Raw genomic sequence first — 112460 nt, 5'->3', positions numbered from 1 at the left:
GCGCCCCAGAAAGAGCCGATGTCGCGCAGCCAGTCCAGCATTCCGCATCCCTTTTCGCCAGAATGGGCCGCGCAGCCCCCGCGTGCAAGACCGCCGTCAGGTCGCGGCGTAGCGCGCCCAGACCGAATCCTCGCCCAGCTTGGCGACAAAGGCGGCATGCGCCTCGGCCTCGGCCGGGGTCAGGCGGGGGGGCAGGGCGCGGGGGCGGGCGGCGCGGGGGCGCATCTGGCCGTCGGGCATTCGCGTCGCGTCGTCGCTCGAGGGACGGTCCAGCACCAGGTCGGGCTGGCGCCCGCCGATCAGCTCCAGATAGACCTCGGCCAGCAATTCGCTGTCCAGCAGCGCGCCGTGCAGCTCCCGGCCCGAATTGTCCACGCCAAAGCGGCGGCACAGCGCGTCCAGCGTCGCGGGCGATCCCGGGAATTTCTCGCGCGCCAGCATCAGCGTGTCCAGCGCCCGCGACCAGGGCAGCGGCTTGTGGCCCGCGCGTTTCAGTTCGGCGTTCAGGAATTTCATGTCAAAGCTGGCATTGTGGATCACCAGCTTGGCGTCGTCGGCGATGAAGTCCATGAAATCGCTGACGATTGCCGCGAATTTCGGCTTGTCGCGCAGAAAGTCGTCGCCCAGGCCGTGGACGTCGAACGCCTCCTTGGGCATCGACCGTTCGGGGTTGATATAGACGTGAAAGGTGCGCCCGGTCGGCAGGTGGTTGATCAGCTCCAGCGCCCCTATCTCGACGATGCGATCCGCGCCTTCGGCGTCAAAGCCGGTGGTTTCGGTGTCCAGGACGATCTCACGCATGGGGGGCAACCTCGTTCACGATATGGGCGACGGCGGCGCGGGCGGCGTCCAGGCTGTCGGTCGGAATGATCCAGTCCGCGCGCGCGCGCTTGTCTGCATCAGACATCTGGCGCGCCAGGATCATGGCCAGCGTATCGCGCGTCATGCCCGGGCGTGCAAGCACGCGGGCGGCCTGGGTGTCGGGGTCGGTGGACACCACCGCCACCCCGTCCAGGTCCGGGGGCTGCGCGCTTTCGAACAGCAGCGGGATGTCCAGAACGACCAGGGGTGCGCCGTCATGTCGCGCCAGAAAGGCCTGCCGATCCTGCGCCACGAGGGGGTGGACGATGCCCTCCAGCCGCGCCAGCGCGCCGGAATCGGCCGCCAGCGCGGCCTTGAGCGCCGCGCGGTCGATGCTGCCGTCGCGAAGCGCTGTCGTAAAGGCCGCAGCGACCGGGTCCACCGCCGCGCCGCCCGGGGCATAGAGGCGATGGACCGCCTCATCCGCATCCCAGACCGGATGCCCCAGGTCGCGGAACATCTGCGCCGTCGTGGATTTGCCCATGCCGATGCTGCCGGTAAGGCCAAGACGGAAGGTCATTCCAGCGCGACCCGGCGCGCCTGATTGTCGACATCGGGGCGCTGACCGAACCAGCGTTCGAAACCGGGCGCGGCCTGATGCAGCAGCATGCCCAGCCCGTCGACGATGCGACAGCCGCGGGCCTGCGCCTCGGTCAGGAAGGGGGTCATCAGCGGGGTATAGACCAGGTCGGTGACCAGAGCGTCGGGCGACAGCGCGTCCATCGGCACGCGCAGCGGCTGTTTGCCCTGCATGCCGAGCGAGGTCGCGTTAACCACGGTCGAGGCGCCCTCCAGCATGTTGCCGACCTGCGCCCAGTCATAGACGACCAGCCGGGCGCCGAATTCGGCCTTGATCTGTTCGGCGCGCAGGCGGGTGCGGTTGGTGATGCGCAGTTCCTTGACCCCGCTGTCCAGCAGCGAGGCCACGACCGCCCGCGCAGCCCCCCCGGCCCCGATCACCGCCGCCGGGCCCCGGTCGGGCTGCCAGTCGGGGACGTTCTGGCGCAGGTTCGCGATGAAGCCGTAGCCGTCGGTGTTGTCGGCGTGAATCTTGCCGTCGGGACGAAAGATCAGCGTGTTCGCCGCCCCGATCAGTGCGGCGCGGTCGGTGACCGTGTCGGCCAGGGTCAGCACGGCCTCCTTGTGGGGGATGGTGACATTGGCGCCGACGAAACCGGCGCGGGGCAGGATGCGCAGCACCTCGGCCAGATGTTCGGGCATCACCGGGATCGGGACGTAATGTCCAGGCAATCCGTATCGGGCCAGCCAATGCGCATGCAGCCGCGGAGAGCGGGAATGCGCAATCGGCATGCCGATCACCCCGGCCAGGGGGGCATGGCTGATCTGGCTGGCGGGCAGGTCGTCTTGCATGGGCTTGATCATCACATCGCGGGTTCAGGGACAAGACTAGGGGCAGCACGGGCAGCGCGAAAGCCCCCCCGGGCACGGGACCGGACCCTGTGGCGGGGACGGCGCAGCCCCCGTGTGGACAAGTGGCGGGGGGAATCGGTTCGGGGCCTGCGGGCAAGCCGAGTCAATCCCTGACATGAGACGATTTTCGCCAGGAACGGAGCGGGAACGACGCAGGCTTCTCCACAGGTGGACGAATCATCCACCGAAACGGGCGCTTCTGTGGACAAGTGTCAGACAGGATCATTATCCGCAAAGTTATCCACAAATGACAGCTTTGTTTACAAACGATTTTCAGGCTGTGACACCGGTTTCTCACATCCTTGTCCACAGACGGTGATTCTGAGGAAATCACGGTGAGCAGAGTCCAAGTCCTGCTATCCACAGGCCCTACTTCTACAACATTCCTTTCTTTATCTTTTTTATTTAAGAGAAGAGGGAAGAGAGGTTTCCCGATGTTTGACTGGCTGGCGCTGATCTATCCTTACGTGAAGGCATTCCACGTGATGGCCGTCATTTCGTGGATGGCGGGGCTGTTCTATCTGCCCCGATTGTTCGTCTATCACGCCGAACGCCGCGCCGGCTCGGCCGAGCCGGTCGCCAGTTTCGTCATCATGGAGGACAAGCTGCTGCGGCTGATCATGAATCCAGCGATGATCGCGACCTGGATCAGCGGCCTGTCGCTGGTGCTGACGCCCGGGATCGTCAGCTGGGACATGATCTGGCCATGGATCAAGGCCGTCTGCGTGATCGCGATGAGCGCGTTTCACATGTGGTGCGCCCGAGAGCGCAGGATTCTGGCGGGCGGAACCGCGCAGGCGGGGCGCACCTATCGTCTGATGAACGAGGTTCCGACGCTGCTGATGGTGGCGATCGTGTCTTCGGTGATCATCAAGTTCTGATCGAAAAGATTGACTCGTGCGGACCGGGGCCTTATCTGCGCCCCAACCCCGGCCGTCCGGCACGGGATTCCCTGGAACACCCGTCTTCTCCGCTCCGATATGTCGCGCGGCCGAAAGTTTGCATCAGAATGACCGAAGAACGCCTGAATCTGTCCGACCTCAAGGCAAAGAGCCCTGCCGACCTGCTGTCGATGGCCGAGGAATGGGAGATCGAGAACGCCTCGACCATGCGCAAGGGCGAGATGATGTTCTCGATCCTCAAGGAGCATGCCGAGGAGGGGTGGGAAATCGGCGGTGGCGGCGTGCTGGAGGTCGTGCAGGACGGATTCGGGTTCCTGCGCTCGACCGAAGCGAACTATCTGCCCGGTCCCGATGACATCTATGTCAGCCCCGACATGATCCGGCAGCACTCGCTGCGCACGGGCGACACGGTTGACGGCGTGATCCGCGCGCCGGGCGACAACGAACGCTATTTCGCGATGACCAAGGTCGAGACGATCAACTTTGAGGATCCCGAAAAGGCGCGTCACAAGGTGGCCTTCGACAACCTGACGCCGCTTTATCCCGATGAGCGGCTGAAGATGGAGATCGAGGACCCGACCTTGAAGGATCGCAGTGCCCGGATCATCGACCTTGTTGCACCGATCGGCAAGGGCCAGCGGTCGCTGATCGTGGCGCCCCCGCGGACCGGCAAGACGGTCTTGCTGCAGAATATCGCGCATTCGATCGAGAAGAATCACCCCGAATGCTATCTGATCGTGCTGCTGATCGACGAACGCCCCGAGGAAGTCACCGACATGCAGCGCAGCGTGCGCGGCGAGGTGGTGTCGTCGACCTTTGACGAACCGGCCAGCCGGCACGTCGCCGTGTCGGAGATGGTGATCGAGAAGGCCAAGCGCCTGGTCGAGCATAAACGAGATGTTGTGATCCTTTTGGACTCGATCACAAGACTTGGCCGGGCCTTCAACACTGTTGTGCCCAGCTCGGGCAAGGTGCTGACCGGTGGTGTCGATGCGAATGCCCTGCAGCGCCCGAAGCGCTTCTTTGGCGCGGCGCGCAACATCGAGGAGGGCGGCAGCCTGACCATCATCGCCACCGCGCTGATCGATACGGGATCGCGCATGGATGAGGTGATCTTCGAGGAGTTCAAGGGAACGGGCAACAGCGAGATCGTGCTGGACCGCAAGGTCGCCGACAAGCGCGTCTTCCCGGCGATGGACATCCTCAAGTCCGGAACGCGCAAGGAAGAGCTGCTGGTCGACAGCAAGGACCTGCAGAAGACCTATCTGCTGCGGCGCATCTTGAACCCGATGGGGACGACGGATGCCGTCGAGTTCCTGATCTCCAAGATGAAGCAGACCAAGAGCAATGCCGAGTTCTTCGACTCGATGAACGCCTAAACGGGGCAGCGATGGACCTGATCTTTGCAGAGGCCACCCCGCCCGGGCGGGGGGGCGTTTCCGTGATCCGGCTGAGCGGTGATCGTGCCCGGGCCGTGGCGGAAACGCTGGTCGGGTCGATGCCGCTGTCGCGCCACGCCTATTTCCGCGCGGTCACGCATGACGGTGAACCGATCGATCAGGCGCTGGCAATGTGGTTCGCGGCGGGTGCAAGCTTTACGGGTGAGGAGGTCGCGGAACTGCACCTTCACGGGGCGCCCGTGGTCGTCCGCAGGGTGGGTGCCGCGCTTCTGGACCTGGGGGCACGTCCGGCCGATGCTGGAGAGTTCACCCGGCGGGCGTTCCTGCACGGTCGGATGGATTTGGCCGAGGTCGAGGGCCTGGGCGATCTTCTGGTTGCGGAAACGGAGTCGCAACGAAAGTTGGCCCTGAGGGCGGCTGGCGGTGAATTGGCCCGAAAGCTGACGGGCTGGCGCGACATGCTGATCGAGGCCGGGGCACTGGTTGAGGTCAGCGTCGATTTTGCGGATGAAGATGTTCCCGACGAGGTGCCTGCTCGGGTTTTCGACCTGGTGGCGACATTGCGTCAGGCATTGCAGCAGGAATTGGACGGGTTTCGCGCCGCAGAGCGTGTGCGTGCCGGCTTTGACATCGCGATCATCGGGCCGCCGAATGCAGGAAAATCTAGTTTTTTAAACAGGTTAGCCAAAAGAGATGTGGCCATCGTGTCCGACCGTGCCGGCACGACGCGAGATGTCATTGAACTAAGATACGACCTGGAAGGTTTGGCAGTGACCTTTCTGGATACGGCAGGTCTGAGGGAATCGGGCGATGATATCGAGCAGATCGGTATCGAAAGGGCGTTTTCCCGCGCGCGGGCAGCCGACATGAGGATTCATCTGTCACGGGACGGTTCGCGGGTCGATGAGCTGTGGGTGCCTGGCGATCTTGTCGTGCAGAGCCACGCCGACCTTAGTGCCTCTGCGCCGCTGGCGATTTCTGCCGTTACAGGGCAGGGGATCGGCGCAGTCTTGACGCAAATCTTTGAGACGCTTGGCTCGAAGGTCTCTGATGCCGGATTGATCAGTCACGAGCGGCAACGTTTGGAGGTCATATCGGCCTTGGCCGCGTTGGAGGGCGCTGATTCTCTGCCTGCTGAACTGTTGGCGGAATCGCTGCGCCGTGCCAACATCGCTTTGGATCGCTTACTTGGACGAATCGATCCTGATGACTATCTGGATAAAATATTTTCGTCCTTCTGCATCGGGAAATAGGGAGTGTTTCACGTGAAACATTACGACGTCGCAGTGATTGGCGGGGGGCATGCCGGATTGGAGGCTGCCACATCAGCCGCCAGGATGGGCGCTGCTGTTATCCTGCTGACGATGCGCAAGGAAGACATAGGAACGCTTTCATGCAATCCGGCGATCGGAGGGCTGGGAAAAGGGCACCTGGTTCGTGAAGTTGACGCCATGGACGGCGTCATGGCACGTATCGCCGACCGAGCCGGGATACAATTCCGGCTGTTGAACCGACGCAAGGGCCCGGCTGTTCAAGGGCCGCGTGCGCAGATGGACCGGGATCTCTACCGCAAAGCGGCTTGGGAGCTTATCAGCACTTATCCTGGCTTGGATCTCGCCTTCGGCGAGGTTGAAGATTTGCTTGGCACCGATCAGAGGGTGACAGGTGTCCGTCTTGCGGATGGACGTGAAGTCCAAGCGAAGACCGTTGTACTGACGACGGGCACGTTCCTGCGGGGAACAATTCATATCGGTGATGAGTGCCGACAAGCCGGTCGGTGGGGCGACGGCGCCGCACACAAGCTGAGCGACAGCATGGAGCGGTTTGGCCTGACGATGGGTCGGTTGAAGACCGGCACGCCGCCGCGGATCGATACCAACTCGATAGATTGGGCCTGCCTCGAGGTTCAGCCTGGCGACGCTGAGCCCGTGATGTTCTCATATTTGAATGACGCACCCGAGGCACCTCAGATCAGCTGTGCCATAACCCATACGAATGCGACGACACATCGGATTATTCGGGAGAATCTTGGTAAATCCGCACTTTACCAGGGCAATATCACCGGGGCCGGGCCGCGATATTGCCCGTCGATCGAGGATAAGGTCGTCCGATTTGCCGATAAGGAGTCCCACCAGATTTTCCTGGAGCCGGAAGGCTTAGAAAGCAGCACGGTCTATCCGAACGGTATCTCGACGTCACTGCCCGAGGATGTCCAGCTGGACTATGTGCGCTCAATCCGCGGTCTAGAGAATGCGCGGATCACTCAGCCCGGCTACGCGGTCGAATATGACTATGTCGACCCGCGGTCTCTGGACGCCTCGCTGGAGGCTCGGTCAGTCGAAGGTTTGTTTCTGGCCGGTCAGATCAATGGCACGACGGGATATGAAGAGGCGGCTGCGCAAGGGCTGGTTGCAGGCGTGAATGCTGCATTGATCGCCCGTGGCGCCGAGCCCATGCATTTCAGCAGGTCGGACAGCTATATTGGTGTCATGATCGATGATCTAATCTCCAAAGGTGTTTCCGAACCCTATCGGATGTTCACCTCCAGGGCAGAGTTTCGTCTGTCCCTCAGGGCGGATAACGCAGATCAACGACTGACGCGTATGGCTATCCGGATTGGCTGCGCAGGTCCCGAGCGGATAGAGGCATTCACTCGCCGCCAGGATGCGTATGAGGCGGCGCGGGAAACCTGCGAGTCAATCCGGCTGTCACCGACGCAGCTCGAGCGGATGGGTATTCATGTTCGTCAGGACGGGCAATCTCGGTCCGTGTTCTCTCTTCTGGGTCAATCTGACATCGACGCAGACATGCTGGTCGCCGCGTTGCCCAAGTTGTCGGAGATTTCCAAGACGTCTCTGGAGCAGATCAAGAACGACGCACTTTATAGCCAGTATACTGACCGACAGCATCGCGACGCCGAGTCGCTAAAGGCCAACGCGCAGATGCGTTTGGATCCCAACCTCAACTACGAATCCCTTGGAGGACTTTCGTCGGAACTGTCGCGAAAGCTGCAGGAGCGACGTCCGGCGAACCTTGCAGAAGCATCTCGGATTGAAGGAATGACTCCCGCTGCCTTGACGCTTCTGATCGCCGCGTCCCGCTCCGTCATTCGAAGTTGCGCCGGATGAATGTTTCACGTGAAACAGAGCAGCGGCTGGCGACGTATGCCGCGATGGTCGAAAAGTGGAATCCCCGTATCAATCTTGTATCCGCATCAACCGTTTCCTCACTGAGGTTGAGGCATATCGACGATTGCGTACAGATTATCGATCACTCTGGCCCGGTGAGTGGGCTATGGGTCGACCTCGGCAGCGGTGGGGGCTTTCCCGGCATCGTCGTCGCAATCCTGGCGGCTGACTGGGACCTGCATGTCACACTTGTTGAAAGCGATCAGAGAAAATCAGCCTTCCTACGCGCTGTTCTGAGAGAGACGGGCCTGAGCAGAGCATCGGTGATTTCGGACCGCATCGAGTCCGTGCCGCCTCTGAATGCCGATCATCTCTCTGCTCGCGCTTTGGCTCCGCTGGCGACGCTTCTGCCGCATGTGGCGCGCCATATGCGGCCAGATGGGCAGGCTTGGTTGATGAAAGGTCAGGCATGGCGCCAGGAATGTGAGGCAGCCAAAGACGATTGGCGATTTGATCTTCGTGCCATTTCCAGTAGAACGGACCCCGAAGCGGCAATCCTGAACATCACCGGAGTCTCGCATGCCTGAACAACATATTGTGGCCATCGCGAACCAAAAAGGGGGGGTGGGGAAGACGACTACGGCTGTCAATCTCGGCGCGGCTCTGGCCGAGGCGGGACATTCCGTCATCCTGATCGACCTCGACCCGCAAGGGAATGCATCGACCGGTCTGGGCATCACTGCCGACCAAAGACGCCATACGGTTTATGAGCTGTTGACTGGCGAGATCGAGCTGTCCTCCGCCGCTGTCGAGACCGATGTCACCAATCTCCGGGTTGTTCCATCGACCTCCGACCTTGCCTCGGCGGATGTGGATCTCTCCCAGACTGCGGATCGCACGCGCCTTCTGGAACGTCAGCTGGCGTCTGCGTCCCCCGGAACCATCGTTCTGATCGATTGCCCTCCGGCTTTGGGACTGTTGACCGTGAATGCCATGGTCGCCGCATCCAGTGTTCTGGTACCGCTGCAGGCGGAATTTTATGCGCTCGAAGGGTTGTCCCAACTGCTGGGGACGGTCAAACAGGTCCGTCAGGGTGCCAATCCCCGCCTCAGGATCAACGGGATCCTTCTGACCATGTCCGATTATCGCAACAACCTCTCTCAGCAGGTTGAAGCGGACGCGCGCGAAACTTTGGGTGATCTGGTCTATCCGACCGTCATTCCGCGGAACGTTCGCGTGTCCGAGGCGCCTTCCCATGCGCAGCCCGTCCTTGCATACGACCCACAGTCCAAAGGCAGTGTCGCCTATCGTCAGTTCGCGACCGAGTTCATGGCTCGCCTCAACCTCATCCCGGAGATTGCATGATGTCAGACGCCAAGACCGCCAAGAGGGGCCTCGGTCGTGGACTCTCCGCCTTGATGGCGGACATGGATCTTGGAGATGCGCCCTCCAGTGCTGCGCGTGACAAGACGGTGCTGCCGATCGAGCAGATCACCGCCAACCCTGATCAGCCCCGGCGCAGCTTTGATCCAGAGGCATTGCAAGAGTTGGCCGCGTCGCTGAAGCAGCGCGGGGTTCTGCAACCGCTGATCGTCCGCCCGCATCCGCGCGATCACGGCCTGTACCAGATCGTCGCTGGTGAGCGCCGGTGGCGCGCCGCGCAGATGGCGCAGTTGCACGAGATGCCCGTGATCATTCGCGACATGTCCGATACCGAAGTCCTGGAAGTCGCGATCATCGAGAACATTCAGCGCGCTGATCTGAACGCCATCGAAGAGGCGGCGTCCTTTCGTCAGCTGATGGACCGTTTCGGCCACACGCAGGAGCGTCTGGCCGAGGCCTTGAACAAAAGCCGTAGTCATATTGCAAACCTGCTGCGCCTGCTAAGCCTTCCCGATTCCGTCCAGGAGATGGTCAAGGACGGCAAGATCAGCGCAGGCCATGCCCGCGCCCTGATCACCGCGCCCGATGCGGCACAATTGGCGCGGAAGGTGGCGGAGAAGGGACTTTCGGTCCGCGATACCGAGGATATGGTCCGCAAGCTGGCCCAATCACCCGATGCCAAACCGCGCAAATCGCCCCGCAGTTCCGAAAAGGATGCCGACACGCGGGCGTTGGAGGGTGATTTGTCGGCTCATCTCAAGATGAAGGTCGAGATCGCGCATGCCGGCATGGATGGTGGACAGCTGGTCATCACCTACAAGAATCTGGACCAGCTTGATCACCTCTGCCAGCTTCTAGGTGGGAATGAGTAACAACATGTGGTGTCCTTCCTGAAGAAAGTCACCACATTTGCTTAAACTTCTGGTCGCCGGATCAGGAAAATCGCGACAAGGCCGCAGATTCCGGCCTGGCTTGCGACGACCCAGATCGGCATCCCCACCCACCATGACAGGACTACGCCAGACGTCATCGCGCTGATCGCCCATACCTTGGCCAAGCGCCCGACCACGCCCCTATCCCGCCAGGCCCGGACCGGGGGGCCATAGGTCGGGTGGTTCATGATCCGCTGTTCCAGCACTGGTGACGACCGCGCAAAAGCCCATGCGGCGACCAGCAGGAAGGGCACCGTCGGCATGACGGGCAGGGCCACCCCGATGATGCCCAGCACGGTGAACAACCACCCAACCGCCAGCCAGACCCTGCGCCGCATCTCAGCGTGCCAATTCGCGCAGAATGGCGTTCAGAACCGGCCGGCCCGCAGCCGTCGCACGCAGACGATCGCCCTCATGGCGCACCATGCCAAGCGATTCCAGCGATGCGATGGCAGCCGCATCCAGCGGCTCTCCGGCCAGCGCGGCATAGCGGGTGGTGTCCAGGCCCTCGGCCAGCCGCATGCCCATCAGCAGATATTCCGTCGCCTGTTCACCTGAGGGGATGAACTCGCGCGGCAGTTCGCCCGTTCCCCGACCCTCGACGGCATCCAGCCAGGCGCCTGGCGCACGATGCGCCTCGGTGGCGGTACGCCCGGCGGGCAGGGTCAGGCGGCCATGCGCACCCGGGCCCACGGCAGCCCAGTCACCCTGACGCCAGTAGACCAGGTTGTGACGGCTTTCCGCCCCACTCCGGGCGTGGTTCGAGATCTCATAGCAGCCCATTCCGGCCGCCTCGCAGATCTCCTGCGTGTCGAAATACATGTCGGCCGACAGATCGTCATCGGGCAGATCGCGCAGCAGTCCCGCATCGGCCCGGGCGCCAAAGGCGGTCCCCGGTTCGATGGTCAGCTGGTACAGCGACAGGTGATCGGCGGCCATGGCCAGCGCCTCGCGCAGCTCTTGCCGCCAGGCGTCCCGCCGCTGGCCTTGGCGGGCATAGATCAGGTCGAAACTGATGCGTCCAAAGACGTCGCGGGCCACGTCGAACGCGGCCCGCGCCTCGGCCACGGAATGCATTCGGCCAAGACGGCGCAGATCGGCATCGTTCAACGCCTGGATGCCCATCGACAGGCGGTTCACGCCCGCATCGGCGAAGCCCTGGAACCGGCCCTTTTCGACGCTGGTCGGGTTCGCCTCCAGCGAAATCTCGATATCGTTGGTGAAACCCCAGCCCGCGCGCGCTGCGGTGATGACGGCATCAACCGTGTCCGGCTCCATCAGCGATGGCGTGCCGCCGCCGAAAAAGATGCTGCCCAGGTGCCGCCCCGGCGTCTCAGCGGCCAGCCGCGTGATCTCGGCCGACAGGGCGGTCGCCCACCGCGTCTGGTCGACCCGTGCCACGACATGGCTGTTGAAATCGCAATAGGGACATTTGGCTGCACAAAACGGCCAATGGACATAGAGGCCAAACCCGCCCGCGCGCCAGTCTTCACCCGCCTCGGTCATCCCCGGAACGCCGTGACTTCGATCTCGACCTGCATTTCAGGGCGGATCAGGCCCGCGACGATCATGGTCGCCGCCGGGCGGATCTGCCCAAGCGCCTCGGAGAGGGCAGGGGCGATCCGCTCGACCAAGGCCGCATCGGTGATGGTGTATTGCACGCGGACGATGTCACCCGGCGCAAATCCCGCTTCTGCCAGCACCGAAAAGATGGTGGCAAAGCAGTTGCGGGCCTGCTGGCACGGATCGTCGGGCATGGTCATGTCCGCATAATCATAGCCGGTCACGCCCGACACAAAGCACCAGTCGCCCTTGATCACGGCTCGGCTATAGGCCAGCCGCGCCTCGAAGGGCGATCCGGTGGAGAGCCTATACAAAGCAGGCCTCGATCATCTGCGCCACGGCGCGGGCGCGATGGCTGAGGCTGTTCTTCATCTCGGCCGACATCTCGCCAAGCGTGACCTGATGCCCGTCCGGCTGAAAGATCGGGTCATAGCCGTGACCTTCGGCCCCGCGTGGGGGCCAGACGACCTGACCGGGCAGCACACCCTCGAACAGCGCCTCGTGGCCGTCGGGCCACATCAGGATCAGCGTGCAGCGGAACTGCGCCGCATGCGGGGCAGGGGTGCCCGTCGCCTGCACCTCGGTCCAGGTCCGCTGCATCGCCATCGCGAAATCGCGGCCCTGGCCGGTCTCGGCCCAATCGGCGGTATAGACGCCCGGCGCGCCGCCCAGGGCATCGACCGAGATGCCGCTGTCATCGGCCAGCACGGGCAGGCCGGTCGCCTGCATCGCGGCGCGCGCCTTGATGCGGGCGTTGCCGGCAAAGCTGTCCTCGGTCTCGGCGGGCTCGGTCAGGCCCATCTGGGCCGCGCCCACCACCTCGACCCCGTAGGAGGCCAGCAGGGCGCGCATCTCGTCCAGCTTGCCCGCGTTATGGGTCGCGACCAGCAGACGCTTTTCGGTAAAGGCCCTCACGCGATCGCAGCCTTCTGGGCTGCGACCAGATCGGCCATCCCGGCCTCGGCCAGGTCCAGCAGGCGGCCCATCTCGTCGCGCGAGAATGTCGCGCCCTCGGCGGACATCTGCACCTCGATCAGGCGGCCCGCGCCGGTCAGCACGAAGTTGCCGTCGGTCCCGGCCTCGCTGTCCTCGGCATAGTCCAGGTCCAGCAGCGGCTGGCCCGCATAGATGCCGCAGCTGACCGCCGCGACGTGGTCCAAGATCGGGTCGCTGGTGATCGCGCCCGCCTTCAGCAGCTTGTTCACCGCCAGCCGCAGCGCGACCCAGCCCCCGGTGATCGACGCGCAGCGCGTGCCGCCATCGGCTTGGATCACGTCGCAATCGATGCTGATCTGACGCTCTCCCAACGCGCTGCGGTCGATGCCCGCGCGCAGGCTGCGGCCGATAAGCCGCTGGATTTCCTGCGTGCGGCCCGATTGCTTGCCCTGCGCGGCCTCGCGGCGGTTGCGCGTGTTGGTCGCGCGTGGCAGCATGCCGTATTCGGCCGTGACCCATCCCAGACCGGTGCCCTTCAGGAAACGCGGCGGGCTGTCCTCGATGGTGGCGGTGCACAGGACATGCGTGTCGCCGCACTTGATCAGGCAGGAGCCCTCGGCATGGCGCATCACCCCGGTTTCAATTGAAATCGGACGCATTTGGGCTAGATTCCGGCCGGACGGGCGCATGACTGTTCCTTTTCGTGAATATCCCCTGCCCATAGCGCCCGGGGCCCCCCTCACGCAACCCCAACAGGGGTCACAAGACAGAGCTGATGACCCAGGAATCGCTGCTGAACGAGATGAACGACCGCTCCCGCGAGGTGTTTCGCCGGGTGGTCGAATCCTATCTGGAAACCGGAGAGCCGGTGGGCTCGCGCACGCTGACCCGCGCGCTGTCGGAAAAGGTCAGCGCCGCGACGATCCGCAACGTGATGCAGGACCTTGAGTTCATGGGGCTTCTGGACAGCCCGCATGCCTCGGCCGGGCGGATGCCCTCGCAGATGGGCCTGCGCCTGTTCGTGGACGGCATGATGGAGATCGACGCCGTCAACTCGACCGACCGCGCGGCCATCGACCAGACGCTTGGCAATGACGACCCCGAAACCGGGGTGCTGCTGGACCGGGTCAGCACCGCGCTGTCGTCGATCACCCGGGGCGCCTCGCTGGTCCTGATGCCCAAGCACGAGGCGCCGATCCGCCATATCGAATTCGTCAGCCTGGGGCCGGACCGGGCGCTGGTGGTGCTGGTCTTTGCCGACGGGCATGTGGAGAACCGCATCTTTACCCCGCCGCCGGGCCAGACCCCGTCCTCGATGCGCGAGGCCGGGAATTTCCTCAACGCCATGGCCGAGGGCAAGACCTTGGCCGAGCTGCGCGGCCATCTGTCCCAGCAGATCAATGCGCGGCGGCGCGAGCTGGACGTGCTGGCGGCCGAGCTGGTGGAATCGGGCATCGCGCTGTGGGGGGCCGAGGCCGCCGATCCGCGCCTGATCGTGCGGGGCCGCGCGAACCTGTTGGACAGCGAGGCCGCCGATCTGAACCGCATCCGCATCCTGTTCGACGATCTGGAGCGCAAGCGCGACATCGTCGAATTCCTGGAGCTGACCGAGCGCGGGGAGGGGGTGCGCATCTTCATCGGGTCGGAAAACACGCTTTTTTCACTTTCGGGTTCCGCTCTGGTCGTTTCACCCTATATGAATGCCGACCGGAAAATTGTAGGCGCGGTGGGTGTCATCGGGCCGACCCGGCTGAATTACGGCCGGATCGTGCCGATCGTCGATTATACCGCGCAACTGGTCGGGCGGGTGCTGTCCGGCCGGAAAGGATGAAGTGAAATGACCGAGCAGAACGAACAGCCCATGGACGAGTTTCTGGACGACCCGCTGGCCGATCCCGATGACGCCCTGGCGCGCCTGACCGCCGAGCGCGACGAGATGCGCGACAAGTGGATGCGCGCCCTGGCCGATGCCGAGAACTCGCGCAAGCGGGCCGACAAGGACCGCCGCGACGCCGAGAATTACGGCGGATCGCGTCTGGCGCGCGACCTGCTGCCGGTGCATGACGCCCTGACCCGCGCGCTGGACGCCGCGGGCGAGGAGCAGCGTACCGCCGCCGCCGCCCTGATCGAGGGGGTCGAGCTGACCCTGCGCGAGCTGTCCAACGTCTTCACCAAGCACGGCATCACCATCATCCGCCCCGAGCCGGGCGACAAGTTCGACCCCACCCATCACGAGGCCATGTTCGAGGCCCCGGTCCCCGGCACCGTCGCGGGCCACATCATCCAGGTGATGGATAACGGCTTCATGCTGCATGACCGCCTGCTGCGCCCGGCCAAGGTCGGCGTGTCGTCCACGCCCGCCAGCTAAAGGGCCCCGCGGCCCGGCCACGCGGCCGGGCTGCTACCACCTTCCGCTGACTTGCCGATCATTCCCGATGGCGCGACGCTTGGTCACATCCGGTCAGCCAGAGGAGGGGATGATGACCAGCACTGAAGGTGTCCATATCCACCCTGCCGTCGATCACGGCATCGCGAAAGGCAGTCCGGGATTCTCGGGCGGCGTGCTGTCCTGTCATTGTGCCACGAATCCGGTCCGCGTCCGGGTCGGCGCACAGACCGCCCATAACCACGTCTGCGGCTGCACGAAATGCTGGAAGCCCGATGACGCGGTGTTCAGCCAGATCGCGGTCGTGTCCCGCGATGCGGTCGAGGTGCTGGAGGGCGCCGACAAGCTGGAGGTGGTCGATGCCTCTGCCGCCATCCAGCGACATCGCTGCCGCGACTGCGGCGTTCACATGTATGGCCGGATCGAAAACAAGGACCATCCGTTCTATGGCCTCGATTTCGTGCATACCGAACTGTCCGGCGATGCGGGCTGGTCGGCGCCCGAATTCGCGGCCTTTGTCAGCTCGGTCATCGAATCGGGGGTCGATCCGTCGCGGATGGACGGCATCCGGTCGCGCCTGCGCGAGCTTGGGCTGGACCCCTATGATGCGCTGTCCCCACCGCTGATGGACGCGATCGCGACCCATGTCGCCAAACGTGCGGGCGCGCTGCCTGCTTGACGGCATGCGCGTGCCGCTGGAAGAACCGCCAAGGGGCCGCACCGTCGGCCCCTTCGCCCTGACCGATACGCCCAAGAGGGAACAGGAGAATATTCATGAGAACCCGTGCCGCCGTGGCCCTCGAGGCCGGCAAACCGCTGGAAGTGATGGAGGTCAATCTGGAAGGCCCCAAGGCCGGCGAGGTCATGATCGAGATCAAGGCCACCGGCATCTGCCACACCGACGAATTCACCCGCTCGGGCGACGACCCGGAGGGCATCTTTCCCGCCATCCTGGGCCATGAGGGCGCGGGCGTCGTGGTCGAGGTCGGCGAGGGCGTCACCTCCCTGAAGGTCGGCGACCACGTGATCCCGCTCTATACCCCCGAATGCCGCGAATGCGCGTCCTGCCTGTCGGGCAAGACGAACCTGTGCACCAGGATCCGCGCAACCCAAGGCAAGGGCCTGATGCCCGACGGCACGACCCGATTTTCCATGCTGGATGGCACCCCGATCTATCACTACATGGGCTGCTCGACCTTCGCGAACCACACGGTGCTGCCGGAAATCGCGGTCGCCAAGGTCCGCGACGACGCGCCCTTCGACAAGATCTGCTATATCGGCTGCGGCGTCACCACCGGCATCGGTGCGGTCATCAACACCGCCAAGGTCGAGATCGGTGCCAAGGCCGTCGTCTTCGGTCTGGGCGGCATCGGGCTGAACGTGATCCAGGGCCTGAGGCTGGCCGGCGCGGACATGATCATCGGCGTCGATCTGAACAACGACAAGAAAGAGATGGCCGAACGTTTCGGCATGACGCATTTCGTCAACCCCAAGGAAATCGACGGCGGCATCGTCCAGCACATCGTCGAGATGACCAAGACCCCGTTCGATCAGATCGGCGGCGCCGATTACAGCTTTGACGCCACCGGCAGCACCAAGGTGATGCGCGACGCGTTGGAATGCACGCACCGGGGCTGGGGCGTGTCGGTCATCATCGGCGTGGCGGCCGCGGGTGCGGAAATCAGCACCCGTCCGTTCCAGCTGGTCACCGGCCGCGTCTGGAAGGGCACGGCCTTTGGCGGCGCGCGGGGCCGGACCGATGTCCCCAAGATCGTCGACTGGTACATGGACGGCAAGATCGAGATCGACCCGATGATCACCCACACGATGCCGCTGGACGACATCAACAAGGGGTTCGACCTGATGCATAACGGCGAATCCATTCGCTCGGTCGTCCTTTACTGATCCTTCATGGCTGCTTAGGTAAAAGAACGGCGGGGCCCGCGCGCCCCGCCGTCGCCATAAGAATGAACGAAGGAGCAGGCCCATGCGCCACCAGTGGCTGGACGACGACGACGATCACGAGGAAGACGACGACCGCCAGCCCAAGGGCGACAAGGATGGCGGCCTGGGCCTGCCCGAGGGCGACAAGATCGGCAAGCTGTACTTCAAGTCGCGCACGGTCATCGTGGCGGGCGCCATCAACGACAAGCTGGCGCAGCGCACCGTGGCCCACCTGCTGGCCCTGGCCGAGGAAAGCGACAAGCCGATCAACATGCTGATCTCGTCCCCCGGCGGGCATGTGGAATCGGGCGACATGATCCATGACGTGATCAAGTTCATCCGCCCCACCGTGCGCACCATCGGCTCGGGCTGGGTGGCCTCTGCCGGCGCGCTGATCTTTGTCGCGGCGAAAAAGGAAAACCGCTACTGCCTGCCCAACACGCGGTTCCTGATCCACCAGCCCTCGGGCGGGATCGGCGGCACGTCGTCGGACATGATGATCCAGGCGGAACAGGTGCGCCTGATGCGCGACCGCCTGAACCAGATCTTTGCCGAGGCGACCGGCCAGTCCATCGAGCGCATCGAAAAGGACACGCAGCGCGACTTCTGGCTGAACACCAAGGAGGCGCTGGATTACGGCCTGCTGGGCCAGATCATCCGCACCGTGGACGACCTGAAATGAGCGGGTCTGGCGGGGTGGCGATCCGCCCCGCCAGACCGGACGACCACGACGCCATCTGGGACATCCTGCGCCCCGTCTATCGCGCGGGAGAGACCTATTGCATGCCCCGCGACGTCGACCGGGACGAGGCGATCCGCGACTGGTTCGCAGCCCCCTTTTCCGCCTTCGTGGCGGTCGCGGACGGGCGCATTCTGGGCACCAGCCATGTCGGCGCGAACCGTCCGGCGGGCGGGTCGCATGTCGCCAACGCCTCGTTCGCCACCCATCCCGATGCCCGCGGCCGGGGCGTGGCGCGTGCGTTGGTCGATCACGCGAAATCCTGGGCTGCGGGACAGGGCTTCCGCGCGATGCAGTTCAATTTCGTCGTGTCCACCAATGCCGATGCCGTCCATTTGTGGCAGAAGGCCGGGTTTGAGGTTGTGGGCCGCCTGCCGGGCGCGTTTCTTCATCCCCAGTACGGGCCGGTCGATGCGCTGGTCATGTTCCACACCCTGAAGGGAGACACCGATGAGCCTTGAGACACTGTCCGAAACCCGCAGCTTTGGCGGCACCCAGGGCGTCTATCGCCACGCATCGCAGGCGACCGGCACCGACATGACCTTTGCGGTCTACCTGCCCGAACTGGCGCTGCACGGGCGCGTGCCGGTGCTGTGGTACCTGTCGGGCCTGACCTGCAACCACGAGAACGCGATGACCAAGGCCGCCGCCCAGCAATGGTGCGACGAGGCCGGCCTCGCCATCATCTTTCCCGACACCTCGCCCCGCGGCGAGGGCGTGGCCAATGACGAGGCCTATGACCTGGGCCAGGGGGCGGGCTTTTACGTCAATGCCACCCAGGACCCGTGGAAGCCGCATTTCCGCATGTGGGATTACATCACCGCCGAACTGCCCGAGCTGGTCGCGGATAACTTTGCCATCGACGCCGACGCCATGGGCATCACCGGCCATTCGATGGGCGGGCATGGCGCGCTGACAATCGCGATGACCCATCCCGACCGCTACAAATCGGTCTCGGCCTTCTCGCCCATCGCCAATCCGACGGAATCGGACTGGGGCCGCAAGCAGTTCACCGCCTATCTGGGCGAGGATCGGGACAGCTGGCGCGCCCATGACGCGACGCTGCTGATGACCGAACGCGGCTATCCCGGAGAGGTGCTGATCGACCAAGGCGCCAACGATCAGTTCCTGGACCTGCTGCGTCCCGAATCGTTGGCGCATGCGATGATGGCACGCCGCCAGCCCGGTCAGTTCCGCATGCATCCGGGCTACGACCACAGCTACTTCTTCGTGCAGAGCTTCATGGCCGACCATGTGTTCTGGCACGCCGAACAGCTGGTCTGAACCGATTGCCGAACATTCCCGTCACCCCTGCCGTTTTCCCATAAGACTTTAGGGGCAAAGGGCAGGGGCCGCGATTGACGCAAGGGGGTGCCCGACCAACTACTTGGACATGGACTGCCGCGGGAGGAGGAAACCTGCGGCGCTGCATCCAGGGAGCGGAGGAGCACTCTATGAAAAATCTCTTGAACAGCGCGGCGATCGCGCTGCTGATGACGGGCGTATCGGCCTATGCCAACGAAAGCGTCCTGACCGAGACGGGCAATTCGGCGCAATGGGCGATCCAGACCGGCGACTATGCCAACCAACGTTATTCCGAACTGGACCAGATCAACCGCGACAACGTCGGCGACCTGCGCGTCGCCTGGACCTTTTCGACCGGCGTGCTGCGCGGCCATGAGGGTGGTCCGCTGGTGGTCGACAACGTCATGTATGTCCACACGCCGTTCCCCAACAATATCTTTGCGCTGGACCTGAACGACAACGGCAAGATCCTGTGGCGCCACACCCCCCAGCAGGACCCCGAGGTCATCGCGGTCATGTGCTGTGACACCGTCTATCGCGGCCCAGCCTATGCGGACGGCATGATCATCAGCCACCAGGCCGACACCACGCTGCTGGCGCTGGACGCCAAGACCGGCGAAGTGAAATGGTCGGTCCAGACCGGCGATCCGGCCATTGGAGAGACCAACACCGCGACCGTGATGCCCGTGGGCGACAAGGTCCTGGTAGGCGTGTCGGGCGGCGAATACGGCGTGCGCGGCCGCATCACCGCCTATAACCTGGCGGACGGCACCGAGGCGTGGAAGGCCTATTCCACCGGCCCCGACGACGAGATGCTGGTCAACCCCGAGACCACCATGCATCTGGGCCAGCCGGTCGGCGCGGACAGCTCTCTGAACAGCTGGGAAGGCGATCAGTGGAAGATCGGCGGCGGTTCGACCTGGGGCTGGTTCAGCTATGACCCGGACCTGAACCTGGTCTATTACGGCACCGGCAACCCCTCGACCTGGAACCCCAGCCAGCGTCCGGGCGACAACCGCTGGTCCATGACGATCATGGCCCGCGATGCCGATACTGGAGAGGCCAAGTGGTTCTATCAGAAGACGCCCCATGACGAATGGGACTATGACGGCGTCAACGAGAACATCCTGGTCGACAAGGAAATCGACGGCCAGATGCGCAAGCTGCTGGTGAACTTCGACCGCAACGGTTTCGCCTATACGCTGGACCGCGAGACCGGAGAGCTGCTGGTCGCCGAAAAGTTCGACCCGGCGGTGAACTGGGCCACCGAAGTCGACATGAACCCCGATTCGGACACCTATGGCCGTCCGATGGTCGTGGCCGAATACTCGACCGCCCAGAACGGCGAGGATGTGAACACCACCGGCGTCTGCCCGGCGGCCCTGGGAACCAAGGACCAGCAGCCGGCGTCCTATTCGCCCAAGACCGGCCTGTTCTACGTCCCGACCAACCACGTCTGCATGGACTATGAGCCGTTCCGCGTGGCCTATACTGCGGGCCAGCCGTATGTCGGCGCGACCCTGTCGATGTATCCGGCCCCCGACAGCCATGGCGGCATGGGCAACTTCATCGCCTGGGACGCCGTCGCGGGTGAGATCAAGTGGTCCCTGCCCGAGCAGTTCTCGGTCTGGTCTGGCGCTCTGGCGACCGCGGGCGACGTGGTCTTCTACGGCACGCTGGAGGGCTTTCTGAAGGCCGTCGATGCCGAGACCGGAGAGGAGCTGTACAGCTTCAAGACGCCGTCGGGCATCATCGGCAACACGATGACCTACGAGCATGACGGCAAGCAGTACATCGCCGTTCTGTCGGGTGTCGGCGGATGGGCCGGAATCGGTCTGGCGGCCGGTCTGACCAACCCCAATGACGGTCTGGGCGCCGTGGGCGGCTATGCCGCGCTGAGCGACTATACCGAACTGGGCGGTCAGCTGACCGTGTTCGAACTGCCGAACTGAGACCGGCAGCCGGGCCGCCTCATACTTTGGGCCCGGATACGCAAGCGTGACCTTTGATGGCGCCGCCCCAGCATTAGACTGGGGCGGAACCGTCTGAGGAGACAGACGACTTTGGGAGGACTTCCGACATGAAAGCCATCACCAGCCTCACGGCGCTGGTCCTGGGTGCGTCCCTGGCCGGCATGGCCCTGGCGCAGACTGAAACGGCCCCCGAGGCTGCCGAGGGTGACATGGTCCTGGCGAACGGCCAGGACATGACCCCCGTCGAGGAGATGGACGGCCGCTGGCGCAATGCCGAGGGCATCCCGACCTTCAACGTCGAGGACGGCGTGGTCGATTTCGCGACCTTCAACGGGTTCCGTCGCTATCACGCGGAATGCCATGTCTGCCACGGCCCCGATGGCGAAGGGTCGACCTATGCGCCGGCGCTGAAGAATTCCGTGCTGCGGATGGACTATTATGACTTCATGCAGGTTGTGGCCTCGGGCAAACAGGGCACGAACTCGGTCATGCCGGCCTTTGGCACCAACAAGAACGTCTGGTGCTATATCGACGACATCTATGTCTATCTGCTGGCGCATGGCACCGACACGATCGGGCGCGGACGCCCCGCCGAACGGGCCGACAAATCCGAGGATTACACGGCGCAGGAAGATTCCTGCATGTCCAGCTGATGCGGCGCTGCATCGGCGTCCTGGGGCTGATCGCGGGGATGCTGGCCAGCCCCGTGACGGCGCAGGTCGCCGACCTACGCTCGACCACGCAGTTCCGGGTCTGCGCGGACCCGGCCAACGCGCCCATGTCGGACCGCGACGGCACCGGCTTTGAGAACCGTCTGGCGGAGTTCGTGGGCCAGACGCTGGGCCTGCCCGTCACCTACAGCTGGTTTCCCTCGGGCATGGGCTTTATCCAGCGGACCCTGCGGATGGGGACCTGCGACGTGGTGATCGGCTATGCCCAGGGCGATGAGCTGGTCCAGAACACCAATCATTACTACACCTCGGTCTATGGCATCGTGACGCGCCGCGACGGTCCCCTGGCGCAGGTGGACCGGCTGACCGACCCGGCGCTCAAGGATCACGGCATCGGCGTGGTCGCGGGCACGCCGCCCGCCACGCATCTGGCCCGGGCGGGGCTGGCCCCCAACATGCGCGGCGTCGATCTGTTCGTCGACCGCCGGGTCGAGGACCCGATGGGCGATCTGCTGGAGGGTGTCCGCAGCGGAGAGATGGGCGCCGCGGTCATGTGGGGCCCGCTGGCCGGGCCGCGCGTCAAGGACGACCCCGACCTGCAGTTCACGCCGCTGCTGCACGAAGAGGCCAATCCGCGCCTGTTCTATCGCATCACCATGGGCGTGCGCATGGAGGAGCAGGAATGGAAGCGCGAGCTGAACAGCCTGATCCGCCGCAACCAGGATGCCATCAACGACATCCTGCACGAGGCCGGGGTGCCGCTGGTCGACGATTACGGCAAGGCGCTGTTGCCATGATCCGTGCGGCGGTCCTGGCGCTGTTGCTGGCACCCGCCGCCTGGGCACAGACGGTGCCCGAGCCCGACACCTATCGCGGAGAGCCCTATCGCGCGCCGGTCCCCGCGACCCTGACCGGCGCGCAGGTCATCGGCATCGACGAGGCCGTGGCCCTGCACGAGGCGGGCGCGGCCTTCGTGGACGCGATGCCGCGCAAGGCCCGCCCCGAGGGTCTGCCCGAAGGCACCCTGTGGAACGAGCCCCCGCACCAGACCATCCCCGGCGCGCTGTGGCTGTGGAACACCGGCTATCAGGCGCTGGCCCCGGCCGAGGAGGCGCGGCTGCGCGACGGCCTGACCCGTGCCCAACAGGACGATCCCGACCGCCCGCTGGTGATCTTTTGCCGCGCCGATTGCTGGATGAGCTGGAACGCCGCGCGCCGCGCCGTCGAATGGGGGTTCGACCCGGTGCTGTGGTTCCCCGGCGGCACCGATGCCTGGGAACAGGCCGGCCGGCCGCTGGTCATCGCGGACCCTGTCGCCCCGTAAAGCTGCCAAAGGCGCGGGGGCCGGGGGGCATCGCGATGCGATGCGTAACCTCCAGCGTCAGGGCGTCCAGAACGACCAGGCTGTCCGAATCCCAATTGGCGACCGCCACGCCGCTGCCGTCGGGCAGGGGGGCGATGCCTTCTGGATAGTCGCCGATGGGCACGGTGGCCAGAACCGCCAGCGTTGCGGCATCAAAGACCGTGACCGTGCCGTCATACTGATCGGTGACAAAGCCCCGACCGGCGGCAAAACCCACCGCATAGGGGTGGCTGCCCGTCGGCACCTGCCCGACCAGACGTCCGGCCACGGGGTCGATGACCGATACCAGGTCGCCCTGCACATCCGCCGTGAACAGGCGCCCGCCATGAAAGGTGATGCCAAAGGGATGCGCGCCCGCCGTCGCCACCCGGTGCAGGCGCGCCCCGCTGGCGGCGTCAAAGATGCTGACCGCATCCGCATCGCGATCGGCGGTCGCGACCAGCAGGCCATCGGCGCTGACCGCGACGCCCGCCGGGGCCGCGCCCGTCGGCACGGCCCAGACCGGTTGCAGCGACGCGTCCAGCCGGGTCAGCCGCGCGTCGTACCAATGCGTCACGAACACCGCCCCATCGCCCACCGCCAGCCCAAAGGCCCCGGCGCCCAGATCGACATGGTTCAGGGGGCGGGCGGCCTCGTCCAGGACATGCAGGCGCCCGGTATCGGCGGCGATGACATAGGCGCGGCCGGTGGCCGGGTCATAGGCGACCGGTGCGGGCGCGCCGGGAATGTCGGCCTGCGCCAGGATCTCCCCCCGACCCAGATCCACCACCGTCACCGCATTGCCGTTCTGGGATGTCACGAAAGCCAGATCCCCGGCCATGACCGGGGACCCCATCAGCACCAGCAGCAGGGCGCGCAGCACTATTCGGCGCGGCCGAACCGCTCGGCCAGCGCGTCCAGCCCGGCCTGATAGACGCCCTCGACCGCGGCGATGGCGGCATCGTCGTTCAGCTCGGCCGGGGGATCATTGTTGGGAAAGCCGCGATAGAACCCGCCGCGCCACAGCACTTCGGCCTTGCCGTCCTTGTCGCTGACCTGCAGCGTCGAGGAATAGTTGGTGACCGGCAGCACCGCCGTGTCGACCTGGGTGATCATGTAGCGGTACTGCATCTTGTCATTGTCGATGCCCATCAGCTGTTCGGTGATGGTGGCGTCGCCGTCGCCCGCCAGGGTCAGCACACGGGTCGATTCGTCGGCGACATCCGCGGGCGCGCCCTCGGGGACCATCGCGGTCTGGGCCACCACCGGGTGCCAGCTCATGTCGTCGAACCGGCCGATCACCTCCCAGACCTCGGCGGGGGTGGCGTCCAGCATCACCGTCTGTTCGGTCTTCAGCCGCGACGGGCCATGCGCCCCCGCCACCGTCGTCATGGCCAGAACCGCACCAAGCGCACCGGCCAAAAGCGTCGTCGTCCTCATTCCTTCCGTTCCTCCCGAAAGATCACATTTCTCAGCAGATAGCTGTAGCCGCGCCGGAACGCGTCATCGGTATTGCCCCGGATCTCGACCGATCCGGCACGCAGGGTGCGGCCCGTCTCCGCGTCGCGGATGTGCAGGTTCACCGACTGGATCAGGTTCGACACCTTCTGGACCTCGCCCGCGATGACATAGTCGGTGCCCATCTCGCGGGCGATGCGGGCATCGGCCCCGTTCGAATGCACGGGGTTCAGGATCGCAGCCACCGCCTCGGGGGGCGGGGCGGTCAGATCAAAGCCCCGCGCGGCCAGATCCTCGGCGATATAGGCCTCGGTCATGGTGATGCGGTCGGTCTCATCCGCGCGGATGCCGTTGATCGCGCCCTCGGTCGAGGTGTCGATGTAATGGATGCCGAACCAGGTCGCGGTGCCGGGCGGCGGTGCGCCCTGTGCCAGGGCGGTCGCGGGGGCCAGCAGGGCCAGCAGCAGGGTCGATATCGGTCCGGTTCGGGTCATGATCCGACCATGCGCCCGACCATGCCGGGCGTCTATCAGACAAAAGCCGTAGCCGCCTCAGACCTTGGGTTGAGGGAAAACTTCCCGCTTTCGGCGGGAACAATAACCGGGTTGCCGCAGGCCGAATCCCCGCCCACCATGACCCCAGGGAGAGAGAAAATGCTCAAGGGAATCATAGGACTTTTGGCGGGTGCCGCGGCACTGGCCCAGCCCGCTGCGGCCCAGTCCCCCGATCCGGTGCTGATCCGCGCCGCCGTTCTGCGGGTTGACGATCCGGGCCTGCCGCCGATCTCGCGGCTGGATCTGCCGCCCGCCGATCTGGGGTTCGCGGGCGCCCGCCTGGCGATCGAGGACAACGACACGACCGGCCGCTTCATGGGCCAGGATTTCGAGGCCGAGGAGGTCACGGCCACCCCCGACACCGCCGAGGCCGAGCTGGCCCGGCTGCTGGATGACGGGATCGAGTTCGTGGTGCTGCTGGCCGATGACGCCACGACGCTGGCCCTGGCCGATCAGGCGGGGGATCGGGCGATGGTCTTCAACGCGATGGCGCGGGGCGACAACCTGCGCGGGGCCGATTGCCGGTTCAACACGATCCATGTCGCGCCAAGCCGGGCGATGCTGGCCGACGGTCTGGCCCAGTTCCTGATGTGGAAGAACTGGCCGCGCTGGTTCCTGATCCACGGCAGCCACCCGCAGGACCAGGCCATGGCCGATGCCTATCGCACGGCCGCCGCCAAGTTCGGCGCCCGCATCGTCGAGGAACGCGAATTCGAGGATACCGGCGGCGCCCGGCGCACCGACAGCGGCCATGTGCAGGTCCAAGCGCAGATGCCGGTATTCACCCAACGCGCGGCCGAGCATGACATCGTCATCACCGCCGACGAGGCCGACGTCTTTGCCGCCCATCTGCCCTATCTGACCTGGGACCCGCGCCCGGTGGCCGGGTCGGCGGGCCTGGTGCCGCGCAGCTGGCATCCGGCGATGGAGGCCTGGGGCGGCACCCAGTTCCAGAACCGCTTCGAGCGCCTGGCCGCGCGTCCCATCCGCGAGGCCGACTATCAGACCTGGCTGTCGCTGCGCATCGTCGGAGAGGCCGCGACCCGCACGAATTCCGGCGATCCGGAGACGCTCAAGGCCTTCATCCTGTCCGACGATTTCGACGTCGCGGGCTTCAAGGGGCAGGCGCTGACGGTCCGCGACTGGGACCACCAGGTGCGCCAGCCGATCCTGCTGACCACGGGGGTTCTGACAACTTCCGTCAGCCCGCAGGACCAGTATCTGCACCAGACCAGCCAGTTGGACACGCTGGGCATCGACCGCCCCGAAACCCAATGCCAATTTCCGGAGACGCCATGAGACATCTGCTTTCCGCCACCGCCGGTCTGGCCCTGATGCTGGCATCGGGCCCCGCCATGGCCAACCGCGTCTTTGTCAGCAACGAGCGCAGCAACGACATCACCGTCCTGGACGGCGAGACCTTCGAGGTGATCGGCACCTATCCCGCCGGGAACCGCCCGCGCGGCATCACCATCAGCCCGGACGGGACCGAGCTGTATGTCTGTGCCTCCGACGACGATCTGGTGCGCGTCTTCGATCCGAACACCATGGAGGAGCTGCACACCCTGCCCTCGGGGCCGGACCCCGAGCTGTTCGTGCTGCACCCGTCGGGCAACCCCCTCTATATCGCGAACGAGGATGACAACATCGTCACCGTGGTCGACGTCAAGACCCGCCAGGTCCTGGCCGAGATTCCGGTCGGGGTGGAGCCCGAGGGCATGGGAGTCAGCCCGGACGGGCGCGTGGTGATCAACACCTCGGAAACCACCAACATGGCGCATTTCATCGACACCGAGACGTATCAGATCACCGCCAACGTGCTGGTCGACAGCCGCCCCCGCTTTGCCCAGTTTACCGCCGACGGGTCCAAGCTGTACGTGACCTCCGAGATCGGCGGCACGGTCAGCGTCATCGACCCCGAGACGCAGCAGATCACCAAAAAGATCAGTTTCGAGATTCCGGGCGTCCTGCCCGAGGCGATCCAGCCGGTCGGCGCGCGCGTCACCTCGGATGGCAAGAAACTGTATGTCGCACTGGGTCCGGCCAATCGCATCGCGGTGGTGGATGCGGAAACCGACGAGGTGATCGATTATCTGCTGGTCGGGCAGCGGGTCTGGCAGCTGGCCTTCAACCCCGATGAGACGCGGCTCTACACCACCAACGGCAATTCGAACGACGTCTCGATCATCGATGTCGAGACAGACGAGGTGCTGCGCTCGGTCCAGGTCGGCCAGCAGCCTTGGGGCGTCGTCGTGGCGCCGAACTGATATCAATACCGGAGGAGACAACCCATGAGCACCATTTCCAGACTGATGGCCGGGGCAGCCCTTGCCCTTGTCATGGCCGCGCCCGTCCACGCCCAGGATGCCGAGGCTCCGGCAGGCGATGCGGTCGTCGGCGAAGAGGCGGCACCGGGCACGCAATCGGGCGAGGCGACCGATCAGACCAACGACCCGGCGGCGGCCGATACCGATGATGATGACGACGAGGAGGCCGAAGCAGAGGAGGCTGGCGGTGTCTATGAGGCCGGCGGCATGCACGAATACGGGTTCTCGGGGCTTTTGGACCGGCAGAACCGCACCGAACTGGCGCCCCTGACGCTTGCCTCGGGACAACCTGTCGCCGGGGGCGAATACACGATCAAGTCCGGCGGATACTATCGGATCGAGATCAATGCCGATGGCAGCCAGGAGCTGGCCCTGTCGGGGGGCGATTTCTTCCGCGCGATCTGGATCAACGAGATCGTCATCGAGGATATCGAGATCCGCCCGATGGGCGTCCACAGCATCGAGTTCGACAGTGCGGGGACCGCGCGGCTGAGCTTTATCGCGGTGCTGCCGGGGCGCTATACGCTGTCTGTGCCCGGCTCATCGGGGGACACGTTGCAGGCCGTGTTCAACATCCAGTAATGACCGCGCCCGCCCTGCAGATCGACAATGTCAGCCACAGCTTCGGCGCCGTGCAGGCGCTGAAGGACGTCTCGCTGACTGTTCCGCAGGGCGGGTTCACAGCGCTGTTGGGCGTGAACGGCGCGGGCAAGACGACGCTGTTCTCGCTAATCACGCGGCTTTATAGCAACCGATCCGGCACGATCCGGGTCGGCGGCCACGACCTGCGGTGCGAACCGTCGCGGGCGCTGGCGCGTCTGGGTGTGGTGTTCCAAAGCCGCGCGATGGATGCCGACCTGACCATCCGCCAGAACCTGATCTATCACGCCAGCCTGCACGGCATTCCCGGCCGCCTGGCCCGGCCCCGCATCGACACGGTGCTGGCCCAGGTCGATCTGGCCGACCGCGCCGATGCCCGCGTCACCGCCCTGTCGGGCGGCCAGTCGCGCCGGGCCGAGATCGCGCGCGCCCTGATCCATCGCCCCGACCTCTTGCTGCTTGACGAGGCGACCGTGGGCCTGGACGTGAAATCGCGGGCCGAGGTGCTGGCCCTGACCCGCCGCCTGATCACGCGCGACGGGGTATCCGCGCTGTGGGCCACGCATATCATGGACGAGATCGACCCCGCCGACGACCTGGTGATCCTGCATCGCGGCGAAGTGCTGCGCCACGGCCCGGCGCGCGATATCGCGGGCGCGCAGGGGCTGACCCGCGCCTTTCTGGACCTGACCGGAGTGGCGCCGTGACCCCGCCCACCGCCCATGCGCGCGGCTGGCTGACCGCGTTCCTGGGCATCGCCCGGCGCGAGACGCTGCGTTTCGTCAACCAGCGGGGCCGTTTCCTGGCGGCGCTGGTGCGGCCGCTGGTCTGGCTGTTCATCTTTGCCGCCGGGTTCCGTGCCGTGCTGGGCCTGTCGATCACGCCGCCCTATCAGACCTATGTCCTCTACGAGGTCTATGTGACCCCCGGACTGGTCGCGATGATCCAGCTGTTCAACGGCATGCAATCGTCGCTGTCGATGGTCTATGACCGCGAGACCGGGGCCATGCGCACCCTGCTGGTCAGCCCCTTCCCGCGCTGGTTCCTGCTGGGGTCCAAGCTGATCGCGGGGGTGATCGTGTCGATCATCCAGGTCTTCACCTTTCTGGCGATCGCCTATTGGTGGGGCATCCGCCCGCCCGTCTGGGGCTATGTCGCGGTGATCCCGGCGCTGATCCTGTCGGGACTGATGCTGGGGGCGATGGGGCTGTTCCTGTCCAGCGCCATCCGCCAGCTGGAGAATTTCGCGGGCGTCATGAACTTCGTGATCTTTCCGATGTTCTTCGCTTCATCCGCGCTCTATCCGCTGTGGCGCATGCGCGAGAGCAGCCCGCTATTATACGACATCTGCCGCTTCAACCCGTTCACCCATGCGGTCGAACTGATCCGCTTTGCGCTGTATCTGCGGGTCGAATGGACCTCGCTGGCGGTGGTCCTAGGATGTTTGGCGGGGTTCTTCGGCGCGGCGGTGTTCATGTATGATCCGCAAAAGGGCCTCTGGGCCCGCCGGAAAGGAGGCCCCGCATGATCCGCATCACCCTGGCGCTGGCGCTGCTGTCAGGCCCCGCCCTTGGCGCGGCGGGCACCGACCCCGACTGGCCCTGCATCCAGCGCAAGCAGCCCAACCTGTCGATGGGGCAGGTCTGGACCGGCCCCCTGCCGGACGAGGAGGCGCAGGCCCTGGTGCGCGACCCGCAGATCGCCCGCCTGGCCGAACGGCTGGAACAGCGCCGCCTGCCGCTGGAGGAGGCCGAGGCCGAGATCGCCGATTTCGCCGCAGAGGCGTCGCAGGCCCAGCTGGTGGCGCTGATGCAGGCGATCTTTGACCGCATCGACAATGACCGCGGCGCCCTGATCGGGGGCATCGCGCGCTATGGCCAGTCCCAGCTGGACCTGTCCCTGCGCATCGAAGAGCGCCGTGCCCGCATGGCCGCCCTGGAGGCCGCCGACCCGCCCGATTTCGACGCCATCGACGCCGAGGAGCAGGCCTTGGACTGGGACCAGCGGATCTTTACCGAACGCCAGCAGTCGCTGACCTATGTCTGCGAGACGCCGGTGATCCTGGAACAGCGGGTCTTTGCCCTGGGCCGCGCCATCGCGGGCCACCTGGACTGACGCGCGCCTAGTCGGGGCGGGCCAGGCGCAACACCTCATCATGGGTGCGGTCCAGCCGCGCGGCCAGACCGTCCTGCACAGCCTGATCCAGAATGGTGCGGAACAGCGTGGCGTCGGGGCCGTAATCGGCGGCCTTGCGGCGCCATTTGCGCAACAGCAGCGGCACCAGCGGCCAGAACCACGGCCCCGCCGCCACGCGATAGGCCATCAGCGCGTTGCGATACATGTAGAACACCTTCCACATCGGCCGCAGCACGACGCCGCCCTGACCCTGCACGGCGGTGGTGTCATGGTCGAACCGCACCTGCGGGGCAAAGCCGATACGCAGGCCCTGTCGGCGCATCAGCAGCGTATAAAGCTGGTCGTCGCCATAGATGAACAGGCGCGGATCGGGCAGGCCCGCCCGCTGCAGCGCCGCGCGCGACAGGAACAGGCCGACGAAGCTGCTCATATCCACGGGCAGGATCAAGGCGTCCGCCCGGTAATCGGCGTCCGTCAGGTGAAAGCCGCGGCGCCCGCGCCCCAGGGGCATCCGTGCCAGCGTGCGCAGAAAGGCGCCGGGATGCCAGAACGGGTTGCGATAGGGGCGGTTCATCTCGCAGACGCGGCCGTCGGGGTGGAACACTGCCGCGCCGATGGCGTCCCATCCCGTCAGGTCCAGCGCGCGGAAGGCGTCGATCGCGCCAGGGGCAGGGCGGCCGTCATCGTCCATGACGACGGTCCAGTCCGAAGGTTCCTCGTCCCGGGCCAGCTGCATGCCCACGGAAAACCCGCCCGCGCCGCCCAGGTTGCTGTCGCAGCGATGCACGCGCAGGCGCGGGTCGGCCTGCGCGGCCAGCCAGGCGGCGGTCCCGTCGGTCGAGGCGTTGTCCACCACGATCACCCGCTGCAACGGCTGGTCCAGCAGCCGCGTCACGGTCACGGACAGCTTGTCCAGCCGGTCATGCGTGACGACCACGGCGGTGATCGAGGGTCGGAAGGGGGCCATGCGTGCCGCTCTTGTCTGGGGCCGGCGGGGGCCGGCGGGTCGGGGCGGGCGATACCACGAAGCGCCTTGGCGCGGCAACCGCGGCCCCGGCCCGCGCATCGCCGGGCTTTCCGGCCCGGATGGGGCTGACATTCGCGCCGCGTGGCCCTAAACAGCACCCACATTCAAGACCCGAGGCGATGATGCAGATTGAGTCCACCCCGCTATCCGGCGTGCTGATCCTGACACCGGCGCGGCATGGCGACGCGCGGGGGTTCTTCTCCGAAAGCTGGAACCGGCGCACGCTGATGCAGGCGGGCGTCGAGCTGCCCGAATTCGTGCAGGACAACCACTCGATGTCGATGCAGGTGGGCACGCTGCGCGGCCTGCACTATCAGGCGCCGCCCCATGCGCAGGGCAAGCTGGTGCGCTGCGGCCGAGGCCGCCTGTTCGACGTGGCCGTTGACGCGCGCCGCGGCAGCCCGACCTTTGGCCAGTGGTTCGGGACCGAGCTGTCCTTCGAGAACGGGCGCCAGCTGTGGATCCCCGCAGGCTTCCTGCACGGCTTCGTCACACGAGAGCCTGACACCGAGATCGTCTACAAATGCACCGACCATTACGACCGCGCGTCGGATGGGGCGGTGGCTTGGGACAGCCTGGGCATCGACTGGGGCGTGCAAGGCCCGCTGTTGTCGGACAAGGACCGCGCCGCCCCGGCCTTTGCCGACTGGACCAGCCCGTTCGAGGTGACGCCATGAAGATCCTGATCACCGGCGGCGCCGGCTTCATCGGCTCTGCCGTCGTCCGCCTGGCCATCGCGCGCGGCCATCACGTCGTGAACCTGGACGCGCTGACCTATGCCGCGAACCTGGAGAACGTGGCCCAGGCCGCGCAGTCCGACCGCTATGCGTTCGAGCAGGCAGACATCCGCGACCGGGCCGCGCTGGACCGCATCCTGGCGGATCACCGCCCCGACGCGATCATGCACCTGGCCGCGGAAAGCCATGTGGACCGGTCCATCGACGGCCCTGCGGCCTTCGTGGAGACGAACGTGATCGGCACGTTTAACATGCTGGAGGCGGCCCGCGCCTATTGGACGGCGCAGGGCAAGCCCGACGGGTTCCGGTTTCACCACATCTCGACCGACGAGGTCTTCGGGTCGCTTGGCGAGACGGGGCAGTTCACGGAAACCACCCCCTATGACCCGCGCAGCCCCTATTCGGCCAGCAAGGCGGGGTCCGACCATCTGGTCCGCGCCTGGGCCGAGACCTATGGCCTGCCGGTCGTGCTGACGAACTGTTCCAACAATTACGGCCCGTATCACTTCCCCGAAAAGCTGGTGCCGGTGGTGATCCTCAAGGCGCTGTCGGGCCAGCCCATCCCGGTCTATGGCGATGGAGGTAATATCCGCGACTGGCTGTATGTCGAGGATCACGCCGACGCGCTGCTGCTGGTCCTGGAAAAGGGCCAGCTGAACCGCAGCTACAACATCGGCGGAGAGAACGAGGCCACGAACATCGACCTGGTCCGCACGATCTGCGCGCATATGGACGACCTGCACCCTGCAGGCGCGCCGCATGCCGACCTGATCACCTTCGTGACCGACCGCCCCGGCCATGACCGCCGCTATGCGATCGACCCGACCCGCATCCGCACCGAGCTGGGCTGGCGCCCATCCGTGACGGTCGAGGAGGGGCTGCGCCGCACCGTCGAATGGTATCTGGCCAATCGCGACTGGTGGCAGCCACTGCTGGACCGCGACGGCGTGGGCAAGCGCCTGGGGACCGCGTGATGCAGGGATTGCTGGTCTTTGGCCGCACCGGCCAGGTCGCGCGGGAACTGGCCGCGCTGGCGCCGGAGGCGACCTTTCTGGGCCGTGACGGGGCCGATCTGACCGACCCCGCCGCCTGCGCCGGGGCACTCCGCGAGGCGCGTCCCCGCGCAGTCATCAACGCCGCCGCCTATACCGCCGTGGACCGGGCCGAGACGGACCCGGACACCGCCCGTCTGGTCAACGCCGACGCCCCCACCGCGATGGCGCAGGCCTGCGCCGAACTGGGCATCCCGGTCCTGCATATCTCGACCGATTACGTCTTTGACGGGTCCGGCGATCAGGCGCGGGCCGAGGATGCGCCGACCGCGCCCCTAGGCGTCTATGGTGCGACCAAGCTGGCCGGAGAGCAGGGGGTGGCTGCTGCGGGCGGCCGGTGGGCGGTCATGCGGACCTCCTGGGTGTTCTCGGCCCATGGCGCGAATTTCGTGAAAACGATGCTGCGCCTTGGGGCCGATCGCGACCGGCTGACGGTGGTGGCCGACCAGATTGGCGGGCCGACCCCCGCCGCCGACATCGCAGCTGCCTGCCTGCGGATGATCCGCCTGATGCGCGACCGGCCCGACACCACGGGCGGCATCTATCATTTTGCCGGCGCCCCCGACGCCTCTTGGGCCGATTTCGCGCGCGAGATCATGGCGCAGGCGTCCTTAGGCGCCCAGGTGGCCGACATCCCCTCATCCGACTATCCGACGCCTGCCGCGCGGCCGCTGAATTCGCGGCTGGATTGCGGGCGCATCGCGCGCGATTTCGGGATCGCGCGTCCCGATTGGCGGGCCGGTCTGGCCCGCGTTCTGGACCAACTGAAGGACAAGACATGACACAGCGCAAGGGCATCATCCTGGCAGGCGGGTCGGGCACGCGGCTTTATCCCATCACTATGGGCGTGTCGAAACAGCTGCTGCCGCTGTATGACAAGCCGATGATCTATTATCCGATCAGCGTGCTGATGCTGGCCGGCATCCGCGACATTGCGATCATCACCACCCCCGAGGATCAGGACCAGTTCCGCCGCCTGCTGGGCGATGGCAGCCAGTGGGGGATCAGCTTCACCTATATCATCCAGCCCTCCCCGGACGGTCTGGCGCAGGCCTATATCCTGGCCGAGGATTTCCTGGCGGGCAGCCCTTCGGCGATGGTGCTGGGTGACAACATCTTCTTCGGGCACGGCCTGCCCGAGCTGCTGGCATCGGCGGATGGGCGCGACAGCGGCGGGACGGTGTTCGGGTATCGCGTGTCGGACCCGGAACGCTATGGCGTGGTGGATTTCGACGACCAGATGCGCGCCCGTGCGATCATCGAGAAACCGACGGTGCCGCCCTCGGACTATGCGGTCACGGGGCTGTATTTCCTGGACGGCACCGCACCGGAACGCGCCCGCGCCGTCCAGCCATCGCCCCGCGGAGAGCTGGAGATCACGACCCTGCTGGAAAGCTATCTGCATGACGGCAGCCTGACGGTCGAGCGCATGGGCCGCGGTTTCGCCTGGCTGGACACGGGCACCCATGCCAGCCTGCTGGACGCCGGAAACTTCGTGCGCACGCTGGAGAACCGCCAGGGCCTGCAGACCGGCTGCCCCGAGGAGATCGCCTTCGAGGCCGGCTGGATCACCGCCGACCAGCTGCGCGAACGCGCCGCCCGGTTCGCCAAGAACGATTACGGCGCCTATCTACTGCGCCTGATCGACTGACCACACACCCGGCCCGCCCGATGGCCGGCCCCATGGATTGACGACGCCCATGTCCGATCTTGCATCCCAGAAACCCGCCGACCCGGCCTTGGCCGCCCATGTCGCCGCATCCATCGCCGAGGCGCGCGGGATCTATCGGACCCTGTTCCCGACCCGGCGGCTGCATTACGTGCTGTCCATGGGGCATGATCCGGTCTGGTCCCGCCCTGAGGTGACCGAGGGGCCGCATCTGCCGCGCCCGCAGGATCTGGGCGCCGACTATCTGGGGACCATCACCTGTCCCAGCCCCCATCCCGACGCGCCCGAGGTGACCATCCGCCTGGCCATCCCGCGCCCGCCGACCCCCGGAGAGCTGCGCCAGACCGACGCGCCCTGGCGGCCGATCCGCCGCCTGGACTGGCTGTTCCGCGCCAGCCCCCTGGCCTATGAGCAGATGCGCTATGGCGCCGAGATGCTGCGCAAGCGGCGGGCCGACCGCCAGGCCGACCGTGTGGCCATGCCCCTGGGGCGCGGGTCGGCGCTGATCGGGACGCCCCGGCCCCCGGCCTCGGACAAGCGGCCCGCCATCCTGATCGGCATGCACTGGCTGGAGATGGGCGGCGCCGAAAAGCTGGGCTTTGACACGGTGCGGTGGGCGCTGGCGGCGGGGCTGCGGGTGTTCGTGGTGGCCTCGATCCCGTCGATCCAGCGGCTGGCCGACCGGCTGCCGGACCACCCAGACGTGACCTTCATCCGGCTGGACCGCTATCTGCCCCATGCGCTGTGGCCGCGCTATGTCGAAAGGCTGGCCCTGGCCGAGAACATCCGCGCGGTGCATATCCATCATTGTACGCCGCTGTATGACAGCCTGCCGATGCTGCGCATGCACCTGCCCTGGGTGCAGACGATCGACAGCACCCATATCATCGAATACGCGAACGGGGGCTATCCGCGCATCTCGGGGGTCTGGTCCAACTATCTGGACATGCAGCATGTCATCAGCCGCGAACTGGTCGATTACATGCAGGGGACCTTTCACGCGCCGGCGGGGCAGGTGGTTCTGGGCCGCATGCTGGATCGCGACGACACGGCCGCCAGCCTGCCACCGCTGCGCCTGACGGCCGGTCAAAAGACGCTGCATGTCAGCTTTATCGGGCGGCTTTATTACCAGAAGCGGCCGGTGGTCGTGGTCGAATGCCTGCGCGCGCTGGATGCCTGGGCCACCCGCAACGGCGTGACGCTGAGCGCGACCATCGTGGGCGAGGGCCCGTTCGAGGCCACGCTGGTCGCCCTGTTGCGCCTCCACGGGCTGTCGGGCAAGGTGGCGATGCTGCCCGGCAAGACCGACATCCCCGCGCTGCTGGGCCGGTCCGACATCCTGCTGCTGCCCTCCAACAACGAAGGGCTGGCGTTGGTCTGCTATGAGGCCGTGGCCCATGGCTGCATCCCGATCTCGACCCGCGTGGGCTCTCAGGACGAGGTGCTGCCCGAGGGGTTGCTGGTGCCGCTGGCGCCGCGCGCCACCGTCCGCCAGACGGTCGCGGCGGTGGATGCGATGTGGCGCGACGCCGACCTGCTGGCGCGTCACAAGGACGGGTTGCAGCAGGCCTGGACGCGCCTGTCCGCCGATCCGACCGCCGAGGAGGTTCTGACCCCCGTCTATCGCCGCATCGCCGAAGGAACGCGGGCATGAGCGTGCTGACCATGACGGCGGCGGTCATCGTGACCTTCAACCGCTCGGCCAAGCTGATGAAGGTGCTGGACGCGCTGGCCCAGCAGACCATGCGGCCCGACATCGTGCTGGTGGTCGACAACGCCTCGACCGACGACACGGCGGCGCTGGTCCAGGCCCGCGCCCAGGCCGACCCGACCATCCGCCATCTGCGCCTGCCCGAAAACATCGGCGGCGCGGGCGGGTTCCATGCCGGGATCAAGGCCGCCTATCAGCTGGGCGCGCAGTATTTCTGGGTCTCGGATGACGACGCCTATCCGCAGCCCGACGCGATCGGCGCGCTGCATGACGCGCTGATGGGCTTTCAGACACAGACCGGCTGGCGGCCCAGCTTTGCCTGTTCGCGGGTCGAATGGATCGACGGGACGCTGTGCGAGATGAACTGCCCGCGGCCGGTCTGGGACTGGGCGCGGTTCGTTCAGCCAGAGCGGGCCTGGGCGCTGGTGGACAGCGCGTCCTTTGTCTCGGTGATGATCCCGCGATGGGCGGTCACCGATCATGGCCTGCCCATCGCCGATTATTTCATCTGGTTCGACGATGCCGAATACACCCGCCGCATCGCGCGCAGCTATCCCGGCATCTTCGTGCCCGAAAGCGTGGTGACCCATGACACCCCGGACAACAAGGGCGTGAACTTTGCCCTGGTGGACGACAAGACCCTGTGGAAGTTCAGGTATGGCGCCCGCAACGAGACCTCGTTCCGCCTCCGCGATGCGGGGCTGGTCAGCGTGCTGGCCTATGCCTATGGCGTGCGCCGGCAGATGCGCAGCGGCGGCGTGCCCGCACCGCTGCGCCGGGCCATTTACCGCGCCATCCTGAAAGGTTATTCCTTTCGACCTGCTATTGAGCGAGTGACTTGATGACCCAAGATTTCTCTCTGCGGCGGATGGCTTCCAGACTGGCCGCACGCGGGCGTGCCTTGAAGATGCCTCAGCCGATGCAGCCTGACTCCGCAATGATTGATCGTCTAGCATTAGAATTTGGTGCATCTGCTCCGGTGATGTCCGCTTTCGTCAAGCGTTTTTCGCCTGCGATGGTTTCTACGAACCAGTTTCAGGCCAGTTCTGATACTATGCTTTTCGTGCATATTCCAAAGACAGCTGGAATGTCTGTAGGTAAAGCTCTGCAACAAACTTTTGACCAGTTTTATGGTGTCGAGTGGAATAATGCTGGTGCCTCTTTCCGCAAGCTGGCGCGAAGGGCTGCCTATATGCAGTCAAGGACTAATGTACGCCAGGTTATCATAGGCCATTATGGTTGGGCTGAAATACAGTTCTGGCGCAATCAGGAGCTGCCAGTAAAGTCAGGGACTATTCTGCGTGACCCTGTTCAACGGATGATTTCTAACTTTAATTATAATAGCTCCGAAGCACATCCAGCACATAAAGATTTTATTAGGCGAAATCCTACCATCGAAGGCTATATTGAAAATACCGATCTGGATGTTCAATTAACACAAGCTATTGGGATCGTCTCATCCTTTGATGACGTGTTGAGAAAGCTCACAGCATATTATAGCTTTATTGGCGTCACAGAGAGGTTAGGCCAGTCGTTGGCCTATCTGTCACGATCCCATGGGCTGCCACCGATCCATGAGTATCATACGAATGTTGGTTCAAAGCCTGCAGAGGAACTGCCCGATTCCGTTCGCCAGCTAATCCTGGATCGTAACTATAACGACAGCAAGATCCATGCCTTGATGATGCGTCTCTATGCGGCGGAGGATCCCGCCTAATCCACTCACCTGCTCAATGCCCTCGCAACGACTGTTTTCAGCCCGGCCCCACCCCTGCGGCGCCGGGGCGTCCGGTCACAGCGGATCGCGCAGGAAGGCCGGGGTCGGTCCCTGGGAGAAGGCCTGGGCCGTGTCCATTGCCTCGCGGATGGTCACGTCCATGTCCAGATAGCGATAGGTGCCAAGGCGGCCCACGAAGGTCACCCCCGGCGTCGCGCGGGCCAGGTCGATATACTGCTCCAGCAGCGCCTTTTCCTCGACCAGGCGGATCGGGTAATAGGGCGTGTCGCCCGGTTCGGCCGCGCGGGCGTATTCGCGATAGCAGACCGAGCCCTCGTGGCTTTCCCAAGGGCTGAAGTGCTTATGCTCGGTGATGCGGGTATAGGGCACTTCGCGGTCGCCGTAATTCATCACCGCGCAGCCCTGATAGTCGCCCTGATGGGTGAACCGCTCGAAATCCAGCGTGCGATAGCCAAGCCGCCCCAGGCGATAGTCGAAATACCCGTCCAACGGCCCCGACCAGAACACATGATCGGCCTGCGCCGCCATGTCGGGATGATAGAGCGTGTCCAGATCGACGGTGATGCGCGGGTGGTCCAGGATCGCCGCGACCATCGCGCTGTAGCCGTCCTGCGGCATGCCCTGGAAGCGGTGGAAGAAATAGTTGTCGTCATAGTTGAACCGCACCGGCAGCCGCTTGAGGATCGAGGCGGGCAGCTCGGTCGGCGAACAGCCCCACTGCTTTTCGGTATAGCCCTTGAAGAACGCCTCATACAGTTCGGGGCCGACGAAACGCAGTGCCTGCTCCTCGAAGGTCTGGGGGTCGGTGATGGTGGTGTCGGCCTTGCTCTCGATTAGGGCGCGGGCCTCTTCGGGGCGCAGGGTGGTGCCGAAGAACTGGTTGATCGTCAGCAGGTTCACGGGCAGCGAATAGACCCGGCCCTGTGCGGTCGTCTTGACCCGGTTCTGGAACGGCAGGAAACGGGCAAAGCGGTTGACGTAATTCCACACGCCCTCGTCATCGGTGTGAAAGATGTGCGGGCCATAGACATGCATCATCACGCCGGTCTCGGCATCGCGTTCGGTGTGGCAGTTGCCCGCGATATGGGGCCGCGCATCGATGATGCGGCAATCGTGCCCCGCCTCGGCCAGGGCCCGCCCGATCACGGCCCCCGACAGCCCCGCGCCCACCAGAAGTATCCTCATCATCCCGTCCTGTCCGCTGCCCGGCAGCCACCCTGCCGTGCCCTGCTATAGCCGTGCTTGGCCTGCGATCCAACCGGGCAGTCCGGTCGCGCCCCTGGTGGGATTACGCGCAGGGGCGTTCATCTGCCCCGATCGGTTCGGCAACCTCTGGTAGTGTCGGGGGCGCCTGTGCTAGGGGGCAGCACGCATGCCGTTTTTGCGCGACCCCATGCGGGACCGCGCGCCGGCCTGCGAAACCGACGACACGCGGCCGCCCTCCGCCGACCGCCGCCCAGAGGAGTCCTGACCGGTGCCCGAAGATACCCCGGACCTGACCCTGCCCGCGCCCACCGACCGCAACCCCGACGCCTTTGCCCTGATTGTCCATGTCTGGCTCCTGGACACGCTGGACGACCTGTCGGCGGCCTGCGGGAACTTTCCCGCCGATGCCGACCGGTTCGTGACCTTCGCGGACACGCTGTCGCCGGAGGACCGCCAGCGCATCGCCGACCGCTTTCAGGGCGCTCAGCTGGTGCCCGTGCAGAACCTGGGCCAGGATGTCGGCGCGCTGATGCAACTGATGGACCAAGTGGATCTGGGCCGCTACGGCTTTGTCTGCAAGATCCACTCCAAAAAGGGCCTCAAGATGCCCGAGGCCTGGCGCCGGATGCTGCTGGGCGGGGTGCTGGGGTCGCGCCGCCAGGTCGATCAGATCATCGCGGGCTTTCGCGGCGATCCGCAGGTGATGCTGGCGGGCGCGCGGCAGCTGTTCCTCTATGGCCCGGCCTATTTGTGGAAGAACGCGGACGGCATCGACGGCGGCACCGTGCTGCTCAGCGATCAGCGCGACGGGGACGCTCTGCCGCAGCGGGTCACCGGCTTTCCGGCGACCATGTCACGCGAACGCATCCCCACCACCGACACCCTGACCGAACTGGAGGCCGCGCGCCGCCGCCAGCGCAGCCGCACGGTGCCCAAACGGCGCCGGGTGGCGGTCTTTGCCAGCTACAGCGGCGACGGCGTGCTGCCCCCGCAGGTGCAGCCCTATCTGGAGGGGTTGCGCCCGCTGGTCGAACGCATCGTCGTGGTCTGCGACAACGACCTGGCCCCCGATCAGGTCGCGCGCCTGTCCGGGCTGGCCGACCATGTGATCACCGGGCGGCATGGCAAATACGATTTCGGCTCCTACAAGCGCGGCGTGGCCTGGGCGCGTCAGACAGGCTGGCTGGACGAGGCCGACGACCTGATCCTGTGCAACGACAGCTGTTTCGGTCCGGTGGGCAGCTTTGCCCCAATGTTCGAACGCATGGAGGCGCGGCATCTGGATTTCTGGGGCGCCACCGACGGCCGCGAATTCCACCCGAATCTGCAAAGCTTTTTCGTGGTGCTGGGCTGGCATGTGTTCCAGTCGCCGGTCTTCCGCAATTTCATCGAAGGCATCAGCAAGCAGCCGAACGTCCAGCAGGTCATCATGAAATATGAGATCGGCCTGACCAAGACGCTGGCCGGGGCCGGCTACAGCTGGGGCGCGATGGTCGAGAACCGACTGGAGGGGGTCCATCCCCTCGACCCGACCTATCGCAACATCGTCGAACACCCGATCACCGCGATGGAGATGGGCCTGCCCCTGGTCAAGGCCAAGGCGTTGCGCCAGACCGAAAGCAATGCCGAAGGCACCGATCGCACACTGGACTGGCTGCGTCAGCACGCCCCCGTGGTCCATCGGGCGGCCCTGGACGATTTCACTATCGCCCGGTTCCAGGATGTCGGACGTATCGGCTTTTCGATGATCATGCCGACGCACAATCGGGCGTGGTGCATCTCGGAGGCTATAGGCTCTGCCCTGCGTCAGACCCACCAGAACTTTGAGTTGATCATCGTCGATGACGGGTCGGACGACGACACCTTTGAAGTCATCCAACGCGCGTTCGGCCCCCAACTGGACAGCGGCACGATCCGTTATGTCGGGCTGGCGGAATCGTGCGGGGTTTGCGCCGCGCGGAACATCGGCATCGCCCATGCCCGGCATGACTGGATCACCTATCTGGACAGCGACAACCAGCTGCGGCCGAACTTTCTGACGGTGATGGCGAACGCCATTATCGAACAGCCCCAAAAGGACTGTTTTTACGGTCAGATCATCAATCGTGGAACCGGACTTGTCGTTGGGTGCGGCTTCGTACGAAACGACATCCTCAGAGGCAATTACATCGACCTTGGCGTTTTTGCGCATCGCAAGTCGCTTATTCATCGCCTTGGCGGGTTTGACCCGGATCTGCGCCGGCTTGTTGACTGGGATCTGATCATCCGTCTGACGGCGCATCAAGACCCTGTGTTCCTTCCGCAGGTCTTGCTGGACTATAGCGACGACGAGCAGGGGCAGAGCGCCGACCGCATCTCGGTCCGGGAATCCTTCCTGCGGGCCAAGGTCGCGGTGCACAGCAAGCATTCGCCGCGTCCGACAGTCTCGACCGCGATCCTCAGCTACAACCACCAGGAATTCATCGTCGAGGCCATCGAGAGCGGGCTGGAACAGCGCGGCAATTACACGCACGAAATCCTTCTGGCCGATGACGGCTCGTCCGACGGGACGGCGCGGATCATGGCGCGCTATGCCGCGCGCTATCCCAACCGCATCCGCAACATCAGCACCGGCGGCAATTTCGGCGTCTCGGCCAATTACCAGCATTGCGTCCGCGAGGCGGCGGGCAACCATATCGCCATCCTGGAGGGCGACGATTACTGGACCGACCCCGACAAGAACGCCCGCCAGGCCGACTTCCTGGCCTCGCGAGGCCCGCCAGGCCCGCCAGCTGCAGGAGCTGGACATGCTGACCGACCGCCTGATCGACCGCGATGCCGCGCTGGCGGCGATCCGGCGCGACACGCTGGCCATGACGAACCGCGCCACGCAGCTGGAACAGCAGAACGCCCGCCTGAAGGCCGAGCAGCAGCAGCGCAGCGCCGGGGCCGAGGCCGCGCGCCAGCAGCTGGACCAGACCCGCAAGGAGGTCGAGGCGCTGCGCCGTCAGCTGGACGACCAACGCCAGGAGTTCCTGTCCAGCACCTCGTGGCGGGTCAGCGCACCGGTCCGCGTTCTGGGCCGTCTGGTCCGGCGCCGCTGATCGCCCCGTCGCATCCGGCCGCGGCCCGTCCGGGGGAGGGCGCATGATCATCATCCACGCGCAGGCGGACCGGCCACCGTCGGATCTGGCCGATCTGCTGGCGTCAAGCCCGGACGGGGTGATCCTTGCGGGCACGGCGGCGGCGATGGGCGAAGGGGCCCCCGACGCGGTCCTGCGGCTGGTCATGTTGCAGGCGCAGGACGATGCCTTCGTGGTGCTGTCCCAGGGCCTGCATCACTTTCGCCATGTGCTGGCGACCCGCCCGGGGGGGCTGCGCTATCACCGCGGTGCGGGCGTCGGGCCAGAGCCGCGCGACGATGCACCCCTGACCTGGCAGGCCGATTCGGATGGCAGGGTCACGGCCTGCCACCTGTCGCCGCTGGCGGTCGGCAGCCCGCTGCTGCGCCCCGCGGCGCAGCGTTTGGCCGCCATGCCCATGCCTGACACCCGCCGTTTCGCCTTTCTGCGGGCGGTTCTGCAAGGGGGGCCGCATGTCCCCGGATGACCTGTGGACCGCGCTGGCGGGGCCCTTGGGGGTGCTGGACGCGAGGCCCGATTTCCGTCTGGACCCGGCGTTCGATGGCGCCGCCGGGGCGCATCGCACCGCCTATGCCGCGCTGCGCGCGCAGGCCCCGCATATCGACCTGCCGCTGGCCGCGCTGGTCACGCATCCGGCCTTGGGGGCGTTGATCGCAGAGGGCCATCCCGACGCGCTGGAGCTGGCGCATGAGCTGATCGCCCTGGGCGCGCCGGTCGACCGGCAGGTGTCCTGGTTCTCTCATCGAACCTATCTGGAGTGGTATCCCGACATCGCCGCGGCGGGCATGAACCCGCTGATGCATTATCTGCGCTTTGGCTGGGTCGAGGGCGGGCGCCGCACCCTGGCCGACCTGCATCAGGGCTTGCATCGTGGCGGCCAGCCCCTGCGCCCGGACCTGCCCACGTTGCTGGTCTGCACCCCCAGCCTGGCGTCCGGCGCCGATCCGGCGCTGGTCGATCTGCTGCGGCATCCGGGCCGGGCCGGGCACAACTTGATCCTGGCCGCGCTGTCGGGCGGGCCCATGCTGGAGGTGCTGCTGCCCGAATGCTGCGCCGTCCTGATCACGCCGCACCCGCTGCGCGAGATGCCCCATATCGACGACGCGGGCTTTGACCGGATCGATGCCGCGATCCTCTCCTCGGCCGAGGCTGCGCTGTTCGTGCACCCCTTGGTCGCGCAGGAGATCCCGTTCGCGGTCTGTCTGGCCGATTATCCCGACCCGCCCCTGGCGCGCTGGAAATCACGCTGCGTGACCGCCTTTGCCGACCTGCTGGTCTTTTCGTCCGATCACCTGCGCGACCGATGGGCCGGGCGTCTGGCCGATGTCGGCGCCGATGCAGGGACGGACGGCGTTGTCTTCCCGCCCCGCCCGCTGATGGGGGGCACGGTCGCCCCGGCCGACCGCCAGGCGGCCCGCGCGGCGCTGTCGCAGGCCCTGGGCCAGGATCTGGGCGGCAGGCGGGTCATCTGCGGCACGGGGCCGCTGGATTGGCGTCATGGCCCGGACCTGTTCGCGCAGGCCGCCCGCATCGCCGCGCGGTCCCATCCCGACATGCTGTTCGTCTGGGCCTGCACCGGCCTTGACCGGCACGAACCCTGCCGGGATGCGGCCTTTGGCCGTCATCTGCATGACCTGTGCGCGGATGAACCGGCGATCCTGCTGCGCGACGGACCGCCCGTCGACCAGGTGATGCAGGCCGCCGATGCGATGTTCCTGTCGGCCCGTCAGGCGGCGCTGCCCGAGGCGGTGTTCGACGCGGTGTCCCACGGCCTGCCGGTGGTCTGCCTTGACCGTGCGACGGGCTTTGCCGATGCGCGATATCGCCGGGCGGGTCTCATCACCGTCGTCGCCCCCGGCGATCCGATGGATGCCCTGACCGCCCTGTCGGCGACGCCCGCGACCGTGGCGCAGCCGCAGGCCCCCGCCCCATGGCGCGACGCCATCCTGTCGGCGCTGCGCCTGCGCTTGGCCCGTCAGCGCCTGGCCGTGGTGGGAGAGAGCCAATTCGACATTCCGCAGCTGTTCAGCGCGTCCGAGGCCGATCGCCCGCGGCGGCGCCGCGAGCGGGAAAAGCTGTTCCGCCTGGACCGCCGCGTGCTGTGGCGCGATGCGGATCACGCCCGCGCGGTGGTTGCGGCATCGGACAACTGGCTGCACCGCCACCTGCGGATCGAGGATGACCGACCCCTGCCCACAAATGCGGATCTGCCGCCATTCGCGATCCATGTGCATGCCTTTCACCTGGACGACCTGGCGGCCGATCTGGGCGGACATCTGGCCTTTGCGCGCGCCTCGCGCATCGTGATCACCACCGATACCCCCGCCAAGGCCGCGCGGATCGGGGCGATGGCCGATGGGTTGGGGCTGACGGTCCAGGTGCTGGTGGTGCCCAACCAGGGCCGCGACATCCTGCCCTTCCTGCGGCTGTTCGGGCGGGGCGGGGCCGCGGGCGACGATCTGATCTGGGGCCACCTGCACCAGAAGAAATCGTTGCGCGCGGCGGCGCATGGGGATCGCTGGCGGCGGTTTCTGCATCGCGTCCTGCTGGGCGATGGCGGGGGGCTGTCCTCGGCCCTGGGGCAGATCGCGGCGCCGGGCGTCGGGTTGGTGGCGCCGTTTGATCCGCATGTCGTGTCTTGGGACGATCAGCGCCCCCTGCTGCCGGGCGTGGCCGACCGGTTTCCGGGGCCGCTGCCGGACCATCCGCTGCTGTTTCCCCTGGGCAACATGTTCTGGACCCGCGCCGACGTCGCCCGCGAGATGCTGGCGCTGTTCACCGAGGACTACCCCTGGCCCGCCGAGCCGATCCCCGATGACGGCACCGTCTATCACCTGATCGAGCGGCTGTGGCCCGCCGTCGCGGCCCGGATGGGGCTGGCATCGGTGTTCATCCACAACCCGGACGAGGCCCGCATATGACCCCCCAGACCGGAAGGCCCCGCAGATGAGCCAGCCCCCCGCCCCGCACGACGATGACCGCGACGATCTGGCCCGCGCCGAGGCGCAGCTGGCCGATCTGCGTCAGCAGGTGATGATCCTGGAGGGCCGGTGCCAGGTGGCCGAGGCGCAGCTGCGCCCCCTGGCCGACCGCCAGGTCCGCGACATGCAGGAACGGCTGTCGCTGGCCCTGGCCCTGGACGATCCCGACGCGCTGAGCCAGACGCTGGCGCAGCTGACCGCCCGGGTCGAGCGCGCCGCCGAGGACGACCGGCAGGTCCGCGGCGCGTTGGAGGCAAGGCTGCGTCAGGGCGCCGATGACCTTCGGGTCAGCGCCGAACGGGACCAGGCCCTGGCCCAGCTGGCCGCCTGCCGCGATCAGGCCGCGCAGCGCGAGGCGGCGTTTCTGTCCAGCACCTCGTGGCGGGTGACGGCGCCGCTGCGGGCGGTGATGCGCGCGCTGCGGCGCTAGGCCGGCTGCCAGGGGCGCAGCTCGGCCTGCATCCAGGTGCCGTGGGCGGCGTTGGGAAAGACGATCCAGTCTTGGCCAAAGCGGTCAGCATGGTCCAGCGACAGGCGGTGCTGATCCTCCAGCGCGGCGCCGGCATAGGCACCGTCGAAATCGTGCAGCGTGTCGCCCAGCTGCAGGATCAGGCGGTGGTCGCGTTCCACGGCCGCCCGGCGTTCGGCCTTGGGCGGGCCGAACAGCAGCACCTGTTCCGCCCGGACCTGCGGCAGGCCAAGGCGCGACAGGGTGGCGATGGTGGCCAGCTTGTTCTCCTCGAACCGGTCCGACACGTAGAAGATCGTGACGCGCAGCCTGTCGGCCAGGGCAAAGAACTCGGCCGCGCCGGGGATCAGATGCGGGTCGCCCTCGCGCTCCCACAGCTTCCAGGTGTCCAGGTTCTGGAACATGCCGTCGTGATGCATGGCCAGCGCCATGACCGCGCTGTTGTCCAGGATGGTCTCGTCGATGTCGCTGACGATGGCCAGGCCCGCGCCGCCGCCCGCCTGATCGACCGCCGCCTGCAGGCGCAGCGTGGCCAGCGCATAGCATTGCCGCTGCAGCGCCCGCACCTCGGCCGAGGCCTGCTGATAGCGGACGGCGATGGCATGGTCATGGGGCGGGCGGGTGAGGGTCATGGTCTGTCCTTGGATCGCGCGCGACATGACTAGGCCGCGCGCGGGGCAAGGTCAAATGCCGCTCACTCCCACGGCTCGATCAGCTGGGGGGCGGACCAGGCGGTCAGCGGCGCCTCGGACCAGGTGCCATAGCTGGCATTGGGAAAGACGATCCATTCCGCGCCCCATTTCGCGGCCTCCTCGGCCACGGTGGCGCGCTGTTCGTCCAAGGGCGTCCTGCGGAAGCGGCCGTAGAAATCATGCAGCGTGTCGCCCAGCAGCAGGACGATCTGATGATCCTCGGCGACGATGGCGCGGCGATCGACCTTGGGCGGGCCCAACAGCAGGACCGAATCCTCGCTGATCTGCGGCAGGCCCAGGGCGGTCAGCGTGGCCATGGTGTCGACCTTCTGCTCGTCCGAGCGGTCCGAGATATAGCGGATGGTCACGCCCAGTTCGTCGGCATGGGTCAGAAACTCCATCGCGCCGGGGATCATCGCGGGGATGCCGTCGCGTTCCCAGGGCAGCCAGGTGTCCCATGCGTCATACATGTGGCAATCGGCCAGATCGCGGGCCAGCAGGGCGGTGTTGTCGATCACCGTCTCGTCCAGGTCGGTGACCACGGCCAGCGAGGCGCGGTCCTCGACCCCCTCGACGGCCTGATCCAGGCGCAGCGTCGCCAGGTTCCAGGCCTGCAGCTGCAGGGCGCGCACCTCGGCCGATTGCTGCTGGAACCGCAGGCCCATGGTGAACTGGGAGACGTCGCAATCCTGGGCCAGGGCCGCGGGCGCGGCCAGCAGGGCCGCCCCGGTCAGAAGGGCGCGGGTGGTGGTCAGCATCGGATATCCCCTTTGGTTCATGCAATCTGCGGTTGACCGTAGGGACGCCAGCCGCCCGGGTCAAACGGCGGGGGTCTCAGGCAGCAGGCGCGGGCATGCGCAGCGGCGCCTCGCGCACCGGCAGGTGGATCAGCGCGCTGAAGGCGCCGACGCCCACGCCAATCCACCAGACCAGCAGGTAATCGCCCGATGCGTCATAAAGCCACCCGCCCAGCCAGACCCCCATGAACGATCCGATCTGATGCGACAGGAACACGAACCCATACAGCGTGCCCATATAGCGCAGCCCATAGATATAGGCGACCAGCCCCGAGGTCAGCGGCACCGTGGCCAGCCACAGCGCCCCCATGACCAGCGAAAAGACGATGACCGTGCCCGGCGTGATCGGCGTCAGGATGAAGGCCGCCGCCGCGATGGTGCGCAGGGTATAGATGCCCGCCAGCAGGTATTTCTTGGTGTATCGTTTGCCCAGATAGCCGGCCAGGATCGCGCCCGCGATATTGGCCAGCCCGATCAGGCTGATCGCCGCCGCGCCAAGGGCTGATGTCGTGGTGATGCCCAGGCCCGCCAGCATGCCCGCCGGGTCGATGGGGCCGCACATCTCGGTGATCATAGCGGGGAAATGCGCGGTGATGAAGCCCAGCTGATACCCGCAGGAGAAGAACCCCACAAAGATCATCATGAAGGTCGGGTCGCGGAAGGCGCGTTTCAGCACCGTGCCCATGCTGTCCTCCAGCTGGGACGGCGTGGCGGGCTTGCCCGAACCCAGCATCGGCAGGAAGAACAGTGTGCCCAGCACGATGATGCCAAAGATGATGAACACCGACTGCCACGGGTAGAAGGCCAGCAGCACCTCGGCCAGGGGGGCACCGAAGACCTGGCCCGCCGATCCGGCGGCGGTGGCGATGCCCAGGGCAAGGCTGCGGTTCTCGTCGCTGGCGGCGCGTCCGACTACGGCCAGGATGACGCCGAACCCGGTGCCCGCGATGCCGAAACCGACCATGATCTCCAGCAGCTGGACCCCGGCGGGGGTGGTGGCAAAAGCCGTCAGGATCAGCCCGGTGCTGTAGAGGATGGCCCCCAGGATGATCGCCCACCGGTCGCCCCACCGTTCCGCCAATGCGCCGAAGATGGGCTGGCCCACGCCCCAAGCCAGGTTCTGGATGGCGATGGCCAGGCTGAATTCGGCCCTGGGCCAGCCGAAATCCGCGGCGATGGGGATCTGGAACACGCCAAAGCTGGCGCGCAGGGCAAAATTGATCAGCAGGATCAGCGATCCCCCGATCAGCACGGGGGTCAGGATGCGGGACTGGGACATGGGCGAAACCTTGTGGCGGTTCCGCAGCGTTGCCCCCGGTCGGGGACAACGTCAATCACGCAATTGTGGGGATGCAATCCGCGCTCAGCGGCGCCCCAGCTCTGCCTGGATCGAGAAGCGCGACGACGGGATCGAGCCGCCCTTGGCCATCTCTCCCAGGATCACGGTGGTCTTCTGACCGCTGTCATCGGTGATGATCCACTGACGCAGTTCGGTGGGCGCGGTGAACACCATCTGGATGGTGCCGTTCTGCGGGCGCTGCGGGTCCTGGGCGGTCACGACGGTGGCGTTATTCTGTTCGGAATGGCCGGTGACCATGCCCTGGCGGCCCAGGTTCACGTTGGCGTCCAGGATGATCGACAGCGGCGTCTGCGACAGCGGGTATTGCTGCGGTCCGCTGTTCGATTTCGCGTCGAACACCGCGACGTTCCCGCCCGAGGCCAACACCAGCGTGCGGTCGTTGTCATATTCGAACCGCACGCGGCCCGGACGCTGGATATAGACCGTGCCGGTGGACACGGTGCCGTCCGGATTGATCTGCGTAAAGGCGGATGTCACCGTGGTCAGGCTGTTGAGATAACGCGATATCTCGTTCAGCGGGATGCGTTCGGCCAGGGCCGGAAAGGCCATGGCGATGAGAAGGGCGGGCGCGAGGGCGAGGGTGCGTATGTTCATGGTCCCGATATTATCCTTTCGCGGCTTCGATGCACATCACGTCTGGCGGACGAATGCCGGGCCAACCATCGCGCGTCCGTGACGGTTCCGCGTCATTTGTTTCATCCATGATGCCTTGCGAAGAACGCATCGGGAACATATCTTTCCGGGCATGGCACAGCGCACCTTGCAGGACAAGCTGGCGATCCTGTCGGACGCCGCGAAATACGACGCCTCCTGCGCGTCCAGCGGAACGACGCGACGCGATTCGCGATCGGGGGGCATCGGTTCGGCCGGGGGGACGGGGATCTGTCACGCCTATACGCCGGACGGGCGCTGCATCAGCCTGCTCAAGATCCTGATGACGAATTTCTGCATCTATGATTGCGCCTATTGCATCAACCGCGTCAGCAGCAATGTCGAACGTGCCCGGTTTTCACCTGAGGAGGTCGTCCGGCTGACGCTGGAATTCTATCGCCGTAACATGATCGAGGGGCTGTTCCTGTCGTCGGGCATCATCCGCAGCCCGGACCAGACGATGGGCGACATGGTCCGCATCGCGCGGATGCTGCGGATCGAACACGGGTTCAAGGGTTACATCCACCTGAAAACCATCCCCGATGCCTCGCCCGACCTGGTGGCGCAGGCGGGCCTGTTCGCGGACCGCCTGTCGGTGAATGTCGAGCTGCCCCAGGATGCCAGCCTGCGCCACTTGGCCCCCGAAAAACGTCCCGAGACGATCCGCGCCACCATGGCGGATGTGCGTTTGGGGCGAGAGGCCGCCAAGGACCGCAGCCATACCGGCAAACGCCCGCCGCGCTTTGCCCCCGCAGGGCAGTCCACGCAGATGATCGTCGGCGCGGATCAGGCGACGGACGTGGACATCCTGAACACCTCGGCCAACCTTTATTCTGGGTATCAGTTGAAGCGGGTGTATTACTCGGCCTTCAGCCCGATTCCTGATGCGTCCGCCATGCTGCCGCTGATCAAGCCGCCCTTGATGCGCGAACACCGCCTGTATCAGGCCGATTGGCTGATGCGTTTCTATGGCTTTGATGCGACAGAGATCGGGTCGGCGCATCCGTCGGGCAATCTGGACCTGGACATCGACCCCAAGCTGGCTTGGGCGCTGGCCAACCGTGCGCAGTTCCCGGTCGATGTCGCCCGCGCCCCGCGCGAGATGCTGCTGCGGGTGCCGGGTTTCGGGACAAAGACCGTGGGCCGCATCCTGACGGCACGCAGGAATGGCGTGCTGCGATACGCCGACCTGTTGCGCATGGGCGCGATCATGTCCAAGGCCCAGCCCTTCGTCACGCTGCCCGACTGGACGCCCGGCGCGCTGACCGACAGCGCGGGCCTGCGCGCCCGGTTCGCGCCGCCGCCCGAGCAGCTGTCCCTGTTCTGATGATCCGGATCACGCTGCCGCGGTTCGGACGGTTTGACGCCTGGCGCCATGCGGCCCGCGATCTGGCCAGCGGCCGCGTCCCGATGGAGGACGTGACCTGGGCCGACCCCGACACGCCCCCCGATCTGTTCGGCGCCGACCCGGCCCCGCCGCCGGGCGATCATCCGGTGGTCGCCACGCAGGAGTTCCTGCAACTGGCCCGCCAGGTCGCCGGCCATTCCGATCCGGAACGCTGGTCGCTGCTGTATGGCGCGCTGATGCGCGCGCAGGGCGACCGGCGCTTTCTGTCGAACCCGGCCGACCCGATGCTGGACCGCCTGTCGCGCATGGCGAAATCCGTTCGTCGCGACATCCACAAGATGCACGCCTTTGTCCGGTTCCACGAACTGCCCCCCGACGGGCCACGCCGGGCCTTTGGCGCCTGGTTCGAACCCGAACACCCGATCCTGGAGATCGGCACGCCGTTCTTTGCCAAGCGCTTCGCCGACATGGACTGGCTGATCGCCACGCCCGAAGGCACCGCCCGGTTCGACGGCGATGCCATCGCCTATGACGACCCGGCCCCGCGTCCTGACCTGCCCGACGATGCCAGCCACGGGCTGTGGCAGACCTATTTCGCCAATATCTTCAACCCGGCGCGCATCAAGACCAATGCGATGCGGTCCGAGATGCCCAAGAAATACTGGAAGAACCTGCCCGAAACCCGCCTGATTCCCGACATGCTGGCCGATGCCCCCCGCCGGGTTCAGGCCATGCGCGACGCGGGTGCCTCGGATGCGCCGGCCTTTGCGCCCAAGATCACCGCGCGCCTCCGCCAGCAGCCCGACGACAGCATTCCCGACACGCTGGAGCAGGCCGCGTCCCAAGCCGCCCGCTGCACCCGGTGCGAGCTGTGTCACGCGGCCACCCAGACCGTCTGGGGCCAGGGCGATCCCACGGCACCCCTGATGCTGGTGGGCGAAGCGCCGGGCGATCAGGAGGATCTGGCCGGCCTGCCCTTTGTCGGCCCCGCGGGCCAGTTGCTGCACCGCACCATGGCCGAGGCCGGGCTGGCCCCCGACCGGGCCTGGCTGACCAATGCGGTCAAGCATTTCCGCTTTACCCCGCGCGGCAAGCGCCGCCTGCACCAGACGCCCGACCGCGACCATGTGGACCAGTGCCGCTGGTGGCTGGACCTGGAGCGCCGGATGGTCGCGCCGCGTCTGACCGTAGCCTTGGGGGCGACGGCGGCCTTCGCGCTGACTGGCAACCGCAAGCCGCTGACGCCGCGGCGCGGGCTGGTCGAACCGGCGCGCGATGGTGGGCCCGTCCTGATCACCTGGCATCCCAGCCTGATCCTGCGCCTGCCGCCCGACCGCGCGCCCGCGGCGCTGTCAGAGCTGCGCGCCGATCTGGCGCAGGCCGTTCGGATGGTGGCCTGAGGCCTCAGCCGAAGACCGACCAGCCCGTGAACTCTGCCAGCTTTTCGGCGGCCAGCGTGCCCATCTGGGAATTGCCCCAGCCGTCCAGCCCCGGGGACCAGATCGCGATCGACGCCTTGCCCGGCGCGATGATCAGCAGCCCGCCCCCCACGCCCGATTTCGCGGGCATGCCCACGCGGAACGCAAAATTGCCCGACCCGTCATACTGCCCACAGGTCATCATCAGCGCGTTGATGCGCCGCTGTTTCACCGGGGCCAGCAGCGCCGGCGCGCAGTCCAGCCCTGCGATCACCCGGCCCGCGCGGGCCAGCTGGATGCAGGACATCTCGATCGCGCATTGGTGGACATAGGTGCCGATGACATGGTCCGGCGGATTGCGCAGGTTACCGAAACTGCGCAGGTAGTGCGCCAGGGCAGCGTTGCGGTATCCGGTGCGGGCCTCGGACCGGGCGACGGCCTTGTCGATATGGATGTCGTCATCCTCGGCAGCGGCGCGCACAAAGCCCAGGATCTCGGCCAGGGTCAGCTGCGGGCTGCGGCCGCGCAGCAGCTCGTCTGTGACGACGATGGCGCCGGCGTTGATGAACGGGTTGCGGGGCCGGCCCTTCTCCTGCTCCAGCAGCAGGATCGAATCGAAGCGGTCGCCCGACGGCTCGCGGCCCACGCGCAGCCACAGCTGTTCGCCGATGCGGCCGAGCACGCAGGCCAGCGCGAACACCTTGCTGACCGACTGGATCGAAAACTCCTGATCGGCCTGGCCTGCGGTCAGCACCTGCCCATCGGCCAGCGCCACCGCGATGCCGAACTGATCGGGGGCGATGCCGCCCAGCTCGGGGATGTAATCCGCGACTTTGCCCCAATCGGCGGCGGCGCGGATGTCGCGATCCAGATCCTGCAGAAACCGATCCAACGTCATGGCATCCCCCGTTTGCGCGCAGCCTATGCCGGGAATGCGGCGCAGGGAAAAGCGCTAAAGCGCCTGTCCGGCCAGGAGGCGCGGCATCGGCGACACCGCTAGCCCCGCCGCCTGCCGCATGAAGCCGCGCCGCAGCGCGGGCACCGCCTGGACCACGCCCATGCCCAGGGCGCGCAGCCCGGAGACCGCCGCGTCATCGGTCGCGAACAGCCGGTTCACCCCGTCCATGCCCAGGGCCAGCGTCGTGGCATCGGGTCTGCGCCAGGCCTGATACCGCTCCAGCACCAGCGGGCTGCCGATATCCTCGCCCCGACGGGCGGCATCGACCAGCACCTGGGCCAGGGCGGCCACGTCGCGCAGGCCCAGGTTCAGGCCCTGACCCGCGATCGGATGCACCCCATGCGCCGCGTCCCCCACCAGCGCCACGCGGTCGGCGGCATAGCGTTCGGCCAGCGACAGCGACAGCGGATAGCTGAACCGCGGCCCGGCCAGCGACAGATCGCCCAGGAAATCGCCAAAGCGGGGGCGCAGGACCTCCAGGAAAGCCCCGTCGTCCAGCGCGGCGATGGCTGCGGCATTCGCGGCGGTTTCCGACCAGACGACATTGCTGCGGTTGCCGGGCAGGGGCAGGATCGCCAGCGGCCCGGTCGCCATGAAATACTGATGCGCGATGCCGTCATGCGGCAGCGCGTGGTCGATGGCCGCGACCAGCGCGGTCTGGCCATAGTCCCAGCCCTGCCGCTTGATCCCCGCCCGCGTGGCCACGCCGGACCCGCGCCCATCCGCCCCGACCAGCAGGCGCGCGGTCAGCCGACGACCGTTGGACAGGATCGCGGTGACACCAGCCGGGCCGACCTCCTGTCCGGTGACGGACAGGCCGGGCAGGGTGGTGACCCTGCCCTCCATCGCGTCGACCAGGGCGGCGTGCAGAAAGCGGTCCTCCAGCATGTGGCCCACGGGGCCTTCGCCCAGCTCGGCGCTGTCGAAATGCAGGAAGACATGGCCCGCGCCCTCTCCGGGCTGGCCTTGGGACGCCTTGATCTGATGGATGGGCTGGGCATCGGGGGCCAGCCGGTCCCACAGGCCAAGCGCCCGCAGCACCCGGACCGAGGCGATGGCCAGCGAATAGGCCCGCCCGTCGAACCCCGCGCCCGCCCGTGCCCGCGCGGGCTGCGGGTCGACCACGGCCACGCGCAGCCCCACCTGCGCCAGGGCCAGCGCCAAGGTCGGGCCGTTCAGCCCGCCCCCGGCAATCACGATGTCGAAATCCTGTGTCATGCCCGGCAGAATGCACGGGCCGGGGGCAAAGGCAATGCGGCGCGCAGCCTCACGCCCCCTGCGCCAGCAGCGCGGCCAGCCCGCTGCGATAGTCGGGATAGCGCAGCGTGACGCCCAGATCGCGCTTGATCCGGTCGTTCCGGACCCGCTTGCTGTCGCCGTAAAACGACCGGGCCATAGGCGACATCTGCGCCTGATCAAAGGGCACGGCGGGTGGCAGCGGCAGGCGCAGCAGGGTGGCCGCATGGGCGATCACGTCCTGGGGCGGGGCCGGGTCGTCGTCGCAGACATTGTAGATGCCGATGGGCGCGGGCGCGTCGATGGAGGCCAGCAGCACCTGGGCGATATCCTCGACATGGATGCGCGAAAAGACCTGGCCCGGCTTGATGATGCGGCGCGCGGTGCCGTCGCGGACCTTCTGGAACGGGCCGCGACCGGGCCCATAAATCCCCGCCAGCCGAAAGATATGCAGCGGCAGGTCATGGGCGCGGGCCAGATCCTGCCACGCACCCTCGGCGCGGATGCGGGCCTGGCCGCGCGGGCCGGACCCGTCCAGCACCGAATCCTCGTCCACCCACCCGCCCTGGCGGTCGCCATAGATGCCGGTCGTGGACAGATAGCCCAGCCAGCGGGGTCGCGCGCGGGCCAGATCGTCTCGGAATGCCGCCAGCACGGGGTCGCCCGCATCCGTGGGCGCGGTGCTGATCAGGATGGCGTCGACCCGGGGGATGGCGTCGCGCAGCGCATCCTCGGCCCCCGGCCAGATCAGCGGGGTTGCCCCCGCCGCAGCCACGCGACCGGGATCGTCCCGCGTGGTGCCGATCACATCCCATCCCCGTGCCGTCAGCAGGGGGGTCAAGGCGCCGGCGCTGTAGCCGTGTCCGAAAACGAGCATCTTCATGACCGCACCGTAACGGCGCGCGCGGCGCTGCGCCAGACGCTTGCCTGCCGCCCGCCGCGCTGGCAGGGTCGGTGCAACCAGAAGGACAGACCGATGACCGACGCCCGTTTCCTCCCCACCGAAACCCCCGCCCCGCAGGCCCGGCGCGATTTCACCGACGCGGCCTCTGCCGTGGCGCATCTGCGGGCGCTGTATGACCAGGCGACCGGGTTTCTGCTGGGCCATTTCACCCGCATCCTGGAGGGCGCGTCCCCCGCCGCGCGCTATCGCGCCTTCTACCCCGAGGTGCGGCTTGTCGTGCCCACGCATGGCAAGATCGACAGCCGCCTGTCCTTTGGCCATGTCGTGGCGCCGGGCACCTATGCCGCGACCATCACCCGGCCCGACCTGTTCCAGCACTATCTGACCGAACAGCTGGCCCTGCTGATCAAGAATCACGGCGTCCCGGTCAGCATCGGCCTGTCGGACACGCCCATGCCCGTGCATTTCGCCGTCGCCGCCCAGAGCGATCTGGCCGTCCCGCAGGAGGGGGTGCTGGATTTCAGCCTGCGCGACGTGTTCGACGTCCCTGACCTGAACACCATGAACGACGACATCGTGAACGGCGTCGCGGGCACCATGCCCGACGGCAGCCAGCATCTGGCGGCGTTCACCGCGCAGCGGGTCGACTATTCGCTGGCGCGTCTGGCGCATTACACCGCCACCGCGCCCGAGCATTTCCAGAACTTTGTCCTGTTCACCAACTATCAGTTCTATGTCGATGAATTCGAGGCCTATGCCCGGCGCGCCCTGTCCGACCCGGCCCTGGGCTATACCGCCTTTGTCGCGCCCGGCAACCAGCAGATCACCGACCCCCAGCAGCCCGTCGCGGTCCTGTCCAAGATGCCGCAGATGCCGACCTATCATCTCAAGCGCGCGAACGGGCAGGGGATCACGCTGGTCAATATCGGCGTGGGCCCGTCCAACGCCAAGACCGCGACCGACCATATCGCCGTGCTGCGCCCGCATGCCTGGCTGATGGTCGGCCATTGCGCGGGTCTGAGGAACAGCCAGTCCCTGGGCGATTTCGTCCTGGCCCATGCATACTTGCGCGAGGATCACGTCCTGGACGACGACCTGCCCGTCTGGGTGCCCATCCCGGCCCTGGCCGAGGTGCAGGTCGCCCTGCAGGAGGCCGTGGCCGAGGTCACCCAGCTGGACGGATACGAGCTGAAGCGGATCATGCGCACCGGCACCGTCGCCACCATCGACAACCGCAACTGGGAGTTGCGTGACCAGTCCGGCCCCGTCCACCGCCTGTCGCAATCGCGCGCGGTCGCGCTGGACATGGAAAGCGCCACGATTGCGGCCAACGGATTCAGGTTCCGGGTGCCTTACGGCACGCTGCTGTGTGTCAGCGACAAGCCCCTGCACGGAGAGCTGAAGCTGCCCGGCATGGCCACCGATTTCTATCGCACGCAGGTCGCCAACCACCTGCTGATCGGCATCCGCGCGATGGAAAAGCTGCGCGACATGCCGCTGGAACGCATCCATTCGCGCAAGCTGCGATCCTTCAGCGAGACGGCCTTTTTGTAGCGCGGCGGCAAAACACCAGCAAACGCGGGTTTTCGCGCGTGTGGCGAAAAAGGCTTGATCTGCCCGTGAAAACCGTGTGTAGCAGGCGTTATGCCGCAAAAGGCGCAATTTGTGGGCCCGGTGCAACAGGGCAAGAGGAGACGGATAATGGCTACGGCTGCAGCAAAACCGATGACCAAGACCCAGCTGGTGGCGACCCTCGCCGAGGAAATGGGCTCCGACAAGAAATCGGCCGCGACGGCGCTGGACGCGATCGTGGCGATCGTGACGCGCGAAGTCGCCGGCGGCGGCGCGGTGACCCTGCCCGGCATCGGCAAGATCGCCTGCCGCGCACGCCCCGAGCGTCAGGTCCGCAACCCGCAGACCCAGGAAATGATGACCAAGCCCGCTGACAAGCAGGTCAAGGTCACCATCGCCAAGGCCCTGAAGGACAGCGTCAACAGCTGATCCGCAGAACCTGCGATGACGGAACGGGGTCGTGCCATCAGGCACGGCCCCTTTCCTTTGCGTCTTGCGCGTCGGCGGGACGCTCTGCTAGCCATTTGCAGCACATGCAAGAAAGGCCCGACATGGATATCCGCGCGCTGCTGATGGGGCTGGCCTTTGCGGTGATGTGGGCCTCGGCCTTCACCTCGACCCGGATGATCGTGACCGAGGCGCCGCCGCTGATGTCGCTGGCGCTGCGCTTTGCGCTGTCGGGGGCGGTGGGGGTCATGATCGCATGGGCGATGGGACAGTCCTGGCGCGGGCTGACGCGGGCGCAATGGCGCGCCGTGGTGGTGCTGGGCCTGTGCCAGAACGCGCTGTATCTGGGCCTGAACTGGACCGCGATGCAGTGGATCGAGGCGGGGCTGGCCTCGATCATCGCGGCGACGATGCCTTTGCTGGTGGCCTTTCTGGGCTGGTCCCTGATGGGAGAGCGTCTGCGCCGCATGGGCGTGGCGGGCCTGTTCCTGGGCGTGGCGGGCGTGGCGATCATCATGGGCGCGCGCCTGCAGGGCGGCAGCGACCCGACCGGGATCGTGATGTGCTTTGTCGCGGCGCTGGCGCTGGCGGTGGCCACGCTGACCGTGCGCGGCGCCAGTTCGGGCGGCAACGTGATGATGATCGTGGGCCTGCAGATGCTGGTCGGTGCCGTCACCCTGGGCGTGATTGCCCCCTGGTTCGAGACATGGGACGTCACCTATACCCCGCGCCTGGTCGGGGCGTTCCTTTACACGGTGATCGTGCCGGGGCTGCTGGCGACCTGGGTCTGGTTCCTGCTGGTGGGGCGCATCGGCGCGGTGCGCGCGGCGACGTTCCATTTCCTGACGCCGTTCTTTGGCGTGGCCACCGCCGCCCTGTTTCTGGGCGAGGCCCTGGGCGCGGGCGACGTCATCGGGGTCGCGATCATCATGGCGGGCATCCTGGCGGTGCAGCTGTCCAAGGCGCCGCCGGTCAAACGCCCGCCCCCCAGCTGAATGGACCCCTGCGGCGATGGGCGGCGTTGAGCCAGGGTGAACCCTTGCCATGATGGTGCCATGCGTCCCGACCAGATCCTGCACCCGACCGAGGCCGGGCTTTACTGTCCGCCCGGCGATTTCTACATCGACCCGGTGCGTCCGGTGCCCCGCGCGCTGATCACCCACGGCCATGCCGACCACGCCCGGTCGGGCCATGGGGCCGTGATGGCCACGCAACAGACGCTGGACATCATGGCGATCCGCTATGGCGCCGATTTCACGGCCAGCCGCCAGCCGGCCCAAGGCGTGACGCGCATCGGCGACGTGCAGGTCAGCTTTCACCCCGCAGGCCACATCCTGGGGTCTGCCCAGATCGCGGTGATGCCCGACCGCGGCCCCAAGATCGTCGTGTCCGGCGATTATTGCCGCGCCCCGAACCCGGTCTGCGCGCCCTATGAGCCCGTCCCCTGCGACATCTTCGTGACCGAGGCGACCTTTGGCCTGCCGGTCTTTCGCCACCCCGACCCGCTGACCGAGATGACCAAGCTGATCGCCAGCATGGCCGAATTCCCCGAACGCCCCCACCTGATCGGTGCCTATGCCCTGGGCAAGGCACAGCGGGTCATCGCGCTGGCGCGCCAGGCGGGCATCGACGGCCCCATCGCCATCCACGGCGCGCTGCAGCGCCTGTGCGATTTTCACGTGGAACAAGGCATCGACCTGGGCCCGCTGATCCCCGCCACTGCGAAATCGGTGGAGGCGCAGCTGGTCATCGGTCCGCCCTCGGCCTTTGCCAGCCCCTGGGTGCAGCGGTTCGACGACCCGGTGATCGCGTTTGCGTCAGGTTGGATGACGGTGCGCGCCCGCGCCCGCCAGCGCGGGGTCGAGCTGCCCCTGGTCATCAGCGACCATGTCGACTGGCCGCAGGTCACGCAGACCATCCTTGAGCTGTCCCCCCAGGAGGTCTGGATCACCCACGGGACCGAGGACGGGTTGATGCGCTGGTGCGAGCTGCAGGGCATCGCGTCGCGCCCGCTGCGCCTGATCGGATACGAGGACGAGCCGGAATGAAGGCATTCGCCCATCTGCTGGAACGGCTGGCCTTCACCGCGGCGCGCAACGCCAAGCTGCGCCTGCTGCGCCATTACCTGCAGGCCACGCCCGACCCCGACCGGGGCTATGCGCTGGCCGCGCTGACCGGCGATCTGAAGCTGCGGGCGGTGACGCCGGGGCTGTTGCGCGGGCTGATGGCGGGGCGTGTGGACGAACAGCTGTTCGCGATGTCCTATGATTTCGTGGGCGATCTGGCCGAGACGATCGCCCTGCTGTGGGAGACGGATGGCGACGAGGATGTCCCCCTGCGCGAGGCAGTGGACCTGCTGTCGGGCACCGGGCGCGCGGGCCTGCCTGCGGCGATCACCGCGATGCTGGACCGGCTTGGGCCCTCGCAGCGGCTTGCCTTCCTCAAGCTGGCGACCGGCAATATGCGTGTGGGCCTGTCCGCCCGCATGGCCCGCATCGCCCTGGCCGAGATGGGTGAGCCGCAGGTCAAGGACATCGAGGAGATCTGGCACGGCCTGACGCCCCCCTATCAGCCGCTGTTCGACTGGATCGCGGGCGGCACGCGGCCCGAACATGCGGCCCTGGCGCCGTTCCGTCCGGTGATGCTGTCGACGCCCGTCGATCTGGATCAGCTGCGGGCGTTCGACCCGGCGCTGTATGTGGCGGAATGGAAATGGGACGGCATCCGCGTGCAGGCGATCAACGATCAGGGCACGCGGCGCCTGTATTCGCGCACCGGGGAGGATCTGGGCGCGGCCTTTCCCGACCTGCTGGAGGCGCTGAATTTCGACGGCGCGGTCGATGGCGAACTGCTGGTCCGGCGCGGCCCGGACGTGGCGGCCTTTGGCGATCTGCAAAAGCGCCTTGGCCGCAAGGTGGTCGGGCGCGCCATGCTGAACAGCCACCCGGCGGCGCTGCGGGTCTATGACCTGATGATCTGGCAGGGCCAGGACCTGCGCGACCTGCCGCATCAGGACCGCCGCGCCATGCTGGAGACCGCCGATTTCGGCAGCGACCGCATCGACATCTCGCCCCTGCTGCCGTTCACGACATGGGACGATCTGGCGGCTTTGCGTGCCGACCCGCCCAGCATCGTGATCGAGGGCGTGATGATCAAGCGCCGCGACAGCCCTTATGTCGGCGGCCGCCCGCGCGGGCCCTGGTTCAAATGGAAGCGGGACCCGATGGTCGTCGACGCGGTGATGCTCTATGCGCAGCGCGGGCATGGCAAGCGGTCGGGGTTCTATAGCGATTTCACCTTTGGCCTATGGGACGGGGAGGCGCTGGTGCCGGTGGGCAAGGCCTATTTCGGCTTTACCGATGAGGAGTTGCGCGAGCTGGACCGGTTCGTGCGCACCAACACCACCGAACGGTTCGGGCCGGTCCGGTCCGTCGCGCCCAAGCTGGTGCTGGAGGTCGCGTTCGAGGGGCTGAACGCCTCTCCGCGCCACAAATCCGGCGTCGCCATGCGCTTTCCGCGCATCAGCCGCATCCGGTGGGACAAACCCGCGGCCGAGGCTGACCGGCTGGAGACGCTGAAGGACATGATCCCGTGACGCTGCCCCCCGCGTTCCAGGACTGGTTCGCCCGACAGGGCTGGCAGCCGCATCCGCATCAGCTGGACCTGCTGGCGGCCACGGGGGACAGCCTGCTGATCGCGCCGACCGGGGGGGGCAAGACGCTGGCCGGGTTCCTGCCCTCGCTGGTCGCGCTGACCGCGCCGCACAAGGGGATGCACACGCTGTATGTGTCGCCGCTCAAGGCGCTGACGGCGGATATCGCGCGCAACCTGTCGCGCCCGGTGGCCGACCTGGACCTGGACATACGCATCGAGGATCGCACCGGCGACACCCGCGCCAGCCAGCGCGCCCGCCAGCGGGTCGACCCGCCCGACATCCTGCTGACCACACCGGAATCGCTGGCCTTGATGCTGTCCTATGAACAGGCGCCTGCAATCTTTGGCGGCCTGCGCCGGGTGGTGCTGGACGAGCTGCACGCCCTTGCCGAGAACAAGCGCGGCGATCAGCTGATGCTGGCCTTGTCGCGACTGCGCGCGCTGGCCCCCGACCTGCAGGTCACCGGGCTGTCGGCCACGGTGGAGGACCCGTCGCGGCTGGCCCGCTTCATGGGCGGCGCCACGGTCATCCATGCCGATCCCGGCCCCGATCCCGACATCGCCATGCTGCCCACCGCCAAGGCGCCGCCCTGGGCGGGCGCGGGTGGGCATTACGCGGTGCCCGACGTGCTGGAGGCGGTGGCGCAGGCCACGACCACGATCATCTTCATCAACACCCGCGCCCAGGCCGAGCTGTTCTTTCAGGCGCTGTGGGCCGCGAATGACGCGAACCTGCCCATCGGCCTGCATCACGGCAGCCTGTCGCGCGAGGCCCGCGCCCGGACCGAGGCCGCGATGGCCGCAGGCGACTTGCGCGCCGTGGTGGCGACCGGGTCCTTGGATCTGGGCATCGACTGGGGCGCGGTGGATCTGGTGATCCAGGTCGGCGCGCCGCGCAACGTCAAGCGGCTGGTCCAGCGGATCGGGCGGGCCAACCACCGCTATAACGCGCCGTCGCGGGCGCGGATCGTGCCCGCCAACCGCTTTGAGGTCATCGAATGCGTCGCCGCCCTGCAAGCGGTGCGCGAACGCGATCTGGACGGCGACGACCGGGGGCCGGGGCCGCTGGACGTGCTGTGCCAGCATATCCTGCTGACCGCCTGCGCGGGGCCCTTCGACGCCGATGCGCTGTTCGCGGAGGTCCGCACGGCGGGGCCCTATCGCGACCTGACCCGCGCCGATTTCGACGCCTGCCTGGAATTTGCGGCCACCGGCGGCTATGCGCTGCGGGCCTATGACCGCTGGCAGCGGCTGATGGAACGCGATGGGCTGTGGCGCCTGCGCGACCCGCGCGCGGCGCGCAACCTGCGCATGAACATCGGCACCATCGTCGAGGCCGAGATGCTCAAGGTCCGCTATCGCGGGCGCGGCGGCGCCCCTCTGGGCGAGGTCGAGGAAAGCTTTGCCGCGACCCTTGCACCGGGCGACACCTTCCTGATCGGCGGGCAGACGGTGCGATACGATGCGCTGCGCGAGATGGTGGTCGAGGTCACGAAGCAGCCCTCCAAGGAACCGCGCATCGCCACGTTCTCCGGCATGAAGCTGGCCACATCGACGCAGCTGTCGCACCGGGTTCTGGCGCTGGTCGGCGACCCGGCGGCGCATGCGGGCCTGCCCGCCGACACGCGCGACTGGCTGGCGCTGCAGGCACGGGTCAGCGCGCTGCCGCGTCCCGGCACGCTCTTGACCGAGGCCTTTCCCCATCAGGGCCGCTGGCATCTGGCGGTCTATGGCTTTGCCGGGCGCAATGCGCTGCAGACCCTGGGCCTGCTGATGACGCGGCTGATGGAGGAGGCGGGGCTGGCCCCCCTGGGGTTCCTGGCCACCGATTACGCGTTGCTGATCTGGTCGCTGGACCCCGTGACTGACCCCGCGCCGCTGCTGGACCGCGATGGCCTGCGCGAGGGTCTGGGCGACTGGCTGGCCAGCAATGCGGTGATGAAGCGCAGCTTTCGCACCGTGGCCACCATCGCGGGCCTGATCCAGCGCAACCTGCCCGGCGCGCGCAAATCGGGGCGGCAGGCGACCTTTTCCAGCGACATCCTGTATGACACGCTGCGCAAATACGACCCCGACCACCTGATGCTGCGCATCACTGCCGCCGAGGCCAGCCGGGGGCTTGTGGATTTCGGCCGGATCGAGGAGATGCTGGGGCGTACCGACCGCTTGGACCACCGCATGTTGCAGCGGGTCTCGCCGCTCGCCGCGCCGCTGATGCTGGAGCTGGGCCGCGTGCCCATCGCGGGCCAAGGACGCGAGCGCATGGCCGAGGCCGAGGCGGCGGCATTGATGGCAGAGGCAGGGCTTTCGTGACGTTCCACCCCTTCGATTTCGACGGACAGGCGCTGGAGGCACGGGCATCGGGCGCGCTGTTCTGGCCCGCCCGCCGCTGGCTGATCGTGGCCGACCTGCACCTGGGCAAATCCGAACGGATGGCACGGCGGGGCGGCGCCCTGCTGCCCCCCTATGAGACGCTGGCGACGCTGGACCGGCTGGAGGCCGAGATTGCCGCCACCGACCCGGCGGTGGTCGTCAGCCTGGGCGACGGGTTCGACGACGATGCGGCCGGCCGGGCGCTGCCCGACGACATCTGCGACCGGCTGCGCGCCATGGCGCAGGGGCGGCGCTGGATCTGGGTCAGCGGCAATCACGACCCTGCTGCTGTCTGCCCGCGCCTGCCGGGCGCCAGTCTGGAGCAGCTGAGCGACGGCCTGATCCTGCGCCATGAGGCGGGCACGGGGCCGGACGTGTCGGGCCATTTCCACCCCTGCATCCGGCTGGCCGGCCAGCGGCGGCGCTGCTTTCTGGTCGGGCGCGACCACCTGATCCTGCCGGCCTTTGGTGCCTATACCGGCGGGCTGGAGGTCACGGACAGGGCGCTGCAGGCGCTGGTGCCCAAGGGCATCGCCATCGCCTGCGGGGCGCGGGCGCTGCCTGTGCCGGTGGGGCAGGGGCGACGGGCCGGGGCCGCATGAGAAAGGGCCGGCGCGCATGGCGGCCGGCCCTGTCATGCGGTGATGCGGAGGATCAGAACTTGAAGTTCGCGCCGACCTTGACGGTGCTCATCGACATGCTGGCCAGTGTATCGAGCGAGTTTCCTACGCCAGCGTCGAAGCTAACAGACTCGTTGCCAAAATCGCGGTACTGATATTCGGCGAAGATCGATGTCCGTTCATTAATCATGCGCTCAGCGCCAAAGCCGGCGGCGATGCCGACTGCGTCGAAGCTCTCGGTCACCGAATTGCCACTGCGGGTCAGCGTATAATCGAAATCACCTCTGGCGACACCGAACGTGCCATAGACCAACGTACCGGGGCTGATCTCGTAGCCCGTCTTCAGTACCAGCGTAATGATATTGTTCATCTTGCTTTCCACCTCGAAAAGATCAACGGGGTCCCGGAAGCTGATGGTTTCATCGACCGAGCCGAACTCGATGCCCAATTCAGGGCCGAACACCCAGTTGTTGCGCTGCCAGCGATAGCCGCCATGCAGGCCGACGGTCGCACCTAAAACGCCGACATCGCCGAGGTTCGTAAAGCGCGCGATCTGCTCACCATCTTGGATCGCGGCCAGACTAACCTCGTCATCGGTGCCCAGGATGTAGCCGAGCGATCCGCCAGCATAGGCGCCTTCCCATGCGCCCATGACGGGGGCGACCTGGACGGAGGATGCTTCGACGACGGGACCGACGACGCCGCCGGCCATGGCGGTGCCCGCTCCGACGATTACGGCGGCCGAGAACAGGGATGCAGGGATGGCAGCACGCATGGAGGAACTCCTGAAATCTAGGACCGCGGCAGCGCGGCCTTACAAGGTAAAGATCGCGCTGTTCAAAGCAGAAGCACGGGCTTTGCGCAATTCAAACAGCAGGCAGACCGGCAGCCTGCCATCGAATCGGCGCATGGGACGTGATGTTTGGGCAACAAGCCCCGGATCAGGTGTCCAGATTTTCCACGTTGAGGGCGTTCTGCTGGATGAACTCGCGGCGCGGTTCGACCACATCGCCCATCAGCTTGGTGAACAGATCCTCGGCCTCGGCCACGTCTTCAATGCGGACCTGCAGCATGGTGCGCGCGACGGGGTCCAGCGTGGTTTCCCACAGCTGTTCGGGGTTCATCTCGCCCAGACCCTTGTAGCGTTGCAGCGACAGGCCCTTTTCGCCCTCCAGGAACACCGCCTGCAGCAGGCCCAGGGGGCCGTGGATCGGCTGGTCGCGGTCCTTGCGGATCAGGCGCGCGGGGCGGGCATAGATGTCCTGCAGCCCTTGGGTCATCTCTCCCAGACGGCGGCTTTCGCCGCTGCGCAGCATCTGGCCGTCCAGCACACGCGCCTCCTCGACGCCGCGAAGCGTCCGCGACAGGCGGATGCCGGCGTCCTGGGTCGGACGGCCCTGCCAGCCACGCTCGTATTCCTCGGCGATCAGGTCCAGGCGCGCGGCGATATCGCTGGCCACGCCCTGCGCGTCCTGGTCGATCCGCCCCGGCACCAGCGCGCCCGCGATGGCGGCCTGTTCGGTGATGTGGGGCGGGTAATGCGTCGGATAGGCGCGCAGATAGCGCCGCGCCTGGCGGGCCTCCTCGACCACACGGGTCAGGTCGTTGCCGGTGATGTCCTCGCCCGAATCCAGGCGCAGGGTCGCGCCCTCGGCGCCCTGCTGGATCAGGTAATCCTCCAGCGCGGCCTCGTTCTTCAGATACACCTCGGACCGACCCCGGCCGACCTTGTACAGCGGCGGCTGCGCGATATACAGGTGCCCGCCTTCGATCAGCTCCGGCATCTGCCGGAAGAAGAAGGTCAGCAGCAGCGTGCGGATATGCGCACCGTCCACGTCGGCGTCGGTCATGATGACGATCTTGTGGTAGCGCAGCTTCTTCAGGCTGAACTCGTCGCGCCCAATCCCGGTGCCAAGCGCGGTGATCAGCGTGCCGATCTGGTCGCTGCCCAGCATCCGGTCAAAGCGCGCGCGTTCCACGTTCAGGATCTTGCCGCGCAGCGGCAGGACGGCCTGGTTCTGACGCGAGCGGCCCTGTTTCGCCGACCCACCGGCCGAGTCGCCCTCGACGATGAACAGTTCGGACAGGGCGGGGTCCTTTTCCTGGCAATCCGCCAGTTTGCCGGGCAGGGAGGCCACGTCCATCGCGGTTTTGCGTCGCGTCAGCTCGCGGGCCTTGCGCGCGGCCTCGCGGGCCAGTGCGGCCTCGATGATCTTGCCGACGATCTGGCGGGCCTCGGTCGGGTTCTCCTCGAACCATTCGGCCAGCTTTTCGCCGACCAGCCCCTCGACCGCCGGGCGAACCTCACTGGAGACCAGTTTGTCCTTGGTCTGGCTGGAGAATTTCGGATCGGGCACCTTGACGGACAGCACGCAGGTCAGACCCTCGCGCGCGTCATCGCCGGTGAAATCGACCTTTTCCTTCTTCGCGATGCCACTGTCCTGGGCATATTTGCCGATCACGCGGGTCAGCGCGCCCCGGAAACCGGCCATATGCGTGCCGCCATCGCGCTGCGGGATGTTGTTGGTGAAGGGCAGCACCGTCTCGTGATAGCTGTCGTTCCACCACATCGCGACCTCGACGCCGATGCCGTTCTTCTCTCCGGTGATGAAGATCGGCTGCGGCATGACCGAGGCCTTGGACCGGTCCAGGTATTTGACGAACTCCTTGACGCCGCCCTCGTAGAACAGCTCGGTCTTTTGGACTTCGGCGTGGCGCTCATCCTCCAGGATGATGCGCACGCCGCTGTTGAGGAAGGCCAACTCGCGCAGGCGGTTCTCCAGCGTCTTGAAGCTGTAGTCCAGGTTGCTGAACGTGCCCTCGGGGTGGGTGGTCTTGGCCGATGCCAGGAACCGCACCTCTGTCCCGCTTTCGCCCGGCGCGTCGCCCACGACGACCAGCGACTTGACCGTGTCGCCGCGTTCAAAGCGAACGTAATGTTCCTTGTCGTTGCGCCAGATGCGCAGCTCCAGCCAGTCGGACAGCGCGTTCACCACCGACACGCCCACACCGTGCAGACCGCCCGACACCTTGTAGCTGTTCTGGTCGAACTTTCCGCCCGCATGCAGCTGGGTCATGATGACCTCGGCGGCGCTGACGCCCTCTCCGGCGTGCATGTCGACGGGGATGCCGCGGCCATTGTCGCGCACGCTGACGCTGCTGTCGGCATGGATCTTGACCTGCACGAAGTCCGCGTGACCGGCCAGAACCTCGTCGATGCCGTTATCGACGACCTCATAGACCATGTGATGCAGGCCCGACCCGTCGTCGGTATCGCCGATATACATGCCGGGCCGCTTTCGCACGGCGTCCAAACCCTTGAGAACCTTGATGGAATCGGCGTCGTACAAAGCGGGTTGGGCAGCGGTGTCGGTCATGCGTCGGGCTTTCTGTTCGTCTTGTCCTGATATAGGCCTTCGCGGGGGCAAAGTCACGGCTTTGACAGGGTTTTTCGGCGCTGTCGGCGGGTTTTCTGCCCCGCGCGGTTCAGCGCACAGCGATGGGCCGCGGCTCAGCCCGGTTCGGCCGGGCGGGCGGTCGAGGCCCCGTCGGTCTTGGTCACGGTCAGGCGGCGCGCGCGGGGGCCGAAGGCGTCGAACAGCTCCGGCCCGGTGCCGGTCAGCAGGCTCTGCGCGGGCAGCGCGCCGATGCGGTCATACAGCGCCGCGCGCCGGTCCGCGTCCAGATGGGCCGCGACCTCGTCCAGCAGCAGCAGGACCGGCTGATCCGACAGCGCCCGCGCATTGGCCAAAATCAGCGACAACAGCAGCGCCTTCTGCTCTCCGGTCGAGGAAAGTCCGGCGGGCATGTCCTGCGGGCCCCAACTGGCGCCCAGATCGGCGCGATGGGCGCCGGTCAGCGTCCGCCCGGCGGCCATGTCGCGGGGCCGCATGGCGGCCAGCCGCGCGGCGATGCTGGTGGGGTCGGCATCATCGGCGAACCCGTCCTGCGGCAGCAGGGTCAGGCGGGCGGCGGGGAAGTCGGTGCCGCCATCCTGCGCGGCCATGATCGCGGACAGCGCGGCCTGGCGGTTGCGGGTCAGGGCGGCGCCCGCCTCGGCCATCTGCGCCTCCAGCGCGCGATACCAGCCGGGATCGGTGATCTGATCCTTGAGCAGGCGGTTGCGTTCGCGCATCGCCTTGTCGTAGGCCAGCGCCAGATCGGCGTGATCGGGCATCAGCGACAGGGTCACGCGGTCCAGGAACCGCCGCCGCCCCTCGGGGGCGTCCGACCACAGCCGGTCCATCGCGGGCACCAGCCAGATCACCCGCACCAGCCGCGCCAGCGTGGTCTGGGTCACCGGCTTGTCGTCCAGGATGACATGGCGGGGCTGGCCCGGGGGCGCCACGGTCTCCACCGCGTGATCGCCCAGCACCGCGCGGATGCGCCAGCCCGCGTCAAGGCCAAGCCGCGCCTGTTCGGGCGCCGCCACCGCGCGCAGGCCGCGCCCGGGGGCCAGCATCGACACGGCCTCGAGGATGTTGGTCTTGCCGGACCCGTTCGGCCCGAAGATCGCCAGCGGACGGGCATCCAGCTCCAGGTCCAGCCGGGGCCAGGACCGGAACTGCGCCAGCCGCAGCGCCGTCAGCGTCACACGCGCATCGGCATGACGACATAGACCGCGCTGAGATCGCTGCCCTCGCGGATCAGGGCCGCGTCGCCCGAACCGTTGAACAGGAACACCGCATTGTCGCGGTCGACCTGGGACGCGATCTCCTGCAGGTATTTCGCGTTGAAGCCGATCTCCAGCGGCTCGTCGGCATAGGCGACGATCAGCTCCTCTTCGGCGGCGCCCGCGTCGGGGGCGTTGACCGACAGGACCAGCCGGTCCGCGTCCAGCGACAGCTTGACCGCGCGACTGCGTTCGCTGCTGACGGTGGCCACGCGGTCGACGGCGCGGGCGAAATCGGCGGCATCCACCTCCAGCTTGCGGGTGTTGCCCTGCGGGATGACGCGGCTGTAATCCGGGAAGGTCCCGTCGATGACCTTGGAGGTCAGGGTGATCGTCGGCGTGGCAAAGCGGATCTTGGTCTCGCTGACGGACACGGCGATCTCGGCCTCGTCATCGTCCAGCAGCTTGCGCAGTTCGCCCACGGTCTTGCGGGGCACGATCACGCCCGGCATGTTGTCGGCATGGACCGGCAGGGGCGCGTCGATGCGTGCCAGGCGGTGGCCATCGGTCGCCACGCAGCGCAGGACGGGTCCGTCCTCGGACTGGGCCACATGCATATAGACGCCGTTCAGATAGTATCGCGTCTCCTCGGTCGAGATCGCGAATTTCGACTTGTCGAACAGGCGGCGCAGCAGGCTGGCGGGGGCCTTGAAGTTCGCGCTGTATTCGGTGTTGGCCAGGACCGGGAAATCGTCGCGGGGCAGGGTCGCCAGGCTGAAGGACGACCGTCCCGCCTGCACTGACAGCCGTCCCGAGGCCTCGTCATGGGACAACTGCACCAGCGCCCCGTCGGGCAGCTTGCGCGCGATCTCGTTCAGCATCACGGCGCTGACGGTGGTGGCGCCGGGACGCTCGACCTGGGCTATGGCGCGGTCCACGACCTCGGTATCCAGGTCGGTCGCGCGAAAGCTGACGCCCTCGGGGGTGGCCTCGATCAGCACGTTGGCCAGGATCGGGATGGTGTTGCGGCGTTCCACGACCGATTGGGCCTGCGATACGGCCTTGACCAGAACGGCGCGCTCGATCGAGAATTTCATCAGTTTCCCCTGTCCCATGGCTCTGTGGCCCTTGCCGGACCTGATGCATAGCCGCCCGCGCGGGCAGTCACAAGATTTTCGTGGATCAGGCTTCCAGCATCCGCTTCAGCACGGCGATGTCCTCGACCATGGTGCTGTCCTCGACCAGCAGCTCCTCGATCTTGCGCACGCCGTGCATGATCGTGGTGTGGTCGCGCCCGCCGAAGCGACGCCCGATCTCGGGCAGGGACCGGCTTGTCAGCTGTTTCGACAGATACATGGCGATCTGGCGGGGCCGGGCGACGTTTCGGGCGCGTTTCGGGCCCATCATGTCGGCCAGGCGGATGTTGTAATGTTCCGCGACCTTGCGCTGGATGTCGTCGATGTTGATCTTGCGGTCATTGGTGCGCAGGATGTCGGCCAGGCATTCCTGCGCCACCTCCAGCGTGATCTCGCGGCGCAACAGGCTGGCATGCGCGAACAGACGCTGCAGCGCGCCTTCCAGCACGCGGACGTTGGTGGTGATGCGATGGGCCAGGAATTCCAGCACGCCCGCGCCGATCTCAAGGTCGGGCTGCTGAGCGCGAAAGCTCTGGGTCTTGGACTGCAGGATGCCAAGGCGCAGTTCATAAGTGGTCGGGTGCAGGTCCACGATCAGCCCGCAGGACAGGCGCGACTTTATGCGTTCCTCAAGGCCCTTGATCTCGGCGGGGGCGCGGTCGGCGGAAATGACGATCTGCTTGCCCTGATCGACCAGCGCGTTGAAGGTGTGAAAGAACTCCTCCTGGGTGCTGTCCTTGCCGGCGATGAACTGCACGTCGTCGACCATCAGCATGTTCACGTTGCGGAACATGCTCTTGAAATCCATTATCGAGCTTTCGCGCAGCGCCTGCACGAAGCGGTACATGAACTGTTCCGCAGACAGATACAGCACCTGCGCCGACGGATGGCGCGCCTGATAGTCATGCGCGATCGCATGCATCAGGTGCGTCTTGCCCAGGCCCACGCCGCCATAGAGGAACAGCGGGTTGAAGCCCACGGGCCCGCCTTCGGCCACGCGGCGGGCGGCGGCATGGGCCAGCTCGTTCGGCTTGCCGACGATGAAGTTGCCAAAGGTGAAGCGATTGTCCAGCGGCGCGCCCAGATCGGCGCGCGGCGCGCGGGTTGTGGGCGCCTCGGGGGTCTGGCCCGCGGGGGCTGCTGCCTGGGCTGCGGGGCGCGCGGCGGCGCCCACGTCAAAGCGCAGACGCTCGACCGGGGTGCCGTTGCGGGTCAGCACGGCCATGATGTCTTTGGCGAAATGACGCCCCACCCAATCCGAGATGAAGCGCGTCGGGCTGACGAAGCGCGCCGCGCCGTCGTCGATGGCGGTCAGGCGAAGCGGCTTGATCCAGTGGTTGTAATTGTTCGGCCCCACGCTCTGCTCCAGCTCGGCGCATGCCTGACCCCAGATCCTGTCCATCATCATTCCGTTTCCCGTGCCTGTCCCCAATCCCCGCCGGGCAATCCGGCGGGACAGAGATCACGTCGCAAGGGGCCGCATGACAACAGGATGCCCTGCACCCGCAAGCGGGTGAAACAGGGGCATCCGCCCGCAATCGGCCATGGACACAGGTTCCCGGACACCCGGTGGCAGCCGGATGTCATGAACCCGAGGGCAGAAGAGATGTTCTTCGCGGCCCGGCCTTGGTCCTGGAACGATCAACAGATCTGTCCACAGGGCCGGCCCGTCCCCAAGCGACGTGAATCGCTTAGGGGAACCTAGCCCCAGCTTGTGGATAGCTGCAACCGAACTATGCGCTTGACAGCAACTTGGCCTGATCGAATCTGCGAGGCCTTTGACTCGATTAACAATTTTACGAAACCATTGAATTTTAACGGTTTTCGAAAAATGCCCTGCATGCGCAACGCAAAACGGGCGCAAGGCTTTCGCCTGCACCCGGTCTGGTCTTGCAGCGCCCCGAAGGGCGGTGACAGGGGGAGATCCGGCCCCGCAGGGCCTGTGGATCAGTTGGCCGACAGCGCCTTCACGCGGGCTGCCAGGCGCGACACCTTGCGCGATGCGGTGTTCTTGTGCACGACGCCCTTGGTCACGCCGCGCATCAGTTCGGGCTGGGCCGTCTTCAGCGCCAGCTGCGCCGCTTCGGCATTGCCCGAGGCGATGGCCTCTTCGACCTTGCGGATGAAGGTGCGGATGCGCGACCGGCGGGCCTTGTTGACGTCGGTGCGACGTTCGATCTGGCGGGCGCGTTTCTTGGACTGGGGCGTGTTGGCCATGGGTGTCTTCCTATCGGGTCGGTTGCATGTCTTAATTTCGAACGTGCAAAAGCCCCATGGCGCCGTCCCCGGTCAGGACGGACATGATTCTTGCCAAAGCGGGCCCACACGCATGTAAGTCGGGGCGTATAGCCCCGACCCGGGGAAAAGGAAACCCTTTTCAGCGGTCGCGGAACTGCGCCTCGCGCTTTTCCAGAAAGGCGGCCATGCCCTCCTTCTGGTCCTCGGTCGCGAACAGCGCGTGGAAGGCGCGGCGTTCGAACAGCAGCCCCTCGCGCAGGGTCGTCTCATAGGCGCGGTTCACGGCCTCCTTGACGGTCTTGGTGGCGATCTGGGACTTCTCGGCGATCTTGCGGGCGGCGGCCATCGCCTCGGGGATCAGCTTGGGCGTGGGGACCACGCGGCTGACCAGGCCCGAGCGTTCGGCCTCGGCGGCATCCATGAAGCGGCCGGTCAGGTTCATGTCCATCGCCTTGGACTTGCCGACGAATCGGGTCAGGCGCTGCGTGCCGCCGATGCCCGCGACGACGCCCAGGTTGATCTCGGGCTGGCCGAATTTCGCGTTCTCGGCGCAGATGATGAAATCGCAGACCATGGCCAGCTCGCAGCCGCCGCCCAGGGCATAGCCGCTGACGGCGGCGATGATCGGCTTGCGAACCCGGCTGATCGCCTCGATCTGGGCGCCGAACAGATCCTCGTCATAGACGTCGACATAGGATTTCGTCGACATTTCCTTGATGTCGGCCCCGGCGGCAAAGGCCTTTTCGCTGCCGGTCAGAACGATGCAGCGGACCTTGTCGTTGCGGTCGGCGTCAGACAGGGCGGCCGACAGCTCGTCCAGAAGCGTGGCGTTCAGCGCGTTCAGCGCCTCGGGGCGGTTCAGCCGGATCAGGGCGACCTCGTCCTCGATCTCCACGATGATGGTTTCGTAAGCCATAGGCTTGGACCTCGTTGGCAGATTGCGTGGTCCCCGTCCTATCAGAGGGCCGCGCGGTCGTCCAATCGTTCACCGTTGGCAGGCAGGACAGTAGAACGACGACCGCCCCGATTGCACGATCCGCGTCAGCGTGCCCCCGCAGCCATCCCGCAGGCAGGGCTGGCCCGCGCGGTCATAGGCGCGGAAGCTGTGCTGGAAATAGCCCAGCTCTCCGCTGGCCTGGCGGTGGTCGCGCAGGGACGACCCCCCGGCGGCGATGGCATCGGTCAGCACATCGCGGATATGGCCGACCAGCGCCGCGATGCGCGCAGGCCCGATGCGCCCCGCCGCCCGGCGCGGGTCGATCCCCGCCCGCCACAGCGATTCGCTCACATAGATGTTGCCCAGTCCCGCCACGATGCGCTGATCCAGCAGCGCCTGTTTCACCGGCACGCGCCGCCCGGCAAAGGCCGCGCCCAGATAGGCGGGGGTGAAGATGGCATCAAAGGGCTCCGGCCCCAGATGGTCCAGCAGCGGATGGGCCGCACCCTCGCGGATCAGGTCGACCATGCCGAAGCGGCGCGCGTCGTTGAAGGTGATGGTGGTCCCCGCCTCCGTGGTCAGCACCACGTGATCGTGGCGCGCATGGATGCCGGGGTCGCGGTGGAACCCCGCCAGGCCCGCGCCCTCGACCAGCATGCGGCCCGACATGCCCAGATGCCACAGCACGGTGCCGCCCCGGTCCAGATCGGCCAGCAGGTATTTCGACCGCCGCCGCAGCGCGGTGACGCGCGCGCCGGTCAGCACCTGCACCAGATCGACGGGCATGGGCCAGCGCAGGTCGGGGCGGTTCACCTGGGCGCGGGCGATGCGGGCGCCCTCCAGATGGGGCAGCAGGCCGCGGCGGACGGTCTCGACTTCCGGCAGTTCTGGCAATCGGGTTCCTTTCGTCGCATTGTGCGCGCGGCGTGCCGGACCTATCTGGCAATGGACAGGATAAACGGCAAGCGTGATGACGGATAACAGGCAGACCCATTTCGGCTTTCAGACCGTGGACGAGGATCGCAAGGCCGGGATGGTCCACGAGGTCTTCTCCAGCGTCGCGTCCAAGTATGACGTCATGAACGACCTGATGAGCGTGGGCATCCACCGCGTCTGGAAGACCGCGATGATGGACTGGCTGGCGCCGCGCGCGGGTCAGCACCTGCTGGACGTGGCGGGGGGCACGGGCGACGTGGCGTTCCGGTTCCTGGACCGCGCGCCGGACGCGCGCGTCACCGTCTGCGACATGACCGAATCCATGCTGATCGAGGGGCGCAAGCGCGCCGATGCGGTGGACAAGGCCGACCGCCTGGCCTGGGTCACGGGCGATGCGATGGCGCTGCCCTTTTCTGACAACAGCTTTGACCGCTACACGATCAGCTTCGGCATCCGCAACGTGACACGCATCCCCGATGCGCTGGCCGAGGCCTATCGCGTGCTGAAGCCCGGCGGCCGCCTGATGGTGCTGGAGTTCAGCCAGATCCCGGTGCCCGCCATGCAATGGGCCTATGACCGCTACAGCTTCAACGTGATCCCGGCGATGGGCCAGGCGGTGACGGGCGATCGCGACAGCTATCAGTATCTGGTCGAATCGATCCGCAAGTTTCCCGATCAGGACGCCTTTGCCGGTCTGATCCGCGATGCGGGCTTTGGCCGGGTCCAGTGGCGCAACCTGTCCATGGGCATCGCCGCCCTGCATTCCGGCTGGAAGCTGTAGGATCATGCGCGGCCCCCACAACATCTTGCGCCTGATCCGCACAGGCGCCACCTTCGAGCGCACCGGCGCGATGGAGGCCGTGCTGAACGCCGTCGACGCGCCCATGCGCATCCGGCTGGCGGCGCGGGTGCTGGGCTGGCCGTTCCGCTGGCTGGGCTACAAGGGCGATCCGACCCTGCCGCCGATCACGCGGGCGATCACCGCGCTGGGGCCCGCCTATATCAAGTTCGGCCAGATCCTGTCGACGCGCGCCGATGTGGTCGGCCCTGAAATGGCGATGCAGCTGCGCATGCTGCAGGACCGCCTGCCGCCCTTTCCGACCGCCATCGCCAAGAAGGCCATCGAGGATGAGCTGCGCGCCCCGGTCGATCAGCTGTTCAGCGAATTCTCCGAACCCGTCGCCGCCGCCTCGATCGCGCAGGTCCATCGGGCCCGCGTGCGCGAGACGGGCCGCGAGGTCGCGGTCAAGGTCGTCCGCCCCGGCATCGGTGCGGCCTTCAAGCGCGACATCGACGCCTTTCATTTCGGCGCCCGGCTGATCGAATTCCTGTCGCCCGGCACGCGCCGCCTGCGCCCCCGCGACGTGGTCAGCCATTTCGAGAAAACCGTGATGGGCGAACAGGACCTGCGCCTGGAGGCCGCCGCCGCATCCGAATTCGGCGAGAACACCGCCGGCGATCCGGGGTTCCAGATCCCGATGCCCGTGTGGGAGCTGTCGTCGCGCCGCGTTCTGACCGCCGATTGGGCCGAGGGTCTGCCGATGGGCGACCGCGACGCGCTGATCGCGGCGGGTCACGACACGACCGAACTGGCGCGCCGGGTGATCCAGCTGTTCCTGTCGCATGCGCTGCGCGACGGGTTCTTTCACGCCGACATGCATCACGGCAACCTCAAGGTCGCGGCGAACGGCAATGTCATCGCCTATGATTTCGGCATCATGGGCGAGATCGACGAATACACCCGCCGCGTCTATGCCCAGATCCTGTACGGCTTCATCCAGCGCGATTACCGCCTGGTGGCCCGCGTGCATTTCGAGGCCGGATACGTCCCCCGCGACCGCGACGAGGCCGCCTTCGCCCGCGCCCTGCGCGCCGTCGGAGAGCCGATCTTTGGCGCCGATGCCAGCCGCATCAGCATGGGCAACCTGCTGTCTTATCTGTTCGAGGTGACCGAGCGTTTCGGCATGCCGACCCGGACCGAGCTGATCCTGCTGCAGCGCACCATGGTCGTGGTCGAGGGCGTGGCCCGGTCGCTGGACCCGCAGCTGAACATCTGGGACGCGGCCAAGCCGGTCGTGTCGGATTACATCAAGGCCAGCGTCGGTCCCAAGGCCGCGATCAGCGACCTGGCCCATATCGCGCAGACCGTGGGCCGCTATGGCCCGCTGCTGCCGCGCATGATCGAGCAGGCCCTGTGGGAGCGCGCCCACCCCGAAGAGGCGCGGCTGACCCTGATCCAGGCGCGCCATCCGGTGCCTTTGTGGCTGGTCGCGGTGCTGGCGTTGGCGGCGGGCGCGGGGATCGGCCTGTCGCTATAGGGGCGGCGGTCAGAAACAGATGATCTCGGCCTCGGCCTCGGCGCGGCGCAGGGTGGCCACGGTCTCGGTCATCGTCGCCATGCCGCGGAACATGCCCGAGCGTTCGCCCGTGGTCTGGCGCATCCGCAGGATGGTTTCCGCACCGACATAATCGGCATAGGGCAGCACCTCGGCGATGCGGTCGATGGCGCAGGAACAGCGGTCCATCATCTCTCGGGTCTGGCCGTTGGTGGCCATGCAGGCGAATGTGTATTCGACGCGCGCATTGGTCGGATAATCGTTCACCGCCTGCCCCAGGACGGGGCTGGCCAGCACCAGCCCGACCCCCAGGGCGGCCATGCGGATCATTGCAGCACCAGCCGGTTGCGATAGCCGGGGGCGGCGTCGGTTTCGGCGCGCAATTCGCGGATCGGCTGATCGGGCTGGGCCATCACGAAGGTCAGCGTCAGCGACTGGAACCCGTTCATCCGCGCGGCATTGGCATCGGCCGCAAAGGGCTGAAATCGCGCCGTCACGCCGTCATCGGTGGTGGCGATCTCTCCGCCGCGGAACAGCGCCTCCTTCATGCGGTTGCGGATGTAATGCGGGCTGCCGCCGGTCAGCGCGGCCATGTCGCGGGTGGTCTGCTCCAGAAAGAAGGTCAGCACCGGGTCGCCCGAGGAAATCGGGAACGGACCGATCGTGCGGTCGATGGGACCGGCCTTCTGGGTCATCTGCAGGATCGGCTGCTGATCGTTCGGGTCGATGGCCTGCGACAGGGTCAGCGACCCGTCATCGGTCGGGCGAAAGCCCTCGGCGGCGGGGCCTTCGACGGTCATGCGCCATTCCAGCGCCCGGTCGCCCAGATCCCAGGGGCCGCGTTCGGCAAAGACCGCATCCCCCGCCTCGGCGGCGGCGACGGACAGGGGCGCAAGCCCCAGCAACAGGGCAAGTGCGATGGCGCGGGTCTTCATGGTCGTCCTCCCAAACGTGGACACATGATGGGCGGGGCAGGGCGCGCGCGCAAGCCCCGCAGGGCCGCGCATCCCCCCTTGGTCTTAGGCCAGCAGGCGGCCCAGGATCTCGGCCAGCTCGGGCGGGCGGACGGGTTTCTCCAGCAGGTGGATGCCCATGGCCGCACAGCGCCGCGCGATGGCCGGGTCGCGATGGGCGGTGATCATCACCGCGGGCACCGGACGGTCGGCGGCCGCGCGCAACGCCTCGACCGCGGCAAAGCCGGTATCGCCGTTCTCCAGGTGGTAATCGGCCAGGATGACGTCGGGGGGCTCCTCTCCCATCGTGGCCAGCGCCTCGGCGGTGCCGCCGGCGATGCGCGGGACCATCCCCAGGCGGTCGGCCAGGATCATCTGATAGCCGCGCCGCATCTCGGGGTCGTTCTCGATCACCAGGGCCACGCGGCCGCGCAGCACGGGCAGGGGGGCATCCGCCCCCCGCGCGGGTTCTGGCAGCGCCCCGACCAGTGGCAGGCCGACGCGGAACACGGTGCCGCGCATCGGCTCTGAGGTCAGGCTGATCGGGTGGCCCAGCTTGGCACAGGCGCGGCGCACGATGGACAGGCCCAGCCCCATGCCGGGCGCCCCTCCGTCATGGGTCAGGCGCTGGAATTCGTCAAAGACGCGGTTGCGGTCCACCGCCGGGATACCCATCCCGGTGTCATGCACCGACAGCCAGCACAGCGCCCCCTTGCGCCGCGCGCCCACCGCGACCCCGCCCCGCTGCGTGTACTTGATCGCGTTCGAGACCAGGTTCTGCGCGATGCGACGCAGAAAGATCGGGTCGCTGTCCACCACCGCGGTGGTCGGCATGAACCGCAGCCGCAGCCCCTTGGCCTGGGCCATCGGCGCGAATTCGGCGGCCAGGCGGCGGAACAGATCATCCAGGGGCACCGGCTGGCGGTTGAACTCGATCCGCTGGCTGTCCAGCCGCGAGATGTCCAGAACCGCATGCATCAGCTGTTCCACGGATTCGAAGGCGCTGCCCAGCCTGTCGGTCAGCTCTGTCTGGTGCGGGTCCATGGCGGTGTCGGTCAGCGCCGACAGGAACAGCCGCGCCGCAGACAGCGGCTGCAGCAGATCGTGGCTGGCCGCGCGCAGGAACCGCGTTTTCGAACGGTTCGCCTCCTCGGCCAGGGCGCGGGCGACGGCCAGTTCGCGGTTCCTTTGGGACAGGTCGTCCATGGCGCGTTCCAGATCGCGGGTGCGGGCCAGGACCTCCTGTTCCAGCGCGACGGCGCCCTGGAACATCGACCAGGCAGAGCCGCGCGACTCTTCCAGCCGGTCGATCCGGTCGATCAGGACGGCGTTGATGCGGGTCAGCTTTTCGATCTGCCGGGCGGGCGGGTCGTCGTCACGCAGCATCGGGCGGCTCCAGGAAGGCCAGGCCGACAAAGGTCTGGTTCACATGCATGCCGCTGTGCTGTTCGCCATAGGTGTTGAACCCCGCGACGCGGTGGTGGCGATACAGGTCCGACATGCGCCCGGTCAGCCCCGCACGCTCCAGCGCAAGGCGGCGCAGGATGCAGTCAAAGGCCAGCACCATCAGCGGGCGCGCGGGCAGGGCGTCCAGCATGTCGGAAAAGCCCTGGATCAGATCCTCGGACCGGCCCAGGGTCAGCACCGTGCCGATGTCGATCGAGGACAGCAGCGACAGCCCCTCATCATCGGTGGCCGCGCTGATGGCGCGCACGTGATGGCGCCCGCCCATGCGCAGCAGCAGGGGATGACGCGCGAATTCCGTGGGCGTCAGGTCGTCGCGGCGCAGGCCGGTCAGGCGGGCATATTCCTGGGCGGCGGGTTCGGCGTTCAGCTCCAGGATGCGGCGGCGTTCGGGAATGGCGGCGGTCACGACGGCGCGGGTGGGCGTGGGGCTGAAATGGGCAAAGGTGACCTCGTGGATGGTCAGGTCGGTCTGCACCAGCAGAAAGACCGCGACGCCCGACTGCACCACCCCCTGCGCCAGCAGCGAGGTCTGGCGGAAATCCAGCCCATCCCCGGCCGATCCGCCCAGCACTGGCACCGAAGGCAGCGCCGCGTCCAGCGTGGCGACCAGCGCGTCCTCCTGTCCGGCCAGCCCGTCGGTCAGCAGCAGGCCGAACAGCTGGCGCGCGGGGTCGGGGGCGAAATCGCGCATCAGCCTGCGCAGCCGCGCCATCCAGTCCGACACCGGCAGCGCCGCCAGATCGGGCAGTACCAGCGCCGCCGCCCGGAAATGGCGCGCCGGAAAGCCGATGGCCACCACGCTGTCGCTGGCATAGCCCGCAGGCCCGATCTCACCGGCCGAGGAGCAGCCCGCGATCACGCAATCCTGCGGCAGATGCGGGCTCAGCCCCGCATGCAGCGCGCCCAGGGCGTCGCCGGTGGCCCCGAACAGCAGCACCAGCGCGGGATTGGTGCCGCGCAGGCCGTCCAGCAAGGTCGGGACCAGATCGGTCCCGCCGCGGTCGGCCTGCACAGCGACCGGCCCGGATGCGCCCTCCCTCGCAGCCGGGTCGGTGTTCATCAACCGGCCTCGAACAGCCGGATCGAATTGGCCAGCAACACCGCCTGGGTCCGCCTGCGGGCGTTGATCTTGGACATGATCGCGGTGATGTGGGTCTTGACCGTGGCCTCGGCGATGGACAGCTCGTAGCTGATCTCCTTGTTGGCCTTGCCCTTGCAGATCAGCCGCAGGATCTTCATCTGCTGCGGCGTCAGCGACGAGAACCGCCGCGCCAGTTCGGCCTTGGCATCGCCTTCTGCGTTGTCATCGCCCGAGCAATATCCCTCGGGGGTGACATGCTCTCCCTCCCACATGCGGCGCAGGCTGTCGACCAGCGCCTCGCGGGACAGGGACTTGCTGATATAGCCCTGTGCCCCGGCCGCCATCGCGGTCGAGATCATCGCCCCCTCCAGATCGGCCGAGATCATCGTGATCGGCACGCCCGGCAGTTGCCGGCGCAGGGTCACGATGCCCTCTGACCCGCGGGCGTCGGGCAGGTTCAGGTCCAGGATCACCGCATCGGGGGCGCCCTGCACGCGGATCTGCTCGACCGCGGCGGCCAGGCTGCGGGCGGTGCGCACGTTCTTGAGGCCAAAGCTGATCTTGAGCGTCAGGGCCAGGGCATCGCACATCAACGGGTGGTCATCGACGATCAGGATCTCCTTGACCTGATCTGCGGTGGGTCGCGGAGACGACACAGGACGCGCCTGCATGGCGGCTGCTGTCATGGCATTCCTCCCTGAATGTCCGGCGGCACGCTCCTCCTCCAAGGCGCGGCCAGAATTCAAGTGTAAAGAGGACTGCACATAAAGCAAGACTGTTCATGCGACGAAAGTCGGATGGGCCGCTCAGCTTTTGTTAACGCCCGCCACATCCGCCGCAAAGGTCTCGGCCCATTGGTTGCCGTTGGTGTCCTCGACCCGGACATGGATCGGCTGGCCATTGGGATTGTACCGAAAGCGAAAGACCGGGTCCTCGCTGATCGAGATTCCGGCCTCCATCGTGAACAGCAGATCCTCGCCCTGGCGGACATCCAGGCGGTCGATGAAATGCGCGGGAATGCTCAGCAGGGTCAACTGGTCGCGCTGCAGACCTGAAAAGTTCGGGTGGCGGATCATCAGCGTGCCGATGGTCTGGCCCTCCTCGCTGGCGCTGCGCCAGCGCATCTGACCCATCGTTTCGCGGACCGAGGCCATATCCTTGCCCGCCGGGGCCGAACATCCCCCTGCCGCCTTGACGAACCGCCCGGCCATCACCTGCGCCCCGTCATCGCGGGTGCCGATGGCGCGCACGTCGGAATAGCTGTCGACGCGGACGCGGACCTCGAAATCCAGCGGCATCAGCGCATCGCCAAAGGTGTATTCGGCGGCGACGGGGGCGGGATTCTCGTCGATGACCAGAGTCAGGGCGCCGATGGCGAGCGCGTCGGGCGCCTGCGTCAGGCGGATGGGCACGATGGCCGCGTCATGGGCGCGGGTCGGTGCCTCCAGGTCCAGCGCGGCCGCGTCCAGCGGCGGGTCGGTGTCCAGGTCCAGCACCGCGCCGCGCAGGTCCTCCCACGTGGGCGAAGGTTGCAGCGCGTTGTCCTGCGCCAGCGCGGGCCCGGCCAGCAGGGCCGCCGTCAGGGTCAGCCACAGTCTCATTGCCTCATCCTCCCTTGGACATCCTCCGATAGACGAAGTCGGTGGTGGTGGCGGCCGCATCCTCCTCGGCCCGTGCCACGACCCCGGCATGCAGCGGAGATTTCGAACAGACCGGATCGGTCGCCCGCGCGTCGCCCGCCAGCGCCATGGCCTGACAGCGGCAGCCGCCGAAATCGACGGTCTTGCGCTCGCAGCCACGGCAGGGTTCGGGCATCCAGGCGGTCCCGCGAAACGCGTTGAAGCTGTCGGACAGGTGCCAGATCTCGGACAGGGACCGCTCCTGCACGTTCTCGAACCGCATCCAGTCGATGGTCTGGGCGGCGTGGCAGGGCAGGACGGTGCCGTCCGGGCCGACATTCAGCCCGGTCGAACCCCAGCCCCCCATGCAGGCCTTGGGATAGACCGCGTGGTGATCTGCGGGGACATAGTCGATGACCATCCGACCGCGCAGCCGGATGCGCCCGGCATTCACCACCTGGCGCGCGAATTCCGCCTGTTCGCGCGTGGGCATCAGCGCGCCGCGGTTGCGGTCGGCCCATCCGTGGAACTGTACGGTGGCCACCTCGATCCGCCGCGCGCCGAGGCGTTCGGCCAGGTCGATCATGTCGGGCAGGCGCTCCATGTTCTGGCGATGGACGACCGCGTTGATGGTCAGCGGAAAGCCGATCTCGGTGACCCAATCGCTGAAGGCCATCTTCTTGTCCCAGGACCCCGGATGGCCGCTGATGCGGTCGGCCATGTCGGGCCGGATGCCCTGAAGCGACAGCTGAACATGGTCCACGCCCGCGCGGTCCAGCTCGATCAGGCGGTCGCGGGTGATGCCGATGCCCGAGGTGATCAGGTTCACATACAGGCCCGCGTCGCGCGCATGGCCCACGATCTGCGCCAGATCCTTGCGCGCGCCGGGTTCCCCGCCCGAGATATGGACCTGCAGCACGCCCAGATCGGCGGCCTGCCGGAACACGCGGCCCCAGTCATTGGCGCTGATCTCCTTGGACGCGCGGACCAGATCGACCGGGTTGGAACAGTAAGGGCAGGCCAGCGGACAGCGATGCGTGACCTCGGCCAGCATCGCCATGGGCAGGCCGGGGGTGACGGGGTTGCCGTCCAGATCGCGGGGCTGGGCTTGCTGATCCTTCATGCGGCATCCTTCAGGAACACCATGCGGCGTTCGATCAGCCCGGTCAGGAAATCGCGCACATCGCCCGCGATCTGATCGACCGGCGCGTTATAGCGCGCGGCCAGGTCCCGGACGATCTGATCCAGGCTGCGCGCGCCGTCCAGTTCGGACAGGATCGCTTCTCCGATCTGGTCCAGCTGCAGGGCGCGTTCGGGGGCCTGCAGCACGCGGATGCCGCGCACCCGGTCGCCTTGCAGGCGCACGCCACGGGGCAGATAGGGGATGTCATGCGCCTGGATCAGGGTGCTCATCGCGCCATCCCCTCTCCGGGTTGCCAGGCGCCGGGGGGCGTGCGCCCCTCGACATAGCCGTTCCACAGCGCGTCCAGCTGCGCCCACAGCACGTCGGTCTTGAAGGTCAGGGCGGCGGCGGCGGCGTCCTGCTTTTCCAGCGTGTCGGCATGGGTCAGCACATAGTCCAAGCCGAACTTGACGTCCTCGGGCGCCTCGGTCAGGCGTTTCCTGAAATAGGACAGGCTGCTGTCATCGGCGAAATCATAGTGCTGCAACAGCCCCTCGATCCGCTGGGCGTGGATGCGGGGCGCGAACAGCTCGGTCAGGCTGGCGGCGACCGCGTCCAGCAACGGCATGTCGCGCACAAAGCGGACATAGGCGTCCACCGCGAACCGCGTCGCGGGCATGATGCCCACGCCCGATGCGACATAGTCGGGGTCCAGCCCCACGGCCTGCGCCAGGGCCAGCCAGCGGCGGATGCCGCCGCCCTCGGTCGCGCCGCCGTCGTGATCCTCGATCCGCTTGCGCCAGGCGCGGCGCAGGTCGGGGTCCTCGACGCGGCTCATGAAGGCGGCGTCCTTCATCGGGATGCGCGACTGATACATCCAGCGGTTGATGACCCAGGCCCGCACCTCATCCGGGGTGCAGTCGCCGCCATGCAGGCGGGCGTGGAACGGGTGTCGGTCGTGATAGCGCGCGGCCCCGATGGCGCGCAGCCGCGCCTCGAAATCCTCACGCGATTGAGGGGGCGCCTGGATGTCCTTCACAGCGTGATCTCCATTCCGTCGCGGGCGACCTGCCAACCCTGGGCAGTGGCCTGGGCCACCTGGGGGCTGGAGGGGTCGCAGAGCGGGTTCGAGTTGTTCATATGCACCAGGATGCGCTGGCCCAAGCTCACCCCGGCCAGCGCGGGGATCGTGTCGGTCACCGCCATGTGGCCCATGCGACGGCCGGTCTTGCGGCCCAGGCCCATGCGGATCATCTCGTCATCATCCCACAGGGTGCCGTCAAAGAACAGCGCATCGGCCCCCGCGATCCGGTCGCGCAGCCAATCGGGCATGTCCGCGCAGCCGGGGATGTAGAAGGCGCGCCGGTCCGCACTGCGCAGTTCCACCCCCACGGTGGTCTCTCCGACCAGGCCGGTCTCGACCACCGCGCCTTCCTGATACAGGGGCACCTTGCCCGGCACCGCGAACAGGGTCGCGGTCAGGCCGGGGGTCAGCGGAATGGTCTGGTCCAGCACCACGACCCGGCGCGGCACGAAATCGGGGTTCACCGCCGCCATCATCGGGTTCGCGGCCAGCGCATCGTGAATAGTCTGCGTCGCGAACAGATCGAAGGGTTGGCTTTCGCGCAGGGTCAGCAGCCCCGCGACATGGTCGATATCGCCATTCGTCACCAGCACGGACCGGAGTGGCATGTCGCGCGGGCCCGTCGGATGCAGCGCGGGCGTCGCCGCCAGCTGCGCGCGGATATCGGGCGAGGCATTCAGGATCGCCCAGTCCCGCCCATCGGCGCTGACCGCGACCGAGCTTTGCGTCAGCGACGGAATACGCCCTGCGCGGGCCGCATCGCAATTGCCGCAGCCGCAGTTCCATTGCGGCAGGCCGCCGCCGGCTGCCGCCCCCAGGATGATGATCCGCATCGGGTTCCGCCTTATGATGAGGCCCCGACCGAACGAATCGGACGGGGCCGCAATTCTGCCTGACAGGTCAGGCTCAGAACAGGACGGGCTCGTCCTCGGCGGGTGCGTACATGTTGATTTCCATGCCGCAAGCAATCTCGATCAGGGTCGGTTTGGTCCAGGCCATGTTGTGCTCCTCCTACATGCCGATGATGCCGCTACAGAAGGCGACTGGATTCAAATCTAGTATGGGGGCAGGATGAATCAACACGACAAAGGTCGTAGCCATGTGACCATTTCGTGATCATGACGATAAAAAAGGGCCTCTGACCCGATGTTTCACGTAATTCTGGGCGTCTGTCTGGCCCTGTCGCCCGATCAGTGCGGCACGATCCTGCTGCCCCGTGGTGATTCGCCGACCCAGCAGGCGTGCCGCGCGGGCGCCGACCGGCTGGCGGCGGACTGGCTGGAGGACCGGCCCGATCTGGTGGGCGGCGCGATCGCGTGCCGCGCGAATGCCGATCTGCCCGCCGCCGCCCTGCAGGAGATCGCGCCCGGCATCCACGTCCATTTCGGCACCAGCCAGCAGATGGAGGAGACCCCCGACGGCCGCATTGCCAATCTGGGCGTGATCGTCGGCCGCGACGGCGTCGCGGTGATCGACGCGGGCGTCTCGCGGGCCGAGGGGCAGGCCCTGCATGTCGCCATCCGGCGGCTGACCGACCGGCCCGTCACGCATCTGATCCTGACCCACATGCACCCCGATCACGTGCTGGGCGCGCAGGTCATGGTCGAGGCGGGCGCCACCGTCACCGCCCATCACGCGCTGCCGCAGGCGCTGCAGATGCGGGCGGACAGCTATCTGGACCTGATCGCGCGGCTGTATCCCCCCGCCGAATGGATCGGCACGCAGGTGGTGATGCCCGACAGCCTGGTTCAGGACCGCGCCACGATCGATCTGGGCGACCGGCGGCTGCAGCTGCGCGCCTGGCCCCCGGCGCATACCGACAGCGACCTGACGGTCCTGGACGAGGCGACCGGCACGCTGTTCACGGGCGACCTGCTGTTTCGCGACCTGACGCCGGTGGTGGACGGGTCGCTGCGCGGCTGGCTGGCCTGGATGGACAGCGACCCTGCCGCCGGGGCAAGGTTGATCGTGCCCGGTCATGGCCCGGTCAGCGAATCATGGGCACCCGCCGCGGCCCCCCAGCAGACGTTTTTGAAAGCGCTTGCAGACCGCACAAGACAGGCGATCGGCGACGGGCTGGCCCTGTCGGCCGCCGTGCCAGTCATTGCCAATGCCCTGCAGCCCTTGCAGAATTCATGGAATTCCTACCCCGAGACCGTGGCGCGCAACGCGACCGCCGCCTACAAGGAACTGGAGTGGGAATGAGAAGCGTTTGACAGATTCGCCAGAACTGGCAAATGTTCGCGTTAACAACCGGGCGACGAGGGCCCGGAGACGTTCAGGGAGGACGACTTGAAAACCGTATTCTATACGACCGCCGCCATCATCGCGCTGAGCGCGGGCATGGCGCAGGCGCAGCTGGTGATCGAACCGGGCAGCGACGACCGCATCAACTGGGCCAGCCTGGAGGAATTCGCGGCCGCCCATCCCGACCTGGAGGGCCAGAGCTTTGACATGCTGGGCCCCTGGCTGGGCGGCGACCAGGAGCTGTTCCAGTCGGTCATCGCCTATTTCAACGAGGTGACCGGCGCGCGGGCGAACTATTCCGGATCGGACAGCTTCGAGCAGCAGATCGTCATCGACAGCGAGGCCGGATCGCCCCCCGACATGGCGGTGTTCCCGCAGCCGGGCCTGGCCTCCGACCTGGCGGCGCGCGGGTTCCTGCGGCCCTTGGGCCAGGAGACCGCCGACTGGCTGGTCGAGAATTACGCCGCCGGCGAAAGCTGGGCCGCGCTTGGCACCTATGCGGGCCAGGACGGGACCGAAGAGCTGTTCGCCTTCCCGTACAAGGCGGACGTCAAGTCGCTGGTCTGGTACGTCCCCGAGAACCTCGAGGATGCAGGCTATGCCGTGCCCGAGACCTATGAGGACCTCAAGGCGCTGACGGAGCAGATCGCCGCCGACGGCGAGACGCCCTGGTGCATCGGCCTGGGATCGGGCGGCGCTACCGGCTGGCCCGCGACCGACTGGGTCGAGGACCTGATGCTGCGCACCGCCACGCCCGAGGATTACGACGCCTGGACCACGAACGGCATGCCCTTCAACGACCCCAAGGTCGTGGCCGCGATCGAGGAATTCGGCTGGTTTGCCAAGAACCCCGATTTCGTCGCGGGCGGCGTGGGTTCGGTCAGCGCGACCGATTTCCGCGAAAGCCCCGCAGGCCTGTTCGCCAGCCCGCCCGCCTGCTACCTGCACCGTCAGGCCAGCTTCATCACGACCTTCTTCCCGGAAGGCACGGTCGTGGGCGAGGATGCCGACTTCTTCTACATGCCCGCCCCCGCATCGGGTGATCTGGGCCAGCCCGTGCTGGGCGGCGGCACCATGTTCGCGGTGCTGTCCGACAACCCCGCCGCCATGGCCTTTGTCGAATTCCTGAAAACCCCCGCCGCGCACGAGATCTGGATGGCGCAGCAGGGCTTTGTGACCCCCTATACGGGCGCCAATGTCGAGGCCTATGACGACCCGACTGTCCGCCGCATGGGAGAGATCCTGCTGGATGCCACGGTGTTCCGCTTTGACGGGTCGGACCTGATGCCCGGCGCCATCGGCGCGGGTGCCTTCTGGACCGGGATGATCGATTTCGTCGGCGGCGCCTCGGCGCAGGACGTGGCCGATCGCATCCAGGCGACCTGGGCGTCGCTGAACTGACGACCGACCGGCGCGGCGGCCCCGGCTGCCGCGCCCATTCTTCAGGGGGAGGAGATCAGGGATGGAATTGCTGTGGTTGGCGGTCAGCACGATCGCGATCGGCGTGTTCGGCTGCGTGGCCTGGTTCTGGGGGTCGAACTGGCTGCTGGACCGGATCTTTCCGCCGCGCGGCGGCAAGGCGGGCGACAACATCCGCCGCGCGAACCAGATCCGGCCCTGGCTGTTTCTGGGCCCGGCGATCCTGTTTCTGGGAACCTACCTGGTCTATCCGGTGCTGGACAGCTTCTGGCGGTCGCTGTTCAACGCGAACGGCACGCGCTTCGTGGGCGCGGACAATTATGTCTGGCTGGTGAACGACGCCAAGTTCCGCGAATCGATGGTCAACAACATGATGTGGCTGCTGGTCGTCCCGGCCTTGTCCACGGTGTTCGGCCTGATCGCGGCGCAGCTGACCGACCGGCTGAAATGGGGCAATATCGGCAAGTCGCTGATCTTCATGCCCATGGCCATCAGCTTTGTCGGCGCGGGCGTCATCTGGAAATTCATCTATGAATACCGGGCCTCTGGCGAAACCCAGATCGGCCTTCTGAACTGGATCGTGACCCAGTTGGGCGGAGAACCGCAGATCTGGCTGACCCTGCCGGTGTGGAACAACCTTCTGCTGATGATCGTGCTGGTCTGGATCCAGACCGGGTTTGCGATGGTCATCCTGTCCGCCGCCCTGCGCGGCATCCCCGAGGAGACGATCGAGGCCGCGATCCTGGACGGCGCATCGCCGCTGCAGGTGTTCTTCAAGATCAAGGTGCCGCAGATCATGGGCACCATCGCGGTCGTCTGGACCACCATCACCATCGTCGTGCTGAAGGTGTTCGACATCGTCTTTGTCATGACCAACGGGCAATGGGGCACGCAGGTGCTGGCCAACCTGATGTATGACTGGATGTTCCGCGGCACGCCTGATTACGGGCGCGGATCGGCCATCGCCATCGTCCTGATGATCCTGGTCACCCCGATCATGGTCTGGAACATCTACAACGCCCGCAAGGAGGTCCGCTGATGGAGGGGATGGCCGGACAGAAATCGTCGCTGGCATGGGCGGTCAACATTTCTGCCTTTCTGCTGGTGCTGTTGTGGACGATCCCGACCCTGGGGCTGTTCGTGTCGTCGTTCCGCGACCGCGACCAGATCTCGACCTCGGGGTGGTGGCAGTCGTTCTCGGGGTCCGAGCAGACGGGCTTCGTGCGCTCGGGCGTGGCGGGCGACCAGATCCAGCAGGACGGGCTTTACGTGATCGAGGGCAGCGCGGTCCAAGGCACACAGGCGCTGAAGGCTTGGGGCACCGGCGCGCGCAACCCGGCGGAATATCAGCCGGGCGACACCGCCGATCTGGGGGACGGCATCAGCCTGACCGTGGCCGAGGACGGCGCCTATCGCCTGACCTCGGCCCAGCCCTTCGAGATCACGCGCGGAGAGCGGATTTTCACCACCACCGTGAGCCCGCCCAGCTTCACCACCGAAAACTACAACCGCGTGCTGACCGCGGGCGGCCTGGGGCGGGCCTTCATGAACACCATGACGGTGACCATCCCCGCGACCGTGATCCCGATCCTGATCGCGGCCTTCGCCGCCTATGCGCTTGCCTGGATGCAGTTTCCCGGCCGCGCATTGTTGACCGCCTGCGTGGTGGGCCTCTTGGTCGTGCCGCTGCAGGTGGCGCTGATCCCGCTGCTGCGGCTGCATAACGAGCTGGGCATCGGCAAGGGATACCTGGGCATCTGGCTGGCCCATACCGGGTTCGGGCTGCCATTGGCGGTCTATCTGCTGCGCAACTACATGGTCGGCCTGCCGCGCGAGGTCATCGAGAGTGCGCGCGTCGACGGCGCGACCGAATTCCAGATCTTTCGCCGGATCATCCTGCCGCTGTCCTTCCCGGCGCTGGCCAGCTTTGCGATCTTCCAGTTCCTGTGGGTCTGGAACGACCTGCTGGTGGCCACCGTGTTTCTGGGCAATACGCGCGAACAGCTGGTCATGACCGGCCTGCTGCGCGAGCTGATGGGATCGCGCGGAGGTGAATGGGAGATCCTTGCAACCTCCGCCTTTATCTCGATAGCGGTGCCGCTGCTGGTCTTCTTTGCCATGCAGAAATACCTGGTCCGCGGATTGCTGGCCGGGTCCGTGAAAGGTGGATGATCTTGACTGAACAGACGACGGATTGGTGGAAGGGCGGGATCATCTATCAGATCTACCCGCGCAGCTTTCAGGACACGACCGGCAGCGGCACGGGCGATCTGGGCGGCATCGCCCAACGCCTGCCCTATGTCGCGTCCTTGGGCGTGGATGCGGTCTGGGTCTCTCCGTTCTTCACCTCGCCGATGAAGGATTTCGGCTACGACGTCAGCGATTACACCGGCATCGACCCGATCTTCGGCACGATGGAGGATTTCGACTGGCTGGTGCAAAGCGCGCATGAGCTGGGGCTGAAGGTCATGATCGACCTGGTGATGTCGCATACCTCGGACCAGCACCCCTGGTTCAAGGAAAGCCGCGCGAACCGCGACAACCCGAAATCGGACTGGTATGTCTGGTCGGACCCGCGCCCCGACGGCACGCCGCCCAACAACTGGCTGTCGATCTTTGGCGGCAGCGCCTGGCAGTGGGATGCCCGGCGCGAACAGTATTACCTGCACAACTTCCTGTCGTCGCAGCCGGACCTGAACTTTCACAACCCCGCCGTCCAGGACGCCCTGATCGAGATGGCGCGGTTCTGGCTGGACAGGGGCGTGGACGGATTCCGCCTGGACACGATCAACTTCTATTTCCACGACGCCCAGCTGCGCGACAACCCGCCTTTGGCGCCCGAACTGCGCAAGTCCGACACGGCGCCCGCCGTGAACCCCTACAACCACCAGAGCCACCGGTTCAGCAAGTCCCAGCCCGAGAACCTTGCCTTTCTGGAACGCTTCAACCAGGCGCTGGTCCCCTATGGCGCCGCCGTCGTCGGAGAGATCGGCGACAGCGAGCGCGCGCTGGAGCTGTTGGAGGAATATACCGGCGTGCCGGGCCGGGTGCAGATGTCCTATGTCTTCGACTTTCTGTCCGGCGACGACCTGCCCGCCGCGCGCGTGGTCGAGGTGTTCGACAAGCTGCACGAGATCGCGCCCAATGCCTGGCCCTGCTGGGCCATGTCGAACCATGACGTGGTGCGCCATTCGACGCGCTGGAACCTGTCGGACCAGGCGGCCAAGGCCTATGCCACCGTGCTTTTGTGCCTGCGCGGGTCGGTGTGCCTCTATCAGGGAGAGGAGCTGGGCCTGCCCGAGGCCGAGCTGCGCTTTGAGGATCTGCGCGATCCTTACGGCATCGAATTCTGGCCCGAATTCAAGGGCCGCGACGGCTGCCGGACGCCGATGGTCTGGGACATGGGCGTGAATGGCGGGTTCTCGACCAGCCAGCCCTGGCTGCCCGTGCCGCATACGCATCTGCAGCGCACCGTCGTCAGCCAGGAGGCCGACGCCCAGTCCATGCTGCACCATTACCGATGGGCCGTGGGCCTGCGCCGCAAGCACAGCGCGCTGCGCTGTGGCAACATGACCGAAATCAAGGCCGAGGGACCGGTGCTGTCCTTCCGCCGCCGTGACGACAAGCAGACCCTGCTGATCCGCGCGAACCTGTCCGATGACGAGACGGGCGGGCTGATGCCGTGGCAGGTCCAGATCATCGAAGGGTAGGGGGAGAACACCGCAATGGCCGAGTTGAAACTGAGGGACGTCGCCAAGGCCTATGGCGATGTCCAGGTGCTGCGCGACATCAACCTGGACATCCGCTCGGGCGAGTTCATCGTCTTCGTCGGCCCTTCGGGCTGCGGGAAATCGACGCTGCTGCGGATGATCGCGGGGTTGGAGCAGATCACCGCCGGCGAATTGCAGATCGCGGGCCAGGTGGTCAACGACATCCCGCCCAGCCAGCGCGGCATCGCGATGGTGTTCCAGTCCTATGCGCTGTACCCGCATATGACGGTGCGCGACAACATGGCCTTTGCGCTGAAGATCGCGGGCCAGAGCAAGGACCAGATCAAGGCCGCAACTGACCGCGCGGGCAAGATGCTGCAGCTGACGCCCTATCTGGACCGCCTGCCCAAGGCCCTGTCGGGCGGCCAGCGCCAGCGCGTGGCCATCGGGCGCGCCATCGTGCGCGACCCGCAGGTCTATCTGTTCGACGAACCGCTGTCGAACCTGGACGCCGCTTTGCGCGTCGCCACCCGGATCGAGATCGCGCAGCTCAAGGCGTCGATGCCCGACCGCACGATGATCTATGTCACCCATGACCAGACCGAGGCGATGACCCTGGCCGACCGCATCGTGGTGCTGGCGGGCGGCGGCATCGCCCAGGTCGGCGCCCCGCTGGAGCTGTATCAGCGGCCCGTCAACGAATTCGTGGCGCAGTTCATCGGCAGCCCGGCGATGAACCTGCTGCCCGGCCGCATCAAGTCGGTCGGCGCCACGACCGTCGTGGCGCTGGACGGCGGTCTGGAGGCCGAGGTGGCCATCCCGACCCGTGCCGGCGACGAGGGCATGGCCGTCAATCTGGGCGTCCGCCCCGAGGACATGCGCGAGACCGAGGGCACCCCGGTCTTTGAGGATGTGGTCGACCTGACCGAGGCTCTGGGCGAGGTCACGCTGCTCTATTTCGGGACCGGGGCCGAGACCGCGCCCATCACCGCCAAGCTGCCGGGCATTCACCCCGACCTCAAGGGGCGGCGCGTGCGCCTGACCGCCGACCCGCAGGCGCTGCACCTGTTCCACAAGGGACAGTCGCTGCTGTATCGCGACGGGGCCGACAGCCTGCCGCCCTATCAGCCGCGCATGACCGCGCCTTCGGGCAGCATGGGCGGCACGCCAGCGGCGCCCGACCAGGGCAATGACCGTATCGAGGAAGGCCTGATCAAGCCGCAGGGCCCCGTGCGCTAGGCCTGCCCGCGGGGTGCGACCAAAGTCGCAGATCGCACCCCGCAAACCGTGCTATAGTCACCGCATCGGGGGGAGGAAGACCACGATGCACCGCAATCACGCCGACCGTGTGGCCGCGCAATCGCAATCGCGCAGCGCCACCTCTGCGCTGGCCGCGTCCTGGCGGCGGTCCATGCTGAAGCACGGGCTGGACCCCGCAGACCGCCGCCGCCCCGACCGCCTGTCCGACCGAGAGCTGGCCGACCGCCATCAGGCGATGCAGGGTTTTCTGACCGTCGCCGGGCCGCAGCTGGATCAGCTGTACAACCTGGTCGGCCTGTCGGGCTGCAACGTGCTGTTGACGGATGCGCATGGCATCGTGCTGGACCAGCGGGTTTCGGACGGCGACGCCCAGCAGTTTCGCGACTGGGGCCTGTGGCAGGGCGCCGACTGGTCCGAGGCCGCGCAGGGCACCAACGGCATCGGCACCTGCCTGGCCGAGGGGCGCGCCCTGACCATCCATCGCGACGAACATTTCCACACCCGCAACACCGCCATGTCCTGCATGGACGCGCCGATCTGGGGGCCCGACGGGCGGCTGCTGGCGGCGCTGGATGTCAGTTCGGCGCGCGCGGACCAGACCGAACGCTATAACCGGCTGATCTCGGCGCAAGTGGCCTCGACCGCGCGCGCGATCGAGGCGGTGTTCTTCCGCTCCAGCTTTCCGGGGGCGCGGATCGTGGTGGCCTCGGACGACCCGTCGGAACAGGCCATGCTGCTGGCGGTGGATCGCGACGATCTGGCCATCGGCGCCACCCGCGCCGCCCGCCGCGCCCTGGGGCTGGAGCGCGAGGGCGCGATCCGCCCCCGCCCCGCCGCCGACCTGCTGGGCCGCCAGGACGACCTGCACGGTTTCGACCGGGGCGAACGCGCCGCCGTCATTCGCGCCCTGGCGCGTGCCGAGGGCAACGTGTCCCAGGCCGCCCGCGCCTTGGGGATCGGCCGCGCGACGCTGTATCGGCGCATGGCGCGGTTGGGAATCGGCGACGAACCGGCACGACTGTCTCACGATTGAGACATCTTCTGCGCTGCGGCGTGGATGGGCTGTTGCCCCGAATCGGCCCTTGCGGGACCGTGATGCCATACCCGGACCGGGAGATCCGGGGTCTGACATCCTGAGGAGGAGGAACCGATGCCGAACGACCAGACGCATGAATTCAAGGGCGTGGGCGTGATGCCCTTTGCCCGCCGCTATGACAACTTCATCGGCGGGGAATGGGTCGCGCCCAAGGCGGGCCGCTATTTCACCAACACCACCCCTATCACCGGTGCCGAGATCGGCGAGATTGCCCGGTCGAACGCCGATGACATCGAGGCCGCGCTGGACGCCGCCCACAAGGCCAAGGGGGCCTGGGGCCGCACTTCGACCACCGACCGCTCGAACGCGCTTCTGAAGATCGCGGACCGCATGGAGGCCAATCTGGATCTGCTGGCCACGGCCGAGACCTGGGACAACGGCAAGCCCATCCGCGAGACGATGGCCGCCGACCTGCCGCTGGCCATCGACCATTTCCGCTATTTCGCGGGCGTGCTGCGCGCGCAGGAGGGCGGCATCAGCGAGATCGACGACGACACCATCGCCTATCACTTCCACGAGCCTCTGGGCGTCGTGGGCCAGATCATCCCGTGGAACTTTCCGCTGCTGATGGCCTGCTGGAAGCTGGCCCCCGCGCTGGCCGCCGGCAATTGCGTGGTGCTGAAACCGGCCGAGCAGACCCCCGCCACGATCATGGTCTGGGCCGAGCTGATCGCCGACATCCTGCCGCCGGGCGTGCTGAACATCGTCAACGGCTTCGGCCTGGAGGCCGGCAAGCCGCTGGCCAGCAATCCGCGCATCTCCAAGATCGCCTTCACCGGCGAGACCACCACCGGTCGCCTGATCATGCAGTATGCGTCCGAGAACCTGATCCCGGTCACGCTGGAGCTGGGCGGCAAGTCGCCCAACATCTTCATGGAGGATGTCTGCCGCGAGGATGACGATTTCTTCGACAAGGCGATCGAGGGTTTCGTGATGTTCGCGCTGAACCAGGGCGAGGTCTGCACCTGCCCGTCGCGCGCCCTGATCCATGAGCGGATCTATGACCAGTTCATGGAAAAGGCCCTGAAGCGCGTCGAGGCCATCGTGCAGGGCGACCCGCGCGACAGCGCCACGATGATCGGCGCGCAGGCCAGCAGTGAGCAGAAGGAGAAGATCCTCAGCTACTTCGACATCGGCCGCAAGGAAGGCGCCGAAGTGCTGATCGGCGGCGAGGCCGCGGACCACGGCGGAGAGCTGTCGGGCGGCTATTACATCAAGCCGACGGTCTTCAAGGGCCACAACAAGATGCGCGTCTTCCAGGAGGAGATCTTTGGCCCCGTCGTGTCCGTGACCACCTTCAAGGACCAGGACGAGGCGCTGTCGATCGCCAATGACACGCTGTATGGGCTGGGCGCGGGCCTGTGGTCGCGCGATGCGAACACCTGCTATCGCTTTGGCCGCGCGATCCAGGCGGGCCGGGTCTGGACCAACTGCTATCACGCCTATCCGGCCCATGCGGCTTTCGGCGGCTACAAGCAGTCGGGCATCGGGCGCGAAAACCACCGCATGATGCTGGACCATTATCAGCAGACCAAGAACATGCTGGTCAGCTACAGCCCCAAGAAGCTGGGCTTTTTCTGATGCCATCGCGGGCGGCCCGTCGGGCCGTCCGCAACCCCGACCGATCCCGTGGCGTTGGGGCACAAGGCCAGCAACGGACGCGCCCATGCCCAAGGACAGCATCATCGACCCAGAGGACGCCGCATTGTCGGCGGGCCTGACCTATGTCAACGACGACATGCCGGGCATCACCCGGCGGCGCGCGGGCAAGGGGTTCTCCTACAAGGACGCGCAGGGGCGCACGATCACCGACCGCGCCGAACGCAAGCGGCTGGCCGCGTTGGCCATCCCGCCCGCCTATGACGATGTCTGGATCTGCCCCGATCCGCGCGGCCATATCCTGGCCACCGGGCGCGACGCCAAGGGACGCAAGCAATACCGCTATCACCCCGATTTCCGCTCCCTGCGCGACAGCAGCAAATACGACCGCATGCTGGATTTCGCGCGGGTGCTGCCCGACCTGCGGGGGCGGGTCGATGCCGACATGGCGCGGCGCGGCCTGCCTGCCGAAAAGGTGCTGGCGACCATCGTGTTCCTGTTGGAGAACACCATGATCCGGGTCGGCAACACCCGCTATGCGCGCGAGAACAAGTCCCACGGCCTGACCACCCTGCGCATGCGCCATGTCGCGCTGGAGGGAAACCAGGTGCGGTTCCGCTTCAAGGGCAAGTCGGGCAAGGAATGGGATCTGGGCCTGCGCGACCGCCGCGTGGCGCGCATCATCCGCGCCGTGCAGGACATTCCGGGCCAGCATCTGTTCCAGTATCTGGACGAGGACGGCACCCGCCATCGCGTCACCTCGACCGAGGTGAACGACTATCTGCGCGCGGTCACGGGCCGCCAGATCACCGCCAAGGATTTCCGGACCTGGACCGGCACCGTCCTGGCCGCCCTGGCGCTGTCCGAATATGAGAAGGCCGACAGCGAGGCCGCCGCCAAACGCAACGTGCGCGACGCGATCGAGGCTGTGGCCGCGCGCCTTGGCAACACGCCCACCATCTGCCGGCAATGCTATGTGCATCCCCAGATCATCGCCGCCTATCTGGCGGACGACCTGACGTTGGATCTGCGCGACCGGATCGACGACACCCTGACCACCGCCGCCCTGCGCCCCGAGGAGGAGCAGGTCCTGCGGTTTCTCAAGAAAAGGCTGAAGACATGAGCACCGTCACCGCCACCCCCGCCGCCCTGCAGCTGATCGAGGAGATCGTGGCCGATCACGGCCCGGTCCTGTTCCACCAATCGGGGGGCTGCTGCGACGGGTCCTCGCCCATGTGCTATCCGCAGGGCGATTTCCGCGTGGGAGAGCGGGACGTCAAGCTGGGAGAGATCGGCGGTGCGCCCTTCTACATCTCGGCCAGCCAGGCCGAGGCCTGGGCGCATACCGACCTGATCATCGACGTGGTGGCCGGGCGCGGCGGCATGTTCAGCCTGGACAACGGTCGCGAGAAACGCTTCCTGACCCGGTCCGAGATCTGCAGCATCTGACGCTGCGGCGTTGTGACCCCTGCGGCGATCCGCTAAAAGGGCGCGACACCCGCGAAAGGCTGACACCATGACCCACAGCGTCTTCATCGATGGCGAGGCCGGCACGACCGGCCTGCAGATCCGCGACCGCCTGCTGGGACGCGACGACATCCGCCTGGTTCAGCTGGACCCCGCCCACCGCAAGGACCCCGCCGCGCGGGCCGCCTGTTTCGCGCAGGCCGATGTCGCCATCCTGTGCCTGCCCGACGATGCCGCGCGCGAGGCCGTGGCCCTCACCGCCGAGATGGACGTGCGTCTGATCGATGCCTCGACCGCCTATCGGATCGACCCGGCCTGGGTCTTCGGCTTTCCCGAACTGGCCCCCGAAATGCGCGAGATGATCGCCGCCGCGCGCCATGTCAGCAACCCCGGCTGCTATTCCACCGGGGCCATCGCCATCGTGGCGCCCCTGGTCGCCGCTGGCCTGATCCAGGAATCCGAGGCGCTGTCGATCAACGCGGTCAGCGGCTATACCGGCGGCGGCAAGGCGCTGATCGCGGAATATGACGCGGGCACGGCGCCCGCGCATTTCGTCTATGGTCTGAACCAGCGCCACAAGCACATCCCCGAAATCATGACCCATGGCGGTCTGCTGCTGCAGCCGGTCTTTGCGCCCGCGGTCGGCAATTTCGCCCAAGGGATGGCGGTGCAATTGCCGCTGCACCTGGACGACGACCGCCATGTCGCCGCCCTGCATCAGGCGCTGGCGGATCACTATGCCGCCGAACCCTTCGTCCAGGTGGTGCCCGCCGATCAGATCGGCGCGCGGATCGACCCGACGGCCATGAACGGCACCAACGTCCTGCGCATCAGCGTGCATGGTGATGACGAGGCGGGCTGCGCTACCATCGTCGCGGTGTTGGACAATCTGGGCAAGGGCGCGTCGGGGGCGGCGGTGCAGAACCTGAACATCATGTTGGGCCTGCCCGAGGATGCGGGCCTCTAGACCCCGCCCGAAAATTGACGACAGCTGCGTATAGGCTTTGACGGCTTGTCCACGCAGGCGCTATTGATTCCTGAATCGGCTGAAGCGGGCTGTTTCCGCGCGTGCCGTCCCTGAGGGTTTCACGATGGCACAGATTTACGCGTATCGCGGTTTCGACCAGAACAATTTCGATCTCAGCGTCCTCTATTACGACTCTCTGGGCGCCGAATTCTATGATGATAGCTATATCGCGAACCGTGGCCGGCTGATCGAGGATCTGCTGGTCGTCGTCTATGAGGGGTCCAAGGACCTCTATGAGGTGGGCTTTGGCGGCTCGGGATTCCGCACAAACGGCGACCGGATCACCGGCGGCACGGTTACCGTCATCACCGAGGGCTGGGTGGCAGGCACATCCTATGAGCAGCTGTGGGAGTTCGACCGCATCAACGTCCCGCTGGCGGATATCTACAATGCGAGCCTGACCCTGTCGCGTGCCGACGACCTGCGCCTGATCGAACGCGCGCTGTCCGGCAATGATGTGTTCCGGCTCAGCTTCGAGGCCGACCGCGCCTTCGGGATGGCGGGCAATGACACGCTCTATGGCAATGGCGGCGACGACACCCTGGGCGGCGGCACGGGCAATGACATGCTGTTCGGCGGCGCAGGCCAGGATCGGCTGCTGATGGATGCGGGCAGCGATCTGCTGGATGGGGGTGCCGGGACCGACTGGGTGGTGATCCAGGGCGCGCAAGGCGTTCGCATCGACCTGGGTGTGACGGGCCGGCAGGACACCCGCATGGGCCTGGACATCATCCGCGGGGTCGAGAACATCGAGGGCGGCGCGGGTCAGGACACGCTGCTGGGCAATGCGCAGAACAACCTGCTGCGCGGCGGCGCGGGCCATGACCGACTGGAGGGGCGCGCGGGCGCCGACCCGCTGGAAGGCGGGATGGGCAATGACTGGATGCATGGCGGCATGGGCGCGGACCGGCTGATGGGCGGTCTGGGCAATGACACGCTGATCGGCGGGCAGGGCGTCGACATGCTGACCGGGGGTGCGGGGGCCGATCTGTTCGTCTTCCGCAGCATCGGCGACAGTCCCCTCGGCGCGGCGGACCTGATCGCCGATTTCCGCCGGGGCACCGACCGGATCGACCTGTCGGCCATCGACGCGGATTGGCGCACGCCCGGCAACCAGGCGTTCGAGATCACCGACCGCCTGACCGCCGGAGAGGGCGCGCAACTGGTGGTCCAGCGCCTGCCTCAGACCAACACCACCTGCATCCTGCTGGACACGAATGGCGACGGTCAGGCGGATGGGGTGATCCGCCTGACCGGTCAGCTGAACCTGTCGGAGGCCGATTTCATCCTCTGACCCGCGCCGCGGGTCAGAGGGCGTGCATCAGTCGGCCAGTGCCGCCTGATAGCGTTCGGACACCACGTCCCAATTCACCACGTCCCACCAGCTTTCCAGATATTCGGCGCGGCGGTTGTTGTAGTTCAGGTAATAGGCGTGCTCCCACACGTCATTGCCCAACAGGGGCGTTCCCTGCTGGTCGGCCACGTCCATCAGCGGGTTGTCCTGGTTCGGCGTCGCGGTGATCTGCAACTGGTTCTGATCATTGACGATTAGCCAGACCCAGCCCGACCCGAACTGCCCGGTGCCGGCCTCCTGAAAGGCCGTGCGGAACGCCTCCTGCGACCCAAAGACGGTGTCGATGGCCTCGGTCAGTTCGGGCGACATCTCTCCGGTCTCGTCGGTGGGGGCCATGCTCTCCCAGAAGAAGGTATGGTTCCAATGACCGCCCGCATTGTTGCGGATCGCGGTGGTGAAGGTGCCGGCCTGCGCGACCAGATCCTCCAGCGCGGTGCCCTCGGGGGCGTCGCTGGCTTCGATGGCGTTGTTCAGGTTGTCGACATAGGACTGATGGTGGCGGCCGTGATGCAACTCCATCGTCTCGGCATCGATCACCGGCGCCAGCGCGTCGGCGGCATAGGGCAGGTCGGGCAGAGTGAACGCACCCTCCGCGTCCTGCGCCAAGGCGCTGATGGGCAGGGACGCAAGCAGCGTGGCGATGGCTATCTTCTGGAACATGTGATCCTCCTGGTCGTCACTGCCAAGCCAACAGCAACCGCAGGACGAAGTTCCGACACACCTGCGCGAGGGGGCGCAAAGTCGCCGACAAAAGGGACGGTTCCGGAAATCTGGTGGAGCCGAGGGGAATCGAACCCCTGACCTCGTCATTGCGAACGACGCGCTCTACCAACTGAGCTACGACCCCATGCGCGAAAGGTGTAAACCCGCGCCGCCGTTTGTCAAGAGGCGGCGCGGGTCGTGGCCGGGGCCTATTCTGCGGCCTGGGCGTAGCTGTCCAGCGGCGGGCAGGTGCAGATCAGATTGCGGTCGCCATGGGCATTGTCCACGCGACCCACGGGGGGCCAGTACTTGTCCACCCGGAAGGCGCCCGCCGGGAAACAGCCCTGTTCGCGCGAATAGGGGCGGTCCCAATCGCGGACCAGATCCTCGACCGTGTGGGGGGCGTGGCGCAGGGGGCTTTGATCGGCGGCAATGCGGCCCTCGGCCACATCTGTGATCTCGTCCCGGATGGCCAGCAGGGCGGTGATGAAGCGGTCGATCTCGGCCTTGGTCTCGCTCTCGGTGGGCTCGACCATCAGGGTGCCGCTGACCGGCCAGCTCATGGTGGGGGCGTGGAAACCGTTGTCGATCAGGCGCTTGGCGATGTCGTCCACCGTCACGCCATGTTCGGCAAAGGGCCGCGTGTCGATGATGCATTCATGCGCCACCCGGCCGCGATTGCCCATGAACAGGATCGGATAGGCCCCTGCCAGCCGCGCCGCGATATAGTTCGCGTTCAGGATCGCCACGCGCGTGGCCTGGGTCAGGCCTTCGCCGCCCATCATCAGGCAATAGGCCCAACTGATCAGCAGGATCGACGCCGACCCATAGGGCGCCGCCGACACGGCCCCTTCGCCACCCTGCGGATCGCCGGGCAGATAGGGCGCCAGATGCGCCTTGACCCCGATCGGCCCCATGCCGGGACCGCCGCCGCCATGCGGGATGGCAAAGGTCTTGTGCAGGTTCAGGTGGCTGACATCGCCGCCGATTTCCCCGGGCTTCACCAGACCGACCAGCGCGTTCATGTTCGCGCCGTCGATATAGACCTGACCGCCATGGTCATGCGTGATGTCGCAGACCTGCCGGACCGTGTCCTCGAACACGCCATGGGTGCTGGGATAGGTGATCATCACCGCCGCCAGCCGGTCGCCGGCCTTCGCCGCCTTGTCGGCGAAATCCTCCAGGTCGATGTCGCCGTTCGGGGCCGATTTCACCACGACGACCTGCATCCCGCACATCTGCGCCGATGCCGGGTTCGTGCCATGCGCCGACACGGGGATCAGGCAGATGTCGCGCTCCTCTCCGCGCGCCCTGTGATAGGCTTGGATGGTCAGCAGACCGGCATATTCCCCCTGCGCGCCGCTGTTCGGCTGCATGGAAAACGCGTCGTATCCGGTGATCACGCACAGCTTTTCGGTCAGATCTGCGATGGCCTCGTGATACCCCGCCGCCTGGTCATGCGGCGCGAAGGGGTGCAGCGCGCCGAATTCCGGCCAGGTGATCGGCATCATCTCGGCCGCGGCGTTCAGCTTCATCGTGCAGCTGCCAAGCGGGATCATCGCCCGGTCCAGCGCCAGATCGCGGTCCGACAGGCGGCGCATATAGCGCATCATCTCGGACTCGGCCCGGTTCATGTGGAAGACCGGATGGGTCAGATAGTCGCTCTCGCGCAGCAGCGCCTCGGGGATGGACGGGGCTGTCGCGGCGGGGGCCGCATCGGTGATCCCGAACGCGTCCAGCAGGCGGGTGATCACGCCCGCATCGGTCGTCTCGTCCACGCTGATGCCCACGCGATCGCGGCCGACCTTGCGCAGGTTGATGCCGCGGTGCCGGGCCGCGGCCATGATGCCCTGCTGGCCCACGCCCACCTTGACGGTGATCGTGTCAAAGAACGCCTCCGGCGCAACCTCGGCCCCCGCCGCACGCAGCGCATCGGACACCGTCACCGCATGCAGATGCACCCGCTGCGCGATGGCGCGCAGGCCGACGGGGCCGTGGAACACCGCATAGAACCCCGCCATCACCGCCAACAGCGCCTGCGCCGTGCAGACATTGCTGGTGGCTTTCTCGCGGCGGATATGCTGCTCGCGCGTCTGCAGCGACAGGCGCAGCGCCTGGTTGCCCGAACTGTCGATGCTGACGCCCACGATGCGCCCCGGCATCGCCCGCTTCAGCGCGTCCCGGCAGGACATGAAGGCCGCATGCGGCCCGCCATATCCCATCGGCACGCCAAAGCGTTGCGACGATCCGACGGCGATGTCCGCGCCCATCGCGCCCGGCTCCTTCAGGACGCACAGCGCCAGCAGGTCGGTCGCCACGATGGCCAGCGCGCCTGCGCCATGCAGCGCCTCGATCTCGGGCGTCAGGTCGCGGACATGGCCATAGGTGCCGGGGTACTGGAACACGGCGGCGAACACCTGATCCGCCACCAGATCATCGACCGAGCCCTTGATGATGCGGATGCCCAAGGGCGCCGCCCGCGTCTCGATCACGGCGATGGTCTGCGGGTGCAGGTCATGGGCGACAAAGAACGCATCCGCCTTGGACTTGGACTGCCGCCGCGCCATGGCCATCGCCTCGGCCGCCGCCGTCGCCTCGTCCAGCAGCGACGCATTCGCCACCGGCAGCCCGGTCAGATCCGCCACCATGGTCTGGAAATTCAGCAGCGCCTCCAGCCGCCCCTGCGCGATCTCCGGCTGATAGGGCGTATAGGCCGTGTACCAGGCCGGGTTCTCCAGGATGTTGCGCTGGATCGCGGGCGGCGTGACGGTGCCGTAATAGCCCTGCCCGATCAAGCTGGTCATCACCCGGTTCTTGTCCGCCACCTCGCGCATGCGCGCCAGCAGCCCGGCCTCGGACAAAGCCGGCCAGTCCAGCGCGTCCGACTGGCGGATGGCGGCGGGCACGGTCTGCTCGATCAACTGATCCAGGCTGTCGGCCCCCACCGCCTTCAGCATGGCCTCCATCTCGGACGGGGACGGCCCGATATGGCGCCGGTTGGCGAAATCGTCGGGGTTGTATGTGCTTGCGGTCCAGCGGCTCATCACGCCTCCTTGCGGGGCGGGCCAGCCCCTTCTTCTTCACTGAAATATCCTCGGGGGGTCCGGGGGGCGAAGCGCCCCCGGCCGTCGCTCACTCGACCAGCGCCTTATAGGCCGCCTCGTCCATGAACCCGTCCATCGCCCCCGCATCCGCAGGCTTGATGCGAAAGAACCACGCCGTCATCGGATCGCCGTTCACGTCGCCGGGGCTGTCGGACAGCGCCTCGTTCACCGCCGTGATCGTGCCCGCCACGGGGGCCACGATGTCGCTGGCGGCCTTGACGCTCTCGATCACCACGATCTCCTCGCCCGCCTCGACGGCGCGGCCCGCCTCGGGCAGCTCGATAAAGACCACATCGCCCAGCTGGTCGCTGGCATGCTTGGTGATCCCCACAACGATCTCTTCGCCCTCGGCGCGCAGCCATTCGTGATCTTCGGTATATTTCAGCATGACATCCTCAGCGTTTGTAGGAGGGGGTGACGAAAGGCAGGGCGCAGACCGTCAGGGGCACGCGCTTGCCGCGCAGCTCGGCCTGGATCGTGGCGCCATCGGGAATCTCTGCGGGAATGCGCGCCATGGCGATCGGTCCGCCCACCGACGGCCCAAAGCCGCCCGAACTGACCGTCCCGATGGGCGCGCCATCGTCGGAGAACAGCGCGACCCCCTCGCGGATCGGCGCGCGGCCCTCGGGGCGCAGGCCCCGCCGCGTCACCGGGGCCGTGCCCAGCTCGGCCAGGATCACGTCCGCTCCGGGAAACCCGCCCGCCCGCGCGCCGCCCGTGCGGCGCACCTTGGGGATCGACCAACCAAGCGCCGCCCGCGCGGGCGTCACGCCCGCGTCCATGTCGTGCCCATAAAGCGGCATCCCCGCCTCCAGCCGCAGGCTGTCGCGCGCCCCCAGACCGATGGGCGCCACCTCGGGCTGCGCCAGAAGCGCCCGCGCAAAATCCGCCAGCCGCGTCTCGGGAACCGAAATCTCGAACCCGTCCTCTCCGGTATAGCCCGACCGCGAAATCCACAGCGCCACCCCGTCCCAGTCCAGCGCCGTGCTGTCCATGAACCGCATGTCGGCCACGCCCGGCACCAGCCGCGCCAGTGCCGACTCCGCCTGCGGCCCCTGCAGCGCGACCAGCCCGCGATCGGTCACCGGGGTCACCGTCACGCCCGCCAACGTCCGCAGATGCGCGATGTCCTGCTCCGCACAGGCCGCGTTCACGACCAGCAGGTAATGATCGCCCCGGTTGGCGAACATCAGATCGTCCAGAATCCCGCCCGCCTCATTGGTGAACAGCCCGTAACGCTGCCGCCCCTCGGCCAGGCCCGCGACATCGGCGGGGATCAGCGTCTCCAGCGCGGCGGCGGCGGTGGCCATCTGGCCGTCATCGGGGGTGACCAGCACCTGCCCCATATGGCTGACATCGAACAGTCCGGCGCGCTGCCGGGTGTGCAGATGCTCGGCCATCACCCCCATCGGGAATTGCACCGGCATGTCCCAGCCCGCAAAGGGCACCATGCGGGCGCCCTGTTCGACATGAAGATCATACAGTCCTGTGCGGCGGGTCGGATCAGGCATCGGGCCTCCTGCGGGTCAGCCGGACAGCCGGCATCGGTTGGACGGGGAATGCCCCCGCACGTCGATGCCCCCTCTGTCCCTGCCGCAAGCGGCGCCTGAGATCGTTATCCCTTCGGCGGGCCTTGCGGCCACTCTCCAGAGTTCTTGGGGAAGACGGTCCTTTTGCCTGAGAGCTTGCCGGGGCGGCTTCTCCTTCGGCCCCGGCGCAGTGCCGGTGTCTCCCGAATTCCTGCCCCCGGTGCTAGCGGGGCCTCCGTCGCAAGGCAAGACCTTTGTCGCAGCCGGTCGCCAAAGCGGCGCTTTTCGCCCAAGGGGCGGGCAGGCGTTGACAGGCGCGCACGGCCTGCGCATCGTCGCGCCTCAACCCCGGACAGACAGCCCATGCCGCCCAAGTTCTTCCAGATCGGCTTCAACAAATGCGGCACGACCTTCATCGCGCGGCTGTTCGACCTGAACCGCATCCCCGCCGCGCATTGGCTGGAGGGGGCGCTGGCCGATGACATCGCCTTCGCCAAGCTGTCGGGCACCCGGCCGTTGGCGCGATGGGCCGACAGCATCACGGCCTTCACCGACATGGAATCGGTGCGCTTCCTGAACATGCCGGTGATCGAGGCGTTCAAGGATTACGCCCTGCTGGATGCGCATTATCCCGGATCGGTGTTCCTGCTGAACACCCGCCGGGTCGAGGATTGGATCGCCAGCCGCTATCTGCACCGGGGCGGGGCCTATGCGCGCAGCATCGCGGCGGCGATGGGGGTGCCCCTGGGGGCCTTGGGCGACATCTGGGCGGCCGATTGGGACGCCCATCTGGCGGGCGTGCGCGCGCATTTCGCGGGCCGCGCGGAATTCATCGACATCGATATCGACCACGCCACCCCCGACGATTACCAAACCGCGCTGTCGCCTTGGTACGACCTGCCGCATCTGCCGCCGCTGCCGGGGCAGGGGGTGCGCCGCGCGCGGCAGGCGAACCTGCCCCGCGTCCTGCGGATGATGGACGAACCCCTGCCCGGCGCCGATCAGGACCCCGACCGCCGCGCCCAGCTGGCCGCGAAACTGGCGCGTCTGGCCGCCCCCGCCCGCCTGCGCCAAAAGGGCAGCATCGACCGCCCGCCCCATGCGCAGGCGCTGTGTCTGGACCTCGGGGCCGATCAGCTGCGCGGAGCCGATGGCGCGGTCATGCCGTTGCGGCGCGGTCCCGACGGGCTGTTCCACCTGGCCGCGCAGCGCCCCGGCCTGCTGCGCGCGGCGGCGGTCGCCAATGACATCGCGGGCGTGACCGGGCATGGCTGCTACTGGCTGGACCTGCGCCCGGCGACCTTTGCGGGCAGCGACCCGGACAACCCCGCCGATGGCCCGCTGATCGCCACGCTGCGCAGGCGCGGGGCGCGCAACGTCTTTCTGTGGCCCGCGCCCTGGCGGCACCGGATCGGCAATGACGGCTTTCCGGGCGTGCCCGTGGCGGACCCCGACTGGTCCGACCGCGCCGACCGCCTGGTCTGGCGCGGCACCCTGTCGGGCCACGCCCCCGCCAGCGCGGACACCGCCGAAGCCCTGATCACCGCGCTGGAGCATCGCGCCGACGGCCCGGCCCGCGCCCTGCTGCCCCGCACCGGGCGCTGGCCGGTCCTGGCCGATCTGGCGGCGCGGCCCGGTCTGGACATCGCGCTGACGCCCGATGCGCGCCGCGACCGGGTGCTGGCGCAGGCGGGCCTGACCGCCCCCGCGCCTGTCCGCGATGACGCGCCCGCCGCGCGCTATCGCCTGGCCCTGTCGGGGTCCGAGGGCGATGCGGACGCCCTGCCGCTGCTGAACAGCCACGCGCTGGTCCTGATCGAGCAGGACGGGTGGGAGGGGTTCCTGTCCACCCTGTTCCGCCCCGAGGTGCATTTCCTGCCGCTGCAGCCCGGCTGCGCCGATCTGGACCTGCGCCTGGCCTGGGCCCGCGCCCATCAGGACCAGGCGCGCCAGATCGCGCAGCGCGCCCGCCGCCTTTGTGCGCGGCTGGCCGATCCGGCGGGGCGGCGGCTGCATCTGGCGCAGGTGCTGGCCGATTACCGCCGCGCCACGGGCCAGGACTAGCCGCGCGGAAAGACGAACACCCGGTCGCGGCGCAGCATCAGCCACATCGGCGTGCCCGGCGGCGGCAGGAACACCCCCGGCACGGTGGCGTTCAGGGTGATCGTGCCCTCGTCGCTGGTGAACTCGACCAGCGATTCGCGGCCAAGATAGCGGGCCCGGGTCACGCGGGCGCGCGCCGCCGTGCCGTTCTGCGGGGTGGGGGCGGGGCCCTGGCCCGCGCGGTCAAAGTCGATCTTCAGATGCTGCGGGCGGATGACGATATCGACCTCGGCCCCATCGGGCAGGCCGGGGGTCAGGAATTCGCCAAAGGGCGTCGCCGTCAGCGCCCCGCGAACCCGCCCGGTCAGCACGTTGATATCGCTAAAGAACCCCGCCGCCTGCCGGTCCACCGGCGCGTTGTACAGGTTATAGGGCGCGCCCTGCTGCACGATCCGGCCACCGCGCATCAGCAGGATCTGGTCGGCCATGCGCATCGCCTCATGCGGCTCATGGGTGACCAGCAGGACGGCGGTGCCCTCCTCCTTCAGCAGGGCCAGCGTCTCGTCGCGGATGCCGTCGCGCAGGCGTTCGTCCAGCCCGCTGAACGGCTCGTCCATCAGCAGCACGCGCGGGCGCGGCGCCAGCGCCCGGGCCAGCGCCACGCGCTGCTGCTCTCCGCCCGACAGCTCATGGGGATAGCTGTCGATATGGCGGCTCATGTGCACCCGCTCCAGCAGCTCGGCCACGCGGGCGCGGTTGGCCTTCCAGCCGCCCGCCAGGCCGAACGCCACGTTGTCGCGCACGGGCAGATGCGGGAACAAGGCGAAATCCTGGAACATCAGGCCGATGGCGCGCTGTTCGGGCGGGATGCGGAACTGCGTGTCGCAGACCAGCTGGCCGTCGACCAGGATGCGGCCCGTGTCCTGCATGTCGACGCCCGCCACGATGCGCAGCGTGGTCGATTTGCCGCAACCCGAGGGGCCCAGCAGGCAGGCGACCTGGCCCGCCTCGACCTGAAAGCTGACATCGTCCACCACCGCCCGGCCGTCGAAACGGCGCGTCAGTCCCTGAACTTCCAGGCGGGGGGGCACGGTCACGGGCAATCCTTGGGGTTTCGGTCGGGGTTGCGTATCAGCCGCGCCCCCGACCTGCAACCGCGCGGCCCTACACGGTCACGTTCAGCGCGCCGCCATCCAGCAGCACGTTCTGCCCGACGATGAAGCGCGCCTGCTGGCTGCACAGGAACGCGCAGGTCGCGCCGAAATCGGCGGCCGTGCCATAGGTGCCGGTGGGGATCGTCGCCTGCCGCTGCGCGCGGGCCTGATCGACGGTGATCCCCTGGGCCTTGGCCACGCCTGCGTCCAGGCTGTCGGCCCGGTCGGTCGCATGGATGCCGGGCAGCAGGTTGTTCACGCAGACGCCCTGGCCCGCCACCTGACGCGACATGCCCGCGACGAAGCCGGTCAGCCCGGTCCGCGCCGTGTTCGACAGCCCCAAGACCGAGATCGGAGACCGCACCGACCCCGAGGTGATGTTGACCACCCGGCCCCAGCCCCGGTCCATCATGCCCGGCACCAGCGCCTGCATCAGCGCGATGGCCGACAGCATGTTGGCATCCAGCGCCCGGATAAAATCCTCGCGCGACCAGTCCTGCCAGTTGCCCGGCGGCGGCCCGCCCGCATTGGTCACCAGGATGTCGGCCTGGCCCACCGCGTCCAGCACGCGGGCGCGGCCCTCCTCGGTGGTGATGTCGGCGGCGACGGGGGTGACCTCGACGCCGTGTTTCGCGGCGATCTCATGGGCGGTGCGGGTGATCTCGGCCTCGGTCCGGGCGTTGATGACCAGGTTCACGCCCGCCTCGGCCAGCGCCTCGGCGCATCCGCGCCCCAACCCCTTGGAGGCCGCGCAGACCAGCCCCCGTTTGCCCCTGATGCCCAGATCCATCGCGTTCTCCTCATGATGCCGGGGCGCAGCAAACTCGGGCCGGGCGGCATTGTCAAACGCGATGACGCCCGCGGGACGGGGCGGGGCGCCGCCCCGCGGCAAGGCCGGGGCCTCGATGGCCCCGGCCTTGCCCGCCCCTCACCCCGCGATGGCCTCGCGGATCGCGCGCATGTTCGCGCCATAGACATCGGCCCGCTCCACCGATCCGCCCCTGAAGACCGCCGATCCCGCGACCAGCACATCGGCCCCGGCCCGCGCCACCAGCGGCGCCGTCACCGGGTCCACCCCACCATCGACCTGGATATGGATCGGCCGGTCGCCGATCATCCCGCGCAGGCGGGCGATCTTGTCGATCTGGCTGTGGATGAACTTCTGTCCGCCGAAACCGGGGTTCACCGTCATCACCAGCACCATGTCGCACAGGTCCAGCAGGTATTCGACCGCCTCGACCGGGGTCCCTGGGTTCAGCGCGATCCCGGCCCTCTTCCCCGTCGCACGGATCGCCTGCAGGGTGCGATGCGGATGCGGCCCGGCCTCGACATGGGCCGTGATCATGTCGGCCCCCGCCTCGGCATAGGCCTCGATAGAGGCGTCCACCGGCGCGATCATCAGATGCACGTCCATGACGGTCTTCACATGCGGCCGAAAGGCCTTCACCGCGGGCGGGCCAAAGGTCAGGTTCGGCACGAAATGCCCGTCCATCACGTCGACATGCACCCAATCGGCGCCCTGATCCTCGACGGCGCGGATCTCGGCCCCGAAATTGGCGAAATCGGCGGACAGGATCGACGGGGCGATCTTGATCTTGCGGTCGAACTCCATGCGCATCTCCTTGCGTGGTCGGCGGGAACGGTGCCTGCGGCCTGCCCCCTGCCGGCCCGCACGTCAAGCCCGGCGTGAGCGTGCGGCCCCCGCGCGCAGCTGTTCCGCCGCCACCGATCCGCGATGCCCCTGACCCGGGTGATGCCCCCGCCCGGCCCCGCGATCAGGCCGGATCGCGCAGCGCGGTGATCTCGGCGGCCGGGGCCGAGGTGCCGCCCTCGAACACCACGCGCCCGCCGGTGGCGTCGAACTGGGCCTCGACGATGCGCGCATAGGCGCCGACCCGCGTCTCGGCGATCATCTCTCCGCCGCGCCGGCTTTCCAGGGTAAAGCTGTAGGCCCCGTCGGCCAGCTTGGCCCCCTCGGCGGTGCGGCCCAGCCAGTCGATCTGGCCCGCCCCCGGCCCGATCTCCTCGCGCGTCACCTCGCGGCCATAGGCGTCGCGCGCGACCAGCTGTACGCTGTCGGCCAGGTTGTGCGGCGCCACGTCCAGGGTGATCGGATCGTCGCCGAACCAGACGGGGGCGGTGGTCCGTGCCTCCTTGCCGATCCAGCCCGCGATGCCCGCACCGCCCGTCTGTCCGGCCATCTGCTCCAGGAACCGGTTGCTCAGCGCCTGTTGCTCGACGCCCGCAAACGTCGCCAGCTGGATCGCGAAATCGGTGCTTTCCATCGGGCTCAGCGGGTCCTGGTTGCGCAGCTGGGTGGTCAGCATCGTCAGGAAGGTCTGGAAATCCGCCCCTGTGCTGGCGCCCGAGAACCCGCCCGCCGCAGCATTTCCCGCAGGCAGCATCGAGGGGGGCGTTGTACCGATCGCATCGACCATGATCTTCTCCTACAATCTGATGTCGACGCGGCGGTCGCTCAGCGGGGTTTGGGACAGCCGAATCGCGACCGCAGCGGGCGCGACGGCATCGCCGTCACGCTCGGACGCATCGGCCCTGTGGCCCTGCCACTCCGGGCGGTCGTCGCGGCGGAACTCCATCGTTCCGGCATTCACCCCGGCCTCGGCCAGCTGCTGCGCCAACTGATCGGCATTGCGCCGCACCAGGTCCAGCGTCTCGGGGCGCTCTGCCCAAATGACGATATGCGCGCGGTCGGGACCGGACATGACCATGCGGATGCGGCCCAGCTCCTCGGGCGACAGGGCGATCTCGGTGCGGTCGCCGCGCGTGGTGACCAGCGCCTCGGCGACCTGCTGCAGGACGGGGCGGGGGTCCTGCGCCGCCGCCTGCCATGCCGCCGTGCCCGCGACCGGAGCGCCCGTCGGCGTCACCCGCGACGCTAGCGGCTCTGCCCCCGGGGGCAATTCAGGGGTGAATTCGGCCAAGGCTGCGGCCAGCCCGGTGGGTGCGGGCGCCTCGGGGCGCGGGGCCGCCGCCATCTCGCGGGGTGGGGTGGAAGCCACGCGGTCGGGCGTCGCTGTCCCCGGCGTGGGAGTGGACTGGCTGGCCTCGGTCGCCTTTGGTGACGGTGGCATGACCCGGTCGTCCGCAAGGTCCGGCACGATCGGGGGTGCGGCCGCGGCGACGGGGGCCGGTCCAGGGGCGGTGACGCGCGGCGCGTCGGATTGCACGGTGGGCCGACGGTCGCGAATCGGGGTCTCCGCCGCAAGGACGGGCGCGGCCGCAACGGCGGCGACGGGCGCGGCGGCAACGACGGTGGCAATCGCATCCGGCACGGGTTGCGCGGCAGGGGCTGGCGTCGCGGGGCGACCTTCGGGGGCGCTGTCTTCGGGCGGGGTGTCGCCAAGAACGGCGTCGTGCTGTGGCAGAGCGCCCGGCTGCGCGGGCTCCGGCTCGGGTGTCTCAGACGCTGCCGGCGGCAGGGTCGCGATCATCGGCGGTTGCTCCGGGTCGGCCAGGTCGATCAGGGGGTCCGACGGTGCGGGGGCGAACTGGCTGCTAAAGCCCTGCTGCTCCTCCATCCAGGCAGACAGGGGGTCCGGCGCGACAGCCGCCCCGTCTGCGGGCGGCGGCGCGACAGGCGTCGCCACCGGGCTGGCGGCGACCGGCCAGGGCGTCCCCGGCCAACCCAGGCCCGGCCAGAGGGCAAACCCCGAATCGCCGCCCCCCGTCGCGGGAACGCTTCCGGCCAAGGGGACGGGCTGCGGGGATGGGGTCGGGACGATCTGGATATCAACCATGGGGACAGCCTCGTGGGTTTTTTCCTGAATACCCCGGATTCCTTACCAATAATTTACCGCTCCCCGATAATTTGAACCGTATCGTCATGAATTGCGGGGACAGAATGCAGATCGAACCCATCCATTCGATGCCGGCGCCACAGGCCGCGCATCTGGCCGTGGCCGACCAGCTGGAACAGGCCTTTCTGGAGGAGATGCTGAAATATTGCGGCCCCCAGGCCTCCGAGGGCGGCTTCTCCGGCGGCGCCGGAGAGGAGCAGTTCTCCAGCTTCCTGACGCGAGAGCATGCGGGATTGCTGGCGGGCAAGCTGGATCTCGGCTTTGCCGCCATGCTGGAGCGTCGGACATGAGCCGCGCCCTGATCCGCCAGATGGGCCAGATTCGCGCGGCGCTGCTGGCGGGGGATGCGCCGATGGCCTTGGACGCGATCGACGCGCTGGCGCGGACCGCCGCCCGCAAGGGGATAGACGCACCCACGCGCGAGGCGCTGGAACCGGGCCTGGCGGACCTGCGCGCCCTGGCCGAGGCCTCGCTGCGCGGCGCCCAGCAGGCCGCCGAACAGGTGCGCGCCATCGTTCAGGCCGCGCGCAGCCTGCAGACCTATGATTCCCTGGGTCGGCGCACGGTCAGCGAAACCCGCGCCAACGCTCCGCAGCGGTTTTAGTAAAATCCGACAGAAGGTTCGTTTGAGCGGAGGGGCGATTTTCACTAGTTGTAAAGAACCGGCGGATACACCGGTCACATGCCAGGAAGATGGCAAGGGCAGACGCCCGACAGGTCAGAAGGCCACAAGATGCAACCCCGGTGCAAAGCACCTTGAACGGAGGACACCATGTCCAGCATTCTGACCAACAACAGCGCCATGGTCGCGCTGCAGACCCTGAAAAGCATCAACTCTCAGCTGGGTAAAACCCAGTCGGACATCGCGACCGGCAAGACCGTCGCGAACGCCAAGGACAACGCCGCCGTCTGGGCGATCTCGAAAGTCATGGAAACCGACCAGTCGGCGTTCAAGACGATCCAGTCGAACCTGAACGTGGCCGACGCCGTGGTTGGCACTGCCCGCGCCGGTGCCGAGCAGATCACCGACCTGCTGAAGGAGATGAAGAACCTCGCCATCGGCGGCGCAAACGATGCGGCCGATTTCGCCAAGATCGACACCGATATGGCCAAGAAGATCGAACAGATCACCGCGATCATCGAAGGCACGCAGCTGAACGGGGTGAACCTGCTCAAGACCGAGCCGACCGCCGGCAACACTGCGTTCACGGTCCTGGGATCGTTGGATCGTACCAACGGCGCGGCGACGACTGGTGCCAGCAACATCGAGGTTGACTCGGTTGATTTCGAGGCCGGGCTCGACCTGACGTCTATCGGCACCATCAGCGACCGGGCTAGCGCCGAGGCGGCCATCACTGCGCTCGAAGACCTGATCGACATCGCAGTGCAGGGTGCCGCGGATCTCGGTTCGGCTGGCAAACGGATCTCGGACCAGTCCAGCTTCGTGGGCAAGCTGTCGGATTCGCTGAAGACCGGCATCGGCTCGCTGGTGGACGCGGACATGGAAGAGGCCTCGGCCCGCCTCCAGGCGCTGCAGACGCAGCAGCAGCTGGGCATCCAGGCGCTGTCGATCGCCAACCAGGGTCCGTCGGCCGTCATGTCGCTGTTCCGCTGATAAGACCGGCGGGGGGCGGTGGGGGCCCCCCCCCCCCACCAAACCCAACCCCACACGCAGAACCAACAATAACACAGGAAA

General features: G+C 67.1%; 111 protein-coding genes, 1 tRNA gene and 1 riboswitch (1 of these 113 running past the window's edge). Of the genes, 62 read left to right on the top strand and 50 right to left on the bottom strand.

Going from position 1 to position 112460, the window contains the following annotated elements; all coding sequences use genetic code 11:
• The 4 genes in view from FA740_RS01545 to FA740_RS01530 are tightly spaced (at most 55 nt apart) and all read right to left on the bottom strand, a layout consistent with a single transcriptional unit that may run on beyond the window.
• Positions 1 to 41: the beginning of a YihY/virulence factor BrkB family protein gene (locus FA740_RS01545; RefSeq protein WP_136855016.1), read on the bottom strand. Its footprint begins 850 nt before the window's first position; only the first 41 of its 891 coding nucleotides appear in the window; its start codon is at positions 39 to 41; the stop codon falls past the left edge of the window.
• 55 nt (positions 42 to 96) lie between these two features.
• Complete coding sequence (gene dnaQ / locus FA740_RS01540; protein WP_136855015.1) at positions 97 to 801, bottom strand: DNA polymerase III subunit epsilon; 705 nt, start codon at positions 799 to 801, stop codon at positions 97 to 99.
• Positions 794 to 1381 (bottom strand): dephospho-CoA kinase, encoded by a 588-nt coding sequence (gene coaE / locus FA740_RS01535; RefSeq protein WP_136855014.1) that lies wholly within the window; start codon positions 1379 to 1381, stop codon positions 794 to 796. The genes dnaQ and coaE overlap by 8 nt, the downstream gene beginning before the upstream one ends.
• Positions 1378 to 2232 carry a shikimate dehydrogenase gene (locus FA740_RS01530; RefSeq protein ID WP_136855013.1) on the bottom strand — a complete coding sequence of 285 codons (855 nt, stop codon included), beginning with the start codon at positions 2230 to 2232 and terminating at the stop codon, positions 1378 to 1380. Before FA740_RS01530 ends, coaE begins: the two co-directional genes overlap by 4 nt.
• Positions 2233 to 2726: 494 nt before the next feature.
• On the opposite strand from FA740_RS01530, the gene FA740_RS01525 reads away from it, so the two are divergent.
• From FA740_RS01525 to FA740_RS01495, 7 genes are all read left to right on the top strand, one after another.
• The gene (locus FA740_RS01525) at positions 2727 to 3173 is read left to right on the top strand and encodes a CopD family protein (protein WP_136855012.1); all 447 of its coding nucleotides are present in this window, start codon (positions 2727 to 2729) and stop codon (positions 3171 to 3173) included.
• A 128-nt stretch (positions 3174 to 3301) separates the two neighbouring features.
• The gene (rho, locus tag FA740_RS01520; RefSeq protein ID WP_136855011.1) at positions 3302 to 4573 is read left to right on the top strand and encodes a transcription termination factor Rho; all 1272 of its coding nucleotides are present in this window, start codon (positions 3302 to 3304) and stop codon (positions 4571 to 4573) included.
• An 11-nt stretch (positions 4574 to 4584) separates the two neighbouring features.
• On the top strand, positions 4585 to 5847 hold the full coding sequence (mnmE, locus tag FA740_RS01515) for a tRNA uridine-5-carboxymethylaminomethyl(34) synthesis GTPase MnmE (RefSeq protein WP_136855010.1): 1263 nt from the start codon (positions 4585 to 4587) through the stop codon (positions 5845 to 5847).
• A 12-nt stretch (positions 5848 to 5859) separates the two neighbouring features.
• Positions 5860 to 7722, top strand: coding sequence for a tRNA uridine-5-carboxymethylaminomethyl(34) synthesis enzyme MnmG (gene mnmG, locus FA740_RS01510; protein WP_136855009.1), 1863 nt, complete (start codon positions 5860 to 5862; stop codon positions 7720 to 7722).
• Positions 7719 to 8309, top strand: coding sequence for a 16S rRNA (guanine(527)-N(7))-methyltransferase RsmG (gene rsmG, locus FA740_RS01505; protein ID WP_136855008.1), 591 nt, complete (start codon positions 7719 to 7721; stop codon positions 8307 to 8309). The genes mnmG and rsmG overlap by 4 nt, the downstream gene beginning before the upstream one ends.
• A complete protein-coding gene (locus tag FA740_RS01500) occupies positions 8302 to 9087 on the top strand; it encodes a ParA family protein (RefSeq protein ID WP_136855007.1) in 786 nt (261 codons plus the stop codon). The genes rsmG and FA740_RS01500 overlap by 8 nt, the downstream gene beginning before the upstream one ends.
• Positions 9087 to 9977: a ParB/RepB/Spo0J family partition protein gene (locus FA740_RS01495; protein ID WP_136855038.1), complete on the top strand. Its 891-nt coding sequence runs from the start codon at positions 9087 to 9089 to the stop codon at positions 9975 to 9977. Before FA740_RS01500 ends, FA740_RS01495 begins: the two co-directional genes overlap by 1 nt.
• 41 nt (positions 9978 to 10018) lie before the next feature.
• Here the strand turns inward: FA740_RS01495 and FA740_RS01490 are convergent, their stop codons facing one another.
• From FA740_RS01490 to rph, 5 genes are read right to left on the bottom strand one after another with little or no spacing between them, the layout of a single operon-like run.
• Positions 10019 to 10375 (bottom strand): YbaN family protein, encoded by a 357-nt coding sequence (locus FA740_RS01490; protein ID WP_136855006.1) that lies wholly within the window; start codon positions 10373 to 10375, stop codon positions 10019 to 10021.
• A gap of 1 nt (position 10376) precedes the next feature.
• Positions 10377 to 11543: a radical SAM family heme chaperone HemW gene (gene hemW / locus FA740_RS01485; RefSeq protein WP_136855005.1), complete on the bottom strand. Its 1167-nt coding sequence runs from the start codon at positions 11541 to 11543 to the stop codon at positions 10377 to 10379.
• Entirely contained in the window at positions 11540 to 11914 is a 375-nt protein-coding gene (locus FA740_RS01480; RefSeq protein WP_136855004.1) for a RidA family protein, read from the bottom strand. The genes hemW and FA740_RS01480 overlap by 4 nt, the downstream gene beginning before the upstream one ends.
• On the bottom strand, positions 11907 to 12515 hold the full coding sequence (locus FA740_RS01475; protein WP_136855003.1) for a non-canonical purine NTP pyrophosphatase: 609 nt from the start codon (positions 12513 to 12515) through the stop codon (positions 11907 to 11909). The genes FA740_RS01480 and FA740_RS01475 overlap by 8 nt, the downstream gene beginning before the upstream one ends.
• Complete coding sequence (rph, locus tag FA740_RS01470) at positions 12512 to 13225, bottom strand: ribonuclease PH (protein ID WP_136855002.1); 714 nt, start codon at positions 13223 to 13225, stop codon at positions 12512 to 12514. The genes FA740_RS01475 and rph overlap by 4 nt, the downstream gene beginning before the upstream one ends.
• Before the next feature lie 86 nt (positions 13226 to 13311).
• Between rph and hrcA the strand changes: the two genes are divergently transcribed.
• The 11 genes from hrcA (at position 13312) to FA740_RS01415 (ending at position 22878) form a co-directional block, all read left to right on the top strand.
• Positions 13312 to 14367: a heat-inducible transcriptional repressor HrcA gene (hrcA, locus tag FA740_RS01465; RefSeq protein ID WP_136855001.1), complete on the top strand. Its 1056-nt coding sequence runs from the start codon at positions 13312 to 13314 to the stop codon at positions 14365 to 14367.
• A gap of 6 nt (positions 14368 to 14373) precedes the next feature.
• On the top strand, positions 14374 to 14904 hold the full coding sequence (locus FA740_RS01460; RefSeq protein WP_136855000.1) for a nucleotide exchange factor GrpE: 531 nt from the start codon (positions 14374 to 14376) through the stop codon (positions 14902 to 14904).
• A 112-nt stretch (positions 14905 to 15016) separates the two neighbouring features.
• Positions 15017 to 15601: an S-(hydroxymethyl)glutathione synthase gene (gfa, locus tag FA740_RS01455; RefSeq protein ID WP_136854999.1), complete on the top strand. Its 585-nt coding sequence runs from the start codon at positions 15017 to 15019 to the stop codon at positions 15599 to 15601.
• 95 nt (positions 15602 to 15696) lie between these two features.
• On the top strand, positions 15697 to 16827 hold the full coding sequence (locus FA740_RS01450) for an S-(hydroxymethyl)glutathione dehydrogenase/class III alcohol dehydrogenase (protein WP_136854998.1): 1131 nt from the start codon (positions 15697 to 15699) through the stop codon (positions 16825 to 16827).
• Positions 16828 to 16909: 82 nt separating this feature from the next.
• Positions 16910 to 17548, top strand: a complete 639-nt coding sequence (locus tag FA740_RS01445) for an ATP-dependent Clp protease proteolytic subunit (RefSeq protein ID WP_136854997.1) — start codon at positions 16910 to 16912, stop codon at positions 17546 to 17548.
• Positions 17545 to 18066 (top strand): GNAT family N-acetyltransferase, encoded by a 522-nt coding sequence (locus tag FA740_RS01440; protein WP_136854996.1) that lies wholly within the window; start codon positions 17545 to 17547, stop codon positions 18064 to 18066. The genes FA740_RS01445 and FA740_RS01440 overlap by 4 nt, the downstream gene beginning before the upstream one ends.
• A complete protein-coding gene (gene fghA, locus FA740_RS01435) occupies positions 18056 to 18889 on the top strand; it encodes an S-formylglutathione hydrolase (RefSeq protein WP_136854995.1) in 834 nt (277 codons plus the stop codon). The genes FA740_RS01440 and fghA overlap by 11 nt, the downstream gene beginning before the upstream one ends.
• Positions 18890 to 19059: 170 nt before the next feature.
• Positions 19060 to 20862 (top strand): methanol/ethanol family PQQ-dependent dehydrogenase, encoded by a 1803-nt coding sequence (locus FA740_RS01430; protein ID WP_136854994.1) that lies wholly within the window; start codon positions 19060 to 19062, stop codon positions 20860 to 20862.
• A gap of 128 nt (positions 20863 to 20990) precedes the next feature.
• On the top strand, positions 20991 to 21536 hold the full coding sequence (locus tag FA740_RS01425; RefSeq protein WP_136854993.1) for a c-type cytochrome, methanol metabolism-related: 546 nt from the start codon (positions 20991 to 20993) through the stop codon (positions 21534 to 21536).
• Entirely contained in the window at positions 21536 to 22351 is an 816-nt protein-coding gene (locus FA740_RS01420) for a quinoprotein dehydrogenase-associated putative ABC transporter substrate-binding protein (protein ID WP_136854992.1), read from the top strand. Before FA740_RS01425 ends, FA740_RS01420 begins: the two co-directional genes overlap by 1 nt.
• Positions 22348 to 22878, top strand: a complete 531-nt coding sequence (locus FA740_RS01415) for a PQQ-dependent catabolism-associated CXXCW motif protein (protein WP_211243622.1) — start codon at positions 22348 to 22350, stop codon at positions 22876 to 22878. Before FA740_RS01420 ends, FA740_RS01415 begins: the two co-directional genes overlap by 4 nt.
• Here FA740_RS01415 and FA740_RS01410 read toward each other — a convergent pair.
• Genes FA740_RS01410 through FA740_RS01400 form a run of 3 tightly spaced genes read right to left on the bottom strand, consistent with a single transcriptional unit; the run spans position 22853 to position 24848 of the window.
• The gene (locus FA740_RS01410) at positions 22853 to 23779 is read right to left on the bottom strand and encodes a YncE family protein (protein WP_136854991.1); all 927 of its coding nucleotides are present in this window, start codon (positions 23777 to 23779) and stop codon (positions 22853 to 22855) included. The genes FA740_RS01415 and FA740_RS01410 overlap by 26 nt on opposite strands.
• Positions 23779 to 24336 carry an SRPBCC family protein gene (locus tag FA740_RS01405; RefSeq protein WP_136854990.1) on the bottom strand — a complete coding sequence of 186 codons (558 nt, stop codon included), beginning with the start codon at positions 24334 to 24336 and terminating at the stop codon, positions 23779 to 23781. The genes FA740_RS01410 and FA740_RS01405 overlap by 1 nt, the downstream gene beginning before the upstream one ends.
• A complete protein-coding gene (locus FA740_RS01400; protein WP_136854989.1) occupies positions 24333 to 24848 on the bottom strand; it encodes a DUF3280 domain-containing protein in 516 nt (171 codons plus the stop codon). Before FA740_RS01400 ends, FA740_RS01405 begins: the two co-directional genes overlap by 4 nt.
• A 159-nt stretch (positions 24849 to 25007) precedes the next feature.
• Between FA740_RS01400 and FA740_RS01395 the strand changes: the two genes are divergently transcribed.
• The 6 genes from FA740_RS01395 (at position 25008) to FA740_RS01370 (ending at position 29950) form a co-directional block, all read left to right on the top strand.
• Positions 25008 to 26207: an ABC transporter substrate-binding protein gene (locus FA740_RS01395; protein ID WP_136854988.1), complete on the top strand. Its 1200-nt coding sequence runs from the start codon at positions 25008 to 25010 to the stop codon at positions 26205 to 26207.
• On the top strand, positions 26204 to 27175 hold the full coding sequence (locus FA740_RS01390; protein ID WP_136854987.1) for a YVTN family beta-propeller repeat protein: 972 nt from the start codon (positions 26204 to 26206) through the stop codon (positions 27173 to 27175). The genes FA740_RS01395 and FA740_RS01390 overlap by 4 nt, the downstream gene beginning before the upstream one ends.
• Positions 27176 to 27442: 267 nt before the next feature.
• On the top strand, positions 27443 to 27817 hold the full coding sequence (locus FA740_RS20470) for a cupredoxin domain-containing protein (RefSeq protein WP_409777638.1): 375 nt from the start codon (positions 27443 to 27445) through the stop codon (positions 27815 to 27817).
• Positions 27817 to 28542 carry an ABC transporter ATP-binding protein gene (locus FA740_RS01380; RefSeq protein WP_136854986.1) on the top strand — a complete coding sequence of 242 codons (726 nt, stop codon included), beginning with the start codon at positions 27817 to 27819 and terminating at the stop codon, positions 28540 to 28542. Before FA740_RS20470 ends, FA740_RS01380 begins: the two co-directional genes overlap by 1 nt.
• Entirely contained in the window at positions 28539 to 29363 is an 825-nt protein-coding gene (locus tag FA740_RS01375) for an ABC transporter permease (protein ID WP_136854985.1), read from the top strand. The genes FA740_RS01380 and FA740_RS01375 overlap by 4 nt, the downstream gene beginning before the upstream one ends.
• Positions 29360 to 29950 carry a hypothetical protein gene (locus FA740_RS01370; RefSeq protein WP_136854984.1) on the top strand — a complete coding sequence of 197 codons (591 nt, stop codon included), beginning with the start codon at positions 29360 to 29362 and terminating at the stop codon, positions 29948 to 29950. The genes FA740_RS01375 and FA740_RS01370 overlap by 4 nt, the downstream gene beginning before the upstream one ends.
• Positions 29951 to 29957: 7 nt before the next feature.
• Here the strand turns inward: FA740_RS01370 and FA740_RS01365 are convergent, their stop codons facing one another.
• A complete protein-coding gene (locus tag FA740_RS01365) occupies positions 29958 to 30938 on the bottom strand; it encodes a glycosyltransferase (protein WP_136854983.1) in 981 nt (326 codons plus the stop codon).
• 182 nt (positions 30939 to 31120) lie between these two features.
• On the opposite strand from FA740_RS01365, the gene rfbC reads away from it, so the two are divergent.
• The 7 genes from rfbC to FA740_RS01330 are packed head-to-tail and all read left to right on the top strand — an operon-like array spanning position 31121 to position 37884.
• Positions 31121 to 31675 carry a dTDP-4-dehydrorhamnose 3,5-epimerase gene (rfbC, locus tag FA740_RS01360; protein ID WP_136855035.1) on the top strand — a complete coding sequence of 185 codons (555 nt, stop codon included), beginning with the start codon at positions 31121 to 31123 and terminating at the stop codon, positions 31673 to 31675.
• On the top strand, positions 31672 to 32709 hold the full coding sequence (gene rfbB / locus FA740_RS01355; protein ID WP_136854982.1) for a dTDP-glucose 4,6-dehydratase: 1038 nt from the start codon (positions 31672 to 31674) through the stop codon (positions 32707 to 32709). Before rfbC ends, rfbB begins: the two co-directional genes overlap by 4 nt.
• Entirely contained in the window at positions 32709 to 33569 is an 861-nt protein-coding gene (gene rfbD, locus FA740_RS01350; protein WP_136854981.1) for a dTDP-4-dehydrorhamnose reductase, read from the top strand. Before rfbB ends, rfbD begins: the two co-directional genes overlap by 1 nt.
• Positions 33566 to 34438, top strand: coding sequence for a glucose-1-phosphate thymidylyltransferase RfbA (rfbA, locus tag FA740_RS01345; protein ID WP_136854980.1), 873 nt, complete (start codon positions 33566 to 33568; stop codon positions 34436 to 34438). The genes rfbD and rfbA overlap by 4 nt, the downstream gene beginning before the upstream one ends.
• 49 nt (positions 34439 to 34487) lie before the next feature.
• On the top strand, positions 34488 to 36110 hold the full coding sequence (locus FA740_RS01340; RefSeq protein WP_136854979.1) for a glycosyltransferase: 1623 nt from the start codon (positions 34488 to 34490) through the stop codon (positions 36108 to 36110).
• The gene (locus FA740_RS01335) at positions 36107 to 37009 is read left to right on the top strand and encodes a glycosyltransferase family 2 protein (RefSeq protein WP_136854978.1); all 903 of its coding nucleotides are present in this window, start codon (positions 36107 to 36109) and stop codon (positions 37007 to 37009) included. Before FA740_RS01340 ends, FA740_RS01335 begins: the two co-directional genes overlap by 4 nt.
• Complete coding sequence (locus FA740_RS01330; RefSeq protein WP_246053386.1) at positions 37009 to 37884, top strand: sulfotransferase family 2 domain-containing protein; 876 nt, start codon at positions 37009 to 37011, stop codon at positions 37882 to 37884. The genes FA740_RS01335 and FA740_RS01330 overlap by 1 nt, the downstream gene beginning before the upstream one ends.
• Positions 37885 to 37959: 75 nt before the next feature.
• On the opposite strand, the gene glf is transcribed toward FA740_RS01330, so the two are convergent.
• Positions 37960 to 39090 (bottom strand): UDP-galactopyranose mutase, encoded by a 1131-nt coding sequence (glf, locus tag FA740_RS01325; RefSeq protein WP_136854977.1) that lies wholly within the window; start codon positions 39088 to 39090, stop codon positions 37960 to 37962.
• A 289-nt stretch (positions 39091 to 39379) separates the two neighbouring features.
• Here glf and FA740_RS01320 point away from each other — a divergent pair, with 289 nt between their 5' ends.
• From FA740_RS01320 to FA740_RS01310, 4 genes are read left to right on the top strand one after another with little or no spacing between them, the layout of a single operon-like run.
• Complete coding sequence (locus FA740_RS01320; protein WP_136854976.1) at positions 39380 to 42241, top strand: glycosyltransferase; 2862 nt, start codon at positions 39380 to 39382, stop codon at positions 42239 to 42241.
• Positions 42238 to 42699 carry a hypothetical protein gene (locus FA740_RS19570; protein ID WP_169306186.1) on the top strand — a complete coding sequence of 154 codons (462 nt, stop codon included), beginning with the start codon at positions 42238 to 42240 and terminating at the stop codon, positions 42697 to 42699. The genes FA740_RS01320 and FA740_RS19570 overlap by 4 nt, the downstream gene beginning before the upstream one ends.
• Entirely contained in the window at positions 42686 to 45154 is a 2469-nt protein-coding gene (locus FA740_RS01315; protein ID WP_169306185.1) for a rhamnan synthesis F family protein, read from the top strand. The genes FA740_RS19570 and FA740_RS01315 overlap by 14 nt, the downstream gene beginning before the upstream one ends.
• A gap of 25 nt (positions 45155 to 45179) precedes the next feature.
• The gene (locus FA740_RS01310) at positions 45180 to 45644 is read left to right on the top strand and encodes a hypothetical protein (protein WP_136854974.1); all 465 of its coding nucleotides are present in this window, start codon (positions 45180 to 45182) and stop codon (positions 45642 to 45644) included.
• On the opposite strand, the gene FA740_RS01305 is transcribed toward FA740_RS01310, so the two are convergent.
• The 4 genes from FA740_RS01305 to FA740_RS01290 all read right to left on the bottom strand — a co-directional run bounded on the left by FA740_RS01305 (position 45641) and on the right by FA740_RS01290 (position 49126).
• Entirely contained in the window at positions 45641 to 46315 is a 675-nt protein-coding gene (locus tag FA740_RS01305; RefSeq protein ID WP_169306184.1) for a 5'-nucleotidase, lipoprotein e(P4) family, read from the bottom strand. The two genes, FA740_RS01310 and FA740_RS01305, sit on opposite strands and share 4 nt — an antisense overlap.
• Before the next feature lie 62 nt (positions 46316 to 46377).
• Positions 46378 to 47133: a 5'-nucleotidase, lipoprotein e(P4) family gene (locus FA740_RS01300; protein ID WP_136854972.1), complete on the bottom strand. Its 756-nt coding sequence runs from the start codon at positions 47131 to 47133 to the stop codon at positions 46378 to 46380.
• A 76-nt stretch (positions 47134 to 47209) separates the two neighbouring features.
• The gene (locus FA740_RS01295; RefSeq protein WP_136854971.1) at positions 47210 to 48451 is read right to left on the bottom strand and encodes an MFS transporter; all 1242 of its coding nucleotides are present in this window, start codon (positions 48449 to 48451) and stop codon (positions 47210 to 47212) included.
• 84 nt (positions 48452 to 48535) lie between these two features.
• Positions 48536 to 49126, bottom strand: a complete 591-nt coding sequence (locus FA740_RS01290; RefSeq protein WP_136854970.1) for a LolA family protein — start codon at positions 49124 to 49126, stop codon at positions 48536 to 48538.
• A 151-nt stretch (positions 49127 to 49277) separates the two neighbouring features.
• On the opposite strand from FA740_RS01290, the gene FA740_RS01285 reads away from it, so the two are divergent.
• On the top strand, positions 49278 to 50510 hold the full coding sequence (locus FA740_RS01285) for a putative DNA modification/repair radical SAM protein (protein WP_136854969.1): 1233 nt from the start codon (positions 49278 to 49280) through the stop codon (positions 50508 to 50510).
• The gene (locus FA740_RS01280; protein ID WP_136854968.1) at positions 50510 to 51931 is read left to right on the top strand and encodes a UdgX family uracil-DNA binding protein; all 1422 of its coding nucleotides are present in this window, start codon (positions 50510 to 50512) and stop codon (positions 51929 to 51931) included. Before FA740_RS01285 ends, FA740_RS01280 begins: the two co-directional genes overlap by 1 nt.
• Before the next feature lie 4 nt (positions 51932 to 51935).
• On the opposite strand, the gene FA740_RS01275 is transcribed toward FA740_RS01280, so the two are convergent.
• The 3 genes from FA740_RS01275 to FA740_RS01265 are packed head-to-tail and all read right to left on the bottom strand — an operon-like array spanning position 51936 to position 55026.
• Positions 51936 to 52847, bottom strand: coding sequence for a glutaminase (locus FA740_RS01275; RefSeq protein ID WP_136854967.1), 912 nt, complete (start codon positions 52845 to 52847; stop codon positions 51936 to 51938).
• Between the two features lie 54 nt (positions 52848 to 52901).
• A complete protein-coding gene (locus FA740_RS01270; RefSeq protein WP_136854966.1) occupies positions 52902 to 54125 on the bottom strand; it encodes a UbiH/UbiF/VisC/COQ6 family ubiquinone biosynthesis hydroxylase in 1224 nt (407 codons plus the stop codon).
• Positions 54126 to 54174: 49 nt separating this feature from the next.
• Positions 54175 to 55026, bottom strand: coding sequence for an SDR family oxidoreductase (locus tag FA740_RS01265; RefSeq protein ID WP_136854965.1), 852 nt, complete (start codon positions 55024 to 55026; stop codon positions 54175 to 54177).
• 93 nt (positions 55027 to 55119) lie between these two features.
• Between FA740_RS01265 and FA740_RS01260 the strand changes: the two genes are divergently transcribed.
• The 7 genes from FA740_RS01260 (at position 55120) to pdeM (ending at position 63695) form a co-directional block, all read left to right on the top strand.
• Positions 55120 to 56601, top strand: coding sequence for an AMP nucleosidase (locus tag FA740_RS01260; protein WP_136854964.1), 1482 nt, complete (start codon positions 55120 to 55122; stop codon positions 56599 to 56601).
• 147 nt (positions 56602 to 56748) lie between these two features.
• Positions 56749 to 57048 carry an HU family DNA-binding protein gene (locus tag FA740_RS01255; protein WP_136854963.1) on the top strand — a complete coding sequence of 100 codons (300 nt, stop codon included), beginning with the start codon at positions 56749 to 56751 and terminating at the stop codon, positions 57046 to 57048.
• Positions 57049 to 57170: 122 nt separating this feature from the next.
• Entirely contained in the window at positions 57171 to 58061 is an 891-nt protein-coding gene (locus FA740_RS01250; RefSeq protein WP_136854962.1) for a DMT family transporter, read from the top strand.
• Positions 58062 to 58121: 60 nt separating this feature from the next.
• A complete protein-coding gene (locus FA740_RS01245) occupies positions 58122 to 59114 on the top strand; it encodes a ligase-associated DNA damage response exonuclease (RefSeq protein WP_136854961.1) in 993 nt (330 codons plus the stop codon).
• Positions 59111 to 60661, top strand: a complete 1551-nt coding sequence (locus FA740_RS01240) for a cisplatin damage response ATP-dependent DNA ligase (RefSeq protein ID WP_136854960.1) — start codon at positions 59111 to 59113, stop codon at positions 60659 to 60661. Before FA740_RS01245 ends, FA740_RS01240 begins: the two co-directional genes overlap by 4 nt.
• Positions 60658 to 63033 (top strand): ligase-associated DNA damage response DEXH box helicase, encoded by a 2376-nt coding sequence (locus FA740_RS01235; protein ID WP_136854959.1) that lies wholly within the window; start codon positions 60658 to 60660, stop codon positions 63031 to 63033. Before FA740_RS01240 ends, FA740_RS01235 begins: the two co-directional genes overlap by 4 nt.
• A complete protein-coding gene (pdeM, locus tag FA740_RS01230) occupies positions 63030 to 63695 on the top strand; it encodes a ligase-associated DNA damage response endonuclease PdeM (RefSeq protein ID WP_136854958.1) in 666 nt (221 codons plus the stop codon). Before FA740_RS01235 ends, pdeM begins: the two co-directional genes overlap by 4 nt.
• 52 nt (positions 63696 to 63747) lie before the next feature.
• Here pdeM and FA740_RS01225 read toward each other — a convergent pair whose 3' ends face one another.
• From FA740_RS01225 to mutM, 8 genes are all read right to left on the bottom strand, one after another.
• Positions 63748 to 64488: an outer membrane protein gene (locus FA740_RS01225; RefSeq protein ID WP_136854957.1), complete on the bottom strand. Its 741-nt coding sequence runs from the start codon at positions 64486 to 64488 to the stop codon at positions 63748 to 63750.
• A 166-nt stretch (positions 64489 to 64654) separates the two neighbouring features.
• Positions 64655 to 67090: a DNA topoisomerase (ATP-hydrolyzing) subunit B gene (gene gyrB / locus FA740_RS01220; RefSeq protein WP_136854956.1), complete on the bottom strand. Its 2436-nt coding sequence runs from the start codon at positions 67088 to 67090 to the stop codon at positions 64655 to 64657.
• 134 nt (positions 67091 to 67224) lie between these two features.
• Positions 67225 to 68307 carry a DNA replication/repair protein RecF gene (gene recF, locus FA740_RS01215; protein ID WP_136854955.1) on the bottom strand — a complete coding sequence of 361 codons (1083 nt, stop codon included), beginning with the start codon at positions 68305 to 68307 and terminating at the stop codon, positions 67225 to 67227.
• Positions 68304 to 69422 carry a DNA polymerase III subunit beta gene (dnaN, locus tag FA740_RS01210; RefSeq protein WP_136854954.1) on the bottom strand — a complete coding sequence of 373 codons (1119 nt, stop codon included), beginning with the start codon at positions 69420 to 69422 and terminating at the stop codon, positions 68304 to 68306. The genes recF and dnaN overlap by 4 nt, the downstream gene beginning before the upstream one ends.
• Positions 69423 to 69507: 85 nt before the next feature.
• Positions 69508 to 70866: a chromosomal replication initiator protein DnaA gene (gene dnaA / locus FA740_RS01205; RefSeq protein ID WP_169306188.1), complete on the bottom strand. Its 1359-nt coding sequence runs from the start codon at positions 70864 to 70866 to the stop codon at positions 69508 to 69510.
• 542 nt (positions 70867 to 71408) lie between these two features.
• Entirely contained in the window at positions 71409 to 71678 is a 270-nt protein-coding gene (gene rpsT / locus FA740_RS01200; protein WP_136854952.1) for a 30S ribosomal protein S20, read from the bottom strand.
• A gap of 160 nt (positions 71679 to 71838) precedes the next feature.
• Entirely contained in the window at positions 71839 to 72615 is a 777-nt protein-coding gene (locus tag FA740_RS01195) for an enoyl-CoA hydratase (RefSeq protein ID WP_136854951.1), read from the bottom strand.
• Positions 72616 to 72684: 69 nt separating this feature from the next.
• On the bottom strand, positions 72685 to 73530 hold the full coding sequence (gene mutM, locus FA740_RS01190; RefSeq protein WP_136854950.1) for a bifunctional DNA-formamidopyrimidine glycosylase/DNA-(apurinic or apyrimidinic site) lyase: 846 nt from the start codon (positions 73528 to 73530) through the stop codon (positions 72685 to 72687).
• A 76-nt stretch (positions 73531 to 73606) separates the two neighbouring features.
• Here mutM and ubiE point away from each other — a divergent pair, with 76 nt between their 5' ends.
• Together ubiE and ubiB are read left to right on the top strand one after the other, a co-directional pair.
• Positions 73607 to 74353 (top strand): bifunctional demethylmenaquinone methyltransferase/2-methoxy-6-polyprenyl-1,4-benzoquinol methylase UbiE, encoded by a 747-nt coding sequence (gene ubiE, locus FA740_RS01185; RefSeq protein WP_136854949.1) that lies wholly within the window; start codon positions 73607 to 73609, stop codon positions 74351 to 74353.
• Between the two features lie 4 nt (positions 74354 to 74357).
• The gene (ubiB, locus tag FA740_RS01180; RefSeq protein WP_136854948.1) at positions 74358 to 75890 is read left to right on the top strand and encodes a 2-polyprenylphenol 6-hydroxylase; all 1533 of its coding nucleotides are present in this window, start codon (positions 74358 to 74360) and stop codon (positions 75888 to 75890) included.
• Between the two features lie 9 nt (positions 75891 to 75899).
• Here ubiB and FA740_RS01175 read toward each other — a convergent pair whose 3' ends face one another.
• The 11 genes from FA740_RS01175 to pqqA form a co-directional block, all read right to left on the bottom strand.
• Positions 75900 to 76238: a hypothetical protein gene (locus tag FA740_RS01175; RefSeq protein ID WP_136854947.1), complete on the bottom strand. Its 339-nt coding sequence runs from the start codon at positions 76236 to 76238 to the stop codon at positions 75900 to 75902.
• Positions 76235 to 76843: a hypothetical protein gene (locus FA740_RS01170; protein WP_136854946.1), complete on the bottom strand. Its 609-nt coding sequence runs from the start codon at positions 76841 to 76843 to the stop codon at positions 76235 to 76237. The genes FA740_RS01175 and FA740_RS01170 overlap by 4 nt, the downstream gene beginning before the upstream one ends.
• A gap of 84 nt (positions 76844 to 76927) precedes the next feature.
• The gene (locus FA740_RS01165) at positions 76928 to 78247 is read right to left on the bottom strand and encodes an ATP-binding response regulator (protein WP_136854945.1); all 1320 of its coding nucleotides are present in this window, start codon (positions 78245 to 78247) and stop codon (positions 76928 to 76930) included.
• Positions 78237 to 79388 (bottom strand): FIST N-terminal domain-containing protein, encoded by a 1152-nt coding sequence (locus FA740_RS01160; protein ID WP_136854944.1) that lies wholly within the window; start codon positions 79386 to 79388, stop codon positions 78237 to 78239. The genes FA740_RS01165 and FA740_RS01160 overlap by 11 nt, the downstream gene beginning before the upstream one ends.
• Entirely contained in the window at positions 79388 to 80095 is a 708-nt protein-coding gene (locus FA740_RS01155; RefSeq protein WP_136854943.1) for a response regulator transcription factor, read from the bottom strand. The genes FA740_RS01160 and FA740_RS01155 overlap by 1 nt, the downstream gene beginning before the upstream one ends.
• 120 nt (positions 80096 to 80215) lie before the next feature.
• The gene (locus tag FA740_RS01150) at positions 80216 to 81010 is read right to left on the bottom strand and encodes a quinoprotein dehydrogenase-associated SoxYZ-like carrier (protein ID WP_136854942.1); all 795 of its coding nucleotides are present in this window, start codon (positions 81008 to 81010) and stop codon (positions 80216 to 80218) included.
• 4 nt (positions 81011 to 81014) lie between these two features.
• Positions 81015 to 82151: a pyrroloquinoline quinone biosynthesis protein PqqE gene (gene pqqE, locus FA740_RS01145; protein WP_136854941.1), complete on the bottom strand. Its 1137-nt coding sequence runs from the start codon at positions 82149 to 82151 to the stop codon at positions 81015 to 81017.
• The gene (pqqD, locus tag FA740_RS01140; RefSeq protein WP_136854940.1) at positions 82148 to 82441 is read right to left on the bottom strand and encodes a pyrroloquinoline quinone biosynthesis peptide chaperone PqqD; all 294 of its coding nucleotides are present in this window, start codon (positions 82439 to 82441) and stop codon (positions 82148 to 82150) included. Before pqqD ends, pqqE begins: the two co-directional genes overlap by 4 nt.
• On the bottom strand, positions 82438 to 83190 hold the full coding sequence (pqqC, locus tag FA740_RS01135) for a pyrroloquinoline-quinone synthase PqqC (RefSeq protein ID WP_246053381.1): 753 nt from the start codon (positions 83188 to 83190) through the stop codon (positions 82438 to 82440). Before pqqC ends, pqqD begins: the two co-directional genes overlap by 4 nt.
• Positions 83187 to 84068: a pyrroloquinoline quinone biosynthesis protein PqqB gene (gene pqqB / locus FA740_RS01130; protein WP_136854939.1), complete on the bottom strand. Its 882-nt coding sequence runs from the start codon at positions 84066 to 84068 to the stop codon at positions 83187 to 83189. The genes pqqC and pqqB overlap by 4 nt, the downstream gene beginning before the upstream one ends.
• A gap of 73 nt (positions 84069 to 84141) precedes the next feature.
• The gene (pqqA, locus tag FA740_RS01125) at positions 84142 to 84234 is read right to left on the bottom strand and encodes a pyrroloquinoline quinone precursor peptide PqqA (protein ID WP_136854938.1); all 93 of its coding nucleotides are present in this window, start codon (positions 84232 to 84234) and stop codon (positions 84142 to 84144) included.
• A gap of 147 nt (positions 84235 to 84381) precedes the next feature.
• Between pqqA and FA740_RS01120 the strand changes: the two genes are divergently transcribed.
• The 12 genes from FA740_RS01120 to FA740_RS20305 all read left to right on the top strand — a co-directional run bounded on the left by FA740_RS01120 (position 84382) and on the right by FA740_RS20305 (position 98354).
• Complete coding sequence (locus tag FA740_RS01120) at positions 84382 to 85440, top strand: quinoprotein relay system zinc metallohydrolase 2 (protein WP_136854937.1); 1059 nt, start codon at positions 84382 to 84384, stop codon at positions 85438 to 85440.
• A gap of 138 nt (positions 85441 to 85578) precedes the next feature.
• Positions 85579 to 86883, top strand: a complete 1305-nt coding sequence (locus tag FA740_RS01115) for an ABC transporter substrate-binding protein (RefSeq protein ID WP_136855032.1) — start codon at positions 85579 to 85581, stop codon at positions 86881 to 86883.
• A 61-nt stretch (positions 86884 to 86944) separates the two neighbouring features.
• Positions 86945 to 87940: a carbohydrate ABC transporter permease gene (locus FA740_RS01110; protein ID WP_136854936.1), complete on the top strand. Its 996-nt coding sequence runs from the start codon at positions 86945 to 86947 to the stop codon at positions 87938 to 87940.
• Complete coding sequence (locus tag FA740_RS01105; RefSeq protein ID WP_136854935.1) at positions 87940 to 89073, top strand: carbohydrate ABC transporter permease; 1134 nt, start codon at positions 87940 to 87942, stop codon at positions 89071 to 89073. The genes FA740_RS01110 and FA740_RS01105 overlap by 1 nt, the downstream gene beginning before the upstream one ends.
• A complete protein-coding gene (locus FA740_RS01100; RefSeq protein ID WP_136854934.1) occupies positions 89070 to 90611 on the top strand; it encodes an alpha-amylase family glycosyl hydrolase in 1542 nt (513 codons plus the stop codon). Before FA740_RS01105 ends, FA740_RS01100 begins: the two co-directional genes overlap by 4 nt.
• Positions 90612 to 90626: 15 nt before the next feature.
• Positions 90627 to 91850 (top strand): ABC transporter ATP-binding protein, encoded by a 1224-nt coding sequence (locus tag FA740_RS01095; protein ID WP_136854933.1) that lies wholly within the window; start codon positions 90627 to 90629, stop codon positions 91848 to 91850.
• 85 nt (positions 91851 to 91935) lie between these two features.
• Entirely contained in the window at positions 91936 to 92904 is a 969-nt protein-coding gene (locus FA740_RS01090) for a GAF domain-containing protein (RefSeq protein WP_246053380.1), read from the top strand.
• A 117-nt stretch (positions 92905 to 93021) separates the two neighbouring features.
• A complete protein-coding gene (gene adh, locus FA740_RS01085; RefSeq protein WP_136854932.1) occupies positions 93022 to 94548 on the top strand; it encodes an aldehyde dehydrogenase in 1527 nt (508 codons plus the stop codon).
• Positions 94549 to 94633: 85 nt separating this feature from the next.
• A complete protein-coding gene (locus tag FA740_RS01080; RefSeq protein WP_136854931.1) occupies positions 94634 to 95689 on the top strand; it encodes a DNA topoisomerase IB in 1056 nt (351 codons plus the stop codon).
• Positions 95686 to 96015, top strand: coding sequence for a DUF779 domain-containing protein (locus tag FA740_RS01075; RefSeq protein ID WP_136854930.1), 330 nt, complete (start codon positions 95686 to 95688; stop codon positions 96013 to 96015). Before FA740_RS01080 ends, FA740_RS01075 begins: the two co-directional genes overlap by 4 nt.
• Positions 96016 to 96082: 67 nt before the next feature.
• The gene (argC, locus tag FA740_RS01070; protein ID WP_136854929.1) at positions 96083 to 97000 is read left to right on the top strand and encodes an N-acetyl-gamma-glutamyl-phosphate reductase; all 918 of its coding nucleotides are present in this window, start codon (positions 96083 to 96085) and stop codon (positions 96998 to 97000) included.
• Positions 97001 to 97124: 124 nt separating this feature from the next.
• Positions 97125 to 98354, top strand: coding sequence for a calcium-binding protein (locus tag FA740_RS20305; RefSeq protein WP_136854928.1), 1230 nt, complete (start codon positions 97125 to 97127; stop codon positions 98352 to 98354).
• Positions 98355 to 98381: 27 nt separating this feature from the next.
• Here FA740_RS20305 and FA740_RS01060 read toward each other — a convergent pair whose 3' ends face one another.
• From FA740_RS01060 to gcvT, 5 genes are all read right to left on the bottom strand, one after another.
• Positions 98382 to 99074, bottom strand: coding sequence for a superoxide dismutase (locus FA740_RS01060; RefSeq protein ID WP_136854927.1), 693 nt, complete (start codon positions 99072 to 99074; stop codon positions 98382 to 98384).
• A gap of 111 nt (positions 99075 to 99185) precedes the next feature.
• A tRNA-Ala gene (locus FA740_RS01055) sits at positions 99186 to 99261 on the bottom strand.
• 64 nt (positions 99262 to 99325) lie between these two features.
• Complete coding sequence (gene gcvP / locus FA740_RS01050) at positions 99326 to 102160, bottom strand: aminomethyl-transferring glycine dehydrogenase (protein WP_136854926.1); 2835 nt, start codon at positions 102158 to 102160, stop codon at positions 99326 to 99328.
• 88 nt (positions 102161 to 102248) lie between these two features.
• Positions 102249 to 102605 carry a glycine cleavage system protein GcvH gene (gene gcvH / locus FA740_RS01045; protein WP_211243623.1) on the bottom strand — a complete coding sequence of 119 codons (357 nt, stop codon included), beginning with the start codon at positions 102603 to 102605 and terminating at the stop codon, positions 102249 to 102251.
• A gap of 10 nt (positions 102606 to 102615) precedes the next feature.
• A complete protein-coding gene (gene gcvT, locus FA740_RS01040; RefSeq protein ID WP_136854924.1) occupies positions 102616 to 103731 on the bottom strand; it encodes a glycine cleavage system aminomethyltransferase GcvT in 1116 nt (371 codons plus the stop codon).
• A 144-nt stretch (positions 103732 to 103875) separates the two neighbouring features.
• Positions 103876 to 103965, bottom strand: a riboswitch (glycine riboswitch).
• Between the two features lie 147 nt (positions 103966 to 104112).
• Between gcvT and FA740_RS01035 the strand changes: the two genes are divergently transcribed.
• Positions 104113 to 105813, top strand: a complete 1701-nt coding sequence (locus FA740_RS01035; protein WP_136854923.1) for a glycosyl transferase family 90 — start codon at positions 104113 to 104115, stop codon at positions 105811 to 105813.
• Here the strand turns inward: FA740_RS01035 and FA740_RS01030 are convergent.
• From FA740_RS01030 to FA740_RS01010, 5 genes are all read right to left on the bottom strand, one after another.
• Complete coding sequence (locus tag FA740_RS01030) at positions 105810 to 106889, bottom strand: ABC transporter ATP-binding protein (protein WP_136854922.1); 1080 nt, start codon at positions 106887 to 106889, stop codon at positions 105810 to 105812. The two genes, FA740_RS01035 and FA740_RS01030, sit on opposite strands and share 4 nt — an antisense overlap.
• 67 nt (positions 106890 to 106956) lie before the next feature.
• Complete coding sequence (locus FA740_RS01025) at positions 106957 to 107736, bottom strand: SDR family oxidoreductase (protein ID WP_136854921.1); 780 nt, start codon at positions 107734 to 107736, stop codon at positions 106957 to 106959.
• A 138-nt stretch (positions 107737 to 107874) separates the two neighbouring features.
• Positions 107875 to 108558 carry a ribulose-phosphate 3-epimerase gene (gene rpe, locus FA740_RS01020; protein ID WP_136854920.1) on the bottom strand — a complete coding sequence of 228 codons (684 nt, stop codon included), beginning with the start codon at positions 108556 to 108558 and terminating at the stop codon, positions 107875 to 107877.
• Between the two features lie 163 nt (positions 108559 to 108721).
• Positions 108722 to 109384 carry a flagellar hook capping FlgD N-terminal domain-containing protein gene (locus FA740_RS01015; RefSeq protein ID WP_246053378.1) on the bottom strand — a complete coding sequence of 221 codons (663 nt, stop codon included), beginning with the start codon at positions 109382 to 109384 and terminating at the stop codon, positions 108722 to 108724.
• A gap of 9 nt (positions 109385 to 109393) precedes the next feature.
• Positions 109394 to 110704: a flagellar hook-length control protein FliK gene (locus FA740_RS01010; protein WP_136854919.1), complete on the bottom strand. Its 1311-nt coding sequence runs from the start codon at positions 110702 to 110704 to the stop codon at positions 109394 to 109396.
• Between the two features lie 104 nt (positions 110705 to 110808).
• On the opposite strand from FA740_RS01010, the gene FA740_RS01005 reads away from it, so the two are divergent.
• The 3 genes from FA740_RS01005 to FA740_RS00995 all read left to right on the top strand — a co-directional run bounded on the left by FA740_RS01005 (position 110809) and on the right by FA740_RS00995 (position 112379).
• The gene (locus FA740_RS01005) at positions 110809 to 111054 is read left to right on the top strand and encodes a rod-binding protein (protein WP_136854918.1); all 246 of its coding nucleotides are present in this window, start codon (positions 110809 to 110811) and stop codon (positions 111052 to 111054) included.
• Positions 111051 to 111368: a hypothetical protein gene (locus FA740_RS01000; protein ID WP_136854917.1), complete on the top strand. Its 318-nt coding sequence runs from the start codon at positions 111051 to 111053 to the stop codon at positions 111366 to 111368. Before FA740_RS01005 ends, FA740_RS01000 begins: the two co-directional genes overlap by 4 nt.
• A 168-nt stretch (positions 111369 to 111536) precedes the next feature.
• Positions 111537 to 112379: a flagellin N-terminal helical domain-containing protein gene (locus FA740_RS00995; protein WP_136854916.1), complete on the top strand. Its 843-nt coding sequence runs from the start codon at positions 111537 to 111539 to the stop codon at positions 112377 to 112379.
• Positions 112380 to 112460 lie beyond the last annotated feature (81 nt).

The sequence above is a fragment of the Paracoccus hibiscisoli genome (assembly GCF_005048265.1).
Lineage (GTDB): Bacteria > Pseudomonadota > Alphaproteobacteria > Rhodobacterales > Rhodobacteraceae > Paracoccus > Paracoccus hibiscisoli.
The sequence above is the reverse complement of the archived record's forward strand: the minus strand, read 5'-3'. Positions and strand labels throughout refer to the sequence as shown.

Coding starts and splice junctions, on each gene's coding strand:
- dnaQ (WP_136855015.1), bottom strand. CDS start 801: ATGCGTGAGATCGTCCTGGACACCGAAACCACCGGCTTTGACGCCGAA.
- coaE (WP_136855014.1), bottom strand. CDS start 1,381: ATGACCTTCCGTCTTGGCCTTACCGGCAGCATCGGCATGGGCAAATCC.
- FA740_RS01530 (WP_136855013.1), bottom strand. CDS start 2,232: ATGCAAGACGACCTGCCCGCCAGCCAGATCAGCCATGCCCCCCTGGCC.
- FA740_RS01525 (WP_136855012.1), top strand. CDS start 2,727: ATGTTTGACTGGCTGGCGCTGATCTATCCTTACGTGAAGGCATTCCAC.
- rho (WP_136855011.1), top strand. CDS start 3,302: ATGACCGAAGAACGCCTGAATCTGTCCGACCTCAAGGCAAAGAGCCCT.
- mnmE (WP_136855010.1), top strand. CDS start 4,585: ATGGACCTGATCTTTGCAGAGGCCACCCCGCCCGGGCGGGGGGGCGTT.
- rsmG (WP_136855008.1), top strand. CDS start 7,719: ATGAATGTTTCACGTGAAACAGAGCAGCGGCTGGCGACGTATGCCGCG.
- FA740_RS01500 (WP_136855007.1), top strand. CDS start 8,302: ATGCCTGAACAACATATTGTGGCCATCGCGAACCAAAAAGGGGGGGTG.
- FA740_RS01495 (WP_136855038.1), top strand. CDS start 9,087: ATGTCAGACGCCAAGACCGCCAAGAGGGGCCTCGGTCGTGGACTCTCC.
- FA740_RS01490 (WP_136855006.1), bottom strand. CDS start 10,375: ATGCGGCGCAGGGTCTGGCTGGCGGTTGGGTGGTTGTTCACCGTGCTG.
- hemW (WP_136855005.1), bottom strand. CDS start 11,543: ATGACCGAGGCGGGTGAAGACTGGCGCGCGGGCGGGTTTGGCCTCTAT.
- rph (WP_136855002.1), bottom strand. CDS start 13,225: ATGCGCCCGTCCGGCCGGAATCTAGCCCAAATGCGTCCGATTTCAATT.
- hrcA (WP_136855001.1), top strand. CDS start 13,312: ATGACCCAGGAATCGCTGCTGAACGAGATGAACGACCGCTCCCGCGAG.
- FA740_RS01460 (WP_136855000.1), top strand. CDS start 14,374: ATGACCGAGCAGAACGAACAGCCCATGGACGAGTTTCTGGACGACCCG.
- gfa (WP_136854999.1), top strand. CDS start 15,017: ATGACCAGCACTGAAGGTGTCCATATCCACCCTGCCGTCGATCACGGC.
- FA740_RS01450 (WP_136854998.1), top strand. CDS start 15,697: ATGAGAACCCGTGCCGCCGTGGCCCTCGAGGCCGGCAAACCGCTGGAA.
- FA740_RS01445 (WP_136854997.1), top strand. CDS start 16,910: ATGCGCCACCAGTGGCTGGACGACGACGACGATCACGAGGAAGACGAC.
- FA740_RS01440 (WP_136854996.1), top strand. CDS start 17,545: ATGAGCGGGTCTGGCGGGGTGGCGATCCGCCCCGCCAGACCGGACGAC.
- fghA (WP_136854995.1), top strand. CDS start 18,056: ATGAGCCTTGAGACACTGTCCGAAACCCGCAGCTTTGGCGGCACCCAG.
- FA740_RS01430 (WP_136854994.1), top strand. CDS start 19,060: ATGAAAAATCTCTTGAACAGCGCGGCGATCGCGCTGCTGATGACGGGC.
- FA740_RS01425 (WP_136854993.1), top strand. CDS start 20,991: ATGAAAGCCATCACCAGCCTCACGGCGCTGGTCCTGGGTGCGTCCCTG.
- FA740_RS01420 (WP_136854992.1), top strand. CDS start 21,536: ATGCGGCGCTGCATCGGCGTCCTGGGGCTGATCGCGGGGATGCTGGCC.
- FA740_RS01415 (WP_211243622.1), top strand. CDS start 22,348: ATGATCCGTGCGGCGGTCCTGGCGCTGTTGCTGGCACCCGCCGCCTGG.
- FA740_RS01405 (WP_136854990.1), bottom strand. CDS start 24,336: ATGAGGACGACGACGCTTTTGGCCGGTGCGCTTGGTGCGGTTCTGGCC.
- FA740_RS01400 (WP_136854989.1), bottom strand. CDS start 24,848: ATGACCCGAACCGGACCGATATCGACCCTGCTGCTGGCCCTGCTGGCC.
- FA740_RS01395 (WP_136854988.1), top strand. CDS start 25,008: ATGCTCAAGGGAATCATAGGACTTTTGGCGGGTGCCGCGGCACTGGCC.
- FA740_RS01390 (WP_136854987.1), top strand. CDS start 26,204: ATGAGACATCTGCTTTCCGCCACCGCCGGTCTGGCCCTGATGCTGGCA.
- FA740_RS20470 (WP_409777638.1), top strand. CDS start 27,443: ATGCACGAATACGGGTTCTCGGGGCTTTTGGACCGGCAGAACCGCACC.
- FA740_RS01380 (WP_136854986.1), top strand. CDS start 27,817: ATGACCGCGCCCGCCCTGCAGATCGACAATGTCAGCCACAGCTTCGGC.
- FA740_RS01370 (WP_136854984.1), top strand. CDS start 29,360: ATGATCCGCATCACCCTGGCGCTGGCGCTGCTGTCAGGCCCCGCCCTT.
- FA740_RS01365 (WP_136854983.1), bottom strand. CDS start 30,938: ATGGCCCCCTTCCGACCCTCGATCACCGCCGTGGTCGTCACGCATGAC.
- rfbC (WP_136855035.1), top strand. CDS start 31,121: ATGCAGATTGAGTCCACCCCGCTATCCGGCGTGCTGATCCTGACACCG.
- rfbB (WP_136854982.1), top strand. CDS start 31,672: ATGAAGATCCTGATCACCGGCGGCGCCGGCTTCATCGGCTCTGCCGTC.
- rfbD (WP_136854981.1), top strand. CDS start 32,709: ATGCAGGGATTGCTGGTCTTTGGCCGCACCGGCCAGGTCGCGCGGGAA.
- rfbA (WP_136854980.1), top strand. CDS start 33,566: ATGACACAGCGCAAGGGCATCATCCTGGCAGGCGGGTCGGGCACGCGG.
- FA740_RS01340 (WP_136854979.1), top strand. CDS start 34,488: ATGTCCGATCTTGCATCCCAGAAACCCGCCGACCCGGCCTTGGCCGCC.
- FA740_RS01335 (WP_136854978.1), top strand. CDS start 36,107: ATGAGCGTGCTGACCATGACGGCGGCGGTCATCGTGACCTTCAACCGC.
- FA740_RS01330 (WP_246053386.1), top strand. CDS start 37,009: ATGACCCAAGATTTCTCTCTGCGGCGGATGGCTTCCAGACTGGCCGCA.
- glf (WP_136854977.1), bottom strand. CDS start 39,090: ATGAGGATACTTCTGGTGGGCGCGGGGCTGTCGGGGGCCGTGATCGGG.
- FA740_RS19570 (WP_169306186.1), top strand. CDS start 42,238: ATGATCATCATCCACGCGCAGGCGGACCGGCCACCGTCGGATCTGGCC.
- FA740_RS01315 (WP_169306185.1), top strand. CDS start 42,686: ATGTCCCCGGATGACCTGTGGACCGCGCTGGCGGGGCCCTTGGGGGTG.
- FA740_RS01310 (WP_136854974.1), top strand. CDS start 45,180: ATGAGCCAGCCCCCCGCCCCGCACGACGATGACCGCGACGATCTGGCC.
- FA740_RS01305 (WP_169306184.1), bottom strand. CDS start 46,315: ATGACCCTCACCCGCCCGCCCCATGACCATGCCATCGCCGTCCGCTAT.
- FA740_RS01300 (WP_136854972.1), bottom strand. CDS start 47,133: ATGCTGACCACCACCCGCGCCCTTCTGACCGGGGCGGCCCTGCTGGCC.
- FA740_RS01295 (WP_136854971.1), bottom strand. CDS start 48,451: ATGTCCCAGTCCCGCATCCTGACCCCCGTGCTGATCGGGGGATCGCTG.
- FA740_RS01290 (WP_136854970.1), bottom strand. CDS start 49,126: ATGAACATACGCACCCTCGCCCTCGCGCCCGCCCTTCTCATCGCCATG.
- FA740_RS01285 (WP_136854969.1), top strand. CDS start 49,278: ATGGCACAGCGCACCTTGCAGGACAAGCTGGCGATCCTGTCGGACGCC.
- FA740_RS01280 (WP_136854968.1), top strand. CDS start 50,510: ATGATCCGGATCACGCTGCCGCGGTTCGGACGGTTTGACGCCTGGCGC.
- FA740_RS01275 (WP_136854967.1), bottom strand. CDS start 52,847: ATGACGTTGGATCGGTTTCTGCAGGATCTGGATCGCGACATCCGCGCC.
- FA740_RS01270 (WP_136854966.1), bottom strand. CDS start 54,125: ATGACACAGGATTTCGACATCGTGATTGCCGGGGGCGGGCTGAACGGC.
- FA740_RS01265 (WP_136854965.1), bottom strand. CDS start 55,026: ATGAAGATGCTCGTTTTCGGACACGGCTACAGCGCCGGCGCCTTGACC.
- FA740_RS01260 (WP_136854964.1), top strand. CDS start 55,120: ATGACCGACGCCCGTTTCCTCCCCACCGAAACCCCCGCCCCGCAGGCC.
- FA740_RS01255 (WP_136854963.1), top strand. CDS start 56,749: ATGGCTACGGCTGCAGCAAAACCGATGACCAAGACCCAGCTGGTGGCG.
- FA740_RS01250 (WP_136854962.1), top strand. CDS start 57,171: ATGGATATCCGCGCGCTGCTGATGGGGCTGGCCTTTGCGGTGATGTGG.
- FA740_RS01245 (WP_136854961.1), top strand. CDS start 58,122: ATGCGTCCCGACCAGATCCTGCACCCGACCGAGGCCGGGCTTTACTGT.
- FA740_RS01240 (WP_136854960.1), top strand. CDS start 59,111: ATGAAGGCATTCGCCCATCTGCTGGAACGGCTGGCCTTCACCGCGGCG.
- FA740_RS01225 (WP_136854957.1), bottom strand. CDS start 64,488: ATGCGTGCTGCCATCCCTGCATCCCTGTTCTCGGCCGCCGTAATCGTC.
- gyrB (WP_136854956.1), bottom strand. CDS start 67,090: ATGACCGACACCGCTGCCCAACCCGCTTTGTACGACGCCGATTCCATC.
- dnaN (WP_136854954.1), bottom strand. CDS start 69,422: ATGAAATTCTCGATCGAGCGCGCCGTTCTGGTCAAGGCCGTATCGCAG.
- dnaA (WP_169306188.1), bottom strand. CDS start 70,866: ATGATGGACAGGATCTGGGGTCAGGCATGCGCCGAGCTGGAGCAGAGC.
- rpsT (WP_136854952.1), bottom strand. CDS start 71,678: ATGGCCAACACGCCCCAGTCCAAGAAACGCGCCCGCCAGATCGAACGT.
- FA740_RS01195 (WP_136854951.1), bottom strand. CDS start 72,615: ATGGCTTACGAAACCATCATCGTGGAGATCGAGGACGAGGTCGCCCTG.
- ubiE (WP_136854949.1), top strand. CDS start 73,607: ATGACGGATAACAGGCAGACCCATTTCGGCTTTCAGACCGTGGACGAG.
- ubiB (WP_136854948.1), top strand. CDS start 74,358: ATGCGCGGCCCCCACAACATCTTGCGCCTGATCCGCACAGGCGCCACC.
- FA740_RS01175 (WP_136854947.1), bottom strand. CDS start 76,238: ATGATCCGCATGGCCGCCCTGGGGGTCGGGCTGGTGCTGGCCAGCCCC.
- FA740_RS01170 (WP_136854946.1), bottom strand. CDS start 76,843: ATGAAGACCCGCGCCATCGCACTTGCCCTGTTGCTGGGGCTTGCGCCC.
- FA740_RS01165 (WP_136854945.1), bottom strand. CDS start 78,247: ATGCTGCGTGACGACGACCCGCCCGCCCGGCAGATCGAAAAGCTGACC.
- FA740_RS01160 (WP_136854944.1), bottom strand. CDS start 79,388: ATGAACACCGACCCGGCTGCGAGGGAGGGCGCATCCGGGCCGGTCGCT.
- FA740_RS01155 (WP_136854943.1), bottom strand. CDS start 80,095: ATGACAGCAGCCGCCATGCAGGCGCGTCCTGTGTCGTCTCCGCGACCC.
- FA740_RS01150 (WP_136854942.1), bottom strand. CDS start 81,010: ATGAGACTGTGGCTGACCCTGACGGCGGCCCTGCTGGCCGGGCCCGCG.
- pqqE (WP_136854941.1), bottom strand. CDS start 82,151: ATGAAGGATCAGCAAGCCCAGCCCCGCGATCTGGACGGCAACCCCGTC.
- pqqD (WP_136854940.1), bottom strand. CDS start 82,441: ATGAGCACCCTGATCCAGGCGCATGACATCCCCTATCTGCCCCGTGGC.
- pqqB (WP_136854939.1), bottom strand. CDS start 84,068: ATGCGGATCATCATCCTGGGGGCGGCAGCCGGCGGCGGCCTGCCGCAA.
- pqqA (WP_136854938.1), bottom strand. CDS start 84,234: ATGGCCTGGACCAAACCGACCCTGATCGAGATTGCTTGCGGCATGGAA.
- FA740_RS01120 (WP_136854937.1), top strand. CDS start 84,382: ATGTTTCACGTAATTCTGGGCGTCTGTCTGGCCCTGTCGCCCGATCAG.
- FA740_RS01115 (WP_136855032.1), top strand. CDS start 85,579: ATGGCGCAGGCGCAGCTGGTGATCGAACCGGGCAGCGACGACCGCATC.
- FA740_RS01110 (WP_136854936.1), top strand. CDS start 86,945: ATGGAATTGCTGTGGTTGGCGGTCAGCACGATCGCGATCGGCGTGTTC.
- FA740_RS01105 (WP_136854935.1), top strand. CDS start 87,940: ATGGAGGGGATGGCCGGACAGAAATCGTCGCTGGCATGGGCGGTCAAC.
- FA740_RS01100 (WP_136854934.1), top strand. CDS start 89,070: ATGATCTTGACTGAACAGACGACGGATTGGTGGAAGGGCGGGATCATC.
- FA740_RS01095 (WP_136854933.1), top strand. CDS start 90,627: ATGGCCGAGTTGAAACTGAGGGACGTCGCCAAGGCCTATGGCGATGTC.
- FA740_RS01090 (WP_246053380.1), top strand. CDS start 91,936: ATGCACCGCAATCACGCCGACCGTGTGGCCGCGCAATCGCAATCGCGC.
- adh (WP_136854932.1), top strand. CDS start 93,022: ATGCCGAACGACCAGACGCATGAATTCAAGGGCGTGGGCGTGATGCCC.
- FA740_RS01080 (WP_136854931.1), top strand. CDS start 94,634: ATGCCCAAGGACAGCATCATCGACCCAGAGGACGCCGCATTGTCGGCG.
- FA740_RS01075 (WP_136854930.1), top strand. CDS start 95,686: ATGAGCACCGTCACCGCCACCCCCGCCGCCCTGCAGCTGATCGAGGAG.
- argC (WP_136854929.1), top strand. CDS start 96,083: ATGACCCACAGCGTCTTCATCGATGGCGAGGCCGGCACGACCGGCCTG.
- FA740_RS20305 (WP_136854928.1), top strand. CDS start 97,125: ATGGCACAGATTTACGCGTATCGCGGTTTCGACCAGAACAATTTCGAT.
- FA740_RS01060 (WP_136854927.1), bottom strand. CDS start 99,074: ATGTTCCAGAAGATAGCCATCGCCACGCTGCTTGCGTCCCTGCCCATC.
- gcvP (WP_136854926.1), bottom strand. CDS start 102,160: ATGAGCCGCTGGACCGCAAGCACATACAACCCCGACGATTTCGCCAAC.
- gcvT (WP_136854924.1), bottom strand. CDS start 103,731: ATGCCTGATCCGACCCGCCGCACAGGACTGTATGATCTTCATGTCGAA.
- FA740_RS01035 (WP_136854923.1), top strand. CDS start 104,113: ATGCCGCCCAAGTTCTTCCAGATCGGCTTCAACAAATGCGGCACGACC.
- FA740_RS01025 (WP_136854921.1), bottom strand. CDS start 107,736: ATGGATCTGGGCATCAGGGGCAAACGGGGGCTGGTCTGCGCGGCCTCC.
- rpe (WP_136854920.1), bottom strand. CDS start 108,558: ATGGAGTTCGACCGCAAGATCAAGATCGCCCCGTCGATCCTGTCCGCC.
- FA740_RS01015 (WP_246053378.1), bottom strand. CDS start 109,384: ATGGTCGATGCGATCGGTACAACGCCCCCCTCGATGCTGCCTGCGGGA.
- FA740_RS01010 (WP_136854919.1), bottom strand. CDS start 110,704: ATGGTTGATATCCAGATCGTCCCGACCCCATCCCCGCAGCCCGTCCCC.
- FA740_RS01005 (WP_136854918.1), top strand. CDS start 110,809: ATGCAGATCGAACCCATCCATTCGATGCCGGCGCCACAGGCCGCGCAT.
- FA740_RS01000 (WP_136854917.1), top strand. CDS start 111,051: ATGAGCCGCGCCCTGATCCGCCAGATGGGCCAGATTCGCGCGGCGCTG.
- FA740_RS00995 (WP_136854916.1), top strand. CDS start 111,537: ATGTCCAGCATTCTGACCAACAACAGCGCCATGGTCGCGCTGCAGACC.